117 protein-coding genes, 2 riboswitches and 1 other annotated feature (2 of these 120 only partly in view) are annotated in these 115,343 nt (G+C 30.3%); of the genes, 88 read left to right on the forward strand and 29 right to left on the reverse strand.

What is annotated here, in order from left to right; all coding sequences use genetic code 11:
- The 7 genes from PTZ02_RS03655 to PTZ02_RS03685 all read left to right on the forward strand — a co-directional run.
- Nucleotides 1-2,745, forward strand: partial view of a galactose-binding domain-containing protein gene (locus PTZ02_RS03655; RefSeq protein WP_274226458.1) — the 3' portion only. The gene continues 102 nt to the left of window position 1, outside the view; 2,745 of the gene's 2,847 nt are visible here — the last part of the coding sequence; its start codon lies beyond the left edge, outside the window; its stop codon occupies nucleotides 2,743-2,745.
- A gap of 144 nt (nucleotides 2,746-2,889) precedes the next feature.
- Nucleotides 2,890-7,467, forward strand: coding sequence for a discoidin domain-containing protein (locus tag PTZ02_RS03660; RefSeq protein ID WP_274226459.1), 4,578 nt, complete (start codon nucleotides 2,890-2,892; stop codon nucleotides 7,465-7,467).
- A gap of 135 nt (nucleotides 7,468-7,602) precedes the next feature.
- Nucleotides 7,603-8,292 carry a YjbE family putative metal transport protein gene (locus tag PTZ02_RS03665; RefSeq protein WP_274226460.1) on the forward strand — a complete coding sequence of 230 codons (690 nt, stop codon included), beginning with the start codon at nucleotides 7,603-7,605 and terminating at the stop codon, nucleotides 8,290-8,292.
- A gap of 105 nt (nucleotides 8,293-8,397) precedes the next feature.
- The gene (locus PTZ02_RS03670; protein WP_274226461.1) at nucleotides 8,398-8,991 is read left to right on the forward strand and encodes an MBL fold metallo-hydrolase; all 594 of its coding nucleotides are present in this window, start codon (nucleotides 8,398-8,400) and stop codon (nucleotides 8,989-8,991) included.
- A gap of 247 nt (nucleotides 8,992-9,238) precedes the next feature.
- Nucleotides 9,239-10,216 (forward strand): ABC transporter ATP-binding protein, encoded by a 978-nt coding sequence (locus tag PTZ02_RS03675; RefSeq protein WP_337992981.1) that lies wholly within the window; start codon nucleotides 9,239-9,241, stop codon nucleotides 10,214-10,216.
- Nucleotides 10,216-11,730, forward strand: coding sequence for an ABC transporter permease/substrate-binding protein (locus tag PTZ02_RS03680; protein ID WP_274226462.1), 1,515 nt, complete (start codon nucleotides 10,216-10,218; stop codon nucleotides 11,728-11,730). Before PTZ02_RS03675 ends, PTZ02_RS03680 begins: the two co-directional genes overlap by 1 nt.
- 185 nt (nucleotides 11,731-11,915) lie before the next feature.
- Complete coding sequence (locus tag PTZ02_RS03685; protein WP_274226463.1) at nucleotides 11,916-14,720, forward strand: M4 family metallopeptidase; 2,805 nt, start codon at nucleotides 11,916-11,918, stop codon at nucleotides 14,718-14,720.
- A 78-nt stretch (nucleotides 14,721-14,798) separates the two neighbouring features.
- Here the strand turns inward: PTZ02_RS03685 and PTZ02_RS03690 are convergent, their stop codons facing one another.
- A complete protein-coding gene (locus PTZ02_RS03690) occupies nucleotides 14,799-15,368 on the reverse strand; it encodes a hypothetical protein (RefSeq protein ID WP_274226464.1) in 570 nt (189 codons plus the stop codon).
- Nucleotides 15,369-15,537: 169 nt separating this feature from the next.
- Between PTZ02_RS03690 and PTZ02_RS03695 the strand changes: the two genes are divergently transcribed.
- Nucleotides 15,538-15,900, forward strand: a complete 363-nt coding sequence (locus tag PTZ02_RS03695; protein ID WP_274226465.1) for a YmaF family protein — start codon at nucleotides 15,538-15,540, stop codon at nucleotides 15,898-15,900.
- Nucleotides 15,901-16,033: 133 nt separating this feature from the next.
- Here the strand turns inward: PTZ02_RS03695 and PTZ02_RS03700 are convergent, their stop codons facing one another.
- From PTZ02_RS03700 to PTZ02_RS03725, 6 genes are all read right to left on the reverse strand, one after another.
- Entirely contained in the window at nucleotides 16,034-16,969 is a 936-nt protein-coding gene (locus tag PTZ02_RS03700; protein WP_274226466.1) for a putative nucleotide-diphospho-sugar transferase, read from the reverse strand.
- A 38-nt stretch (nucleotides 16,970-17,007) separates the two neighbouring features.
- Entirely contained in the window at nucleotides 17,008-18,192 is a 1,185-nt protein-coding gene (locus tag PTZ02_RS03705; RefSeq protein WP_274226467.1) for a glycosyltransferase family 2 protein, read from the reverse strand.
- Nucleotides 18,193-18,210: 18 nt separating this feature from the next.
- A complete protein-coding gene (locus PTZ02_RS03710; protein ID WP_274226468.1) occupies nucleotides 18,211-19,044 on the reverse strand; it encodes a putative nucleotide-diphospho-sugar transferase in 834 nt (277 codons plus the stop codon).
- Between the two features lie 136 nt (nucleotides 19,045-19,180).
- On the reverse strand, nucleotides 19,181-20,155 hold the full coding sequence (locus PTZ02_RS03715) for a GDP-mannose 4,6-dehydratase (protein ID WP_274226469.1): 975 nt from the start codon (nucleotides 20,153-20,155) through the stop codon (nucleotides 19,181-19,183).
- A 5-nt stretch (nucleotides 20,156-20,160) separates the two neighbouring features.
- On the reverse strand, nucleotides 20,161-20,925 hold the full coding sequence (locus tag PTZ02_RS03720) for a glucose-1-phosphate cytidylyltransferase (RefSeq protein ID WP_274226470.1): 765 nt from the start codon (nucleotides 20,923-20,925) through the stop codon (nucleotides 20,161-20,163).
- A gap of 131 nt (nucleotides 20,926-21,056) precedes the next feature.
- On the reverse strand, nucleotides 21,057-21,242 hold the full coding sequence (locus PTZ02_RS03725; RefSeq protein WP_274226471.1) for a hypothetical protein: 186 nt from the start codon (nucleotides 21,240-21,242) through the stop codon (nucleotides 21,057-21,059).
- Nucleotides 21,243-21,414: 172 nt separating this feature from the next.
- Between PTZ02_RS03725 and PTZ02_RS03730 the strand changes: the two genes are divergently transcribed.
- Together PTZ02_RS03730 and PTZ02_RS03735 are read left to right on the forward strand one after the other, a co-directional pair.
- Nucleotides 21,415-21,564 carry a hypothetical protein gene (locus PTZ02_RS03730; protein ID WP_443112609.1) on the forward strand — a complete coding sequence of 50 codons (150 nt, stop codon included), beginning with the start codon at nucleotides 21,415-21,417 and terminating at the stop codon, nucleotides 21,562-21,564.
- A gap of 10 nt (nucleotides 21,565-21,574) precedes the next feature.
- Entirely contained in the window at nucleotides 21,575-22,132 is a 558-nt protein-coding gene (locus tag PTZ02_RS03735) for a cysteine hydrolase family protein (protein WP_274226472.1), read from the forward strand.
- 118 nt (nucleotides 22,133-22,250) lie between these two features.
- Here the strand turns inward: PTZ02_RS03735 and PTZ02_RS03740 are convergent, their stop codons facing one another.
- Both PTZ02_RS03740 and PTZ02_RS03745 read right to left on the reverse strand, forming a co-directional pair.
- Nucleotides 22,251-22,700 (reverse strand): staygreen family protein, encoded by a 450-nt coding sequence (locus PTZ02_RS03740; RefSeq protein ID WP_274226473.1) that lies wholly within the window; start codon nucleotides 22,698-22,700, stop codon nucleotides 22,251-22,253.
- Nucleotides 22,701-22,754: 54 nt separating this feature from the next.
- Nucleotides 22,755-23,663 (reverse strand): LysR family transcriptional regulator, encoded by a 909-nt coding sequence (locus PTZ02_RS03745; protein ID WP_274226474.1) that lies wholly within the window; start codon nucleotides 23,661-23,663, stop codon nucleotides 22,755-22,757.
- A 178-nt stretch (nucleotides 23,664-23,841) separates the two neighbouring features.
- Between PTZ02_RS03745 and PTZ02_RS03750 the strand changes: the two genes are divergently transcribed.
- The 10 genes from PTZ02_RS03750 (at nucleotide 23,842) to PTZ02_RS03795 (ending at nucleotide 31,476) form a co-directional block, all read left to right on the forward strand.
- The gene (locus tag PTZ02_RS03750; protein ID WP_274226475.1) at nucleotides 23,842-25,272 is read left to right on the forward strand and encodes an MFS transporter; all 1,431 of its coding nucleotides are present in this window, start codon (nucleotides 23,842-23,844) and stop codon (nucleotides 25,270-25,272) included.
- A 138-nt stretch (nucleotides 25,273-25,410) separates the two neighbouring features.
- Nucleotides 25,411-25,875 (forward strand): methylated-DNA--[protein]-cysteine S-methyltransferase, encoded by a 465-nt coding sequence (locus PTZ02_RS03755; RefSeq protein WP_274226476.1) that lies wholly within the window; start codon nucleotides 25,411-25,413, stop codon nucleotides 25,873-25,875.
- Nucleotides 25,876-25,901: 26 nt separating this feature from the next.
- Nucleotides 25,902-26,585: a DNA alkylation repair protein gene (locus PTZ02_RS03760; RefSeq protein ID WP_274226477.1), complete on the forward strand. Its 684-nt coding sequence runs from the start codon at nucleotides 25,902-25,904 to the stop codon at nucleotides 26,583-26,585.
- Between the two features lie 12 nt (nucleotides 26,586-26,597).
- Nucleotides 26,598-27,146 (forward strand): bifunctional transcriptional activator/DNA repair enzyme AdaA, encoded by a 549-nt coding sequence (locus tag PTZ02_RS03765; protein ID WP_274226478.1) that lies wholly within the window; start codon nucleotides 26,598-26,600, stop codon nucleotides 27,144-27,146.
- A 110-nt stretch (nucleotides 27,147-27,256) separates the two neighbouring features.
- Nucleotides 27,257-27,460 carry a helix-turn-helix transcriptional regulator gene (locus tag PTZ02_RS03770; RefSeq protein ID WP_274226479.1) on the forward strand — a complete coding sequence of 68 codons (204 nt, stop codon included), beginning with the start codon at nucleotides 27,257-27,259 and terminating at the stop codon, nucleotides 27,458-27,460.
- Nucleotides 27,457-27,885: a hypothetical protein gene (locus tag PTZ02_RS03775; protein ID WP_274226480.1), complete on the forward strand. Its 429-nt coding sequence runs from the start codon at nucleotides 27,457-27,459 to the stop codon at nucleotides 27,883-27,885. Before PTZ02_RS03770 ends, PTZ02_RS03775 begins: the two co-directional genes overlap by 4 nt.
- Before the next feature lie 156 nt (nucleotides 27,886-28,041).
- A riboswitch (Lysine riboswitch) is annotated at nucleotides 28,042-28,223 on the forward strand.
- A gap of 148 nt (nucleotides 28,224-28,371) precedes the next feature.
- Nucleotides 28,372-29,208 carry a transporter substrate-binding domain-containing protein gene (locus tag PTZ02_RS03780; protein ID WP_274226481.1) on the forward strand — a complete coding sequence of 279 codons (837 nt, stop codon included), beginning with the start codon at nucleotides 28,372-28,374 and terminating at the stop codon, nucleotides 29,206-29,208.
- Between the two features lie 79 nt (nucleotides 29,209-29,287).
- Nucleotides 29,288-30,070 carry an amino acid ABC transporter permease gene (locus tag PTZ02_RS03785; RefSeq protein WP_274228060.1) on the forward strand — a complete coding sequence of 261 codons (783 nt, stop codon included), beginning with the start codon at nucleotides 29,288-29,290 and terminating at the stop codon, nucleotides 30,068-30,070.
- Nucleotides 30,071-30,087: 17 nt separating this feature from the next.
- Nucleotides 30,088-30,831, forward strand: a complete 744-nt coding sequence (locus PTZ02_RS03790; RefSeq protein WP_274226482.1) for an amino acid ABC transporter ATP-binding protein — start codon at nucleotides 30,088-30,090, stop codon at nucleotides 30,829-30,831.
- Between the two features lie 123 nt (nucleotides 30,832-30,954).
- Nucleotides 30,955-31,476 (forward strand): DUF4489 domain-containing protein, encoded by a 522-nt coding sequence (locus PTZ02_RS03795; protein WP_274226483.1) that lies wholly within the window; start codon nucleotides 30,955-30,957, stop codon nucleotides 31,474-31,476.
- An 89-nt stretch (nucleotides 31,477-31,565) separates the two neighbouring features.
- Here PTZ02_RS03795 and PTZ02_RS03800 read toward each other — a convergent pair whose 3' ends face one another.
- A complete protein-coding gene (locus PTZ02_RS03800; RefSeq protein WP_274226484.1) occupies nucleotides 31,566-32,267 on the reverse strand; it encodes a hypothetical protein in 702 nt (233 codons plus the stop codon).
- 332 nt (nucleotides 32,268-32,599) lie between these two features.
- Here PTZ02_RS03800 and PTZ02_RS03805 point away from each other — a divergent pair, with 332 nt between their 5' ends.
- The 6 genes from PTZ02_RS03805 (at nucleotide 32,600) to PTZ02_RS03830 (ending at nucleotide 37,943) form a co-directional block, all read left to right on the forward strand.
- Nucleotides 32,600-33,502 carry a LysR family transcriptional regulator gene (locus tag PTZ02_RS03805; protein ID WP_274226485.1) on the forward strand — a complete coding sequence of 301 codons (903 nt, stop codon included), beginning with the start codon at nucleotides 32,600-32,602 and terminating at the stop codon, nucleotides 33,500-33,502.
- Nucleotides 33,503-33,773: 271 nt separating this feature from the next.
- The gene (locus tag PTZ02_RS03810) at nucleotides 33,774-34,232 is read left to right on the forward strand and encodes a chemotaxis protein CheW (RefSeq protein WP_274226486.1); all 459 of its coding nucleotides are present in this window, start codon (nucleotides 33,774-33,776) and stop codon (nucleotides 34,230-34,232) included.
- Complete coding sequence (locus PTZ02_RS03815; protein ID WP_274226487.1) at nucleotides 34,229-35,380, forward strand: methyl-accepting chemotaxis protein; 1,152 nt, start codon at nucleotides 34,229-34,231, stop codon at nucleotides 35,378-35,380. Before PTZ02_RS03810 ends, PTZ02_RS03815 begins: the two co-directional genes overlap by 4 nt.
- 176 nt (nucleotides 35,381-35,556) lie before the next feature.
- Complete coding sequence (locus PTZ02_RS03820) at nucleotides 35,557-36,183, forward strand: ABC transporter ATP-binding protein (RefSeq protein ID WP_274226488.1); 627 nt, start codon at nucleotides 35,557-35,559, stop codon at nucleotides 36,181-36,183.
- Between the two features lie 5 nt (nucleotides 36,184-36,188).
- Complete coding sequence (locus PTZ02_RS03825) at nucleotides 36,189-36,968, forward strand: ABC transporter permease (RefSeq protein WP_274226489.1); 780 nt, start codon at nucleotides 36,189-36,191, stop codon at nucleotides 36,966-36,968.
- Between the two features lie 168 nt (nucleotides 36,969-37,136).
- Nucleotides 37,137-37,943 carry an alpha/beta fold hydrolase gene (locus tag PTZ02_RS03830; RefSeq protein WP_274226490.1) on the forward strand — a complete coding sequence of 269 codons (807 nt, stop codon included), beginning with the start codon at nucleotides 37,137-37,139 and terminating at the stop codon, nucleotides 37,941-37,943.
- 61 nt (nucleotides 37,944-38,004) lie between these two features.
- On the opposite strand, the gene PTZ02_RS03835 is transcribed toward PTZ02_RS03830, so the two are convergent.
- Entirely contained in the window at nucleotides 38,005-38,730 is a 726-nt protein-coding gene (locus PTZ02_RS03835) for a carbonic anhydrase (protein WP_274226491.1), read from the reverse strand.
- Nucleotides 38,731-38,864: 134 nt separating this feature from the next.
- Complete coding sequence (locus tag PTZ02_RS03840; RefSeq protein ID WP_274226492.1) at nucleotides 38,865-39,701, reverse strand: alpha/beta fold hydrolase; 837 nt, start codon at nucleotides 39,699-39,701, stop codon at nucleotides 38,865-38,867.
- Between the two features lie 228 nt (nucleotides 39,702-39,929).
- On the opposite strand from PTZ02_RS03840, the gene PTZ02_RS03845 reads away from it, so the two are divergent.
- Nucleotides 39,930-41,039 carry a metallophosphoesterase gene (locus PTZ02_RS03845; RefSeq protein ID WP_274226493.1) on the forward strand — a complete coding sequence of 370 codons (1,110 nt, stop codon included), beginning with the start codon at nucleotides 39,930-39,932 and terminating at the stop codon, nucleotides 41,037-41,039.
- A gap of 82 nt (nucleotides 41,040-41,121) precedes the next feature.
- Here the strand turns inward: PTZ02_RS03845 and PTZ02_RS03850 are convergent, their stop codons facing one another.
- Both PTZ02_RS03850 and PTZ02_RS03855 read right to left on the reverse strand, forming a co-directional pair.
- Nucleotides 41,122-42,657: a glycosyl hydrolase family 18 protein gene (locus tag PTZ02_RS03850; protein WP_274226494.1), complete on the reverse strand. Its 1,536-nt coding sequence runs from the start codon at nucleotides 42,655-42,657 to the stop codon at nucleotides 41,122-41,124.
- A gap of 128 nt (nucleotides 42,658-42,785) precedes the next feature.
- Nucleotides 42,786-43,817, reverse strand: coding sequence for a glycosyltransferase family 2 protein (locus tag PTZ02_RS03855; protein WP_274226495.1), 1,032 nt, complete (start codon nucleotides 43,815-43,817; stop codon nucleotides 42,786-42,788).
- Between the two features lie 326 nt (nucleotides 43,818-44,143).
- Between PTZ02_RS03855 and PTZ02_RS03860 the strand changes: the two genes are divergently transcribed.
- From PTZ02_RS03860 to PTZ02_RS03880, 5 genes are all read left to right on the forward strand, one after another.
- A complete protein-coding gene (locus tag PTZ02_RS03860) occupies nucleotides 44,144-45,616 on the forward strand; it encodes a sensor histidine kinase (protein ID WP_274226496.1) in 1,473 nt (490 codons plus the stop codon).
- Between the two features lie 135 nt (nucleotides 45,617-45,751).
- Nucleotides 45,752-46,300 (forward strand): flavin reductase family protein, encoded by a 549-nt coding sequence (locus tag PTZ02_RS03865; protein ID WP_274226497.1) that lies wholly within the window; start codon nucleotides 45,752-45,754, stop codon nucleotides 46,298-46,300.
- Between the two features lie 241 nt (nucleotides 46,301-46,541).
- A complete protein-coding gene (locus PTZ02_RS03870; RefSeq protein WP_274226498.1) occupies nucleotides 46,542-48,158 on the forward strand; it encodes a sigma 54-interacting transcriptional regulator in 1,617 nt (538 codons plus the stop codon).
- A 306-nt stretch (nucleotides 48,159-48,464) separates the two neighbouring features.
- The gene (locus PTZ02_RS03875; protein ID WP_274226499.1) at nucleotides 48,465-49,922 is read left to right on the forward strand and encodes a glycosyl hydrolase family 18 protein; all 1,458 of its coding nucleotides are present in this window, start codon (nucleotides 48,465-48,467) and stop codon (nucleotides 49,920-49,922) included.
- A 17-nt stretch (nucleotides 49,923-49,939) separates the two neighbouring features.
- Nucleotides 49,940-51,160 carry a family 16 glycosylhydrolase gene (locus PTZ02_RS03880; RefSeq protein ID WP_274226500.1) on the forward strand — a complete coding sequence of 407 codons (1,221 nt, stop codon included), beginning with the start codon at nucleotides 49,940-49,942 and terminating at the stop codon, nucleotides 51,158-51,160.
- Between the two features lie 54 nt (nucleotides 51,161-51,214).
- Here the strand turns inward: PTZ02_RS03880 and PTZ02_RS03885 are convergent, their stop codons facing one another.
- Nucleotides 51,215-51,988, reverse strand: coding sequence for an EFR1 family ferrodoxin (locus tag PTZ02_RS03885; protein WP_274226501.1), 774 nt, complete (start codon nucleotides 51,986-51,988; stop codon nucleotides 51,215-51,217).
- Nucleotides 51,989-52,146: 158 nt separating this feature from the next.
- Here PTZ02_RS03885 and PTZ02_RS03890 point away from each other — a divergent pair, with 158 nt between their 5' ends.
- The 4 genes from PTZ02_RS03890 to PTZ02_RS03905 all read left to right on the forward strand — a co-directional run bounded on the left by PTZ02_RS03890 (nucleotide 52,147) and on the right by PTZ02_RS03905 (nucleotide 54,889).
- Nucleotides 52,147-52,665, forward strand: a complete 519-nt coding sequence (locus tag PTZ02_RS03890; RefSeq protein WP_274226502.1) for a MarR family transcriptional regulator — start codon at nucleotides 52,147-52,149, stop codon at nucleotides 52,663-52,665.
- Between the two features lie 23 nt (nucleotides 52,666-52,688).
- Nucleotides 52,689-53,240, forward strand: a complete 552-nt coding sequence (locus PTZ02_RS03895) for a GNAT family N-acetyltransferase (RefSeq protein WP_274226503.1) — start codon at nucleotides 52,689-52,691, stop codon at nucleotides 53,238-53,240.
- Nucleotides 53,241-53,491: 251 nt separating this feature from the next.
- Nucleotides 53,492-54,034 (forward strand): GNAT family N-acetyltransferase, encoded by a 543-nt coding sequence (locus PTZ02_RS03900; RefSeq protein ID WP_274226504.1) that lies wholly within the window; start codon nucleotides 53,492-53,494, stop codon nucleotides 54,032-54,034.
- Between the two features lie 36 nt (nucleotides 54,035-54,070).
- Nucleotides 54,071-54,889 (forward strand): TIM barrel protein, encoded by an 819-nt coding sequence (locus tag PTZ02_RS03905; protein WP_274226505.1) that lies wholly within the window; start codon nucleotides 54,071-54,073, stop codon nucleotides 54,887-54,889.
- Between the two features lie 79 nt (nucleotides 54,890-54,968).
- Here PTZ02_RS03905 and PTZ02_RS03910 read toward each other — a convergent pair whose 3' ends face one another.
- Nucleotides 54,969-55,955 (reverse strand): HD domain-containing protein, encoded by a 987-nt coding sequence (locus PTZ02_RS03910; RefSeq protein ID WP_274226506.1) that lies wholly within the window; start codon nucleotides 55,953-55,955, stop codon nucleotides 54,969-54,971.
- 180 nt (nucleotides 55,956-56,135) lie between these two features.
- Between PTZ02_RS03910 and PTZ02_RS03915 the strand changes: the two genes are divergently transcribed.
- From PTZ02_RS03915 to PTZ02_RS03930, 4 genes are all read left to right on the forward strand, one after another.
- Entirely contained in the window at nucleotides 56,136-56,579 is a 444-nt protein-coding gene (locus PTZ02_RS03915) for an SRPBCC family protein (protein ID WP_274226507.1), read from the forward strand.
- Nucleotides 56,560-56,889 carry an ArsR/SmtB family transcription factor gene (locus tag PTZ02_RS03920; RefSeq protein WP_274226508.1) on the forward strand — a complete coding sequence of 110 codons (330 nt, stop codon included), beginning with the start codon at nucleotides 56,560-56,562 and terminating at the stop codon, nucleotides 56,887-56,889. Before PTZ02_RS03915 ends, PTZ02_RS03920 begins: the two co-directional genes overlap by 20 nt.
- A 28-nt stretch (nucleotides 56,890-56,917) precedes the next feature.
- On the forward strand, nucleotides 56,918-57,313 hold the full coding sequence (locus PTZ02_RS03925; RefSeq protein WP_274226509.1) for a VOC family protein: 396 nt from the start codon (nucleotides 56,918-56,920) through the stop codon (nucleotides 57,311-57,313).
- Between the two features lie 151 nt (nucleotides 57,314-57,464).
- The gene (locus PTZ02_RS03930; RefSeq protein WP_274226510.1) at nucleotides 57,465-58,079 is read left to right on the forward strand and encodes a hypothetical protein; all 615 of its coding nucleotides are present in this window, start codon (nucleotides 57,465-57,467) and stop codon (nucleotides 58,077-58,079) included.
- Between the two features lie 74 nt (nucleotides 58,080-58,153).
- Here the strand turns inward: PTZ02_RS03930 and PTZ02_RS03935 are convergent, their stop codons facing one another.
- Complete coding sequence (locus PTZ02_RS03935; protein ID WP_274226511.1) at nucleotides 58,154-59,833, reverse strand: alpha-keto acid decarboxylase family protein; 1,680 nt, start codon at nucleotides 59,831-59,833, stop codon at nucleotides 58,154-58,156.
- A 245-nt stretch (nucleotides 59,834-60,078) separates the two neighbouring features.
- On the opposite strand from PTZ02_RS03935, the gene PTZ02_RS03940 reads away from it, so the two are divergent.
- The 5 genes from PTZ02_RS03940 to PTZ02_RS03960 all read left to right on the forward strand — a co-directional run bounded on the left by PTZ02_RS03940 (nucleotide 60,079) and on the right by PTZ02_RS03960 (nucleotide 64,905).
- On the forward strand, nucleotides 60,079-61,359 hold the full coding sequence (locus tag PTZ02_RS03940) for a hypothetical protein (RefSeq protein WP_274226512.1): 1,281 nt from the start codon (nucleotides 60,079-60,081) through the stop codon (nucleotides 61,357-61,359).
- Nucleotides 61,360-61,503: 144 nt separating this feature from the next.
- Complete coding sequence (locus PTZ02_RS03945) at nucleotides 61,504-62,442, forward strand: acyl-CoA dehydratase activase-related protein (protein ID WP_274226513.1); 939 nt, start codon at nucleotides 61,504-61,506, stop codon at nucleotides 62,440-62,442.
- Complete coding sequence (locus PTZ02_RS03950) at nucleotides 62,435-63,526, forward strand: 2-hydroxyacyl-CoA dehydratase (RefSeq protein WP_274226514.1); 1,092 nt, start codon at nucleotides 62,435-62,437, stop codon at nucleotides 63,524-63,526. The genes PTZ02_RS03945 and PTZ02_RS03950 overlap by 8 nt, the downstream gene beginning before the upstream one ends.
- On the forward strand, nucleotides 63,508-64,455 hold the full coding sequence (locus tag PTZ02_RS03955; RefSeq protein WP_274226515.1) for an acyl-CoA dehydratase activase: 948 nt from the start codon (nucleotides 63,508-63,510) through the stop codon (nucleotides 64,453-64,455). The genes PTZ02_RS03950 and PTZ02_RS03955 overlap by 19 nt, the downstream gene beginning before the upstream one ends.
- A 159-nt stretch (nucleotides 64,456-64,614) precedes the next feature.
- Complete coding sequence (locus PTZ02_RS03960) at nucleotides 64,615-64,905, forward strand: hypothetical protein (RefSeq protein WP_274226516.1); 291 nt, start codon at nucleotides 64,615-64,617, stop codon at nucleotides 64,903-64,905.
- On the opposite strand, the gene PTZ02_RS03965 is transcribed toward PTZ02_RS03960, so the two are convergent.
- Nucleotides 64,891-65,553: a cysteine hydrolase gene (locus PTZ02_RS03965; protein ID WP_274226517.1), complete on the reverse strand. Its 663-nt coding sequence runs from the start codon at nucleotides 65,551-65,553 to the stop codon at nucleotides 64,891-64,893. The genes PTZ02_RS03960 and PTZ02_RS03965 overlap by 15 nt on opposite strands.
- A gap of 178 nt (nucleotides 65,554-65,731) precedes the next feature.
- On the opposite strand from PTZ02_RS03965, the gene PTZ02_RS03970 reads away from it, so the two are divergent.
- Entirely contained in the window at nucleotides 65,732-66,730 is a 999-nt protein-coding gene (locus PTZ02_RS03970) for a DUF3048 domain-containing protein (RefSeq protein WP_274226518.1), read from the forward strand.
- An 85-nt stretch (nucleotides 66,731-66,815) separates the two neighbouring features.
- Here PTZ02_RS03970 and PTZ02_RS03975 read toward each other — a convergent pair whose 3' ends face one another.
- The 4 genes from PTZ02_RS03975 to PTZ02_RS03990 are packed head-to-tail and all read right to left on the reverse strand — an operon-like array spanning nucleotide 66,816 to nucleotide 69,547.
- On the reverse strand, nucleotides 66,816-67,511 hold the full coding sequence (locus PTZ02_RS03975) for a hypothetical protein (protein WP_274226519.1): 696 nt from the start codon (nucleotides 67,509-67,511) through the stop codon (nucleotides 66,816-66,818).
- Entirely contained in the window at nucleotides 67,508-68,281 is a 774-nt protein-coding gene (locus PTZ02_RS03980) for a hypothetical protein (RefSeq protein WP_274226520.1), read from the reverse strand. Before PTZ02_RS03980 ends, PTZ02_RS03975 begins: the two co-directional genes overlap by 4 nt.
- Nucleotides 68,262-69,164 (reverse strand): ABC transporter ATP-binding protein, encoded by a 903-nt coding sequence (locus tag PTZ02_RS03985; protein WP_274226521.1) that lies wholly within the window; start codon nucleotides 69,162-69,164, stop codon nucleotides 68,262-68,264. Before PTZ02_RS03985 ends, PTZ02_RS03980 begins: the two co-directional genes overlap by 20 nt.
- Nucleotides 69,165-69,166: 2 nt before the next feature.
- The gene (locus tag PTZ02_RS03990) at nucleotides 69,167-69,547 is read right to left on the reverse strand and encodes a GntR family transcriptional regulator (protein ID WP_274226522.1); all 381 of its coding nucleotides are present in this window, start codon (nucleotides 69,545-69,547) and stop codon (nucleotides 69,167-69,169) included.
- A 693-nt stretch (nucleotides 69,548-70,240) separates the two neighbouring features.
- Here PTZ02_RS03990 and PTZ02_RS03995 point away from each other — a divergent pair.
- The 6 genes from PTZ02_RS03995 to ahbB all read left to right on the forward strand — a co-directional run bounded on the left by PTZ02_RS03995 (nucleotide 70,241) and on the right by ahbB (nucleotide 75,674).
- Complete coding sequence (locus tag PTZ02_RS03995) at nucleotides 70,241-71,050, forward strand: EFR1 family ferrodoxin (protein ID WP_274226523.1); 810 nt, start codon at nucleotides 70,241-70,243, stop codon at nucleotides 71,048-71,050.
- Nucleotides 71,051-71,145: 95 nt separating this feature from the next.
- Entirely contained in the window at nucleotides 71,146-72,453 is a 1,308-nt protein-coding gene (locus PTZ02_RS04000; protein ID WP_274226524.1) for a helix-turn-helix domain-containing protein, read from the forward strand.
- A gap of 102 nt (nucleotides 72,454-72,555) precedes the next feature.
- Nucleotides 72,556-73,740: a putative heme d1 biosynthesis radical SAM protein NirJ1 gene (gene nirJ1 / locus PTZ02_RS04005; RefSeq protein WP_274226525.1), complete on the forward strand. Its 1,185-nt coding sequence runs from the start codon at nucleotides 72,556-72,558 to the stop codon at nucleotides 73,738-73,740.
- 10 nt (nucleotides 73,741-73,750) lie between these two features.
- Nucleotides 73,751-74,737, forward strand: a complete 987-nt coding sequence (gene nirJ2 / locus PTZ02_RS04010; protein WP_274226526.1) for a putative heme d1 biosynthesis radical SAM protein NirJ2 — start codon at nucleotides 73,751-73,753, stop codon at nucleotides 74,735-74,737.
- 15 nt (nucleotides 74,738-74,752) lie between these two features.
- Nucleotides 74,753-75,217 (forward strand): siroheme decarboxylase subunit alpha, encoded by a 465-nt coding sequence (gene ahbA, locus PTZ02_RS04015; RefSeq protein ID WP_274226527.1) that lies wholly within the window; start codon nucleotides 74,753-74,755, stop codon nucleotides 75,215-75,217.
- The gene (ahbB, locus tag PTZ02_RS04020) at nucleotides 75,210-75,674 is read left to right on the forward strand and encodes a siroheme decarboxylase subunit beta (RefSeq protein WP_274226528.1); all 465 of its coding nucleotides are present in this window, start codon (nucleotides 75,210-75,212) and stop codon (nucleotides 75,672-75,674) included. Before ahbA ends, ahbB begins: the two co-directional genes overlap by 8 nt.
- An 82-nt stretch (nucleotides 75,675-75,756) precedes the next feature.
- Here the strand turns inward: ahbB and PTZ02_RS04025 are convergent, their stop codons facing one another.
- From PTZ02_RS04025 to PTZ02_RS04035, 3 genes are all read right to left on the reverse strand, one after another.
- Nucleotides 75,757-76,023: a hypothetical protein gene (locus tag PTZ02_RS04025; protein WP_274226529.1), complete on the reverse strand. Its 267-nt coding sequence runs from the start codon at nucleotides 76,021-76,023 to the stop codon at nucleotides 75,757-75,759.
- A 186-nt stretch (nucleotides 76,024-76,209) separates the two neighbouring features.
- Nucleotides 76,210-77,766: an MDR family MFS transporter gene (locus PTZ02_RS04030; protein WP_274226530.1), complete on the reverse strand. Its 1,557-nt coding sequence runs from the start codon at nucleotides 77,764-77,766 to the stop codon at nucleotides 76,210-76,212.
- A 30-nt stretch (nucleotides 77,767-77,796) separates the two neighbouring features.
- The gene (locus tag PTZ02_RS04035) at nucleotides 77,797-78,246 is read right to left on the reverse strand and encodes a MarR family winged helix-turn-helix transcriptional regulator (protein WP_274226531.1); all 450 of its coding nucleotides are present in this window, start codon (nucleotides 78,244-78,246) and stop codon (nucleotides 77,797-77,799) included.
- Nucleotides 78,247-78,466: 220 nt separating this feature from the next.
- Between PTZ02_RS04035 and PTZ02_RS04040 the strand changes: the two genes are divergently transcribed.
- The 7 genes from PTZ02_RS04040 (at nucleotide 78,467) to PTZ02_RS04070 (ending at nucleotide 85,530) form a co-directional block, all read left to right on the forward strand.
- A complete protein-coding gene (locus PTZ02_RS04040) occupies nucleotides 78,467-79,246 on the forward strand; it encodes an SDR family oxidoreductase (protein WP_274226532.1) in 780 nt (259 codons plus the stop codon).
- A 90-nt stretch (nucleotides 79,247-79,336) separates the two neighbouring features.
- Nucleotides 79,337-79,801: an Hsp20/alpha crystallin family protein gene (locus tag PTZ02_RS04045; protein WP_274226533.1), complete on the forward strand. Its 465-nt coding sequence runs from the start codon at nucleotides 79,337-79,339 to the stop codon at nucleotides 79,799-79,801.
- Between the two features lie 217 nt (nucleotides 79,802-80,018).
- Nucleotides 80,019-80,786, forward strand: a complete 768-nt coding sequence (locus PTZ02_RS04050) for a nucleoside phosphorylase (protein WP_274226534.1) — start codon at nucleotides 80,019-80,021, stop codon at nucleotides 80,784-80,786.
- 57 nt (nucleotides 80,787-80,843) lie between these two features.
- Nucleotides 80,844-81,599: an AIM24 family protein gene (locus PTZ02_RS04055; protein ID WP_274226535.1), complete on the forward strand. Its 756-nt coding sequence runs from the start codon at nucleotides 80,844-80,846 to the stop codon at nucleotides 81,597-81,599.
- A 218-nt stretch (nucleotides 81,600-81,817) separates the two neighbouring features.
- A complete protein-coding gene (locus PTZ02_RS04060; RefSeq protein ID WP_274226536.1) occupies nucleotides 81,818-83,464 on the forward strand; it encodes a glutamate synthase-related protein in 1,647 nt (548 codons plus the stop codon).
- 204 nt (nucleotides 83,465-83,668) lie between these two features.
- Nucleotides 83,669-84,172: a DUF6323 family protein gene (locus tag PTZ02_RS04065; protein ID WP_274226537.1), complete on the forward strand. Its 504-nt coding sequence runs from the start codon at nucleotides 83,669-83,671 to the stop codon at nucleotides 84,170-84,172.
- Nucleotides 84,172-85,530: a DUF6179 domain-containing protein gene (locus PTZ02_RS04070; protein WP_274226538.1), complete on the forward strand. Its 1,359-nt coding sequence runs from the start codon at nucleotides 84,172-84,174 to the stop codon at nucleotides 85,528-85,530. The genes PTZ02_RS04065 and PTZ02_RS04070 overlap by 1 nt, the downstream gene beginning before the upstream one ends.
- 236 nt (nucleotides 85,531-85,766) lie before the next feature.
- On the opposite strand, the gene guaC is transcribed toward PTZ02_RS04070, so the two are convergent.
- Nucleotides 85,767-86,750, reverse strand: a complete 984-nt coding sequence (gene guaC, locus PTZ02_RS04075) for a GMP reductase (RefSeq protein ID WP_274226539.1) — start codon at nucleotides 86,748-86,750, stop codon at nucleotides 85,767-85,769.
- A 25-nt stretch (nucleotides 86,751-86,775) separates the two neighbouring features.
- Nucleotides 86,776-87,141: a DUF2512 family protein gene (locus PTZ02_RS04080; RefSeq protein ID WP_274226540.1), complete on the reverse strand. Its 366-nt coding sequence runs from the start codon at nucleotides 87,139-87,141 to the stop codon at nucleotides 86,776-86,778.
- Between the two features lie 146 nt (nucleotides 87,142-87,287).
- Between PTZ02_RS04080 and PTZ02_RS04085 the strand changes: the two genes are divergently transcribed.
- The 8 genes from PTZ02_RS04085 (at nucleotide 87,288) to PTZ02_RS04120 (ending at nucleotide 94,362) form a co-directional block, all read left to right on the forward strand.
- The gene (locus tag PTZ02_RS04085; RefSeq protein WP_274226541.1) at nucleotides 87,288-88,100 is read left to right on the forward strand and encodes an ABC transporter permease; all 813 of its coding nucleotides are present in this window, start codon (nucleotides 87,288-87,290) and stop codon (nucleotides 88,098-88,100) included.
- A 9-nt stretch (nucleotides 88,101-88,109) separates the two neighbouring features.
- A complete protein-coding gene (locus tag PTZ02_RS04090) occupies nucleotides 88,110-89,084 on the forward strand; it encodes an ABC transporter ATP-binding protein (protein WP_274226542.1) in 975 nt (324 codons plus the stop codon).
- A gap of 2 nt (nucleotides 89,085-89,086) precedes the next feature.
- A complete protein-coding gene (locus PTZ02_RS04095) occupies nucleotides 89,087-89,896 on the forward strand; it encodes an ABC transporter permease (RefSeq protein ID WP_274226543.1) in 810 nt (269 codons plus the stop codon).
- A 7-nt stretch (nucleotides 89,897-89,903) separates the two neighbouring features.
- Nucleotides 89,904-90,866 carry an ArsR/SmtB family transcription factor gene (locus tag PTZ02_RS04100; protein WP_274226544.1) on the forward strand — a complete coding sequence of 321 codons (963 nt, stop codon included), beginning with the start codon at nucleotides 89,904-89,906 and terminating at the stop codon, nucleotides 90,864-90,866.
- A gap of 79 nt (nucleotides 90,867-90,945) precedes the next feature.
- Nucleotides 90,946-91,181, forward strand: a binding site (T-box leader).
- 52 nt (nucleotides 91,182-91,233) lie between these two features.
- Entirely contained in the window at nucleotides 91,234-92,895 is a 1,662-nt protein-coding gene (gltX, locus tag PTZ02_RS04105; protein WP_274226545.1) for a glutamate--tRNA ligase, read from the forward strand.
- Nucleotides 92,896-93,008: 113 nt separating this feature from the next.
- Nucleotides 93,009-93,482: a DUF4829 domain-containing protein gene (locus PTZ02_RS04110; RefSeq protein WP_274226546.1), complete on the forward strand. Its 474-nt coding sequence runs from the start codon at nucleotides 93,009-93,011 to the stop codon at nucleotides 93,480-93,482.
- A 28-nt stretch (nucleotides 93,483-93,510) separates the two neighbouring features.
- Nucleotides 93,511-93,765, forward strand: a complete 255-nt coding sequence (locus PTZ02_RS04115; protein WP_274226547.1) for a DUF1653 domain-containing protein — start codon at nucleotides 93,511-93,513, stop codon at nucleotides 93,763-93,765.
- 36 nt (nucleotides 93,766-93,801) lie between these two features.
- Nucleotides 93,802-94,362: a hypothetical protein gene (locus PTZ02_RS04120; protein WP_274226548.1), complete on the forward strand. Its 561-nt coding sequence runs from the start codon at nucleotides 93,802-93,804 to the stop codon at nucleotides 94,360-94,362.
- A 64-nt stretch (nucleotides 94,363-94,426) separates the two neighbouring features.
- Here the strand turns inward: PTZ02_RS04120 and PTZ02_RS04125 are convergent, their stop codons facing one another.
- Nucleotides 94,427-96,088 carry a glutamine--tRNA ligase/YqeY domain fusion protein gene (locus tag PTZ02_RS04125; protein WP_274226549.1) on the reverse strand — a complete coding sequence of 554 codons (1,662 nt, stop codon included), beginning with the start codon at nucleotides 96,086-96,088 and terminating at the stop codon, nucleotides 94,427-94,429.
- A 212-nt stretch (nucleotides 96,089-96,300) separates the two neighbouring features.
- Between PTZ02_RS04125 and PTZ02_RS04130 the strand changes: the two genes are divergently transcribed.
- The 19 genes from PTZ02_RS04130 (at nucleotide 96,301) to PTZ02_RS04220 (ending at nucleotide 113,510) form a co-directional block, all read left to right on the forward strand.
- Entirely contained in the window at nucleotides 96,301-96,759 is a 459-nt protein-coding gene (locus PTZ02_RS04130) for a hypothetical protein (RefSeq protein ID WP_274226550.1), read from the forward strand.
- 4 nt (nucleotides 96,760-96,763) lie between these two features.
- A complete protein-coding gene (locus PTZ02_RS04135; RefSeq protein ID WP_274226551.1) occupies nucleotides 96,764-97,087 on the forward strand; it encodes a thioredoxin family protein in 324 nt (107 codons plus the stop codon).
- Nucleotides 97,088-97,311: 224 nt separating this feature from the next.
- Nucleotides 97,312-98,682 (forward strand): FAD-binding oxidoreductase, encoded by a 1,371-nt coding sequence (locus tag PTZ02_RS04140; RefSeq protein ID WP_274226552.1) that lies wholly within the window; start codon nucleotides 97,312-97,314, stop codon nucleotides 98,680-98,682.
- 336 nt (nucleotides 98,683-99,018) lie between these two features.
- Nucleotides 99,019-100,017: a dihydroxyacetone kinase subunit DhaK gene (dhaK, locus tag PTZ02_RS04145; protein ID WP_274226553.1), complete on the forward strand. Its 999-nt coding sequence runs from the start codon at nucleotides 99,019-99,021 to the stop codon at nucleotides 100,015-100,017.
- Nucleotides 100,018-100,035: 18 nt separating this feature from the next.
- Nucleotides 100,036-100,665 (forward strand): dihydroxyacetone kinase subunit DhaL, encoded by a 630-nt coding sequence (gene dhaL, locus PTZ02_RS04150; protein WP_274226554.1) that lies wholly within the window; start codon nucleotides 100,036-100,038, stop codon nucleotides 100,663-100,665.
- A gap of 49 nt (nucleotides 100,666-100,714) precedes the next feature.
- Nucleotides 100,715-101,104 (forward strand): dihydroxyacetone kinase phosphoryl donor subunit DhaM, encoded by a 390-nt coding sequence (dhaM, locus tag PTZ02_RS04155; protein ID WP_274226555.1) that lies wholly within the window; start codon nucleotides 100,715-100,717, stop codon nucleotides 101,102-101,104.
- Between the two features lie 105 nt (nucleotides 101,105-101,209).
- A complete protein-coding gene (locus tag PTZ02_RS04160; RefSeq protein WP_274226556.1) occupies nucleotides 101,210-101,551 on the forward strand; it encodes a zinc ribbon domain-containing protein YjdM in 342 nt (113 codons plus the stop codon).
- 214 nt (nucleotides 101,552-101,765) lie between these two features.
- Nucleotides 101,766-102,629 (forward strand): DUF2268 domain-containing protein, encoded by an 864-nt coding sequence (locus PTZ02_RS04165; protein WP_274226557.1) that lies wholly within the window; start codon nucleotides 101,766-101,768, stop codon nucleotides 102,627-102,629.
- Nucleotides 102,630-102,808: 179 nt separating this feature from the next.
- Nucleotides 102,809-103,264 (forward strand): LytTR family DNA-binding domain-containing protein, encoded by a 456-nt coding sequence (locus tag PTZ02_RS04170; protein WP_274226558.1) that lies wholly within the window; start codon nucleotides 102,809-102,811, stop codon nucleotides 103,262-103,264.
- Between the two features lies 1 nt (nucleotide 103,265).
- The gene (locus tag PTZ02_RS04175) at nucleotides 103,266-103,964 is read left to right on the forward strand and encodes a LiaF transmembrane domain-containing protein (protein WP_274226559.1); all 699 of its coding nucleotides are present in this window, start codon (nucleotides 103,266-103,268) and stop codon (nucleotides 103,962-103,964) included.
- 178 nt (nucleotides 103,965-104,142) lie between these two features.
- Entirely contained in the window at nucleotides 104,143-104,988 is an 846-nt protein-coding gene (locus tag PTZ02_RS04180; protein WP_274226560.1) for a hypothetical protein, read from the forward strand.
- Between the two features lie 72 nt (nucleotides 104,989-105,060).
- A complete protein-coding gene (locus PTZ02_RS04185) occupies nucleotides 105,061-105,627 on the forward strand; it encodes a dihydrofolate reductase family protein (RefSeq protein ID WP_274226561.1) in 567 nt (188 codons plus the stop codon).
- Nucleotides 105,628-105,963: 336 nt separating this feature from the next.
- On the forward strand, nucleotides 105,964-106,797 hold the full coding sequence (locus PTZ02_RS04190) for a class I SAM-dependent methyltransferase (RefSeq protein ID WP_274226562.1): 834 nt from the start codon (nucleotides 105,964-105,966) through the stop codon (nucleotides 106,795-106,797).
- Nucleotides 106,798-106,971: 174 nt separating this feature from the next.
- Entirely contained in the window at nucleotides 106,972-107,316 is a 345-nt protein-coding gene (locus tag PTZ02_RS04195) for a PadR family transcriptional regulator (protein ID WP_274226563.1), read from the forward strand.
- Complete coding sequence (locus PTZ02_RS04200; RefSeq protein ID WP_274226564.1) at nucleotides 107,303-108,439, forward strand: DUF2812 domain-containing protein; 1,137 nt, start codon at nucleotides 107,303-107,305, stop codon at nucleotides 108,437-108,439. The genes PTZ02_RS04195 and PTZ02_RS04200 overlap by 14 nt, the downstream gene beginning before the upstream one ends.
- Before the next feature lie 140 nt (nucleotides 108,440-108,579).
- Entirely contained in the window at nucleotides 108,580-109,416 is an 837-nt protein-coding gene (locus tag PTZ02_RS04205; protein WP_274226565.1) for a helix-turn-helix domain-containing protein, read from the forward strand.
- A gap of 610 nt (nucleotides 109,417-110,026) precedes the next feature.
- On the forward strand, nucleotides 110,027-111,598 hold the full coding sequence (locus PTZ02_RS04210) for a hypothetical protein (protein WP_274226566.1): 1,572 nt from the start codon (nucleotides 110,027-110,029) through the stop codon (nucleotides 111,596-111,598).
- A gap of 85 nt (nucleotides 111,599-111,683) precedes the next feature.
- Nucleotides 111,684-111,763, forward strand: a riboswitch (ZMP/ZTP riboswitch).
- 46 nt (nucleotides 111,764-111,809) lie between these two features.
- Nucleotides 111,810-112,982, forward strand: a complete 1,173-nt coding sequence (locus PTZ02_RS04215) for a phosphoribosylaminoimidazolecarboxamide formyltransferase (protein ID WP_274226567.1) — start codon at nucleotides 111,810-111,812, stop codon at nucleotides 112,980-112,982.
- A 219-nt stretch (nucleotides 112,983-113,201) separates the two neighbouring features.
- Nucleotides 113,202-113,510, forward strand: coding sequence for an MGMT family protein (locus PTZ02_RS04220; RefSeq protein WP_274226568.1), 309 nt, complete (start codon nucleotides 113,202-113,204; stop codon nucleotides 113,508-113,510).
- Between the two features lie 208 nt (nucleotides 113,511-113,718).
- Here PTZ02_RS04220 and PTZ02_RS04225 read toward each other — a convergent pair whose 3' ends face one another.
- Nucleotides 113,719-114,201 carry a hypothetical protein gene (locus PTZ02_RS04225; RefSeq protein WP_274226569.1) on the reverse strand — a complete coding sequence of 161 codons (483 nt, stop codon included), beginning with the start codon at nucleotides 114,199-114,201 and terminating at the stop codon, nucleotides 113,719-113,721.
- A gap of 379 nt (nucleotides 114,202-114,580) precedes the next feature.
- Here PTZ02_RS04225 and PTZ02_RS04230 point away from each other — a divergent pair, with 379 nt between their 5' ends.
- Together PTZ02_RS04230 and PTZ02_RS04235 are read left to right on the forward strand one after the other, a co-directional pair.
- On the forward strand, nucleotides 114,581-114,991 hold the full coding sequence (locus tag PTZ02_RS04230) for a peptide deformylase (protein ID WP_274226570.1): 411 nt from the start codon (nucleotides 114,581-114,583) through the stop codon (nucleotides 114,989-114,991).
- 121 nt (nucleotides 114,992-115,112) lie between these two features.
- Nucleotides 115,113-115,343, forward strand: partial view of a TetR family transcriptional regulator gene (locus PTZ02_RS04235; protein WP_274226571.1) — the 5' portion only. The gene runs 351 nt beyond the window's last position; only the first 231 of its 582 coding nucleotides appear in the window; the start codon lies at nucleotides 115,113-115,115; its stop codon lies beyond the right edge, outside the window.

Consider the following 115,343-nt stretch of genomic DNA (forward strand, 5'->3'; position numbering starts at 1 on the left):
AATATTGCATTGAATAAAACTGCAACCTCATCTTCAAACATTGCAGGAAGCACAGCTTCCTTAGCTTTTGATGGTAACTCAAGTACTAGATGGGAATCTGACTGGAGCGATCCTCAATGGATTTCTGTGGATCTTGGGACAAGTTATAATGTAACAGGAGTTAAGCTAAATTGGGAAACTGCAGCAGCAAAGGATTACAAGATACAGGTGTCTACAGATAATGCAAGTTGGGTAGATGCTTATACTAAAACTGGTGGAACAGGGGGGACAGAGACACTAACTTTTTCCACTCCTACAACAGGAAGATATGTAAGAATGTATGGTACAGCTAGAACTACAGGCTATGGTTATTCCTTGTGGGATTTTGAGGTATATGGAACAGCAGTTACACAAAGTTCAAATATTGCATTAAATAAAACAGCTACTGCATCTTCATTTTTAGGCGGTAATACAGCAGCATTAGCTTTTGATAGTGATAATGCTGGAACTCGTTGGGAGTCTGCTTTTAGTGATCCACAATGGATTTCTGTAGATTTAGGTTCAACTTATAATGTTACGGGAGCTAAGTTAATATGGGAAACAGCTGCAGCAAAAGATTACAAAATTCAAGTGTCAAGTGATAATTCTAATTGGGTAGATGCTTATACAAAAACAGGTGGAACTGGGGGGACAGAGGCAATAACTTTTGGAGCTTCTGTAACTGGAAGATATGTGAGAATGTATGGAACCACAAGAACAACTCAATATGGATATTCCTTATGGGGATTTGAAGTATATGGAACTGCAGTAGTAGCCAATAAAGTAAGTACTCCAGCAATAACACCTTCAAATGGAAGTTACACTTCAGCACAAAGTGTAACAATTTCTGATAGTACTTCTGGTTCAACCGTAAGATATACTACAGATGGATCTAATCCATCTGCAACAAATGGTACTGTTTATTCAGGGGCATTTACTGTATCACAAACAACAACTGTTAAGGCTATCGCATATAAATCTGGTATGACAGATTCTGATATAGCAACTTCTTTTATTACGATTGGAAGTAGTAGTAATGTAGACTTTGGACCTAATGTAAAAATATTTGATCCATCTATGTCAAGCGCTAGTATTCAAAGTACAGTTGATACAATATTTAATCAAATGCAAAGTAACCAATTTGGTTCAGAGAGATACGCTCTTTTATTTAAACCAGGTTCATATAATGTAAATGTTAATGTAGGCTTTTATACCTCAGTTTACGGACTAGGACAAATGCCAGATGATGTTAACATTACAGGGGCAGTACGTTGTGAAGCAGATTGGATGAATGGTAATGCAACTTGTAACTTCTGGAGATCAGTTGAAAATCTAGCAGTTAGCCCAACTTATGTATCAAATAACTTAACAACAGCAGGAACATTAACTTGGGCGGTATCACAAGCAGCACCAATGAGACGTGTTCATATAAAAGGTGGATTATCTTTATGGGATCCTTATGGAACAAACTATGATGGTGCTTGGTCAAGTGGTGGATTTATATCAGATTCAAAGGTAGATGGAACAATCTCATCTGGCTCACAACAACAATTCTTAACTAGAAATAGCCAAATGGGATCTTGGAATGGTGGAAACTGGAACATGGTATTTGTAGGTAATAATGGTGCACCAACTAATGACAGTTCTTTCCCATCAGTACCAAATACAGTAGTTGGTCAAACTCCTGTTGTTAGAGAAAAACCTTTTTTAACAATAGATAGTAATGGAAAGTATTCAGTATTCGTACCAGCTTTAAGGAGTAATTCTCAGGGAATTAGCTGGGCTAATGGAATGGGTCAAGGTACATCTATGTCGATAGATCAGTTCTATATTGCAAGATCAGATAGAGATACAGCTGCAAGTATTAATGCAGCACTTAATCAAGGGAAAAATCTAATATTTACACCAGGGGTATATCATTTAAGTGATTCCATTAAAGTTAATAATCCTAACACTGTAATACTTGGATTAGGTCTTGCAACTTTAGTTCCAGACAATGGAACAGCAGCCATGACCGTGGCAGATGTTGATGGAGTAAATATATCTGGTTTACTTTTTGATGCAGGTAGCAATAATTCACCAACATTATTAGAAGTTGGACCTTCAGGAAGCACACAAAACCATGCAGCTAATCCAACATCACTTAGTGATTTATTCTTTAGAGTTGGTGGAGCAGCAGTTGGTAAAGCTGATGTAAGCTTAAAAATAAACAGCAATAACGTTATTGGAGATAATTTCTGGGTATGGCGTGCTGACCATGGTGTAGATGGAGTAGGCTGGACAATAAATACAACAAAGAATGGTGTTGTAGTTAATGGGAATGATGTTACCATATATGGGCTATTTGTAGAACACTTCCATGAATATCAAACCTTATGGAATGGTAATGGTGGAAGAGTATACTTCTATCAAAGTGAAATGCCCTACGATGTTCCAAACCAAGCTTCTTGGATGAGTCATAATGGAACAGTAAATGGATATGCTTCATACAAAGTAGCAGATAATGTTACAACTCATCAGCTTTATGGTTCTGGAATATACTCATACTTTAGAGATGCAGTTGTTTCAGCCAATACTGGTATTGAGGTTCCAACTACTTCTGGAGTAAAAGTGCATCATGCTTGCTCAGTATATTTAACAGGTAATGGAGAAATTACTCATGTAGTAAATAATACAGGAGCAGCAGCAAAAGCAGGAAGTACTAGACAAACTGTAACTGACTATTAAAAATAATATAGGTTAAGTTAATATAACTCCCATAATCGTTCTTTAAAATATAATTTAAATAGTTGTAGTTTTAAATTTAAATGAGGAGTCATTAAAGGGCTCCTCATTTTTCTGCATAAAAATAGATGGATAGGAGGGAAAAAAATGATTAAAGGCTTAAGGAAAGTACGAAAAAATTATAAAAAAGCATTAAGCATGTTTATAGTAATATGTATTATTCTTGGAACTGAATTTACCCTTGGAATTAAGAAAGTAAAAGCTGTAACATCGTATCTGTTGTCATTAAATAGACCATGCTATGCTTCAAGTGTAAATGGAGGAGATACGGCAACTAGAGCAACAGATGGAGATATAAACACAGCATGGGGAGCAGCTTGGAATGTAGATAATCAATGGATCGATATAGATTTAGGTGCTGTAGCTACCGTAGATAGAGTGGTTTTAAAATGGCAAAGTCAAAATACCTATGCAACTAAATATCAGATACAAGTGTCAAATGATGAAACAACATGGAAAACAATATATACCCAAGATAATGGAACTGGGGGCACTAGAGTTCCAGATGTTAACGGCAATTTATATTGTGTTGAAGATTTAAGCCTCTCTGGAACAGGACGTTATGTAAGGATGTATGCACCAAAATGTGTTACTGGTTATGGAGTAGCGCTTTACGAATTTGAAGCTTATGGAACTGGAGGAATAAATCAACCTCCAAAGTCCTCAGTAAATTTAGCTAAAAACAAGAATGTTACAGTTTCATCATATCTTCAGCCTTGGTGGTCTAAAGATTCAAGTGGGAATGTTGTTACACCATTAACAGGGGCACAAGCCGTTGATGGAAATCAAGCTAGCTATTGGTTATCAGATACAACTGGTGATCCCAATAGTCAATGGATACAGGTAGATTTAGGACAAGCCTATACTATTGGCGAAGTAGATATAACATGGGATGCAGAGTTTGGTAGGGTATATGATTTACAGATTTCTAATGATGGACAAAATTGGACAACAATATATAGGCAGCTTCATGGAACTGGAGAAGCTGAAAGGATTCCTTTATATGCAACTGGAAGGTATGTAAAGCTGAAAGGGATAGCAATGGGAAGAGGATCAGGATATTCAATTCATGAATTTCAAGTTTTGCAATATGTAGAAGGTGATCCTAAAACTACTTATACAATTCCATCACTACCAACACCAGATACAGTAACAGTAGGTAAAGGAAGCTATTCTGTTAATGATGTTACAATGGCACAGCCTAGATATCCTAAATATGTAACTAGTAATATTAACACACCTATTCCTTCAAATGATTGGTGGACTTCAGTTATTTATACACGCTTGAGTGATGGTATGCCTGCATTACCTTTAATGTATCATTATTACGATACTGGACTAGGGTTTTATTACGCAAGTGATTTATTTACTGCTCCAAATGATGGAGGTATGGATACTAAATTTAATAATATGGATCTCTTTATTAATTCAAGTAATATAGTAAAGACTCCAGAAGCAAGATTAGATGGATATGGAGATTATTCAGCTAACATTATATTTAGTGATGATAGCACTGCGAAAATGAAGTCAACATTAATTAAAGGATCTCCTTATGTTTATAATACTTTTAGTGATCCAAATTCTGTTGAAGTATCTAGTCCATCAATAGTTGGATTGTTTGATGATAATAACAATGCAATCTTAGCTAACGATGGAGATTCTATAACTGGAGATCATGTTGGTATCGAAGTAACAAATACAAATACAGCGCCTGAAAGCAAAAAAATTACACATGATTATGGCATATTTGCCCCTGCAGGAAGCACATTTACAAGAGTTGGAAGTAAGATAAAAATTAAATTAGGTAGCGGACAAAATTATATGTCAGTTGGATTGCTTACAAAAAGGGCAGATCTTAATTATGTATATCAACATGCCTATGCATTTGTAACTAATACAACAGCGTCATATAACTATGATATGGCTTCAGCAAAAGTAAATACTACCTATACAGATACCATTGATTTAAAACGTACGGGCTTTTCATCTAATCCATTAATGACACTTTTTCCAACACAATGGAAATATACCACATCACAATTTGCACCAATAACTTATAATTCTGCTAGAGGTTTAATGAAGGTATTTGAGGGAAATTCCTTTATGACTTCCTTGAATTTTAATGGAATTACTCCTTCCTTTGGAGAACCTACAGAATCAGGTTCATATAGTCGTGCGCAAATGCTGACCTATTTAAACACTTTTAAAGCAAGTGTTACTAAGGACTATTGGGTAGCTGATCCGTATTGGCAAGGTAAGAAGCTACACCCACTTGCAATGGGTATTCTAATAGCTGAAGAGTTGGGTGAATATGATACAAGAGATCAATTTATAAGTATACTAAGAAAGATTCTTACAAATTGGTTTACCTATAGTGGAGCAGATGATAATCCATATTATATGTATTATTCCTCTGACTGGGGTACGTTAGTTGGACAAGGCGGAGATCATGGAATGGGTATAAACCTTTCGGATCATCATTTCCTATGGGGATACTTTACCTTTGCAGCAGGTGTGCTTGCGGCTTATGATAAGGACTTTGTTACAAACTATGGTGGTATGGTTGAACAATTATTAAGAGATGCCCAAAATCCATCAAGAACAGATAACTTATATCCATATATGAGAAATTTTGATCCTTATGAGGGACATTCCTGGGCAGGCGGCTATGGTGATAATCAAAGTGGAAATAATCAGGAATCTTCATCTGAAGCAACTTTTGCTTGGGCTGGAGAATATTTATGGGGATTAGCTACAGGAAATAATACTTTTAGGGATGCAGGTATTTGGGGATTTACCTCAGAAGTTAATGCAATTGAACAATATTGGTTTAACTATGATAAGGATAATTGGGCAAGTGACTATGATCCAGGAGTAGTTGGTATGGTATGGGGTTCTGCTTATACTTATGGAACCTACTTCTCAGGGAATCCAAGTTGTATTTATGGAATACACTGGTTACCTGTCTCACCAGTTTTAACTTATTTAGGATATAATCCTACAGTAGCCGCAAGAATATACAGTGCATATAGAAAAGATGAAGATGCTTATCAAGCAAAACTTGCAGCAGAAGGAAAACCAAATGCAGATCCAGAAGGATGGTTTCATATAACATGGCCTTATGAGGCTTTATCAGATCCTCAAGGAGCTATAAATAAATGGGATGATAGTAAACTCCCAGATGATGAACGATTTAATTCCTATTGGTTTGTACAAAACATGAGTGCAAAGGGTAATAGAGTTACAGATATTTGGTCAAGTAACTGGACAAGTTATCAGGTATTTAAGAAAGGTACAAAATATAGTGCTGTTATTTGGAATCCAACTAATACTACACAATTTGTTCAATTTAGAAATGCAGCTGGAAATACTGGATCAGCTTACGTACTTCCAAGAACTACACTTACAGTAGATCCTTTTGTGAATAATGGAACACCAACTAAAACATCACCAGTACCAAAAGCTGATCCAAGCCCAATTGCTTTGCCAGGAACTGTAGAGGCAGAAAATTATTATACAAACTTTAGCTGTACCAGTGATGTTGCATCTGAAGGAGGGGCATGCTTAGCATATATTGATGCAGGAGATTCAGCTCTTTATGATGTGGATGTAGCTAAGGAAGGAGATTATTCAGTTTCCTATAGAGTGAATAATGGAGGAACAACAACTGGAAAAATTCAATTAAAATCAAGTCTAAGCGGAAGTACAGTACTTTCATCTACAGATGTACCTAATAACAATGGTACTTGGACCACAGTTTCATCAACAGTACACTTAAAGGCAGGGGTTCAAAGATTGACATTATACTTTGCAACTGGTGGATTTAACTTGAATTGGTTTGGTATTGGAACAGGGGAAGTTAAACCTACAGAAAACATTGCACTTAATAAAACAGCAACTGCATCCTCATATATTGGTGGAAATACACCAAGCTTAGCATTTGATGGTGATAGTGCGAATACAAGATGGGAATCTAACTATAGTGATCCGCAATGGATAACTGTAGATTTAGGTTCAAGTTATAATGTTACAGGAGCTAAGTTTGTATGGGAAACAGCAGCTGCAAAAGACTATAAAATACAAGTATCAACAGATAATACAAATTGGGTAGATGCCTATACAAAGACAGGTGGAACTGGGGGGACAGAGACTCTAACTTTTACCACTCCTAAAGCAGGAAGATATGTAAGAATGTATGGAACCTCAAGAACTACAGGTTATGGATACTCCTTATGGGGGTTTGAGGTTTATGGAACTCAGACTACAAGTGCTGATACTAATCTTGCTTTAAATAAAACAGCGACTGCATCTTCATACCTAGGAGGAAATACACCAGCTTTAGCTGTTGATAATGATAGTGCTAACACAAGGTGGGAATCCAACTATAGTGATCCACAGTGGATAGCAGTTGATCTAGGTGCAAATTATACCATTTCTGGTGCAAAGCTTGTATGGGAAACAGCAGCAGGAAAAGATTATAAAATACAAGTATCAACAGATAATACAAATTGGGTAGATGCCTATACAAAGACTGGTGGAACTGGGGGGACAGAGACTCTAACTTTTACCACTCCTAGAACAGGAAGATATGTTAGAATGTATGGAACGGCTAGAACTACTGGTTATGGATATTCTCTATGGGATTTCCAGGTGTATGGTAGATAATGAAAATAAAAAGAAAAGGTGTTAAGCCTTTTCTTTTTTTCTTTAAAAAAAATTACTTGATTTGAACTTAATTAATATTAAGTAGAAATATTTGAAATATACTAATAAAGTAATTAATTTATTAAAGAGGTTAATATGAGCATATCATCACAGCTTATTTCTCAAATTGTAGAAATAGTTTTGATAAATTTAGTACTCTCAGGTGATAATGTAGCAGTGATTTCACTATCAGTAAAAAATCTTCCTCCAAAGAAAGCAAAATTAGCAAATATGATAGGCGTATGCATGGCTCTATTACTAAGAATATTTTTTATAAGTGTAATCGGATATATTTTTAAGTTTAAATGGCTACATGTACATCTGATAGGTGGAATTATACTAATTTATATTACAGTAAATATGATGAAAACAAATGACGAAAAGACTATTGTTACAAAGGAAAGTTCTTATGGGTTTTCTAAGGCTCTTATATCAATAATAATATCTGATATAAGTATGAGCCTTGATAATGTATTAGCAATAACATCAGTTATCATAAACGATGTGGGAGAAATAACTGGTCAGCAGATGATATTAGTAGTGCTTGCTATACTTATCTGCGTTCCGATTATTTTTTTAGGAAGTGAAATAGTTTCAAAATTAATGAGTAAATACCCAATAATTATTTATGTTTGTGCAGCGTTACTAATATATACAGCTATTAAAATGATTTTAAAAGATAGTTTTGTATTGCATATTTTAAGTATAATTAATCCATTATTAATACTGATGGTTATAGGGGTAGTTGCAATTACTACAGTGATTTTTATGAGTAAGGAAGCTTAGAAAAATATATTTAACAAAAAATATATATGTAGTAAAGATTTCTTGGTATAAAATAATAGTGTTAGACAATAGGTAATTATACTTTTTAATTGGATGGTGATAATAATGACAAAATTGTTATATCAAGGACATGGGAGTTTTCGTATAGAAGCTAATGATGGTAAGATTATTTACGTAGACCCATTTGCAGGTGAAGGATACGATATACCAGCAGACATGATCTTAGTGACACATGAACATGGAGATCATAATAGAATTGATTTAGTTACTCCTAAAGATTCTTGTGAAATAAGAAGAGCTGAAAATATGCTAGTAAATGGACAATATAAAAGTGAGCAGATAGATAATGTGTATGTTCAGGCTGTACCTGCATATAACAAAAATCACAATATAAATGAATGTGTTGGTTATGTAATAAAGGTTGATGGAATAAAAATATATGCTGCAGGAGATACATCTGAAACAGAGTATATGTCAACTAATCTATCAAAAGAAGAAATCGAATATACATTACTTCCAATGGACGGTTATTATAATATGGATGTTATTGAAGCTCAAAAGTGCGCTGAGATAATAGGTGCGAAACATAACATACCAATTCATATGAAGCCAGGCGAGTTATTCGATATTAATGTTGCTGAAAAATATAAACCTTCTGGTGCATTAATTATAAAACCAGGTGAAGAAATAGAACTTTAAAATTAAGGAATATTAGGTTATTTTAAATAGTATTTTGTCCATAAAACATGTGGCACAAGATACTATTTTTTATTAGGGAAGAATATTTATATAAAATATGACATACAGTAGTCAAGTTTTTCTATATATAATATGTAAAAGATTTGCAATAATATTAATAGTGTGATTAAATATTAACTAATAGAAATTATTATGTATTAGTATTAATTAATTAGAATTAGATATTAAAGTGTAAGGAGAAAATTACATGATTAAATTTGATAATGTTTCAAAGCGTTATCCAAATGGAAATAAAGCCGTTAATTCCTTGAATTTAACCATTAATGAAGGTGAATTTTTTGTGCTAATAGGACCAAGTGGATGTGGAAAGACAACAACACTTAAGATGATTAATAGATTAGTTGAATTAAGCAATGGGACAATCTATATAAATGATAAAAAAATCAGTGAATACAATATTCATGAACTTAGATGGAATATAGGTTATGTACTTCAACAGATTGGATTATTTCCACATATGACTATTGAAGAAAATATTGCAACAGTTCCAGAATTAAAAAAATGGGATAAGAAAAAGATACATGATAGAGTTACTGAACTTTTAGAGAGTGTTTCTCTAGAACCAGAAAAGTATCGATATCGTAAACCTTCTGAGCTTTCAGGTGGAGAACAGCAAAGAGTAGGGGTAGTTCGTGCACTGGCAGCTGATCCAAGTATAATTTTAATGGATGAACCTTTTAGTGCATTAGACCCTATAAGCCGTCAAAAGTTACAACAAGACATAGCAAAGCTTCAAAAGAAAATAAAGAAGACCATTGTATTTGTAACGCATGATATGCAAGAGGCATTAGCTTTAGGTGATAGAATTTGTGTAATGAATAATGGAGAAATTATTCAATGTGATACTCCAAATGAGATAATTGAACATCCCAAGAATGATTTTGTGAGAAACTTCTTTGAATCAGGGAATGTATATAAAACATCCTTATTAAATTCAAATTACAAAGTAAGGGATCTATTTGAAGCACAGTTATTTAATCCAAGCATACAAAAAGATAATATGTTAAGAGTTGATTCTACAGTATCAATTGAACACTTATTAAAGATATTCGGTGAAGATAAATCTGTTTTGGTAGAGCATTTAGGAGAAACCATAGGTATGGTAACAAGAGATCATCTAATTGAGTTTATATCATCAAAACTTGATAAGGGTGGTGAAGTTTAATGAATACACTAATAGCAACCCTAAATGAGAGACATGAAGAACTCTTAAATGCATTACTTCAGCACATGCAGATTTCACTTATCTCAATATTTATTGCTGTTATAATTGCAGTTCCACTAGGTATAATTTTAACAAGTCATAAAAGAATAGCAGAGCCTGTTATACAAATCACTGCAATATTCCAAACAATTCCGTCACTTGCACTACTAGGAATATTAATTCCTCTTGTAGGAATTGGACAAGTTCCAGCAGTTATAGCATTAGTTATATATGCTATATTACCAATTTTAAGAAACACTTATACTGGTATTAAAGAAATTGACCCTGTACTTATAGAGGCAGCAGAAGCAATGGGAATGGATAGAAGAAAACAATTATATAAAGTTGAACTTCCACTTGCAATGCCGGTAATAATGGCAGGAATTAGAACATCCATGGTGCTTATTATTGGGACAGCAACTCTTGCAGCATTAATTGGAGCAGGTGGTCTTGGAGACTTAATTCTTTTAGGAATTGATAGAAATAATAATAGTTTAATATTAATTGGCGCAATTCCTGCAGCGTTACTTGCTATTATATTTGACGTATTATTAAGATTTTTAGAAAAATCCTCATTAAAAAAGTCTATGTTAGCGTTAGTTCTAGGCTTTGTAGTTACTGTTTCAATGGTTGTTTATCCACTTATAGGTTCAAAAGGGAAAGAAATTACCATTGCAGGAAAGCTTGGATCTGAACCAGAGATATTAATCAATATGTATAAGTTAATGATTGAAGATGAAACTAATATACATGTAAATTTAAAGCCCGGGATGGGTAAAACTAGTTTCCTATTTAATGCTCTTGAATCAGGGGATATAGATATTTATCCAGAATTTACTGGGACAGCTCTTGAAACTTTTATAAAGGAAAATGCAAAAAGTCATAATCCTGATGAAGTATACGAACAAGCACGTATAGGTATGGAAGACAAATTTAAGATGACATTATTAAAACCCATGAAGTATAACAATACCTATGCGATAGCAGTGTCTCCAGAACTCTCAAAGGAATATAACCTAAATAAAGTTTCGGATTTAAATAATATAGAAAATAAGCTTAAAGCAGGCTTTACACTAGAATTCACTGATAGAGATGATGGATACAAAGGAATCAAAAAATTATATAACCTAAATATTGAAAGCATAAAGACAATGGAACCTAAATTAAGATATACTGCAATTAAATCTGGAGATATTAATTTGATAGATGCATATTCTACAGATAGTGAGCTTGCTGAATATAATCTAAAGGTACTTGAAGATGATAAACAGTTTTTTCCTCCTTATCAAGGGGCTCCACTTATGCTAGATAAGACACTTGAAAAATATCCAGAATTAAAAGAGCCTTTAAACAAATTGGCTGGAAAAATAACAGATGATGAGATGCGGGAAATGAATTATGAAGTAAATGTAAAAGGAAGAGCAGCAGAGGATGTTGCAAGAGAATACCTTAAAAATGAAGGATTGTTAAGATAATCATAAAAATCTTCTAGGGTGAAAGTTTCATCTTAGAAGATTTTTTATGTACTACTTACTGAGTTTATGGTAGAAATTACTATGGGGAATCCATGTAGATAAGCCTAATATCATATGAAGAAAGAACGAAATTTACACGATATATTACATAGAATTATAATTTTACAAAAGATGAGGTGCTAATTATGAAAAAGAAAATACTCTCTTTTTTATTAAGTATAACGGTAATTTGTTCTGTTCCGATTTATATATCGGCTAAAGAAGTAACTACAACAACTAATTTAGGAAAAACCCAGACTAGTTTCAAATTAGCAAACGGAAAAGAAGGAAGTATTAGTTTGAATAGAAAGAATGGACAAGTATTTCTTTCTGGAAAGCTTTCTGATAAACAAGTTCCGGGAGAAAAATCAGCATTAAAGTTTTTGGAGGACAATAAAGCTTTGCTTGGAATTGATAGTACTTCAAACGAATTAAAAATTGCTGGAATTAATAAAGATAAAAATGGAGATACATATGTAAAATTCTCTCAAGTAATTAATGGTATTAAAGTTAACAACAGCATGATTAATGTTCACTTTGATAAGGATGGTGTTATTTCCAGTATTAATGGAAAGCTGCAAAAAAACAAGACAATAACAACTCTTGGAAGTAAGAAAGTTTCAGAAGGAGATGCTGTTGAGGTAGCTAAAAAGCAATATAAATTTAAGAGCCTTAGAAATACGCCTAGCACTGAAAAATTAATAATTACTAAGGATGATAAAAATTATGAAGTTTATAAAGTGAATGTTTCTTTTAAGGAACCTACTATAGGAAATTATGATGTATATATTGAAGCAAATTCAGGACAAGTTATACAATCAGATAACAATATTAGATATGATGGACCAGTTACTGGATCAGGGATTGATGTTCAAGGAAAAACTAAAAGTTTAAATTTATATCAATCAGGAACTTCATATCAAATGAAAGATATAACGAAGCCATCAACTAGTGAGATAAGTACTTATTCATTAAATAATGGTACAACCACTGGAACTTTGGTCTCTAATACAACTAATTATTTTGGAGCAGAAACCTATAAAGCTTCAGTTAGTGCGGAGTATAATGCAGGTAAAGTTATTGATTTTTATAAAAATTTATTTAATAGAAATAGTTTAGATAATAAAGGAATGGCAATTGAGTCATATACCCACTATGGAACTCAATACAACAATGCCTTTTGGGATGGTTATGAAATGGTTTATGGAGATGGTGATGGAACAACATTTACATACTTAAGTGGAGATTTGGATGTAGTTGGACATGAAATGACTCATGGAGTTATAAGTAATACTGCAAATCTATCCTATCATAATCAATCAGGAGCACTAAATGAATCATTAGCTGACACATTTGGAGTGCTAATTTCAACCTATGATAAATACAATGTTGCGGCAGGTGGAACATGGGCATTTAATTCGGCTGATTGGGTTGTTGGAGATGATATTTATACTCCTAATATTCCAGGAGATGCGTTAAGAAGCTTATCAAATCCAACTAAGTATGGCCAACCTGATAATATGAGCAATTACAAAAATTATTCAGATACAGAAGCTGGGGATTGGGGCGGAGTTCATACAAATTCAGGTATTCCTAATAAAGCTGCATATCTGGTAGCTCAAAGTATAGGAATGGAGAAAACCGCAAGGATTTATTATAGGGCTATAACAAATTATATGAATGCAGACACAGATTTTGCGCAGGAGAAAAATTCTTTGGTTCAATCAGCTACAGATTTGTATGGAGCAAATAGTGGTGAGATAAGTGCAATTAATAGTGCTTTTAGTGCAGTTGGTATTGGAACTGTATCTGTAGAAGACCCATATGAACCAAACAATTCAATAGCTTCTGCTTATCCAATAAATATGGGTACTACATATAATTCATATATTTCAACAAGTAGTGATGAAGATTATTATAAATTGAATGTAAATACTATAGGAAATATTCGTATAAGCATGACTAACTTGCCACAAGATTATGATTTAGAATTATATGATGCAAATGGATCATTAGTAGGATATTCAACTGGATCGGGCAATGCAAATGAAGTAATAAATTACAATGCAACTAGTACTGGAACTTACTATATCCATGTATACTCATATTCAGGATATAGTATAGCACAAGAGTATTCCTTAATAGTAACAAGAGCAGTTACTGGAATAACTCTAGATAAAACTAATGGAAGTTTAAAAGCCGGGGAGACTCTTACGCTAACTCCAACTATTAGCCCTATTGATGCGACAAATAAAAATGTATTATGGACATCTAGTAATTCATTAGTAGCTAAAGTTGATACCTTTGGTAAAGTCTCTCCTGTGGGCTATGGAACTGCAATTATTACAGCTACAACTGCTGATGGTAATTATAAAGCAACTTGTACAATAACTATAACAACATTAAATGCACCTTTATCGTTAAGCACAAAGTCCATTTCCTATGATACCATAAATATTGGTTGGGGAGCAGTAAATGACGCAAGTGGATATGAGGTATATAGATCTTCATCAAGTATAGGAACATATTCATATTTAACCTCAACAACTGCTTTAAGTTATAATAATACTGGGCTCTTAACAAATAGTACATATTACTATAAAGTTAGAGCTTATAAACTTGTAGGAACAGCAAAAGTATACAGTGATTTTTCAACTGTTGTAAGTGCAAAGCCAATTCTATCAACACCAATAAATCTATCATTAACATCTGTAAATTACAGAAGTTTTAAAGTTGCATGGAGCGGAGTAAGTGGAGCAAGTGGGTATATGGTATATAGGGCGACATATGGTTATCCATATTCATTAATAGCTAGCACAGCTTATTTAAATTATATTGATTCAGGATTGACAATAGGAAAAACTTATTCTTACAGGGTTAGAGCTTATAGAAAAGTAGGCACAACAATAGTATATAGTGATTTGTCAAATCTAGTTTATAGAAGACGATAGAATTGTTATAAGAAAGTCCTCAGAGATTAAATATAATCTTAGAGGACTTTCTTTTATAACTTGCCATCTAAATAAATGTTATAAAGTTTCAAAATAAAGAGACGCAAGCATAAAATTGATAGAATCTTCTGTACCAAAATCATTATTTGCAAAATATAAACCAGGATTAGCTTCCATTCTATTTAGGATAAATAGAATATAGTAATTTAATGGATTGATATCAATAATATTTGTGAAAAGAGGCAATATGGCATTTTGATTAGAAACTACCGCTTTTAAAGATGGCTTATAATCAACTTTAACTTCAGGTGATTTATCTATCATTTTGTGTATAAATTCATTAGCAGTTTCATCTGAATGAATTTTAGAGCTTTTATTGTATTTAATAATACCCAATTGAACTTTATTTATATATAACCCAATAATATATGTGGTTATACTTATTTGAATATTTGTATTAACCTTATTAATTTTTTCAGAGGGATCATCACTTGCGGTACTTATAAAACAAAATAATCTATTAAAGTTACGAAAAATAACATGACCATTCTTTATAATAGGCTCAGCGTTTCCTAAGAAAGCGCTACATGGAGGAACCTCACCACTAGAGTATGGATTAGGATTATATGATTCAAGATTCTTCTTCATTTAATCACTTCATGTAAATTAATTTATTATATTAATATGATTTCATATTAATATAGTGAATTATAAAGATTATTAAAAAATAATACGAACTATTTGTATTTACATAAATATAATATATTAGAGACTTGTTTAAGCGTTTCTAATATATTTTTACAAAGGAGAAAATATAATGGGATATGATAATGAGAGGCATGATTGTCATAATGAATGTCCAGATACAGTTCAAACTCATGTACACGAATTTGAAGAAAGTACTAAATTAGCTGAACAAGGAAATGAGAGACACAATCATAGAGTTGCAGGTGTGACAGGTGAAGTTATACCGATTGGCGGAGGAAGACATGTTCATCCATACTCTACTAACACAGATTTTTTTGATCATCATCATGAGATAGGGGGAACCACTGGTCCAGATATCCCAATTCCAAATACTAATAAGCATATTCATGTTATATTTGGAAGAACAACTTGTAATGATGGTCATACTCATGATTATCTTTTTACCACACAAATTAATAGTCCTTTAATTTAGCATAATATTTAAGCCATAAGTCTAAACAATAAAGACTTATGGCTATTTACTTTGGTGGTTGGTGAAAAAATGCATTCCCAATATTAAATTATTCATAAATTTTGTAAGTGTATACAATTAATATTTTAAAGACTTAATTTAATATAAAACGATGTGTATTTGGAACTCCTTCACCATTAATAAAGCCAAAGTTAAACCAAGGGAAATTTTGAGTCACTTGCTTTATGGCTTCAGCTAATACATAAACATAAGGCAAATAAATTAAGTTTAATATTGTAGGATTATCAATATGATAATACCAGCATAAATTAAATTCTTTTGGACTAATTGTAGTTAATCCAGAAAAATGAAAGAATATTAATTGATCATTATTTAGATAAACCTTTCCGTTTTGTGAAGTTGTTGTATAATCTTGAATATTCCAAATAGCAGCATTAACACCATGAGATTTAACTACATGTAGGTTTGGAAAAATTTGTGGCCAAGACTCTGTGTACCTTTGATCTCCAAAAGTTTTATTAACCAAGTCTATTGTTGCTGAACACTTTTCAAGACATTGTTCTTTCCAAAAATTTATAGCATTTAATCCAATGTTATCATTTCTGCAACCTACAAAACCAGTATTAAATTGTCCTGTAAGAGGATAGGTAAATTCAAAACTTTTTGAATTTCTGTGATCAGTTAAGAAAATTGATGCAGAGGGATTTTCATTAAAAATTAGCATTGGGTCAGCATAAAAATAAAGATCTGCATCTAGGTGAGCATAGTAGTCTGCGTTGGGGTAACTTGTTAATACATGATGTAATAACAAGGATTTACCTGTCCAGCAGTACTCATGAAAATTTCTATTGGCCTTGGCTGCTAATAATTTATCATCTTCAAATTGTTCTATTTTAAATAAAGTAATATTTTCAAAGTGAGCTTTAGATAACACATCAAAAGTTTCTGAATCCATACATAGAATAAAAAGTTCAAAATCAGTACAATGTGTTTTCAATGAACTATATAGTGCTATCATTTTAAATAAATGATATTTAGAAAGTACTGAAGTAAAATGAAACTTAGGCATAATATCACTCCCTACTACTAAGTTTTATTTTAGATAATTTAAATGGTCAGATTAAAAATGCTTTTAGTTAAGCCTAGGAACATATAAGGGAAATGAGTCATTCCGTGTATATTTTGTAATTTAATTAGTTGTTCTTTAGTTTTTTCGAAGTTTTTTTCAATTTCAGGTTGAAGAAGGAGTTTAGAATTCATGTTCTGTCTAATACTTATATCTATGGCTACTTGAAGTACCTTCAAAAAGGTGCTTAATAATTCGTGATAATGTCCCAAAGCATGCAACTGATTAATTTCAGACATAACACTATTGATTTCAGAATAATCAATTGGAACAGCAAGGCTTAAGCATATTAATAACATATCTAGAAAATAAATATTATTATATTTTGAGCACATATAGTTAATATTTACTATAGCAGAATCAGGTGAAGCATTTTTTAGGTGTTCTTGATGAACACTTAAAATATCATAAGCAAGTTTGAATTTATTTCCCGCTTTATACAGTCTAATGCCAAGGTCATAATCCTCAAATCCATACTTTACTATATTTTCATCAAATAGACCTAAGGCTAGAACTTGTTTTCTATCAACAGAGGCGTTATTTGTTATGAAAAATCTCCAGGCAAGATTGTATCCATTAAGATCTTGTCCATATATTGAAATTGTTTCTTTTAAGTTTGTTATAAAATCCATATCTAAATCATAAGCTAAATTTAAAAACGTCCCATCAATAATTTGTGATTCATTAATTAGTTTACATTTGTCAGTTTCCCAAAAATTTGGAGGTAAGTTATATTTATCTATGCGTTTAAAGAAATCCATAAGTTGATATGCACTGAAATCTTTATAAAAGTAACTATAAATTCTGAGCCAAGGTAAACCACATACTACAATCTTTTCTCTATCGTGTGCGTCAACATGTTTTTTTACAAAATCTATTGGAGCAATCATATCACTGTCGTGGAATATTAATATATCTCCGGAAGCTTCCTCAATTCCTCTATTCCTACCTCTTGCAATACCTCTATTATCTTCGAGTCGTATTTTTTTGAGAGGAAAATTAGAAACAAGGTTTGAGAGCATTATTTCAGTATCATCAGATGAACCATTGTCTACAACAATTACTTCAAAATCATCATGAGGATAATTTTGATAGTTTAGTGCTAGGAGGTTGTAGTATAATCTTTCACTTGAATTAAATGAAGTAATTATTATACTGGCCTTCATAATTATTCACTTCCTCTCTTAAGGTTTATTTAATTTTATGATACATGTACTCATATTCCCTTCGGTAGAGAAACCATTAAAATACGGATCTATTTGCTCAATATCAACAATGATATCCTTAATAACATTTTTATAGAATGAATAAATAAAAGGGAAATCAATTCGATTAAACTCATATAATTGAAAAATTTGAGTTTTACTAACAATTCTAAAACCACTAAAGTGGTAGCATATGAGCTTTGATTTATCTATAAAACACATCCCATCTAGAATATGAAACTTATATCTAGCGTAATTCCAATGTCCTATATTAACTCCAGGCGTTGAAATACTTGAAATATTTTCAAAAGTGTAAGGTAAGGTATCAAGATATTTTTGGTCGCCAAAACTGTTGTTATCAATATTATCACTACATCTTTCAATACATTTTACCTTCCAAGATTTTAGAAATAGCTTAGAAGTTAAGTCGTTTTTAAAGCTTATAAAACCAGAATTATATTTTCCTGTTAGGTCTTCTACTAAACCATTAATTATGGGTGAAAATGAAGGTACGTAGACATCTGAACAAGAAAGTAGGACTGAGGAGGTTGGCTGATTTTCAAATATTATAGTGGGATTACTGAAAAAATATAAGTCTGAGTCGATAAAGGTTATACGTTCTAAACTATAATAGTTACATAGTAAACTTTCTATAAAGATTGGTTTTAATGTCCAACAAAACTCATTTAACTTACGTTCTTTTCTTAATTTAATTATGGAATCATCTTTTAATTCATTTAAGGTGATTAATATAACGTGATTAAAATTAATTTTGGATAGAAGACTGTAGGTTTCATCATCAATACATAGCACAAATATACAAAAATCCTCCATAACATTATAGAGGGAATGGAAGAGAGCGATAGATTGGTATAATCGCTCTTTTGATAAAATCGTGCAAAATGAGCTGATCAAATATATCAACCCCATTCTCTTAAGTTATAAAAAATTAAGGATTACTAAAAAAATCCTTATACCAATCGATTGTTTTTTTAAGTCCTTGATCAATGCTATAATTGGGCTTCCACCTAAGAATTTCTCTTGCTTTTTTTGCAGATAGATATTGGTGTTTAATTTCGTTGCTTCCTTCATTTAAAATTATAGGTTTTAAATTACTATTCATAGCTTTGAGGATTTTATCTACTAATTCTAAAACTGTAAGTTGTATTTCGTTACTAAAATTAAAAGCTTCACCAGCTAAATTTAATTCTTCTAAGTTTTCAGCTAAAAGTAAATAAGCCTCAGCTGCATCTTCTACATAAAAATAGTCTCTAATAAATGTTCCATCACTACGTATAACTGGAGCTTCATTGTTTAAAATGCTTTGAATAGTTTGGGGAATAATTCTATTGAAATTTAAATCCCCTCCACCATATAAGTTACCACATCTTGTAATAGCTACTGGAAGATTATAAGTGTGAAAGTAAGACTGAGCTATTAAGTCAGCACAACTTTTAGAAACATCGTAAGGATGTGTACCTTGAAGTGGCATATTTTCATCGTAGGGAAGAGTTAGCTGATCTCCGTAGGCTTTGTCACTTGAGGCAATTATAACCCTTTTTACTAGAGGACTTCGCCTTGAACCTTCCAATATATTACAAGTTCCTAAAATATTTGAATTAAAGGTTGATAAGGGATTTTTATTAGCAACACCAACAATAGCCTGAGCAGCTAAGTGAAATACTGTATCTATTTCATATTCACCTAATGTTCTCTCAATTAGCGCATAGTCTTCAAGAGAACCATTAACTATATTTATTTTCTGAATATAATTACCACTGTAGAGATTTGATTTAGGAACCATATCTCTTACTAGTCCAGTTACATTTGCACCTAAATCTACTAATTTTTTTGATATATAGCTTCCTAATAGACCAGTACAACCAGTGATAAAAACATTTCTTCCTTTCCAGAATGATTTCATGTTTCTCACCATACCTTCCATAAGTGATTTCCTTGATTCCACATTTCATTTACAGCTGAAATATCTTTAGCAGTGTCCATTGCAGTCCAAAATCCTTGATGAATATATACAGCAAGTTCCTGATCCTTTACTAAGTTTTTTAGAGGTTCTTGTTCCAATATACAACTTGTACTATCGCTTAAATAGTTAAATACTTCGGGATTCATAACAAAAAAACCACCATTAATTAAGTCACCTGTTTGGTTTTTTTCGTAAAAAGATTTTGCTATACCTGCATTTACAGTTAAAGTACCATATTGACTTTTTTTATAAATTCCAGTTACAGTAGCTATGGCACCTTTATTTTTGTGAAATTCTAAAAGATTATTTAAATTTATATCTGAAAGGCCGTCGCCATAAGTCAACATAAAAGTTTCATTTCCAATATATCTTTGAGCAAGTTTTACCCTTCCACCAGTCATTGTATCAAGTCCAGTATCTACAAAAGTTATCTTCCATTTTTCTGCTTCTTCAAGAATCTGAATATTATTTGGATCAGAATCGAGTATAAAATTATGATTTTTCCATCTATAGTCTAAAAAATATTCTTTTATTTTTTCTCCTTTATATCCTAATAATAGGACGAAATCATCAAAGCCATAATGTTTATATAATTTCATTATGTGCCAAAGTATAGGCTTTCCTCCTATTTCCACAAGTGGCTTAGGAATATCTCTTGTCAATTCATGCATTCGGGTACTCTTTCCCCCACATAGAATAACAACCTTCATCTTTATTCCTCCAACTAAATCTAAATTTACTGACTAAGATTAAATAAATTAACATAGTAATAATCAAATAGCATATATAGTACAATATATGTCGAAATAAGATGATTTGATACGTATTTTATCATTTTATATTAAATAGGCAGTTTCACATAGCTACAGTTAAATGTATCATCATATAAAATAGTAATTATTAAATATGTTCTTTTTGTCACAACAGAGGAGTGCTGAATATTAAGTACATATTTGTCTTTTATAAAATTATTCACCTCATCTTCAAGTTTGCGAAAATTATCTCCACTAAATATTTTGATTTTCAAGTTTCCCACCTCCAGTTTAAATATATTTTGAGAATTCATTGATTATAAGCATTTTCCTAATAATGAATATTTAAATAAGTAAAATGTTGAAAATTACAAAAGACCAAGTGTTTCCAATGATATAGTAATTTTCATAACAAATGAATAAAATAATAATAGTGAAGAAGTATATTTGGTTATCCAAGATGCAGGTGCAGCAAAGAGATATGGCAAGCAAATAACCTATGAAAAAGTATTAACAGCAGAGAAACTTAAAGAGACGGGAGCAAAAGAAATTTATCTTGCAGTTACGCAATGTGAAAATACTATTTTTGAGATTTAGGAGGGGTATTATGAAAAAAATATTAGTAGTAATTGATTATCAAAAAGACTTTGTGGATGGAGCCTTAGGATTTAAAAAAGCAGAAACTTTAGAAGATGGAATCTATAATAAGGTGAAAAAATATTTACATGAAGGGCATAAGGTTTTATTTACTTATGACACTCATCATGATAATTATTTAGAAACTAGAGAAGGAAAAAACCTACCTATAATTCATTGCATTGAAGGTACAAAAGGACATGAACTTTTTGGAAAGCTTAAGGAATTTGTTAAGGTAAAAAATACTCTTCATTATAATAAAGGAAGTTTTGGAATATCACCAAAAGTAATGCTTAAAATTGCTAAAGAGCTTGGAGAGGATATAGATGAAATAGAGATGGTTGGAGTAGTTACAAATATATGTGTAATAAGCAATGTTGTAATATTTCAATCACAATATACTAATGCCAATATTTCAGTTGATGCAAGTCTATGTGCTAGCTTCAATGAGGAACTACATGATAAAGCATTAGATGTAATTGAATCATTACAAGTTAAGGTTAATAATAGGGGGGGGAGCTGTGATTAATCCACTTTTATTAACAGATTTTTATAAAACATTATCAGGAATAAGAAGAAAATTGCATAGCGACCTTTGAAAAAATGCCAGTACGTCTGTTATAGACATGCTGGCACTTTTTAGTTTATTAAGATTTTGTGATATCATATTCAGAAAAAGTTCCCCAATTCTCGATAGAATTATAGTAAGGGTCAGCTGAATTAAAATTTACTATTATTGGACAAATGTCTAATATGGGATTTAGCATAAATAATTTTCTATCACCATATCTAATTGCTTTTAAAGCAAGGGGTAATTCTCGTCTAAATACAATATTTCTTGTACTAGTTCCAAATTCTCCGTCTAACATTAATGAGACATGAAATAAATATATTTCATCAGCATCAAGCCATTCACCTAAAACCTCATCTCTCATATGTGTAAATTCACTATAAGCATAATCGCTACATATAGTTAAAAAAAGTTCTGCTGTTATATCTGAGTGAGTGAGAGTATAACGTCTTGGTATAATAGGGGCTGTAGGTGTAGTTCCTGATCCAAACTCAACTGAAAGTTTTTCAGTATCTAAACTACTCATAAGCTTACTTCCTTAATAACTCAATATATAGATAGTGTATTTATATTAATGTTACTATGTTAAAGTTTTTAATGAATTATAGTTTGAATTAATAATTGAATGAAATGATGTTTTGGATTCAATTATTTCTATAAATTTTTGAAGTGCATTTGTTTTAAGAGAATCCCTATGTCTAATAAAAAATGTTTTTGCTAGACTATATTCTTGCGGTATCTTAAATGATTTAATTAATCCAAGCTTCTCATATTCTTCAATGGAGGACTCTGGTACAAAAGATGCACCTAGATCTTCCACTACACCTTCAATAATTGAATCTAGATTATTAAATTCCATGTACCGAATGTTAAAAATTCCTTTGCTTCTTAGCCATTCTTCTAGTTGGAATCTATTCGGGCATCCAACAGTGTTCATTATAAATGGCTTATAACATACCTCTTGTATATCATTATATTTTGAGCTAGAGATAAGAACTAAGTTTTCTTCATATGCAAGTTCTTTAATGATATTTTCATCAGGTATTGCGGATGACTTAACAAAAGCCCCGTCTATTTGAAAGTGTTGAACCTTATAAATAAGTTCATTAGTATTACCAGTTATAAGAGATAAATCAACCTTGGGGTAAGTTTTATGATATTTTGATAAAATTGCGGGAAGATGCAGTGAGGACAACGTATGATTAGCACCAATAGCTAAAGAGCCAGATGGATTAATGGAATCATCTAATGCCTTTTCAGCATCCTCAATTAAATGAAGGATTTGTTCGGCATAAACTAAGAGTTTTTCACCAGCTGGAGTTAAAACCATGCCACGTTGTCTATAAAATAGTGGAGTTTTGAGTTCGGATTCTAATTGTTGAATTCTTGCAGTTATATTTGATTGTACATATCCTAAAATCTGAGCAGCTTTTGTAATACTCCCTTCAAGCGCAACTGTTTTAAATATTCTAAGTTCATTACTTTCCATAAGTTTCACACCTTTCGTATATCATAAAAAGTGAATTATATTATCATTAACAATCATTTTACTTGATATATGCTTTCATGTAAACTAGTTTTAGATTGAAAAATATAAAGAAAAGAGGTGAACTAGGCTTTACGATTTTATCTTAAAATATAATTCTAAAACTAAAAGGGGAAAAATTATGAAAAATAGAAAAGGATACAAATGGAGCGTTTTATTAGTAGTCACATTAGTTTCATTTATTACTAATGTTGATTCTACAATTACAATAATTGGTCTACCAAAAATAATGCAAGGTCTTGATATGAATGTAGCAATGGGTTTGCTAACAATAACTTCATATATTATTGCAAGTACAGTACTTTTATTGCCAGCTGGAAAATTGGCAGATATTGTTGGAAATAAAAAAATATTTATATGGGGATTTATAATATTTACTATAGGCACAGTATTATGCGGTATTGCTTATTCTGGGATAAGCTTAATTTTTTATAGAATTATTCAAGGAGTGGGAGCAGCATTAGCGTTAGCAACTGCAACTCCTATAATTATTAAAACATTTCCAGATAAGCAGCTTGGATTAGCGTTAGGAATTAATTCTACATCATGGGTCATAGGAGCACTTGTAGGGCCAGTTATAGGAGGAGCATTAATAAGTGAATATGGATGGAGAACAATTTTCTTTATTACAGTTCCCTTTGCTATTATAGGAGTAATCGGAGCTTTTATAGTTCTTGAGGGTACTAATGTTAATGGAAAATTTAAAGTTGATTTCAAGGGAATTATAAGTTTTGGCATTTGTTTAACTCTTATAATGGTCGTTCTTTCAGAAGGTGAAGCTTGGGGATGGACGTCTTCAAAAACTATTGTATCATTTATTTTCATTATAGTATTAGGAATTATCTTTATAGTAAATGAGCTCAAAGTAGAAAATCCACTATTTGATTTTAGCTTGTTTTCATATAAGAATTACACTATTGGATTAGGAATAACCATAAGTTACTGCATAGCATATTTTTCTATAACATTGCTTCTAACAGTATACTTACAGGGAGCGTTACACCTAAGCCCAGTTGAATCAAGTTTCCTTATAATTCCTTTATCTGCACCACAGCTTATAATGGGTCCTTTGGGAGGGAAATTAGCTGATAACTTTGGAACAGAAAAAATGATTATTACTGGAAGCTTTATTTTAACAATCGGCTTCTTATTGCTTGGTAATCTTGGGAATGTTTTAAATGTTTCAGCTGTAGTAATACCACTAATTATAATTTCAATTGCAAATGGTATTGCCTGGCCGTCAGTAGCTAAGGCAGTACTATCATCAGTACCTAAAAAGCAATCAGGTTCAGCTTCAGGAATGTTTTATACTATTTATAATTTAGGACGTGCATTAAGTCAAACTTTGGTAATATTAACTATAGAATTAAGTATACCTTCTGAATTGGTTTCTAGAGTACTCGTAGGAATAGATAATTTCAATAGAGCACAAGAAGCTGGTAATCTTATTCACTCTATAGGCTTAAGCTTTAAATTCTTTTCAATATTTTTCATGATTACACTAATATTAGCAGCTAGCAGTTTGAAAAGTAAAATGAAAAAAATAGCATAGAAGCTTTCTTACCGCAAAAGGTTTACTTTCTGCGGTATTTTTTATTAATTAAATTACATAGTGATATTTCGAAAGACATAAAGACTTGTATATAGTAAACTTAATATATGTTAGATATGTATACTTGGAGGTATTTAAATGAACGCCTATTATTATGAAACTAAAATCGGTAAGATATCAATTATAGAGAATGGAAGAGCTATTACTCATGTTAATTTTGAAGGTGAAATTCCTAAAGAGATTAATGTAATTGAAACACCATTACTTAAACAAGCTGCAAAAGAATTACAAGAATATTTCGATGGAGGCAGAGAGATTTTTAGTGTTCCTCTTGAGCCAAAAGGTACGGAATTTCAGCAAAAGGTTTGGAATGCACTTAAAGAAATACCTTATGGTGAAACATGCAGTTATAAAAATATTGCAGAGAAGATTGGAAATATTAAGGCTTCTCGTGCAGTGGGAATGGCTAATAATAAAAATCCAATTCCTATAATTATTCCTTGTCATCGTGTTATAGGAGCAAATGGCAAATTAGTAGGTTATGCTGGTGGCTTAGGCATCAAAGAAAAATTACTGGAAATAGAAAGCAAGAGAACTGAATAAAATAATATTACATATAGGTGATTAATGTGAACAAGGAAATTAGAGAAACATTTTTTAGCTTAGCAGATGAAGAATATAAAAAATTTCAGAGTGGATTATGTCCAAACGTAGATAACATAATTGGTGTTAGGTTACCATATTTAAGAAAAATAGCAAGACAGCTAGCAAAGGGTGATTGGAAGTCTTATATTAATTCAGCTAAAGATGACTATTTTGAGGAAGTCATGCTTCAAGGAATGGTTTTAGGCTATGTAAAAGATGATGTGAATGAAATATTAAATTATATATCAAACTTTATACCTAAAATTGATAATTGGTCCGTTTGTGATAGCTTCTGTGTAGGATTGAAATTTACTAAGTTTAATCTGGATAAAGTTTTCTCATTTATAGAGTATTATTTAAAATCTAAAGAAGAGTTTGAAGTTAGATTTGGAATTGTAATGTTAATAGACTTTTATATTAGTGAAGAATATATAGATAAAGTGCTTATGTTATTAGATAACATAAAACATGAAGGGTATTATGCAAAAATGGGGGTAGCTTGGGCAGTTTCAATGTGTTATGTTAAGTTTCCAGTAAAAACAATGAAATATCTAAATAACAATACTCTTGATGATTTTACATATAATAAGGCATTGCAAAAAATTAGAGAGTCCTTAAAAGTCAGTAAGGAAACAAAAGATATTATAAGAAACATGAAACGAAAATAATAGGAGGAGTAAATGTCATTAAAAGAAGAGGAAAAATGGAATGCAGTAATTAATAATGATGAAAATTATGATGGAGTATTTTATTATGGAGTAAAAACTACAGGGATTGTTTGTAAGCCTTCTTGTAAATCAAAGGAACCATTAAGAGATAATGTAATGTTTTTTAATACTTTTGAAGAGGCAATTAATAAGAACTTTCGTCCATGTAAAAGATGTAGGCCAGATCTTTTGAATTTTAATCCAACTGAGGAACTTGCATTTAGGATTAAAAAATTATTTGATTCATATTATTCAAGTAATATAGAATTGGAAGAGAAATTAAAAGATTTAGGAGTAAGTCAGAATCATATGATTAAAGTTTTTTCTGATAAATTTGGTATTACACCAGTAAAATATATAAATGCACTTAGAATCGAGAAAGCACTAGCATTACTTGAGAATACAGACGATACCGTAATTAATATTGCATTTTTATGTGGATTTGAAAGCAATTCAAACTTTTATGGATTTTTTAAAAAACAAATAGGAATGACTCCAAGTGAGTATAGAAGTAGATTATAAATAATCTACTTATTTTTTTTGATAATTAATGGAAAGTAAGCTTTACATTCTGGAAAAATAATGCTATTATATATATGGAAAGTACACTTTCCATCAGAGGAGGTATATCTTTGGAAAATCGATTAGAAGAAATAAGAAAAGAACGAGGAATTAAGCAAGAAGAACTTGCAGAAGCATTAGAAGTTTCAAGGCAAACAATAGGTTCATTAGAAAATGGACGATATAATCCATCTATAGTACTAGCCTTTAAAATAGCAAGATATTTTGAAATGAAAATCGAAGATATTTTTATATATGAGGAGGAAGAGAAATGAAAAATAAAAGAAATCTTTTGGATTTAGTATTATTGATTTTAGGCATTTCAATGTTACTTTTAGGCAAATTTATACTAACAGATGAAAATGTGAAAAGTATTTCAGGGATGTGTCTTGGATTTGGGTCAGCATTTTTTGTACTAGGAATAGGAAATTTAATTGGAAATTTTACAACATCTCGATTAGAAGATGAAAAAGTTAAAAAATTTAAGGATATTGAGGTTAATGATGAGAGAAATATTATAATAAAAGAAAAATCAGGTTATATGGCAAGCAAGATAATGAATTATATTATCTGCATACTTGTTTTAGCGTTAGGGTTTATGAATGTAGATAAATTAATCATATTTCTAGTTATCTCATTACTTTTAGTAGAAGTAGTATTATTTATAGGTTTCTCAAATTACTATTCAAAAAGAATGTAATTTGTGTTTGTATTATAAAATTCTTGGTGGAGTAAAAACTCCACCTTTTAAATTCTAGGCAAAACACATTAATGTAAAAAATATACAAACATGGGTTGACTTAGAAGAATCCATAAGGTAAACTTATTCTATAATTTAATATAACCTCACTTATGTAGGTGAGGTAGAGGCGCGATACTTAACAGTTTTTAGAGAAGTTTGAGAAGCCATGATACTAAAAAGAAGGAAATATCGCCGAAGCTTATAATATTCTCAGTATTATTTGCTGGGTCTGCAGTTAAGAGCTGCAGGACTGTCTCAATAAACATCCCAGTTTATTGAGTTGTGCTATCTCATTTGGGAAAGGGAGGGATTAAGGGCAAATACGCTTATTGCGATCTGAGTTCATCTCAGATCTTTTTTTATTCTTAATTAGAAACAAAGGTAGCAGTGAAGCTATTTAAAAGATAAAGATAAATTAAAAGAAGTGAAAGGGGAAGGGAATATATGAAGAAAAAACTATCTGTACTATTGACAGCAGTACTGTGTATAGCTGCATTAGGTATTACTGGGTGTGGGACAAGCAAAACAAAAGAAACAAGTTCCAAAGAAGAAACATTTAAGGTTGGACTTGAAGCTGGCTATGCACCATTTAACTGGACTCAAATGGATGATTCAAACGGAGGAGTTCAAATCGATGGCAGTGCAGAATATGCTGGGGGTTATGATATAGAAATAGCAAAAAAGATTGCTCAAGGGCTAGGTAAAAAGTTAGTTATAGTAAAAACAGAATGGGATGGTCTTGTACCAGCATTAACTTCAGGTAAAATTGATGCTATTATTGCAGGAATGTCTCCAACAGCAGAACGTAAGCAAACAATTGATTTTTCAGATAATTATTATAAATCAAATTTGGTTATGGTTGTAAAGAATGGTGGAAAGTATGATGGTGCAACCTCAATTCAAGATTTTAAAGGTGCTAAAATTACTGCACAGTTAAATACATTTCATTACACTGTAATCGATCAAATACAAGGAGTTAGTAAACAGCCAGCTATGGATAACTTTCCAGCTATGAGAGTTGCACTTGAATCAGGAATGATTGATGGTTATGTATCTGAACGTCCTGAAGGTGTTAGTGCTGAAACAGCAAATAACAATTTTAAGATGGTAGAATTTAAAACTGGATTTAAAACATCGGATGATGATACAGCAATTGCAGTAGGGGTAGTTAAGGGAAGTGATTTAACTACAAAGATAAATGAAGTTTTATCAGGTATCTCAGAAGATGAGCGTACAAAAATTATGGATACTGCAATAAAAAATCAGCCTGCAGCAAAGTAATAATTATTATAAACCGAGTGCAGTTAATGTAGTCGGTTTTTTAATGTTTTAGAGGTTTAAGATGGAAAGGGGAGAAAATATGAGTTCGGATTGGATAATTAGAATTATATCTCAAAATGGGCCAATGTTTATTCGCGGTGCAGGAATTACATTATTAATATCCGTAATTGGAACTATATTAGGTTCAATTATAGGTTTATTTGTAGGAGTTGTTCGTACTATTCCAATGCCTCAAAAAGGCGTAAAAAGGTACTTATTAAAATTGATTAATATCGTCTTTTCAATTTATATTGAATTTTTTAGAGGGACACCAATGATTGTGCAAGCTATGGTAATATACTATGGTTCCGCACTAGCTTTTGGGATAAATATGAATAGATTTTATGCAGCAATTTTTATAGTTTCAATTAATACAGGTGCATATATGTCTGAGATTGTTCGTGGAGGAATTGTTTCAATTGATAAGGGGCAATTTGAGGCAGCTAATGCAATTGGAATGAATCATATACAAACAATGTTAAACGTTATTTTACCACAAGTAATTAGAAATATCTTACCAGCTACAGGAAATGAGTTTGTAATTAATATAAAGGACACCTCGGTACTTAATGTTATTTCAGTAACAGAACTATATTTTCAAACCAAATCAATTGCAGGAAATAACTTTAGATATTTTGAATCGTTTTTCGTTGCCTGCGTTATCTATTTTGTTATGACTTTTACAGTAACAAGAATACTACGTTTTATAGAAAGAAAATTAGACGGACCAGAAAACTATATAATGTATGCAAATCAGATGCAAGTAGAAACTCCAGAAGATATAGTTCAAAGAACTAGGAATAATTATGATGATAGATTTTAAAGAAGGGAGAGTATTTGATGGAAAAAGTAATAGATATCAGACATCTAAGCAAATCCTTTGGAACACATGAAGTGCTGAAAGATATAGACTTTTCAGTGAAAAAGGGAGAAGTAATATGTATTATAGGCTCTTCCGGTTCAGGAAAATCAACTCTTTTACGATGTATAAATCTATTAGAGAGACCCAGTGGAGGAGAAATTATATATAAAGGTGAGGATATATTAGATGATAAACATAACATAAATAGATATCGAACCAAATTAGGAATGGTGTTTCAGCAATTTAATTTGTTTAACAATCATAATGTTTTACGTAATTGCACAGTCGGACAAATGAAAGTGTTAAAACGTACAAGAGAGGAAGCAGAAAAAGTTGCAGCAAAATATTTGAAAGTTGTAGGAATGGAGCAATTTATTAACGCTAAACCTAAGCAATTATCGGGAGGACAAAAACAAAGGGTAGCTATAGCAAGAGCTCTTTCCATGGAACCAGATGTTATGCTTTTTGATGAACCTACTTCAGCGCTAGATCCTGAGATGGTTGGTGAAGTGTTAAAGGTTATGAAGGAACTTGCTGAATTGGGCCTTACTATGCTTATAGTAACTCATGAAATGGGATTTGCAGAGGAGGTTTCAGATAGAGTAGTCTTTATGGATAAAGGTGTAATTGCAGAAGAAGGAAATCCAAAAGAAATATTCAAAAATCCTAAAAAAGAACGTACAAGGGAATTTTTAAAAAGAACTCTAAGAAATTACGAATAGAGTAACTATTATTTAAAAGTTGTGTATTATGTACTAAGTAGAACAATAATTTATAAATGTAACATCGTATGTAGTGAAGATGTTTGGTTGCTTTATGAATTTAAGTATTGGGAGTGTTAACTAATGAGGGAATATAATTGTAATGAGGAGAGAGCGTGCTCCATTAAGCCTCCATGTCCAACCGGAGTTATTTTGGCATGTGGACAAGGTGGATATGTAGATTTGTCTAATATGCCAACAAATGGATCAACTTTAGCTAGTGTAAGCATTGATACAACTTTATTAACTAGAGCAATTGTAAAGATTGACTTTAGTTGTATATTGAGTTATTCAGTGACAGTACTAGAGGAGCTGGATCTTATTTTTACACTAGTTAGAACTAATATTAGAGGAGAAGTTAAAGAGTTAGCATCTTGGCCCTATAAGATATTAATGGATCAAATTGTTAGCGGAGCAGAAGAGGATCAATATGTGTTTATAACATTAGAAAAAAATGAATCTTTTAGCATTGAGTATTGTGATGAACTATTATGTGGAAGCTCTAGCACCTATTCCATAAGAGTAAATACTAATTATTTTAACATTACAAATGCTGTAATTCAATCTTCAACAATGAATGCTATAGCAGGGTCAACGCATTATTAAAATTTTAAAAAAATTATTATAAAAACTTGTAAAAAGCTTCTATGCATTTATCTTCATGCATTGCTAATTCTTTTTACAAGTTTTTCTTATTAACACTTTTCAACAAATTTATGATCTTTCTTGGTGAGTTTAAATACCCAAATGACATTATCTTTGCAGGTTAACTCCGCTTCCAGTTGTGGAATTCCTCCTGATGGATTACAGGAAGGTTTCTTATAATGATAATAATATACTCTAAAAATTTTACTCATATTCGAGTTGTTTATAACGCAATGTCTAGTTTCATCAGCCTCTATCCAAAAGACATATCTACCATTTTTGATATCTTTTATCTTTTTAACTGGATCTTTATAGAATTCAATTCCAACAGCATTTGAAGGTATAATCCCCGGGATGGATTTGGACCTGAAATCCTTACAATAACGAGGGTCAGTTTTTGGTAAGTCTGGGGTAACCTTATAGTCTACAAGATGTGGGTATCTGTTATCTTTATAGAAGATTCTAGTCTCCTCCTTAGGAGAGCTAGAACTATCAAGTTTATAGTGATTAACTAAAATATAACTCTTAGTATCGGCAATTAGTCTTCCATTATGAACGCAATATACTGTTGAGCCACATTCTTTACAAAAATTAGGGTTTGGGTTTTTATTTCCACACGTATATAAAACACCTATGCAGGATCCTATGGTAGGAGTTCTTTTGCTTGATTCTGCTGGGATTCCAGTACATGGTGCTAATTTTACATTAGAGTTATTGATAGTATTATAACTATCAAAATTGCTTTCAGACATAATTAATAACTCCTTTCAAATTAAAAAAATATATTATCTTTCATATAAAATATGTAAATCACAGGATGATGGTTACTAAGTAAAGATAAAACTAGAAATGAAATTAAACTGTTTGATAAAAGCAAATATTTGATTATATAATAAAAGAATAATATTTCAAGGTTGGCGAGGTGATTCGTTAAGAAACTAGTAAATTTAGTATTTATGCATATTAAAATTTTACTGGGTTTTTAAATTTAAAAAATTTTACATAATACTTTTATGACGAGAAAGAAAATATATGGATGGTTAAAGCAAAAATTATTTGGTCCTTTAACTTATAGGAGTACGAGATGGAGATAAGGCAAATAAAATATTTTATTCAGGTATGTAAGGACAAAAGTGTTTCCAAAGCTGCTGAAAATCTTCATATTTCGCAGCAAGGATTGAGCAAGATAATTAAAAATTTAGAGGATGAATTTGAGGTTGAATTATTTGAACGTACATCTAAAGGCGTAATCCTAACAGAGTTTGGAAGTCTATTACTAGAAAAATCAGAAAAGATTATTGAGGAATTTGATACAATGTTAGATTTCTTAAGTGATAAGGCAGAGCATCAAAAGAGGACTATTAGCTTGGGTTTGCCTCATATATTATACACAGATCTTTTTTCATTAATTTTATTCGAATTTAATGAGAGATACCCTGATGTGAATTTAGAAATTGTGGAGTTAGGTTCATATGCATGTGAAAGATATATGGAGAAAGACTTGCTTGATATTTCTTTTGCAGTAAAACCTATAAATGCTAATAAATTTGGTTTTATACCTGTTGTGACAAGTGATGTAATGCTTTTGGTTAATAAAAATCATTACTTAGCTAAAAAGAAAGAAGTGGATCTTAAGGAGCTTGCAGATGAACAATTTATAATGCTGACCACTGATTATAAATCTAGACACCTTATCATTGAAAGTTGCATTCGAGAAGGATTTAATCCTAATATTATTTTTACAACCTCACAGTTAGATAGAATTATTGGATTGGTCGCACTCAATAAGGGGATAGCAATACTTCCGGAACTAAATTCAATTAATGCTGCTAAAAACAATGATGAAATTTCAGTTATATCATTTAAAAATAAACCTTTTAAAATAGAGATAGGTTTTATTACAAATAAATTTAAAACGATTAATATGATTACGAAGAAATTTATTAATTACACATTAGGATATTTTAAGGATAATGAAATAGGCTAGTACGGGGAAATAAGGTTGCTTTATAAAAGTAAATTGTTCAATCTCAAACATTGGAAATTAAAATAATTATTATAAAGGGGAGCTATTTAGGGGAAACGTATAGCTTCCCTTTCTACAATTTTCAGTTGTATTTAATACAATAAAAAATTGTTATAAATTAAAGTTAATGAAAGTTATAATTAAAATAAATTTGTTTATACAAAAATTACAAATACATACAAAAGTATCTAAATTTAATATTAAAGCACTTTTGTGGAAGGAGCTGTTTCACTTGAATTCCTATCAATTAGTAGTATTTAATTTAGGAGAAGAAGAGTATGCAATAAATATTTCCTATGCACAAGAAATAATCCGCATACCTAAATTTACGAGAATGCCTAATGTTCCTGCATTTATTGAAGGTATTATCAATCTAAGAGGACAAGCAATTCCAGTTTTTGATTTAAAAAAAAGATTTGGAATTGAAGTAAGAGAAAGAACATCTGATAGTAGATTATTAATACTTGATATTGAGGGTATGAAGGCAGGGATAATTGTTGATGATGTCTCTGAAGTCATAAGAATTAATGAGGGAGATATTCAGGTTCTAGATTCAGAAATTATGGGCATAAGTAAAAATAGTATTGAGGGCATCAATATAATAGAGCAAAGAATAATAATAATACTTAACGCATCAAACCTAAAAAAAGAAATTTTTAAATATGACTTGGAAAAGGAGTTAGTATCATGATATCAATTAACGGATTAGAATATTTAAAGGCTATGGCAGAACTTCAGGTTAACATAATACCAGGTGGAATTTTATACTTAGTTATTGAAGGAAATACAATTACATGGAGAAAGCAGTCAGAAGCATTTAAATTGGATTTATTTAATGTTGGAGAAGTAATTAAAAGCAACAGTATGGCCCAAAAAGCGATGAATGAAAGAAGAACATTAACTGAGAATATTCCTAGTTCTCTTTATGGAACAAGATTAAGAACGGTAGCTGTTCCTTTGGTCAATGATGAGGATGAAGTAGTTGGAGCATTTTCAATCTTAATTCCAAGATTACATCCAGTAGTAAAGGCATTCCCAGACTTTGCCCCAATGCTATCAGAGATGTTTCCAGAAGGTTCGACTTTATTTACAACTAACACAACTAAGATATTAGGTAAACAAGCATCTAAAAAGTTCGATGTACCTGAGTTAAAACTTAATGATGCCCTTACTAGCGATTCAATAGCAAGAAAAACTATGAATTCAAAACAACCGACTATAATAGAACTTGATGCATCAGTATATGGAATACCAACCTTTGAAGCTTGTTATCCACTTTTTGATGAGGAGAACCCAGAAGAAGCAGTTGGAAGCTTTGCGATAATTACGCCTAAGGAAGTTGTAGCAAACCTACGTAACATGTCACAAAATCTTGAAAGTGGTCTTGAAGGCATAGCGTCAGCAATAGAAGAATTAGCAGCTTCAGCAACAAGTATACATACAAATGAACAAGAACTTAATAGGGAAATTCAAGAAATAACTAGTTTATCAGAAGAAATAAATGAGGTATCTTCATTTATTAAAGAAATAGCAGATGAAACTAAGATGCTTGGATTAAATGCAGCAATTGAGGCAGCAAGAGCTGGTGAAGCAGGAAGAGGGTTCGGAGTAGTTGCAGAAGAAATAAGAAAATTATCAGAGCAATCCAAAAGCACTGTTCCAAAGATTAAAGAGTTAACTGATAGAATAAAATCAAAAGTTGAAGAAGCAAGTGAAAAAAGCCAAGGGTCTTTATCCTCAAGTCAAGAACAAGCAGCAGCTACAGAAGAGATAACAGCAAGTGTAGAAGAAATAACAGCAATGTCAGAAGAATTGAACAAAATTGCACAAAACATATAATTAATAATGTACATATTAAAGAAAAACGTATTGGAATAATAAGTTCTAATACGTTTTTCTTTTCGCTTGTACTAAAATTTCTTCTGTGATACTCTAAATTTAGAATATCAATGGCGTATTTTGATATTGTGATTATATTGTTAAGTATTTATTCTTCAGTCAAGGAAGTGAATATAATGATTGAACCTTTATTTAGAGCTAAGAATGTAACTTACAGAAATAAGTTAATATATAATGATATTATTATTGAAAAAGGAAAGGTTAATTTTATCGTAGGGGAAAGTGGTAGTGGGAAAAGCACTTTTTTAAAGTTATTAAATAATTCGATTAGTGCAGATACTGGAGAAATATTGTACGATGGGAAGGATATAAATGAATATAATCCAATTAGACTAAGACGAGATGTAAGTTTAGTTTCTCAAGAACCGTTTCTATTTGAAGATAGTATATTAGATAACTTTAAAAAAATTTATTCTTTAAGAGGTCTTCCTATGCCTAGTGAAGATTACGTGAAATATATTACTGAACTTTGCTTAGTAAATGTTCCTTTGGATCAAAATGCAGCAACGTTATCTGGAGGGGAGAGGCAAAGAGTTTATATCTCAATATTTCTGTCACTATGTCCTAAAGTAATACTATTAGATGAGCCCACTTCGGCTTTAGATGAAAAAAATAGTTCGAAAATGGTTAAGAATATTATTAGTTTCTGTAAAGAAAAAAACATAGAAATAGTTATTGTAAGTCATGACAAAAACATTACTAATGAGTTTTGTGAAAATAAAATAGAAATCATAAAGGAGTGAGTACGGTGAAGGGAGCAGTGTCATTAAGTATTATTCAATTTTCACTTATATATTTACTATTGATTATAGTATTAATCCTTATGAAAAAATCGAAGATTAAGCAAACAAAACTTTTGTTAGTTGCAAGTTTGAGGATGTCAGTTCAATTAATACTAGTAGGATACATACTGCAGTATATATTTAGCAACCCTAAGCCTATTTATACTTTGATTTTTATTATACTTATGATAGCATTTTCTATTAATAGAGTAATTAAAGGTAGAAATGATCTTAATAAAAAGTTTAAAGTTGCAATAGGAATTTCGTTGACTTTTTCTGGTCTCTTTGTCTTAATCTTTTTTGTAACGGTTGTTATTGGTAAATCTATATTTAATCCCCAATATACAATTCCATTAGCAGGAATGATAATAGGAAATGCAATGACTGGAATTAATATAGGTGCTAAAACCTTTATGGATTCAGTCTATAAAGAAAGAAGAAAAATTAATGCACTAATTAATTTAGGTATAGAGCCTAAAGAGATACTAAGGCCTTTTGCAAATAATTCTTTAGAAATAGCATTAATTCCAACTTTGAATTCTATGCTAGGTATGGGAATAATTTTTTTGCCAGGAATGATGACTGGACAAATATTATCAGGAACTCTTCCGACCACTGCAATTATGTACCAAATAGCTATAATGATAGCCATCTGTACGTCAGTATGTATGACAGTTTTTTTATCTTTGAATTGGGGTTATAAGACTTTATATAATGAAAGAGAACAGTTTATAGAAAATTATTAATTCTAAATTATGAAGAATCTCTGATGTAAATGAACCTTGAGAAGTAGGCAGGGGAAGTTTATGAGGGGATTCTTTTTATTTTGTATTTATTAAGATAGATTTGTAAATAGTATTAATAACGAACTAAAAAAGATAAGTACAATTATGTAAAAGTGGTGTGGTGGTATTATGAAGGAATATTTATTAGAAAAGACATTAAGAAAAGATGGATGCAACATTCACTATTGGATATCTAAAGATGTAGCGGGACCTTGGGTATTGTTTTTACACGGTGCTGGTTTAGATCATAATATGTTCAAAGAACAAGTTGAAGCAATTAAATATAGAAATAAAATATTAGTATGGGATGCAAGAGGACATGGGTTATCAAGACCAATAGGAAACCAATTTAGTATTAAGTTATTAGTAGAAGACTTAATAAATATTATGGATATAGAAAGAATAGACAAAGTAGTATTAGTTGGGCAGTCCATGGGAGGAATATTAGCACAAGAAATGGCATTTTATTATCCCAATAGAATAGATAAATTAGTGTTAGTTGATTGTCCGTGTAATACAATGAAATTATCAGTATTAGAAAAGGTATATATTAGAATAGCACATATTTTGATGCCAATGTGTCCCTGGAGCCTACTACTAGCAGTAGGAATAAGATTAAGTGCAATAAGAAAGGATGTAAGAAATTATATAGAGTGTACAGTAAAAGAGGTTGGTAAGAAAGATTTTGTTAAAATATTTTTAAAAACTGCTGAAGCTTTTCATTTTGAAGAAGGTTATAAAATAAATAAAAAGACATTAATAGTTTATGGAAACAAGGATTCTATGAGGAGTATAGGTAATTTAACAAACAAGTGGTGTTTAGATAAAGCAAATTACTATAGAATTAACTTTAATGAAGCTAGCCATTGTGCAAACCAAGATAGATGTAGAGACTTTAATAGAATATTAATTAATTTTTTAGGTAATAAAGAATAAAACCTCCCTTTTTCTTAATTCAGTAATCTACATTATCTAAGCAAGGTATTTAATTAAGTTATTATTTACTGAAGTCATATGTAACTTCTCCGGTATCCATTTTATATTTAGCACCAATAATATCAACTTTCTTTTCATCTAAAAGCTTCTTGATTACAGGACTTTTGCTAATAACGGATACAGAATTATTTATATTTTCATTAACAGTTAAATTAATAACTTCATCAATATTTTGACTTTGATTTTTAACTTTATTATAAGATGGTTTAATCTTATTAAGAATAGATGTTATGTTTTCGGATGTCTCTCCTCCTTTTATAGTAGCTTCAACTGCACCACATTTTTCATGGCCTAGTACTACAATTAAAGGAGCATTCAAGTGTTCAGTTCCGTATTCTATACTACCTAAAGCAATTGGATCTACAACATTTCCAGCATTTCTAATCACAAATAGATCCCCAAGACCTTGATTGAAAACTAATTCAGGAGGAACTCGAGAATCAGAACAACTTAAAATTACAGCAAATGGCTTTTGTCCATTACTTGATAAATTTTTACGCCTAGTATCGCTAATATCTATGGCTAAAGGTTTATTATCTACATATCTTTTGTTACCATCTACTAATAGCTTTTTAGCATCATCTATGCTAACTTTTTCGGGCCTTATATAAAATTGAGATTCTGAAGCTTTAACTTTATATCCTTCATTTAGTGCGGTATAAGTAATATTAAATGATGATAATATAGATAAAGATAATAGCAATTTTGAAATGTAATTTTTATTCATGAGAGTTACTCCTATTTCTATATTTATAAATTATATATATTTTCCTCTATGATTCTAAAATTATCCTTAATTATGATAATTATTTAATAGACCACCATACAGTAATCAGTATGGTGGTCTATATTTTTTATGATCTAAGAATGATATTTATTGTTATAACATTCGTTAATAAATGAAACTAATTCTTTATTAAATTTTATAGGTTTTTCCCAAAAGGGTGAATGACCAGTGTTTTCATAAAGGGATAGTTTAGAATTCTTAATAATTTTTGAGTTATCTATTGATTGAGAAGGATAGAGTATTTCATCTTCAATACCATGGGTAAGAAGTACAGGTACATTAATTTTAGCTAGAAGATTATCATAGAAAACCTTTCTTTTAATTATTGCTTCACGTACATATGGTGGAACAATGGTGGTAAAGCCTAAGAAGAAGTAGAAGTTTTTTTCAGAAGGGGAGTGATAAAAAAGCATACGAACAAATTCCTGTAGTGAATTATTACATATTAAAGTATCTGATGACATTAACCCAGATAGTATTTCTTGCGATGTCGAAGTGTAGTAACGTCCACCATAAATACTAGAAGAGGTTCCAACATCAATAAGATTTATTCCTGAAATATTTTCTTCACCATAAATATTTATATAGTCTAGTATTACTTTCCCTCCATAATCCCAACCTACAAGGAAAGGTTTATCAAGTTTTAAATAGGTGATTATTGAATGGATATCATAAGCCCAAATCTTTTCATCATCATACCCAATTAAGGGCTTATCTGATAACCCATGACCACGTAAATCCAAAACTATAAGTCTATAATCTCTTAGTAAGTCTGAATCTAATTGTCTAATCCAGCAAAGTTTATTTTGGGAAACACCATGAATAAAAACTATAGGTTTCCCAAAGGGATTACCTTCTTCCATTACGAATAACAATGCATCAGAAGCACCTTGTATAGTATATAGTCTCATTTATTATCAATCTCCTTATATAGGAAGAGATATATTAATAAACTTAAATATCTTACTAATATAATATTACTTATCGATAATACATGTTACTATATTAAGCTTTGTATAATTGTTATATTATCTTATATGAAACAATTAAAGATGGGGAATCGAATTTAATAAACTAAAATTACTTTCCAGAATATTATATTAGTGAAAAAGAAATATTAGAAAGGGGAGTAAGATTAAGTGATAGGAGAAACAAAAGATTGGACAAGCAATGAGTTGGTTACCACAAATGAAAAATCTTATAAAAGAAAAGGTTATATCGTAGATATAAGTGACTTGCATTTTGATGAAAATATAGATGAAGAAAATGAAGCTTATCTTCTTATAAAAGATTTAAAAAAAGTGTATTTTGATAATGTAGAGAATACACTAAGATTACAAGATATTGATTATGTTGTAGTGAGTGGTGATTTTGTAAACTTCGGAAACTCACAAATTTCCTTTGAAAAAGCATTTCACTTTATCGATATACTAAGTAAAAAATTAATGCTTCCTTACAATAAAATAATTATTGTACCAGGAAATCATGATTTAAGCTGGGATGTAACTATGAGTAGCTACCACTTGACTCAGGGAATTCCAGGGCCAAACGATAAAGTAGTAACCAATGTAGGGACAGATATATTCTATTTAAAAAGAAATGAAGAAGAATGGAATAAGAAGTTTACTAATTATAGCAAATATCTTTACGAAAAGTTATATGGAGAACCTTTTCCAGATAACCCTAAGGAACAACTTAAAGTAATATCTGGGGACTTTATAGATAATAAGAAAATAGCATTTTTCATGCTGAATACAGCTGCAAACATTGATCAATTTAATCGTCAAGTAACTTATTTTGATGTGGATGGATTAATAAAAGCATCAAGAATGCTTCCAAAAGAGAATTTTATAAAAATAGCTGTTGGGCATCATCCAGTAGAACTAACTAATGGGTATGGAAAGGATATTCCTTTTGCAAATGCAATGCAAAATGAGAATTTTAAGATTTATATGCATGGACATGTGCACAGAACAATAAGTCTAGATTATTTAAACCCCCAAAATATCAATCCTAATATGATTATGATTGGAGCAGGAGCTTTAAGTGCAACTCAAGGTTCTTTATGGCCTGGGGTTCCAGAAAGATATAATGTTGTAAGAATTGAGGCTACAGAAAATCCTTGTGAAATATATGTATCAGTTAATACTAGACAGCGTGAGTATATTGGTGCTTACTGGCAACCAGCTTATATTTATTATAAAGATGATGGCAAGAAGCTCACTAATATATGGAACAATATAATCTAGAAATAAATACTATTAAAAATTAACAAAGCAGAACCCGTATAAGCACTGGTTCTGCCTTATTTTGAAATATGAAAATATAATTTTATCTAACTAATTTTGTTTTAATACTTGTCCAATAAGCAGGATCTTCTTGCCCAAGTCTCCATATACCTATTCCAGCTAAATCATACTTATTTACAAGATCTAGTTTAAAGCTCACGCTATAGGAATTTTCAAACCATACAGTATGAATAACTCCTGTGGAATCCTTATAAGTAAAGTATGGCGACTGTGATACAGAATCCCATTTTATAGAGGTATTATATTTTTGGGCTAAATTATAAATTTCTGCAGCACCATATGAATTTGACCCTTTTGAAGACCAATCATACCCATAGGCAGCAGTTCCTAGCAAGATTTTTTCTTTAGGTATAACAGTTAGTGCATAGTTAATTACATTTTCAACCCAACCAATGGATGCTATTGGACCTGGAGTTCCACCAAAATAATGCTCATCATAAGTCATTATTAATATCTGATCTGAGTATCTAGAGATTGCAGAATAATCAAAAGCACCGCCCCAATCATCAGTGGCACTACCATTAGTTTTTGCAGGAACAGCAATAGTTACGTAATAGCCTAAAGGTTTAAGACTACTATATAGTTCACTCATAAAGGTTGTTAGGTAACTTCTGTCATAATAATAGATGTTTTCTAAATCAATATTTACACCTTTATATCCATAAGTTTTTAATGCACCTAAAATATTATTTATTAGTGTTTTCCTATTAGTTGAACTTTCTAATAATTTCTTTGCGATATCTTTATTGAAGTTATTAGTTATCATTAAAAATGTTTTTATTCCGTTAGTATTAGCATAAGTAATTTGATTAGTTGGAATTAATCCGTTAATGTTACCAGTGCCATCAGTAGCAAAGGTATCGGTTGCGATCTCATCAATAGTTGAAGTATTGGCTACCATTGAGTTATAAGAAGAACTGTCCCCGGAATAGTAATAAGTAGCATATCCAAGTACAATCTTTTTAGTAGTGCTAATACTAATAGTTGGAGAATAATTTGATGAACCGTTAGAGTTGTAAGCTCTAACAAAATATAAGTATTTTGTATCTTGGATTAAATTAGTATCTATGAACGAAGTAGATGTAGTTGTAGTTACCAATGTATAAGTTGGATTTGTTGAAGTATAACGAATAACTTTATATCCAATGGCACCAGTAACTGGAGACCAACTTAAATTAACACTGTTTGTGGTAACACTAGAATATGTTAGTGAAGTTGGTGCTGAAGGTGCTGTTGCCGCTTTGGCAGTATAAAAACTAATTGTTGGAGAATAATTTGATGAACCGACAGAATTATAAGCTCTAACGAAATAGAAATATTTTGTATTAGGTGTTAAGTTAGTATCCTTAAAAGTAGTCGATGAAGTAATAGTTACTAAAGAATAACTTGGATTACTTGAAGTATAACGAATAACCTTATAACCAATAGCCCCTGAAACTGGAGTCCAACTTAAATTAACACTACTTGATGTTATTCCAGAGTAAGTTAGTGAAGTAGGTGCCAGGGGAATAGAAAGTGCTGCTACTGAAATAAATTGACTATTAAAAGCAAAGATCATTACTAAAATTAGAGTTGTTGAAAAATTTTTTAAGTATTTCAGAATTACCCACTCCTTTTTACACGTATAGTAAATATTTCGTATAGAAAAGGAGCAGATATACAAGTAATTTATGGAATCAAGGTATATTAAGTAGTCATCCTCTTTTTGCTTTTATTATTTACATAACTAATCAATAGAAAAGTAGTTAAGGGAAGATTGTATTTAAGTATCTTATATTTAGTTGATTTAATAGTATAGTTTTTCCTTAAATCTTCACTTTTTTTATTGTTAAGTATAGTTTTTACACTTTCATATTTTTCTTTAAAGCTCATGGAAGTGTTGCAAATGTGAGTAATCCCATTTATTATATATCGAAGCATCATAATATTCATTCTATCATTTAAAGCTATATCATTATTGTTCTTAAATATTCCTTTAATTTTGTCATATATAAATAATTGCCTCTCAAAGTGATCACTTTTATATTGTGCAGTCACAGATGATGTATTAAATCTATAATGGTAGAAAGGCTTGTTTATTATACTTATTGAATTACTTTTACTAAAGGAATTTAAACAAAAGATCAAATCTTCAGCATAATGCATTTCAGTATCAAAAAGTATTTCATTATGTTTTAGTAAATCAGATTTGAAAACACATCTCCAAATAGCCCCCATGATAGATTCTTTTGTTTCATCAGCATATGATATTAAATTTAATACTAAGTCATTATGAATTCTACTTTTATCTAATAACTCTTCCGTTTTAAAAGGTAATATCTCAGGTATTCTGATTGTAGAATTAAATTCCTTAATATAGCTAAAAAGAACAACATCACAATTAGTTTTATTAAATTGATTAATGGTTTCTTCATAAGCATTTAGATCTAACCAATCATCAGCATCAACAAAAGCTATATAGTCACCCTTAGATTTCTTTATTCCAAAATTTCTGGCTGAACTAACTCCGGAATTTTCTCTAAAATATCCTACTATTCGTGAATCTTTTTCCATATAAGTTTTAATTATTTCTTTACTATTATCACTAGAACCATCATCTACTAATATTATTTCTAGATCTTTATATGATTGATTTATCAATGAATTTAAACAATCCATTAAAAAATTTTCAGCGTTATATACAGGAATTATAATTGATAGCTTTTTTTCTTGATTCATAGTTTGCCTCCTTAAGGTAAGTGAAAAACATTAAGATAATTCTAAAATATAGAATGAGTATAGCTTACAAGATTTTAAAATGCAACCACTGGCTGGGATTTATGTAAAATGAGAATATTACTTTAAGAAGAATGAAGACACATCATGTTTTGATTAGAACATAAGATTTTAATATTATAAGTCAATATATGGATTTTTTTGTCGTGCGAAAAAACCTCGTTATAAAAAGGGTTATTTGTATAATTGTAGAATAGTTTAATAATGTGGAAAAATATATACCTTGATACAGGATTATACATGACAGGTATTTAGTTCTAGGAGTTGGAATGCGTTCAATTTTAAACAAATATAGTGAAATTAGAAATATTAAGTCAAATATAAAGAAATATAAATATGAATTTGAAAATCATAGAATATATACAAATATAAGTAGATGCGAAAAAGTTGGTACAATACTTTTGATATTAAACTCAATATTGTTAGCTATGGATTTAATTGTTTATAAGCCTATGAGAGCTCAAACTTCATCATATATATATTTATTCTATTCACACATTTCAGTGATAATTTTGATTTTATTATGGTTCATTCTCTTGAAGATGCATAAAAAATATAAAAAAGAACTGACTTTAAGGACTCTTTATATATTGCTTGTAAACATTACATTATATTGGTGTATGTTTATGGCATTAAATAATCTCAGTATAGGTGGACAAATTTCTGCATATCTAATATGCATTTTATGTATATCAGCACTTTTATATATTTCACCCTTAGAAGCATTTGTTACCTATTTTATTTCAATGTTAATTTTTTCATTAGGAATTTTTTATATAGTTCATGATATAAGATCTTTATTTAGTAATATGGTTAATGTAGTAATAGTTGCACTTTTTGCTTATATAGCATCTAATATCAATTTTAAGCACTTTTCACAAGATTTTATAAATAACAAAGATAATCTAGAAAGTAAGAAAAAACTTGAGGAAACCAATAGGAAGTTAAAAGAGTATGAGAAACTAAGAACGGATTTCTTTGCTAATATATCTCATGAACTTAGAACTCCATTAAATGTAATATATTGTGCAGAGCAGATTATGGAAGAAAATGTAGAGAAGAGTAATTTTTATGATAATACATTAAATAAATATTTAGATATGATTAAACAAAATTCTTATAGATTAATAAGGATAATTGAAAACTTGATTGATATTACTAAGATAGATGCTTTGAATTTTGATGTGAATTTTGAAAATTATGACATTATAAGGATAGTTGAAGACATAACTATGTCTGTAGCTGAGTTTATTAAAGATAGAGAAATATCTATTATTTTTGACACGGATATTGAAGAGAGAATTATAGCTTGTGATCCTAATTTAATTGAAAGAATAATATTAAACTTGTTATCTAATTCCGTCAAGTTTACTGAAAAAGGTGGAAGCATATTTGTTAAAATACATTTAGAAGATAATAGAGTATGCATTTCAGTAAAGGACACAGGGATTGGAATTCCAGAATGTATGCAAGAGTTGATATTTGATAGGTTTATTCAAGTAGATAAATCTATTTCAAAATCATGTGAAGGTAGCGGAATTGGATTAGCTATAGCAAAATCTTTAGTTGAGATGCAAGGTGGAAGTATTTTAGTAAAGAGTGTATTAGGCGAAGGAAGTGAATTTATTATTTCACTATTAGACATTTCAATTAATGATGATACTAAAAATAAGAGTCCAAATCAACTTGAAAGAAATTATATGAAAAAAGTTAGAATTGAATTTTCTGACATATATGACTAGATTTATTAGTTGAACTTAGGGGCGTACCCTATCTATATGATAATAAATAGCAAAGAAAAAGTCTATAATTTATTTTTTTTCTAACGTATAATTTATCATGTTGCAACAAATAAATTATACGTTAGGAGATAAAATATGAATAAAAAGAAGATTGCAAATATTCCTTTTGGACCATATATTACTGTTCTAGCAGGAGCAGAAGTTGATGGGAAACCTAACTATGCAACTATTGGAGCATATGGAGTTGTTAGCCAAAAACCAGTATTATATATATCCTTAAAGAATTCTCATTACACAACTAAAGGTGTAATAGAAAATGGTTATTTTAGTGTTAATATACCATCAGTAGATTTAATAGAAAAAACAGATTTATGTGGTACGATTACTGGAAATAAGACTGATAAATCTAATATATTTAATTCCTTTTATGATGAAAATGGAAAAGCACCTATGATAGAAGAATGTCCTATAAACTATCTATGTAAGGTAATACAGACAATTCCAATGTTTGATTTTACTATGTTTATTGGGGAAATAGTTTCTGTATTTGCAAAAGAAGAGTGTTTGGATAATGGTAAACCTAATGCATTAAAAGTGGATCCTATTATTATGATGGATTCAGGATACTTTAGTTTAAATGAGAGAATAGGTTCAGTCTTTAAAGCATGTAGTGGAAATAAATAAAGAATATATTTCATAGAAAAGTTTTAGTAAAAGTCACTTATTAATTATTAAGTGACTTTTTAATTTATTAAAAAGTTCAATTTAATTATTAATTGTAAAAAATAAAAATATATTGTAAATATATACATATTGGTATAAAATTGTATAAAATACAATATATTGCACAAGTATTCGAGTTTTTACGCTATATCTGATTATATAAATTTTAAAATTTATTATTTATGCTATAGGGGTGAATTTTATGAGAAGGCTGGAGGCTGTTTATGAAAAATTGCAAGAGCTTTATAGTGGTAAAGGGATAAGTGCTTTTGAAATTGCAGAGGGTTTAAACCTAAGTCGTGCAAATGTCAGCAATGACCTTAATAGGTTATTTGAATTTGGGAGAGTAAGTAAAACAAAAGGAAGACCAGTATTATACAGTCCAATTCAAAAGAAGAATAATAAAAAATACGTTACAGTATTTGATAAATTTGCAAGGAGAAATCCAAGTTTATACCCAGCAGTACAACAAGCTAAAGCAGCCGTTTTATATCCTCCCAATGGAATGCATATGCTTATTTTAGGAGAGACAGGGGTAGGTAAATCAATGTTTGCAGATTTAATCCATGGTTATGCAATTGAAATGGGAAAGATGGACAAGGATTCTGATATTATAACTTTTAATTGTGCTGATTATGCAAACAATCCTCAATTATTAATAAGTCAATTATTTGGTGTTAGCAAGGGATCTTTTACAGGAGCTGATTTAGATAAAGTTGGACTTATTGAAAAAGCAAACGGAGGTATTTTATTTCTTGATGAAGTACATAGACTCCCCCCTGAAGGGCAAGAGATGTTTTTTGCTTTTATGGATAAAGGAGTATTTAGAAGACTTGGAGAAACAGATGATGAGAGAGAAGCAAAGGTAATTATTGTTGCAGCAACAACAGAAGATCCAGATTCAGCTCTTTTGAGAACATTTATAAGAAGATTTCCAATGATACTGACATTGCCAGATCTTGCACATAGAACTTACGAAGAAAAGTTTGGATTAATCAGCAAATTTTTTAGAGAAGAAGCTGTAAAATTTAATAGTGAAATAATAGTATCAATCAATACATTAAGAGCTCTATTAGCATATAGATGTAATCATAATATTGGACAACTAAAAAATGACATTAAATTAATATGTGCAAAAGCATACTTACAGTTTATATCAGAAAGTAGAGAAACAATAAAAATTAACAGTACAGATCTCCATGACAATATTAGAGATGGTTTATACAAGAATATAGAATGCGGAATTATATTGGAAAGCGTACAAATTACTCTTGGGAGATATTGTGTGTTTAATCCTAAAGATGATGATTTTTTACCAAGAAGTTCACTAGAAAAACCTGATTTTAATAAACTAATTGAAGCAAAAATAAATGAGTTAATAAGCAAAGGAAAGGATTTCTATGAGATAAAGTTTTTAGTTGAGTATAATCTGAATAGCTATATAAGAGGCTTTATAGAAAGTATAGAAATGAAATTTAATGAAATAGATATTATGGATATATGTGATACAAGATGTATTGAAGCAGCTTATAAATTTGTGGAACTTTGTGAGAAGAATTTTAATAGGGTTCTAGATGAAGATTTCTATAGAGCGATTGTTATCTATTTTGATAATATAATTAACAAGGATAATATTAAGGATGGTTTCATAAGTGGTTATATAAATGATATAGTTTCAAAAAATGAAGAGCAATTGGAGACGGTAACAGAAATTGTTAAAGTAATTGAAGACATATATGGAGTGTTAATTTCAAAAGAAGATATATCGATTCTTTCAATATTTTTGATCTATGGTTATGATTTAAATTTGCGCATCTAAAATATAAGAAACCTCAAATATTAAACACTATTAAACTAAGTGTTTAATATTTGAGGTTTTTCATTATTAGTAACAAAACACTAGGGTCTAAATTATGAAACACTATTAGATACGCAAAACACTATTTAGCAATAGGTAATTTTTAAACGTTGAGGAAAAAAATACATACGATAAAGATATAGTTTAGTTTTGGCATATTAATTGCTATGTAAAGAAATATCAATTGAAATAATTTTATAGGAGGTGGCTAAGTTCTTAAATTGATTTTATGGACAAGTAAATTAATATTAAAAAGGAGATGGGGAAATGAATAAGAAAATAGCTTCAAGTTTTATAGCAAGCATTTTTACACTTTTACTAGCCTTAGGTGTTAATCCAAATGTAAAAGCTTCAGCTGCTACTAACTATAAAGTCATAGGATATATTTATGGATCTCCAAGTAGCAGCATGGATGTCTCAAAGCTAACGCATATTAATTATGCCTTTGCTTCAATCAACTCAGATCATACGATTAGAGTTGATAATACTAATGATTTAAGAACACTCACTGGACTAAAATCAAAGAATCCAAACTTAAAGGTTATACTATCTATAGGTGGATGGGGAATGGATGGATTTTCCCAAGCAGCATCTACTGCAGCTGGTAGAAGTGCTTTTGCACAAAGTTGTCTTAATTATGTAAATCAGTATGGCTTAGATGGGATAGATATAGATTGGGAATACCCAGTAGACGGTGGTGGAGGAATAATAGCTAGAAGTCCTTCAGATAAACAGAATTTCACACTATTACTTCAAGCAATTAGAAACTCTATTGGTACAGGTAAAATCTTATCTATTGCAGCTGGAGCATCTTATGATTATGTGAATTCATGGATTGAAATAGGAAATGTAACAAATATAGTAGACTATATAAATTTAATGACCTACGATTTTACAAATGGAAACACATTAAATTCAAATACTTATAATTCAAGCTTAGCTACATCAGGATATAGCTGTGAAACTGTTGTAAACAATTATTTAAATGCAGGAGTACCTTCAGCTAAGTTAAATCTTGGCATGCCTTTCTATGGTAGAACAACATCCGGTGGATGGCCAACCTATACAGAGTTAGTAAATAATTATATAAATAAAAACGGATATGTTAGACAATGGGATTCAGCAGCTCAAGCTCCATATTTAACTCAAAACGGAAAGTTTGCAGTAACCTACGAAGATCCGCAATCTATTGCAGTTAAAGATTCTTTTATTAAGAGTAAAGGATTAGGCGGAGCAATGTTTTGGGAATATAGTCAAGATAATGGACAACTCCTAGGACAGATTTGGAATGACTTGGGAAGTTCAAATCCAAATCCAACTCCTTCAAAAATTGTCGCAATAAAAGCAGCAGTAAACAGCAAATATGTATGTGCTGATAACTATGGAAATAATCCATTAATAGCAAATAGAGATAGCTATGATGCCTGGGAAGAATTCGAACAGGTTGATTTAGGAAATGGTACTTTTGCGTTTAAGTCACTTGCAAATAATCAATATGTTTCAGCCCAGAACGGCGGAGGAAGTACACTGATTGCTAATAGAGCAACAGTCGGAGGGGCTTGGGAAGCATTCCAGCTTATAACTCAGCCTGATGGAAAAACAGCGATAAAATCTATGGCAAATAATCAGTATGTTTGTGCAGACAACTATGGAAATGATCCTTTAATAGTAAATAGAACAACTGTAGGCGGCTGGGAAGAATTTGACATAATTACAGTTAAGTAGAATTGAGGAGGGGTATTATGATTAAAAAGAAATTAGTAATAGCTACTGTACTTTCGGCTTTAGTTCTTGGAGCATCAGTAAATACAATTCCAGCAAAAGCTTCTATAACTGACAAGTGGGTTCAGGTATGGGGAGATGATTTTAATGTTCCCGATGGAACCCCTATAGATAGAACTAAATGGGGCTTTGATATTGGTGCAGGAGGCTGGGGAAATAATGAGTTAGAATACTATACTGATAGACCTCAAAATGCATATATTCAAGGTGGTAATTTAGTAATACAAGCTAATAAAGAAAATTATAATGGAGCACAATATACATCAGCAAGAATGTTGACAAAGAACACTTTTAATTTTAAATATGGTAGAGTTGAAATGAGAGCAAAAATTCCATATGGTCAAGGTATTTGGCCTGCATTTTGGATGTTAGGAAGCAATATAGATCAGCCCAATAAAGGATGGCCAAATTGCGGAGAAATTGATATCATGGAGAACATAGGTAAAGAGCCTAATGTAGTACATGGTACAATTCATGGACCTGGATATTCAGCTGATAAGGGAATTGGTGCAGCATATACAAATTCTACAGCATTTAGTAATGACTATCATACTTATGCAGTTGAATTTGAACCAAGTGTAATTAAGTGGTATGTAGATGGCAATCTATATGAAACTAGAACTCCAAAAGATGTTGGGGGCAATGAATGGGTATTCAACCAACCATTCTTCATATTAATGAATTTAGCTGTAGGAGGAGGATGGCCAGGATATCCAGATGCTTCAACAGTATTCCCACAAAAATATTTAATAGACTATGTTCATGTATACCAAAGAGCTAATGGATATAATATAGTTTCGTTAAAAGCCGCTGCAAATGGTCAATATGTAACAGCGGATAATGGAGGAGACAGCGCACTCATCGCCAATAGAACAGCACCAAGTTTATGGGAACAATTTGAACAAATAGACTTAGGTAATGGAAATATAGCATTAAGATCTTTAGCTAATAATAAATATGTATGTGCTGATAATTATGGCAATAACCCGTTAATTGCCAATAAAGATGCAATTGGTACATGGGAAACCTTCCATTTGGAAACTTTACCAGATGGCAAGAAGGCATTAAAAGCAGTAGTTAATAATAAATATGTATGTGCAGATAATTATGGAAATAACCCATTAATTGCAAATAGAGATTCGGCTAGTGGATGGGAAGCATTTGATTTCATATCTCAATAAATTATATAAATAGTGACGTTCTGTTTGCAATTGTTGCAAGCAAAACGTCCTTTTTTATAAAAGCTCATTTATTTTTATATCTGGATGATGGTATCTTCCTCTAGCTTCAGTTACATCTTTATATTGAATGCTTTTCTTTGGACACCATTGCATGCAAGCTAAACATGCTTCACATTTATGCAGCCATTCAGGCTTCCCATCTTTCATTATTATATTGTTAGCAGGACAAACCTTAGAGCATGTACCACAACTAATACAATTATTATCAGCACTGAAATCTTTATCTAGATTATAAACTTTTTGAGGCTTAAAAATAAAATTTGTAATTAATGAAGTAAGAAGTTTCCCACTTTCCTTAATTTTAATAATATCATTATTTTTTATACTAGTTGCTATTTTAAAAATTTTTTCTTCTTGAGCTTTAAATCTTGCATTTTGCTCATTTATTGGTTGAACATCATGTGTTGTTTGATGATTACCAGGCATTAAAACATTATATGAGGCTGAAAGCTTGATTCCTTTTTTATGTAATATCTGATTAAGAATATGCATAGGAGCACCAGGAGAGCCTGCATATGTTGAGATTGCAAAAATGTAAGATGATTTATCAATTTTAAGATTTGTAATAAATTCTTTAACCATTATTGGCAAAGCATGAAAGTAGACTGGAAATACGAATCCTATACGCTCGGACATATCTGTAGGTAGAGACCTTATATTCTCTCTACATATTTTAATTAACTTAGTATCACCGAGCTCATTAGCTAAATCTTTTGCAACCTTTAGGGAATTACCTGTTCCAGTAAAGTAATAAATTGTTGTATTCATAATTAACCTCCTATATGAATCTTTAAATAGTTTCCTGGAAACCATAATAGCAAAGAGTTTTTTAAAAGTCAATATAGTTTCCAAGAAACTTTATTGAGATTTCTTTTTATGATATACTTTTAAATAAGATCTTAATTGATTTAGAAGGAGGAACTGCATTGAAAGAGGAATACAAAAATGATGTTGATAAGATAAAGGAATTTAAAATAGATGAAGTAAAAGACGCCTTTACGGAAGTTCAAAATAGACATGCATCTGAGGACGATGAAGAGAAGAAATGGTTAATTGAAAACTGCAAAAATCCAATTTTACTGGGATATTTTAAAGATTTTACTGTACTTATGATACATGTTTTAGCTGCAATAGGAAGACATGGCTCTATTAATACTATAAATATTTCTAAAAGTATAAATGTTCCCAAAGGAACCGTTTCTAAGATTACAAGAAAGCTTCTGGAGTTTGGTCTTATTGAAAAAGAGTCAATACCTAATAATAAGAAGGAATATATCTTTAATATAACTCCACTGGGAAAAGAACTTTATGATTTACACGAAGAGCTACATAAAAAGATGGAACTAGAAATTAATAAATTTCTTAAAGGATATGAAGTTGAAGAACTTGAATTTTTAATAGGATTTCTAAAAGAATTTGCAAATATGTCTTGGATAGATAATTGATTAGATTAGTAGGGGGGTATACTATGGAGAAAATATATGAAACAGAGAGACTAATTTTAAAAGTCATCAACAAAAATTATGCTGAAGATGTAATAGAGTACTACATAAGAAATAGAGACTTTCTAGAAGAATGGGAGCCAATTAAGAGTGGAGAATTCTATGAAAGAGAATATCAAGAGAAAGCTATAGAAAAGGACTTGGAGGATATTGATAAAGGCAACTCATTTAGGCTATGGATCTTCAAAAAAGAAGAAGAAAATAGAATAATTGGTTCTATAGGATTCAGTAACATTGTTAGAGGTGGTTTCCTTTCTTGTTTTCTAGGATATAAATTAGATAAGGATGAGATAAATAAAGGATACATGACTGAAGCAATTAAAAAGGGAATTGATGTTATGTTTAGTGAGGGGGGACTTCATAGAATTGAAGCTAACATTATGCCTAAAAATGCACGTTCATTAAGAGTAGTTGAAAAGTTAGGCTTCAATAATGAAGGAGTATCTCCAAAGTATTTAAGAATTAACGGGAAGTGGGAAGACCATATCCATATGGTTATTTTGAATGAAAAAATATAAACACGTGGGTTGTATTTTAGTAAATCTATGATATACTATTATTTGTAAATGATGAAAGGAGTGGTTGCCATGTTAAAAATAACAAGTGTATTAGAAATTAAATTATTATTAAAAACTACTCCAAATAGGTTCTATTAATCATACATTCATATAGTAATTAATGAAAAGTAATGGATAGCCTTGGAGTAGTTAAAAAACTATTTCAGGGTATTTTTATTTTGCCCTAAATTAATTATTTGGAGGATATATAAATGAATTATGAATTAAAAGAACTTAATGAGAATACTTTAGATACCGAAAGGTTATATCTATTTCCTTTAGAGGCAAAGTATTTAGAACTTGCAATAAAGGATTATAAAAGAATGCAGCTTAATTTAAGATTAAATGTTGCAAGGCAAGAGTTAATTAAAATACTTAAGTATGCAATGGAGATTAGACTTAAAAGGATATTAGAGGATCCTAATAATTATTTATGGTTAACTTGTTGGGCCATTATTCATAAAGAAGATAATAAGATTATCGGTTTTGTAATAGTTAAAGGAGTGCCTAATGATGCAGGAGAAGTAATTGTAGGTTATGGTATTGATGAAGAAGAATATAGAATGAATAGATATGCTACTGAAGCAGTAAGTGGACTCGTAAATTGGATGTTTAAAGATCCTAAGGTTAATGCAATTATTGCAGATACAGATAAAGGCAATATTGCATCACATAGAGTGTTAAGAAATCTTGGCGCATCTATATATAAAGAAGATGATGAATTAATATGGTGGAGAATTGAAAAACTAAAATAATACGAGACTAATTTTTATTAACGAAGGAAGAAGAGTATGGATAAGCTTTTATTTGGAATATCTGGACTTCCAATTGGCGATGGTAAAAAGAAATTTAATTATTCTTCTGGTATGAAATATATTAAGTCAATTGGACTAGATGCAATGGAACTTCTTTTTGTAAGAAATGTAAATGTCACTGATAAAAATAGAGATGAGATATTAAAAACTAAGTTGGAGGATGATATCTATCTATCTGCCCATGGCTCACATTACATTAATTTAAATGCTGATGAAATTGAAAAGCAAGAACAATCAATTGATAGGGTAATTAAAGCTATGGAAGGCTTATTAAAAGTAAAAGGTAGGAGTTTGATTTTTCACCCAGGATTTTATTTAAAAAGTTCAAGAGAAGAAACATATAAAACTATAAAAGAAAATTTATTAAAGCTCCCTTATAAAGGAGTAGATTATAGATTAGAGACTACGGGAAAGCCAAGTCAGTTTGGCAGTCTTGAGGAATTAGTATCTCTATGCAAAGAGATAGAACACTGTAAGTTATGTATAGACTTTGCTCATATCCATGCACGAGAAAATGGTAGTTTAAAGACATATGAAGATTTTGCGAAAATACTTCAATATATATTAAATCAATTAGGAAGAGATGCAATTGAAGATATGCATATACACATGGGTGGAATTAATTATAATGAAAAAGGAGAGAGAAATCATCTCCCAGTATTAGAGAGCGATTTTAATTACATTGAGTGTTTAAAAGCATTAAAAGATTTTAATGCAAAAGGTTGCGTGATTTTAGAAGGTCCTTTGGTAGAAAAGGATTCATTACTATTAAAAAACACATATTATAAGCTTTAAATTCATAAACACCACAGAGGAATATAATAATTATCTATATGAATATGTAAGATAAAGGAGGTATCAGCCCTCCTTTATTTTATGACATATACTTTAAGGATAAATCATCAAGTTCAGTTCTAATTTTTGAAATACCAAGTTTAGCAGCTAGAGGAGAAAAGATTTCTAAGGTTTCTTTAGCCTTTTCGTTCCATCTTTCGGGTTCCATGTATTTAATTGTACGCATATTATGGAGGCGATCAGCTAGTTTTATTAAAATAACCTCATCTTTATAATTAGAATTTTTAAGAAACTCATCAATATTAAAGTCCATGAACGTAGATACTTCACATATTATATCAGATATTCTTTTCGAAAAACTTTTCTTAATGTCAACTAATGTAATTGAAGAATCTGCTTCAATAATGTCATGTAATAACCCGGCAATTATCGTAGTTTCGTCAGCTCCCATTTCTGAAAGTATAATAGCAACTGATAACGGGTGGACAATATATGGCTCACCGGATTTTCTAAATTGTCCCTCATGGGCCTTAAAGGCAATATCATAGGCTTTATTAAGACTATTCAAATTTTCAAGTAGTTTGTTTTCTAGTATGCTTTTTAATAATCTATCATATAAAACATCAGGTTCTATAAATTCTTCAGTTGATTGCAGAAATATATTAGCTTTCTCCAGTGTAATATTTTTAATCTCATTACTTTTTTCCATAAAATAATTACCTCCCTTATAGGAAAATTCAAGTGATAGATAAATGGCGTGAATTATGGAAGGGGAGAATCCAAACTTTTTCTTAAAGGATTTAGAAAATCCACTATGTGTTTCATAACCATATTCTATTGATACATCAAGAATTCTTCTTCCAGAAAATATATCTTTCGAAGCATTAATGAGACGTCTTTCCTTAACATACTCCATTAGTGAAATTCCCATCTCAGTTTTAAAAATGCGTGAAAAATGATAGGGTGAATACCCCATAGCCCTAGCTATAATATCAACGGTTAAAGTCTCTTTGATATTTCTTTCAATGTATTTAATACTTTTAAAGATTATATCTTTATATTTCATCCCATTCACCTCTTTATTCCACGTGGTAATTATAATATATACTAAATTGACTTAAGAGTCTGTTCCATTTTTGCTTTATTAGTGTGAAAATAAAATAAATTATATTGACATGCAACCAAATGGTGTTATATTATAATTATGCAACCAAATGGTTACATAATTATAATAGGAGGTGCGATTTTGACAGAAAAATCTAGTAAAAAATTACCTGATATAGTTCGTAGTGTAATAATCAAAGCAAATATAAATAAAGTTTGGAATGCTATAGCAACAAAAGAAGGACTTGAAGCATGGCTTATGCCTAATAATTTTAAGCCAATATTAGGATATGAGTTTACATTTAAGTCACAACCCAAGGGAGATTGGGATGGGATATGTCATTGTATAGTTAAGGAACTAAATCCGCCATATAAACTTGGATTTACATGGAGGGGCAATAACTTAGATCAATATGTTTCATTTGAATTAAAAGAAATTGACAATAAAACTGAGTTTACTCTTGTTCACGCTGGTTGGTCAGAAGAGAATATACAGCTTCGTGAAATTATGTACGATGGATGGGGTTATTTATCAGAAGGTTTAAAACAAAAAATGGATGATAATAATGGTAAATACTTATCATAAGCATGATGTATTTCAAGCAATTGCAGATCCAACCAGAAGAGAGTTAATTAGTTTATTAGCTGATAAGGAGTTGCCAGTAACAGCTATAAGTAGCCAATTTACAATAAGTCGTACTGCAGTTTCTAAACATTTGAATATTTTGTCAGAAGCAGGACTTGTATCCACAAAGAAAGTTGGGAGAGAGGTTAGATATACGCTTCAACCTGAACCATTAAAAGAACTTAAATATTGGCTTTCATACTATGAAAGATTTTGGGATAAGAAGCTTAATGCATTAAAGAGTTTTGTTGAAACAGGAAATAAAGAATAAAAATTGATATTAAAAGGGGACGATGATTATGAAAATAACACCACGTATAGTAATGAAGGAAAGTAGTAAAGAAGCAATTGAATTTTATAGTGAAGCTTTTGGAGCAACAACTGATTATTTAATTACATATGGCAGCGTAGGAGCTGGGACTCCTGAGCAAAAGGATTTAATAATGAATGCTCAAATTGATTTAAATGGTACTAAAATTCATATAGCTGACCATAATCCAGCACAAGTTACAATTGGAAATCAAATATCATTCACAGTAGAGTTATCAAATCCTGAAGAAGTTAAGGAAATATTCAACAAAATGAAAGAGGGTTCAAAAATCATAATGGAGCCAGTTGCAACATTCTTCAGTCCATGTCATTGTGGCCTTATTGATAAGTTTGGAGTAATGTGGCAGATTAATTGCCCAAAATAAACTTCATAGAAATTTAATGAGAACTCTGAGCTTTTCAGAGTTTTTTTATAATTTATCACTTATTTAGTAAAGTATTTTAACTATTATCCATAATATGGTATAAGATAAAACATAAGAGTAAGGCAAAAGTTTAAATTATGGAGGTTAAGTTATGGGCATTTATAAACTGCCACTTGGCATAAGAATACCAAGAGACGATGAATATCCAAAAGGATATGTTGTAGAGGAAATAAACAAAAAAAGAAACTCTGCAAATATAGTTCAGGGATATAAGATTGTAGAAGTAGCTGATAAAAAATTTACACATTTCACAGAGATAAATATTGATATTGATAGACTATGGAGTTTATTCATAACCTTGTCTGATAGTATACTAGGAGATAAAGCTTATGGATTAATTGGATTCAAGGGTGAAAAGCCTACTCTAAGTAAAATTTCAGATAAACAAAATATAATTGACTTATTTAGTAAATACGAATTTCAATTATCTAATGATGGCTTTAGTGAATTTGGAATTGCTTATTATGATGACAATACTTTAAATGAAATATTTATAACAACATTTAAATATGTACAAGTCTGGACAACAGATAAAGAATCCTTAGTTAAGGCATTAAGAAAAGAAGGGTTAAAAGAGAAGAAGAGTCTAAATTTTATAGATGAATTTCCTGTGGTTTCTGAAGCAATAAATCCTGATGCTGAAGAAGGAATCCGCGGTTACGAACAGATATTAAGTGAGATAAAAGAAGAATTTGAGAAATTTTAATCAAGAATATTATATTTATTGTAAAAGAACTCTAATAAATTTTAGAGTTCTTTTTAGAAAAAAATTATATATAACTAAGACTTCATTTGCTCAAGTACATTAGTCATTTTATGTACTATTTCAGGAGCATCCATTTGAGGAGCGTATATTTCAATAAAACAAAATCTATCTTTACATTGTAGTTCTGCTTGATTTATTGCATCATCTAACTCTTTATTTGTATAGACCTTAGCAGTATAAGCATCTCCTCCAAAAGCCTCTATAAGTTTTGAATAATCCCATATAGGAATATCATTATAATGAGTCTGCTTTTCATTAATATTTAGGTATTTTTCTATGGTATATTCATTATTGTTTACTAGAAAGACGATTGGTTTGCAGTTATTAGATAAAATTGAACTGAATTCTTGAACTGTCATTTGATTTGAACCGTCACCAACAAATAAAATAACACGTCTATTTCTATCAGCTATACAAGCACCAAAGGCAGCTGGTGTTCCATAACCTATACTTCCCCATCCACCTTGAGTTATATAAGTAGCACCTTTTGGAAGTCTTAATTCTGCTATTCCAAATTGGAAAGTACCTGCGTCTGCAACGATAACATCATTTTCCTTAAACATACTTTGAAATCTCGGATAATGATATTTTGAAGAAATATCTTCACCTAGTGAAGCATAATTTTCTGTATAAGGAAAAGTTACAGCTGGCACTGAAGCGGTTTTAATATCAACCTTTGATAGTAGCTCACCTAACAAATCTTTAATTAGGATATTTTCATATACAGCGGTGCCAACTTTAACGTAATAGGGTTGAATATCAATAATATTTAAAGGATTAAGCATTGCGGTGAAAGCACCTGTATTATAGTCAGACCACTTTGTACCAACTGACAAAATGCAGTCACATGTTTCAACTTTATTTTGAACTTCCTTACTTCCAAGACTTCCTGCATAAAGTCCTATATAATTTTTATTGCTTTCATCAAAAGATCCTTTTCCCATAATCATAGTTGCTACAGGTAAATTCATTTTTTGAACAATTTGTTCTACTTGAGATTGAAGATTATATCTTGATACAAAAGTACCTGAGATAAGTAGAGGATTCTTAGCTCCATTCATCATTTGTTGTATATGATTTATAGCTGATTGCAAATTTTTTTGATTAGTTTGCTTATTTTCTAAATTTATAGGTCTTTTAACCACTTTCTTGCTTACAATATCTGTTGCTAACAATAAATAAACAGGCTTTTTATTTTCTTTTGCTTTTTGAATAGCTATTGGTATCTCTAGAGTAGCATTTTCAGGTGTTATCACAGCATTATATTCAGTTATATTTTCTGATACCTTTCTAAATACATCAAAGTCTCCATTTAGTAATGTATGATGCATCTGCTTATGTTCTTGTTGTACCATGGTTTTTGGAGCACCTACTATGTGAATAACTGGTACACTTTCACAATACGAACCAGCAATAGCGTTGCAAGCACTCAGTTCTCCAACCCCGAAAGTTGTTATTAATGCACCCATTCCTCTAACTCTTGCATATGCATCAGTAGCATAACCTGCGTTTAATTCATTTCGACAGTTTATAAAATTTATATATTGATATTTTTCTAAGATATTTAAAAGTGAAAAGTTGTAATCTCCTGGAACTCCAAAGATTTCTGTAATACCTTCTTTTCTTAAACAATCAAATAAATAGTATCCAACTGTTTGTTTTAAATCTAATGAATTAGTAGTGTTATCACTCATTTTCATTACCTCCGTAAAATTATAGATTATATTTTACTTTCAATAATTTAGTTTTAGTATTTTCTAGATTTTTATTTATTTTTATAGGATTTTATAATTGAAAGATTATGTTTAATAATACGGTTATTACAAAAAAAACGCTTTTCATTACATATTTACAAGTTTAAAAGTTTTCTAATATATAATTAAATAAAAATATATATTTTAAAATTTATATTTATGTTACTTTATGAAGAGGTGATAAAATGTGTATTACTATGATGCCATCATATGAGTTTGATGCTAATGAGTATAAGAAAAGTATAGACACCATGTTAAAAGCTCTAAAAAATGTGGACAGGTCACCAATTAATTCTAAGTTCCTAGTTTCAAAAACAGATGAAATAAATGATGAGATAAAGAAAAATATTCTCTCAGATTCAGCTATGGAAAAAGGGTTATTTGAATCTGCTACCGGAGCAAAAATAGTAATTGGAGATGAAAAATCAAGAACCTCCTATACATATAATTTGGAAATAGAAGAAAATCTAACGGATCCTCAGTTCATAAATAATTTTGTTGTAGTAGAAGATTACTATAGAGATACAATCAAAGCCGCTTATACTGGTTATGAATTAGATGAGAAACTTAACATATTAAAATGCATATCAAGAAATGTATTAGAGAAGCTAATAGATTCATATTCAAATGGTATTGGTAATTTTTTCAATGGAGATTTGGGTTGGGTACATGAAGACCCTTCGTATAAAGCACAGACAAAAGATAATTATGAATTAGATTTTGATATAAAAGAGTTTAAAGACTACATTATTAAAATTATAAATAAGGAAAGAAGAATTTTTCATAATATAAAAAATAATTATAAAGACAATTGGCAAGAGATAATTCATACATATGGGAAGAATATTAATGATTTCACTTATAAGTTGGATGTAATTACTTCTCTGAAGTCTAAGAATTCAAATAAATTAGAAAAAATGACCTATAATGATATTAAAGGAATTGGAAGAATAATTAATAATATTGGAAACGGAATATATACACATTCAGCAAAGGATTTAGGAGCATACCTAGGACAATTTAAATTAAAAGGAGACATAATGTTAACCCATTATGGTCTATCAAGTGAAGTAAAATCTAAGCTAAGTGATGCAATTTTTGAAAATATATCAAATAAAATAATGAATTTTTCTAAAAAGTATGGCTCCCTATTCGATATTCCATCAATACAACTCCAGAAGGAGGTTATGAATTATTATTCATCATTTGCTACATTATCAGGCGTTTCAAGAGAAACTTTTTGCCATAACTACTTAATGGCATTAAATCAACTTAATGATGCATTATTAGCCCAAAGACCTGCAATGGCTGGTTCCGCTGAAAGAAGCAGGTTTGCAGAAGGTGCAATACAGATACACTTAAGCAATTGGGATAAATTCATAGATAAATTAGATGTAGAACCTTCAATTAAGGAAAGTTATAGAATAAGCAGTGCTATTGAGAGAAACATCAATAAGGTCTCCTAATATATTAAGACATTATGTTTAAATTAAAACATAGTGTCTCTTTTTTTGTGCAAGTAATTTAGCAATATTAGGAGTTTTTGAATAAAATACATATATTTTGGTGAAGATTACTATTGTGTTATATTTACTGAAAGGATGAATTGCGTGGAGAAAAAAATAAAAGTTGGAATACCAAGAGCATTTTTATATTTTAAATATAAGAATTTGTGGGAGACATTTTTCAAAGAATTAAATTGTGATATTTTAGTAAGCCCAGAAACAAATAAACAAATTTTAAAAGACGGAATTAATAATTCTATAGATGAAAGTTGTTTATCTTCAAAAATTTATATGGGGCATGTTTATTATCTAATTAACAAGGTTGATTATATATTGGTACCTAGAATAGTTAGTTTTGGACAAAAAGAGGTTGTATGTACAAAGTTTAATGCTATGTATGATATTGTAAACAATACCTTTAAAAATATAAAATTATTGGAATATAACATTGATGTAAAAGAAAATCAAGGAGAATTAAAAGCATTCTTGAAGATGGGAAGAATAATTGGGCAAAGCTCAATATCAGTGTTAAAAGCTTACTTAAAAGCTAAAAAAGCACAGGAATATTTTGAACATAAAGAAGCAATAAAGCAGGAACAATTACTCCTTGATACCAATAAACTTAAAATGCTTATAGTCTCACATCCATATAATATCTATGACAAATTAATAGGATACCCAATTATTAAATATCTTGAAGGATTTGATGTTGTTCCTATTTATGCAGATATTGCTAACAAGGAAGAGACTACTAAAAAATCAAAGGAAATTTCTAATACATTATATTGGACATATAATAAGGAACTAATAGGTGCAATTGAATATTATAAAGATAAAATTGATGGAATTATTTTTATTTCAACATTCCCCTGCGGACCAGATTCACTTGTAAATGAGTTGTGTATAAGAAAGATTAAAGGCATACCGATGACTAATATAATATTGGATGAATTAGAGGGGGAAGCTGGAATGCATACTAGAATAGAAAGTTTCATTGATATTATAAGAGAAAAAAGAAATAGGAGGGAAATTACCAATGAATAATAGTGAAAGAATTATTAGTTTTCCTCATATCGGAAATTATTATGTTGCTATAGAATTTCTAATAAAAAATACATTGAACATGAAATCATTAACGCCGCCTCCAATAACTAAAAAAACCTTAGAATTAGGCTCAAAATATTCTCCAGATTTTGTTTGTGTTCCATTCAAATATAATTTAGGTAATTATATTGAAGCCTTAGAAAAGGGAGCAAATTTTTTAGTTCAAGCAGGAGGAGGATGTAGGTTTGGTTATTATGGAGAAATACAAGAACAGATTTTAAGAGATTTAGGATATAAATTTGATTTCATAAGTATTTTAAATACAGATGACCTAAATCCCCTATCTGTATATGGTGTATTTAAAAGTGTAAATCCAAGTATTAATTTTAGAAAATTTGTATATTACTTCGAACTTACCTTAAAAATGGTTGAAGTTATTGATGGAATAGAAAAATATATTAGAGAAAATATAGGTTTTGAAGTTAATGAGGGAAGCTTTGAAAAGCTGCAAAAAGAATTCTTAAAGGATTTAAAGAAAATTAAAGGATTTAGAGAGCTAAGTGCTGTTTATAAAAAGTACAAGATATTATTTAGTGAGATTAAGACTAACAAACCTGAAAATCCAATTAGAGTTGGTATTGTTGGTGAATTATATACTATCATGGAGCCATTTAGCAATTACTTTATTGAAAAAGAATTAGCAAAAAAAGGAATGGAAGTAACTAGATTTATTACAGTTACTTATCTTTTTAGAAGTCATCCAAAAACTAAAGATTTAATAAAGATGGCTGGAAAGTATTTAAAGTATGCAATTGGAGCTGATGGTACAGATAGCGTAGCGAGAACAAAAGAACTTGCAGAAGCCGGATATGATGGAATTATTCATGTAAAACCATTTGGATGTACTCCTGAGGTTAATGCAATGCCAATGCTACAAAATATAAGCAATGATTATAAAATACCAGTATTATACTTTAGTTTTGATTCACAAACATCAGAAACAGGAATAAAGACTAGACTTGAAGCCTTTAACGATATGATTTTAATGAAGAGGGAGAAAGAGAAATGCAAAAAGGTTATTTAGGAGTTGACATTGGGTCAATATCAACCAAAGGAGTAATAATTGATGAAAATAACAAAATAATTGCAGAAAAGTATCTTTGGACTGAAGGAGATCCTATAAATGCAGTTAAGAATGTTGTTAATTCGTTAAAAGAACAAGTTAAAGATAAGAATATTAAAGTTAGGGCAGTTGGGACAACTGGCTCTGCAAGAAAACTAATTGGGACTATTTTAAATGCTCAAGTTGTTAAGAATGAAATTACAGCACATGCAATAGGAACCCTTTCAATTTATCCAGATGTAAGAACAATTTTTGAAATTGGTGGGCAAGATTCAAAAATAATATTAATTGAAGATGGGATAGTAGTAGATTATGCAATGAATACACTATGTGCTGCTGGAACTGGATCATTTTTATCATCACAAGCAAAAAGACTTGGATTACAGGTAGAACAATTTGGAGAGTTTGCTTTACAATCAAAAAATCCAACAAAAATAGCAGCAAGATGTACTGTATTTGCAGAGTCAGATTTAGTTCATAAAGCACAAATAGGTCATAAGAAAGAAGATATTATAGCAGGGTTATGTAAAGCTGTTGTTACCAATTACCTTAATAATGTTGGTAAAGGTAAGAAAATAAAAGCACCTATAGTATTCCAAGGTGGAGTTAGTAAAAATATTGGGGTTATAAAAGCATTTGAGGATGAGACTGGAGAAAAGATTTATGTTGATAAATACGCGCATTTAATGGGGGCATTAGGAGTAGCAATGCTAGCTAAAAATTCCGGGAAAGAACAAAATTTTGATTTTGATATAGCAGAAATGCATTTTGAAACAAGAGGTGTAGAGTGCGCAAAGTGTGCAAATAATTGTGAAATTATATGTATATATAAAAATGATCATCTGGTAGATGCGTGGGGAAATAAATGCGATAATGGAGCAGTTGTTTAAAAAACATATTTAACACATTAATAAAGAGTAGAAACGAGAAGTTTCTACTCTTTATATTTAAACATTGGAATAAATAATAGGAATCTGAAATATATTTTAATGTTCTTCTTAGGGAAAAGCATAGAAGATTATATTATATAGAGAATCGGAGGAATCATCATGATAAAATTTCCTTTATTTATTCCTGTTAAGATAGCTGAATTAGGTAAGGGCAACGTAATGTGGGTTGAAAATCAATATAATAAAAGTAAATATTTTCTCGCATTAGCAGTAAAACCAACTCAAAAAACATTAGAGTCAATAGGGTTTGATAATTTTAAGCAGATTGATACTCAAGAAGATCTTTTAAATCTTTATAAAAATATTATAGCTAGCAACATAAGTGACATAGAAGGAGTTGCGATTTACAGCAATGAATATCAACAATTTATAAGCTTAAAAGCTAATTGAACGAGACCTTGTTAATGTAACATGACCTTTAGTCCCAGGACTATAAAGCATATGCCATAATGTATACTGTTCCGCATAAGGATCTTGAGCGGAAATGCAATCTACAGGGAGTATGACAGAATAACAACGAAAAGCTGCTCCAGTAGCTGTATGAAGAACAGCACCATTTGCGGCGTAACCAGTAATTATAACTGTTTTAATTCCTTTGGCATTTAATAACGCTTCCAAATCAGTTCTATAAAATTTATCAACATAGGACTTTACTATAGGATCTTTTTTTGTTGGAGTAAGAGAATTAAATATATCGCTTGTAGTGCCTACATTTGTAAGACTATATATAATTAACATATTATTTTTACGAGCAGTAGTTAGTAAGTTATTAATATTAGGGATTGTTTCGATACATCTAGGACTTTTACAAATGGAATTTTGCATATCTAGTATAAGTAAGGCAGTTGTTTTAGGATTAACAGTAACTGATTGGAGTTTTGGAACTAATGGGGTCGGAATGTTATTCCATATATCAAGTATTGTTTCTCCTGCAGATATTTGACGAAAATCTGATTCTGGTAAATAATTTCGATATTTTAGATTTTCGTCATCTTTATATCCAAACCACTCACTAGGATTACAACAAAAATATATCACAGTTAAGGCTCCTTAATCGGGTTATATATTTTATATTATTTTTTATATTGAAGAAAGGTTACTGAAACTTATAGATTACAGTTGGGAATTAACTTCACTTTAATTCCAATAATTATTATAATATTACTAAATTACCTTTTATTACATTAAAAGTTTTAAAAAGAAGGGTGTTGAGAAATTGAAAAAGAAAATAATAATTCTTATAGCACTTAGTACAATGATGTTATTAACTGGTTGTCATAAGAAGGCAGCTGATACAAGTAGAAGTGCTTCCTCGGATAAAACGGTAAGTAAATACTATGCTCCTTATACCGGAGAAGAAGTTACTAAAGAAATAGCTGAAAATCCAGCTTATATGGTGTCCATAGAAAATGCTGCACCAGCTAGGCCACAAGCAGGTTTTACTTCTGCAGATATAGTATATGAGTTAATGGCAGAAGGAGGCATTACGAGGTGTCTAGCATTATATCAAAAAGATGAGGCAGCAAAGATTGGTTCAATTAGAAGTATGAGGACATATTTTATTGACTTAGCTTATGAGTATAATGTTCCCTTTGCACATTGTGGGGGAAGTCATGATGCGCTAGATAGAATAAAAAAAGAAAACTCTATGACATTAGATGAAATGGCAAATGGCTCCTATTACTACAGAGATAAAACTATTAAAGTTCAAGAACATAGCCTTTTTTCAAGTTCAGAAAATTTGCTTAAACTTCTAAAGGAAAAGAATTATATAAAACCATCAAATGTAAAACTTAAATTTGATAAAACTTTCTGGGATAATAGTGCTTTAAATAAAGCAAATGCAGTATCTATAAAATTCAATCCATCCTATACAACGAGTTATCAGTTTAAAGATGGTTTATATTATAAATCAATGAATAATGAACCAACACTTAATCGTGATGATAATGTTCCAGTAGCAGTGAAAAATATAGTTATACAGAATGTTAAGTATAGAACAAGAGTAGGGGAGCCTTATTTAGATGCAGATTTAGTTGGTAATGGAGATGGAGTTATCCTAAGTAATGGAAAACAAATAAAGGTTACTTGGTCTAAAGCAGATCTTAATTCTCAAACAATATTTAAGGATGAAAAAGGCAATATAGTACCACTAAATGTAGGTAAGACCTGGTGGCATATATTAGATCAAAACGCTCAATTAACAATTAATTAAATAAGAAGTTAACATAATGTTAGTATAAAATTAAAGGTGTATAAAAGAAGATCTTCTTTTATACACCTTTTGATTTAAAAAATATTTAGTTCATCATATCTAGTGATAACATACTAGAGTCGTCAAGTTGCAAATTCTTTGGAATTTGTATATACATAATTTTCATAACAAAAAATGGTGAAAGATAATCACTATTTTTAGAATTAGATTTTAAGAATTGAGTTGTTGTTATATCGTTGTCAAATTTCCTAAATTTAATGTCAAAGCTTGAATCATCATAGATTGATAATTTGTTATTTTTCAATGTAATTTTAGATGGAATAATTTTATCTGCGATATTAACACCATTAAAAGAACAGTTAGTTACATAATTTTGAATATCAATTTTTCCATCATCTACATCTTTAATTTTGCATATTATAGTTATATTGTTAGAGTCGTTTGTTATCTTAAGCTTTTTATCAGTATAATCTAAACTTATATTTTGATTTTGAGTATAGGCATCTGTTGTATTTAAAAGCCCTTTGCTTGCAAGATTCTTGAAGTAATCTGTACTTGGAATTTGCTCAATTTGACCATTTGTTTCATTAATACTTACAAAGTTTTTCGTAGGAATAAAATTTAATAGTATAGTTCCAATAATAAGGATAGCGCAATAAATAGCAATAATGTACTTTTTAATTTTATTTGGCATTGAAAATCGAACTACATTCTTTTTTACTACAAAAATAACTAAAAGTAGAATCAACAGCATATTTAAAATTATAAAAAGAATACTCATGATTTTTTGACCTCCAATCTATTAGTTATAAAAATAGAACAGGCAAATAATATAATAGAGGTAATCAAAGTTTTAAGTACAAATAGTAAAAGTGAATTTTCGTAAAAGTAAAAGTGTACTATTTTAGTGATTAAAGTGTATAATGATGAATTACTTAAACTACCAAGTAGCTGAAGTAATAAAAATAAACCTAATATAGATATTGTTGAGAAAATTATTGTGAATACTTGATTGATACTACTAACTGAGCCTATAAGGTATCCAATACTAGCTATAAATATAAAATAAAACGAAATGCTAATTATATTTAAAAGCATAGAATGAGGCTCTATTATAAAACCTTCTCGTATAATATTTTCATTTTTATTAGTAAAATAAAATATTGCCCTAATGAGATTGCTAGAAAAAGTAGATGTTATACTAGCATAGATTGCAAGGGTCATTAAAAACACGATATTTGAAATATTACTTGAGAGTCTGTTAGATATAAAGGAAAAATCCATATTTTTATTTTTACGGTTTGATATTGTTATTGAAACAACGAATGACCATATTAGTGTAAAAATAATTATTGCATTTCCTGAATAATAAAAGATACTAACTGATACACCGGAACCACTTGTTGAAGATGATCTAAGTGCATTCATAGTCAATAAAGTTGCAAAAAAATGGACTACTATTAAGCTGAAAAACAAACCAATATTAGTTTTAAGTTTAAGAAAGTATTGCTTCTTAGCAACATTAAATAAGCTATTTTCTGGTAAATACATCATCAATTCCTCCTTGAGAACTATTTGTCAGGTATACACATAAATCATCTGCAGAAACAGTAAATATATCAATTCCTTTTAATTTAGCTTGTTGTAGATCCGTTTCAGTAAATTCATTTTTTACTACCACAGAAGTTAGATTTCCACTTGACTTTTCAGTGTAAATAACCTCTTTATTTCTACATAACTCATGTATATAATCAGTGTCACCTCTAAGGCGAATTGCCATTTCTTTTATTTCTTCAACAGAAGAATATAGTATCTTTGTTCCATTCTTTATAAGAAGTATATTTTCTAATATATCTTCAATTTCTGAAAGTAGATGACTAGAAATTATAATAGTACGAGGATAACTAATGTAATCTTTAAGTAGAGCTCTATAAAAATCTTTTCTAACGGAAGCATCCATTCCTGTTGTAGGCTCATCAAATATTGTTATTGGGGAGTGAGTAGATAGTGCAACTATTACATTAAAAGTACTTCTTTGACCTTTTGAAAGCTTAGAGTGATATTGCTTTGGATTTAATCTAAAATATTCAAAAAGGCCTTCTGCAAGAGACATGTCCCAGTTAGAATAAAATTTGCTTATCTCAACTAATAGTTCTGATAGATTTAATGAAGCAGGATATTCAATGTTATCATCTGCAAAAAATAAATTAGTAGAAACATTTAAAGAATTAAATGGATTGCTGCCTAAAACAGAAATTTCACCAGAGGTGTTTTTCATAAATCCTGCTATTATTTTTAAGAGAGTAGTTTTTCCAGCCCCATTTCTTCCAATAAGGCCAGTTATAGTATTTTCTTCAATAGTAAATGAAATATTATCAAGCGCTTTAGTATTTCTGTAATCTTTAGTAAGATTTGTACATTCAATTATAGCCATAGCTAATCCTCCCTACTTTCTTTATTTAGAGATTTAAGTAATTCAAATAATTCATCTTCACCAACATTAAGACGGTTAGCTTCAGTCAATAGTTCAATTGCTAGGGTTCGTAAGGTTTCATTTTTCCGTTTCTTAAATATAAGCTCCTTTGCATCCTTTGATACAAACATACCAAGTCCACGTTTTTTATAAAGTATATTTTCGTTTAGTAAAATTGTAATACCTTTTGCAGCAGTTGCTGGATTAATGTTGTACATTTCAGCTAATTGATATTGTGAGTACATTTTTTCATCAGCAGCGATACTATCGTTAAGTATTTGATTCTCTAGCCATTCTGATATTTGTATATAAATAGGTTTTATGCTTTCGGTATTAAGTATCACTTTAAAACCTCCTAACTAATAATGCACATTAGTACATTACTGATATAATGTACTATACCTCATGTGGATATAAATGTCAATACAGTATAAAGTTGTACATGTTAAAGTTTTCAAAAGGAATAGTATAGAGGATTAAGAAAATTCGTATAGAATATTTATTCTGTAAGAGGTGAATGAACAAGATGTAATCTAAAATTATTTGTAATAAATTTTTTTGTTTTTTAGATAGAGTTTTAAAGATTTCGGAGTTTGAGATCTGGATATCAATATATGCAGTATGTGATAATGGATGATCGTAGTAATGTATATTATGTACCGTCAAGCTTGCTATATATTAAAGAAAATAAACTTCCTAATAATTGGATTGCTGAATAGTACGATAATGTAGTGATATTTGAACCTAAGGAATTTAGTTCTAAGTATTACTTCTCAAAAGGTTCATTTTGGGAGGATTTCCATGATGATCGAGAAGAAGCGTTGATGGTATGAGTTAAGTACTTACAGCAAAATGATATAAAAGTACCTGGAAAATTTAAGATTTATGCTTATAAAGCTCTTATAGGGGTATAAGAAATATGATTTATGGCGAATTAACTTTATTCATGCATTGCAAGATTATAAAAATCAAATATATACTTAACTTCTACAAACCAGCATAGAAATATTAATAGTATTAAATAAGGGGAGATCTTTATGGAAATTACCAAGGATACAATATTTTATTTTTCTGGTTCAGGTAATAGTTTGCAGATAGCTAAAGATATTTTTAGTAGATTAGGAGAGTTTAATTTGATAAATATTGGATCTCTTCTAAATGAAAAAAAGATAGAAGTTAAAGCAAGAACAATTGGGATAATTTTTCCTGTATATTATGCACGTATGCCATTAATAGTAGAGAACGTTGCTAAAAAACTAAAGATTAGCATTGATACTTATGTTTTTGGAATTGCAAGTCATGGAGGAGCCCCTGCTAATGTATTAATTAGACTTGATGACAAGCTTAAAGAAAATGGATTAGGACTTAATTCTGGTTTTTTAATTCATATGCCAGCAAATAACGTACTAGCTTATAATCCTAAAACACCAGAAAAACATAATAAAACCTTTGAGAGAGAAAAAGAAAAGGTAGAAAAAATATCAGCAATCATTAGGGAACGTAAAAGCCAAAAATGTGAAGTAAGTAAATTAGTAATTGATAGAGGAATTGATAAGTTATTTTCTAAAGCTACTAATAAAATCATGAATAAGCTGCATGAGAAGGATAGTGAATTTTGGGCTAAAAACAATTGTAATAGCTGTAGAATATGTGAAAAGATTTGTCCAGTAAACAATATTGAACTTAAGAATAATAAACCTATATGGAAACATAAATGTGAACAATGTACAGCATGTATTCAGTACTGTCCAGAAAAAGCAATTCAATTTGGGACAAAGACCATAAATAGAAATAGATATAGAAATCCTAATGTTAGTTTAAATGAAATGATTATTAAAACTCAATAATTCAATATAGCAAAATTGGAAATGTCTAATTAGTATTTTTTGTTATTATAGTATTAGCAAATAACTTGCAAGAACTTTTGCTTAAGGAGTACAGTATGGATTATAAGGATATCATGCAAAAAAGCATTGATTATATCGAAGAAAATTTAAAATCTGAATTGTCAGCAAATGAAATAGCTCAAATGGCAGGGTTTTCACTTTTTCATTATTATAGATTATTCCAAAATGAAGTAGGGATTCCTGTTATGCAATATGTATTAAAGCGGAAGCTTTGTAATGCTATATATGAGATAAGTTTAGGCAATATGATGATTGAAGTTGCACTAAGTTATGGCTTTGACACACATTCAGGATTTTTTAGGGCTTTTAAGCGTGAATATGACTGTTCTCCCACTGAATATCTTAAAAATTATAAGGTAGTTAAGCCTTATAGGGTAAACTTAAAGCAGAAGGAGAATATTATGATAACTGAAAAGAAAATTAAAGAAAAGCTAAAAAATTGGGATCTAATAGAGCCAATTGATATTAAAAGTGTTTATTACGAATCTAATGGAAATAAATCAGATACTTCTTGGATAATAAATAATGATTTTATAATAAAAATAGGTACAAACATTTCTGGATTAAAACAGCATATTGCTGTATCAAAAGCACTTGCTGAATCTGGTTTTGAAGTTGCAATTCCTATATTAACTAAAGATAAAAAAGAGTATATAGTAGATGAAGATTTATATTTTTGCTTAACAAATCGTATTCAAGGAGAAGTTATTAAAAGTATCGAGATATATGATGGTGAATATGAAAGTAAAGCTAAAAGTATAGGAGAAGCTATTGGAAGATTACATTTAATTTTACAAGAAAAAGATAATGAAGTTATATGTAATGACCAAAATCTTTATGAAGCTGTAAATGAATGGGCGATACCAATAATCAAGCAAAAGATAGATCTTAGCTATAAGTTTTATGAAGATTATCAAGAGAATTTTAAAAAAATATATCCTCATTTAGTAAAGCATGTTATACATCGGGATCCTAACCCTAACAATATTATAGTTAAAGATGGTATGCTTAGAGGATTTATAGATTTTGAATTATCAGAAAGAAATGTAAGAATTTTCGATCCATGTTATGTAGCTACTGCAATTTTATCTGAAAGCTTCGACATTAATAATATAAATAGGCTTGATAAATGGCTTTTAATTTTTAAGAATATAATAAGAGGATACGATAGTGTATGCAAGCTATCACTCGAAGAGAAAAAAGCTATTCCATATGTTGTTTATTCAATTCAAATGATATTTATCGCATACCTTAGTGACATAGATAAATTTCAAGAACTTTCAAAGATTAATCATCAAATGTTTAAATGGTTAGTAAGTAAAAAAGAAGAAATAGAAATATAATTTTAAAATCACCAAACTTAATGAGTTTGGTGATTTTTTAATATATTAGCCACAATTGGGAAAAATAACTTAGATTATTTAACTGAGGAAGGGAAGAAATAAATGATTGGAATATCAAAACTATTATGTGGATCTGAAAATTATGGAGATAGATTAAGATATGTTCATGGAGCAAATAATCAAAGAAATGGTGTAAGCTCAGGTCGTGGTCCAGTTGTAGTATGGAATTGCACAAGGACTTGTAATTTAAAATGCGTTCACTGTTATGCAAGTTCAGATAATAAAAAGTATGATGGAGAATTAAGTACTGAAGAAGGTAAGAGATTTATTAATGAACTACATGAGTTTAGGGTTCCTGTAATCTTATTTTCTGGGGGAGAGCCTTTACTTAGAGAGGACTTTTTTGAATTAATCCAGTATGCAAATAAGTATAAAATACGAAGTACAATATCCACAAATGGAACTCTTATTGATAAAAGAATTGCAACTAAAATTAAAAACTCAGGGGTAGGATATGTAGGAATAAGCCTAGATGGAGTTGGAACTAGTCATGATGAGTTTAGAAGAACTAAAGGAGCTTTCAATCTGGCTTTAAATGGTATTCGTAATTGCAAGGAAGTTAATCAAAGAGTTGGCCTTAGATTTACAATAAATCGTCATAACTTTAATCAATTAAAGGATATATTTCACCTAATTAAAGATGAAAATATTGATAGGGTGTGCTTCTATCATTTAGTTTATTCAGGTAGGGGCAGCAAAATGATAGATGAAGATATTACCCATGAAGAAGCAAGAATAGCAATGGATCTAATTATGGAAAAATCACTTGAATTAAAAGATAAAGTTGAAATACTAACAGTTGATAATCATGCAGATGGTATTTATTTATATTTGCAGGCACTCAAAAAATATCCCCATTTAGCAGAAAGTATCTTAGAATTAATGAAAATTAATGGAGGCAATCGTTCAGGTATAGCTATTGCCAATGTAGATTATTATGGAAATGTTCATGCTGATCAGTTCACGTGGAAACATACTTTTGGAAATGTTAAGGAAAGAGGGTTTAAAGATATTTGGACAGATGCTTCAAATCCAATTATCGGAGGGCTAAAAGACAGAAAAGCTCTACTTAAGGGTAGATGCAGCAAATGTAAATGGGTAAATGTATGCAATGGGAATTTAAGAACAAGAGCTGAATCAATTACTGGAGACTTTTGGGCTTCAGATCCTGCATGCTATTTAACAGATGAGGAAATTGGTATTTCTGATAATATGGGACTTGTTTAAGGAGGTCTATATGATTGTTTCATGGAATACAACAAACAAATGCAATATGTATTGTAAGCATTGCTATAGAGATGCAGGAATACAAGCAGAGCAGGAACTAAGTACACTGGAGGCTAAAGAACTTATAAATGAAATAGCTAAAGCGTGTTTCAAAATAATGATTTTCTCAGGAGGAGAACCATTAATGAGACCAGACATTTATGAATTAGTCAATTATGCTTCAAAGCTTGGACTACGTTCTGTTTTAGGCAGCAATGGAGTAATGATAACAAGGGAAGTTGCAAAGAAATTAAAAGCTTCAGGGGTTATGGGAGTAGGAATTAGTCTAGATAGTCTTAATGCAAAAAAACATGATGAGTTCAGAAATTATAATGGTGCATGGAGAGAAACTGTTCTTGGCATGAAAAATTGTAGAGATGAGGGATTGCCATTTCAAGTACATACAACTGTGATGCTATGGAATAAAGATGAGATTTTGGATTTAACAGATTTTGCAGTTGGTATGGGAGCAGTTGCACATCATACATTTTTCTTAGTTCCTACTGGCAGAGGAGGGAATATTGAAAACGAGTCATTGACACCAGAAATGTATGAGGAACTATTGAGAAATATTATGATGAAGCAAAAGTACGTGGACATAGAACTTAAACCTACGTGCGCCCCTCAGTTTATGAGGATTGCAAGAGAAATGGAGATGAATCCAAGATTCGGAAGAGGATGCCTTGCGGGAACTAGCTACTGCATAATAAGCCCAGTAGGTGATGTTCAACCTTGTGCTTACTTAAATATGCCTATTGGAAATGTAAGAAAAAATAAGTTTAGTGAAATATGGAGAGATAATGAAGTATTCAAGAAACTTAGGACTTTAGAGTATAAAGGGAAATGTGGAGTATGTAGGCATAAAAAAGCTTGCGGAGGATGTAGAGCGAGAGCAGCTTTTTATAATAACGGGGATTATATGGCAGAAGAAGAATGGTGCCAATATTCTAACTCATAGGAGGAATTGTTAGGTATGAATAGTGAGTATATAGAATTGCTTAATTCAATTCAAGAGGGTTTTCCACTTGAGTCAAGACCATATTTAGCTTTAGCAAAAAAGTTAAATATTACTGAAGAAGAAGTTATTAAATATATTAAAGAACTTAAAGAAAGTGGAGATATCAGAAGAATTGGTGGGGTTTTTAACTCGAAAAAGATGGGCTTTAGCAGCACTTTATGTGCTATTAAAGTACCAAAAGAAAGAATAGAGGAGATTTCAGAACTTATAAATAGTTATGAGGGAGTTACACATAATTATTTAAGAGATCATTCATATAATATGTGGTTTACCGTAATTGCATCCACAGAGGAGGAAATAAAAAGGTTTATAAATGAGATAAAATATAGAACAGGAATAGAGGATATATTATATTTACCTTCAACTAAAATGTTCAAAATTAAAGTCGATTTTCAGGTTAAGGAGAAAATATATGTTTAGTTCATTAGATAAAAAAATTATACATAGACTTCAGGAGGATTTGCCATTAGTCCCTAAGCCCTATAAGCTTATAGCTGATGAGTTAGAAATTACTGAAAATGAGCTTTTAGACAAGATAAAAGATTTCTTGATTAGTGGAGTAATTAGAAGATTTGGTGCTACACTAAATCATAGAAATGTTGGATTTAAAGAAAATGCGATGGTTGTTTGGAATGTGCCTGAAGAAAAAGTTAATGAAGTAGGAGATAGGATGACATCTTTTGAAGAAGTAAGCCATTGTTATGAGCGAAAGATACTGCCTAATTGGAAATATAATATCTATACAATGATACATGGAGAAAGCAAAGAAGAATGTGAGAAAATCGTTAGTGAGATTTCTAAGGCAACCAACATGCATGATTATGAAATGTTATATAGTATTAGAGAACTTAAAAAATGCAGTATGAGATATTTTTAATAAAAAGACATTTTATTTGTCAAAGGTGACAAACAAAACGTCCTTATTATTAATTCTTGTATTTATTTATTCTAAAGTTATTCTAAAAAAAATTAGAAGGAGATCTATAAAGTTTATCAAGTATTTTAATAATTGAAGCGTAATATGTTATTCCAAAGTATAAAACAAGAACTCCTAATATGATTCCAGGTACGTGAAGCTTTAAAATGGTTAAACTAATGCTATTTACCATAAGAAAAAGACTAAAGAATATACCTAGGAATAGAACTATCATTGATGATAAGTAAAGAATACTAAATACTAATTTTTTTGAAGCATTTGATACGGCTAAAGTAATTTGTTTTTTCATTTTAGAACCTCCTTTTAGTAAAGCATAAGAATAAAAAAATGGAGCAAAGTTTTAAACTTCGACCCCATTGCCAGAAATACGTATAAAAGAAAAGCAGGTGTCTAATATTATATTAGACACCTGCGTCATTTGCTCTTCTATTAAATTTATTTTACCAAAAAATATATATAAAATCAATAGCATATTTTAATTTTTTTTCTCAACTTTTGAGTTTCCTAGTAAAAAGCTCGCAGGTATGCCAAGTAAAACAATAATTGTACAAACAATAAATACAGTATGTAGAGATTCTGATAATGCTAGTTTTAATGGAGGAAGCATTATTGCTTGTAATTGTGCTGGTATTTTATTTATTATCTCTGGATTTAATAGAGTATTAAATAAATCTTGTGGGGCATTATGAGCTTCCTTAAGCAATGTACCTAAAGTGCCTGTTTGTAATGCTGGTATTTTATCAATTGTTGGGAAGAAGTTCTTATCTAATAAAGTAGTTGATCTATTGTTTAGAACAACACCAAGTACAGTAACGCCAAGAGTACTTCCTATGCTACGGAAAAATTGAGTTGCAGAAGTAACTACTGCACGTTGCTCAATTGAAAAGGCTGTTTGAACTGATAAAGTTATAGTCGGCATTATTAGTCCAAGTCCAAGACCCAAGATTACTATGTATAAGCTAATTGTTAAACGTGTTGTATTAACGTCCATTGTACTTAATAAGTACAAGCTTAGTCCCATTAAAATTATACCTGAAATAAAAATAGTTCTAAATTTTAATTTAGTTACTAATTGGCCTCCTAGAATGCTCGTAACCATCATTCCTAACATCATAGGAATCATTGAATTACCAGATTTTGTAGCGCTGATACCAATTATTCCTTGCATGAAAAGTGGTAAAAACATCATAGCACCAAACATACCAAGACCCATTAGAAATCCAACAATATTTGCGCCTACAAAAACTTTGTTTTGGAAAAGATGAAGGTTTAAAATTGGATCTTCAGCCTTTAATTCAACGAATATAAATATTAATCCTACTAGTACAAATGTAGCGAATAATCCAACTATTTGCCATGAAGTCCAAGGATAATCTTTTCCTCCAAGGCTTAAGCCTAATAGTAAAGATACTATTGAAATGATAAGGGTTATAGCTCCAGCGTAATCTATTATTACTTTATCTTCAACACGTTTTTCTCCAGTTAATCCAATGAAAACAGTAAAAGCAGCAAGTAAACCTACAGGTATATTAATATAGAATACCCATCTCCAAGTTGCATTATCTACAAACCAACCACCAATACTAGGACCTACTACGGATGAAAGACCGAATACGGCAGTTATTACTCCTTGCCATTTTCCACGATTTTCTGGTGGGAAAATATCACCAACTATGGTCATAGCCATTGGCATCAAAATTCCTCCACCTATTCCTTGAAGTCCACGATATAAAATTAGTTGTGTCATATTTTGACTAGTTCCACATAACATAGAACCTATTATAAATATTATAATTCCACCTACATACATTATACGACGTCCAAATAAATCAGACATTTTTCCAGCAATAGGAACTACAGTTGTTGAAGTTAACAAATAAGCTGTTGTTACCCAAGCCATTATACTTAAGCCGCCTAATTCACCTATAATCCTTGGCATTGCTGTTCCTACAATTGTTTGATCCAATGATGCGAAGAATATACCTAATAAGAGTCCTACTATTAAAATACTGCGTTTAGAGTTTGTTTTCACTATTATTCCTCCTTTGTTTAATTCTTTAGTTTAAGTTCTTTGTTTATGAAAGTTGATTACTAAATTTGAAATTCTCACTAATTCTTTGCTGTCCTTTTCTCCTAAATAGCTAATTAATTCATTTAAACTATTAAATAATCGACTTTTCATAGATTCAATAGCTTGTTTTCCAGCCTCAGTAGGCCTAATGAGTACAATTCTTCTGTCAGTTTTATCTGATAATCTCTCCAAATAATCCTTTTGTTCTAGTGAGTTAATCATATGAGTGACAGCAGCAGGTGTAATATCTAAAATTGTACTTAATTCAGATACTTTAATTCCTTTTGAACCTGGACATGTTCTAGCATCAATTAGCATTAATAAAATACATTCATTTTTTTTAATGTCTTTTGGTTTGGATTCTTCCATATGCATTTTCTTAAATCGTAGAAAAGTTTCAAGAATTTCTTTAGCAAGAATAAGTTTTTCATCATCATTCATTTTTTACACCTCTATTAGTTTTTTACTAAGTAAATTATTTACCTAATAAATAGTTTACTTAGTAAAGTATCTGCTAAATAAATGTTTTTGTCAAGTAATTTGTTAATATCATAAATGATACTAGAGATAGTATTGTAATTTCATATGAAAAATATGTAATATTAGACATAGGGTGTTTTGTTTAAAGATTGTATATAAAACCCTACTTAAGGAGGTATTTATGGATTTTAGAGATAAAGTGTGCGTAATAACAGGGGGAGCAAAGGGAATAGGATTTTGCCTGGTAAATGAATTTATAAAAAAAGAGGCAAAAGTAGCATATATTGATCTAGATAAAGTGGAAGGGGAAAAACTACTTTTAAAGATTAAAAAAGATGGAGGAGATGGACTTTTTTTCTGTGGAGATATTGCAGAGGAAAATACACTTAAGGAGTTTTCAAAAGAAGTAATTAAAACCTATGGTAAAGTAGATTATCTTATTAATAATGCTTGTTTAAGTCGTAAGGGAATTCTCTCAGATTGTAGTTTTGATGATTTTAATTATGTTTTAAGAGTGGGAGTTACAGCACCGTATATGCTTTCAAAACTATTTCTAGAATATTTTAATAATGGTGGGGCAATAGTTAATATTTCCTCAACTAGAGCAACTATGTCTCAAGAAGATACTGAAAGTTATTCTGCTGCAAAAGGTGGGATTTCTTCATTAACTCATGCATTAGCAATTAGTCTTTCAGGAAAGGTTAGGGTAAATAGTGTTAGTCCAGGTTGGATTGATGTAAGTGCTAATTATGATAATGACTATGAAAGAAAGCATAGCGTAGGTGATAAGGAACAACATCCTGTAAAGCACGTCGGAAAGCCAATGGATATAGCAAGAGCTGTTATGTTTTTATGCTCAGAGGATAATGATTTTATAACAGGTGAAAATATTACAGTTGATGGTGGTATGACTAAACTAATGATTTATAATGATGATTATAATTGGAGGTATGAGGTTTAATATACACTTTTGTCCATAAAAAGATGTGTCAAACTAGGGCGAATTTAATACATATATAATAAACAGTATATTTGCGAGAGGTTGGTATATATGTTTAGTATGTTTCCGTTCATGTTTAGGAACACTGAAATTATTGATGATTTATTTAATAATTTTATAAATCAAATTCCCAATAATTTAGTAAATGAAAATATAGATGAAAACACCTATGATATTGATTTTAAGGATCAGGGAGATTATTACTTAGTAAAAGGTTATTTTCCAGGGTTAACCCCTAGAGATGTAAGAATTGATTTTGAAAAAAATAAAGCTATTTTATCTATTAAGAAGAAGCAAATATATAGTAATGGCACTAATATTATGATGACAGTTATACAAACTGGAGGATATATTGTAAAGACCTTTGACGTGGAAGAAATAGATAAATCAAAAATTTCTGCTAGTTTTGATAATAGTGTTTTATTATTAACATTACCAAAGAAGAAAAGAAGTGAAATATATAAGAAAGAAGAAGTTCCAACAATTATAGATGTAGAAAATTATGAAATGGAATGAAAAAAAAGATCCTATAGTAAAATGCACCCTAAATGCTAGATTTGACTAACATTTAAGGTGCATTTCATTTTAAAGGACAAGCGTAGTAATTAAAAAGCAAATTTACGCATAGGTATATGACAAATATTTGTAATTATTCATTCATATGGTATACTATTAAAAAATATACAATTTAGATATCTTGAAATAGGTGTTAAAAAGAGTTGGGGGTAATGGTGTGGTTAAGAAAGAATTTCCAATACTTGAATTTGACGGAGTTACAGAGAATATAATTGAACCATCAAAATTCATCAAAAAGATAGATATGTCTGAAAGTGTTGTTATGTGCTTTTATAGTGAAGTGATTGAGAAATTAGTTAATGAGGGAAGTCTTAAAGAGATTAAAATACTTCATTCTCAAATCGGCAAACATCCAATTTACGAACTAGATTATAAAGGCAAAAAAGTCACAGTATTTCATCCAGGAGTAGGAGCTGCACTTGGAACTTCCCTTATGGAAGAAGTTATTGCGTTAGGTGGGAGAAAGTTTATCTCTTGCGGTAGCGGTGGCGTTTTAGATAAAAATATCGCAGCTGGAAACATTATTGTACCAAATTCAGCGATCAGAGATGAAGGAACTTCTTATCATTATATTGAACCAAGTAGGGAAATCTCTATTAATAATAAAGCTATTGAAGCAATTGAAAAGACTTTAAAGGCTCATAAATGCAATTATATTCTTGCTAAAACTTGGAGTACTGATTCCTTTTATAGAGAAACTAAAGAAAAGATGAAACTAAGAAAAGATGAAGGTTGTTTGGTGGTAGAAATGGAATGCTCTGCTTTTTGTGCTGTTGCGCAATATAGAAACGTTATTTTTGGACAAATAATTTATGGTGGTGATGATATTAGCTGTGAAGAATGGAATTCCAGAAGTGAAGTGGATAGGAGATTTATAAGGGAAGCATTATTCTGGTTTTCAGTAGAAGCGAGCCTCCGATTATAATTTTGTAATAAATCAATTAGTTTTACATAAACTTATATAAAAAAGGGGGATTTTAAAATGGTAACTTATAAAAATCTTTATGACAACAAGAATATCGAAATCATTGAGACTAAAGGCAATGTAAAAGTTCTTGAATACAAAAAGGATTTAAGTGTAAATAGCGCAACTGCAATTAATGCATATTTTGCCTCTGAAATGAATGTTAGAAAGAGACAAGTTCTAATTGAGTTAAACGGTAACTCTTTTGTAATTAGCGCCGGAGCAATGCAGTGGACTGCAGGAAAAGTTGGCATGGGTGCAGATGTTAAGGGTTTTGGAGATTTATTAGGCAAAGCTTTATCATCAAAGGTTACAAAGGAATCAGCAATAAAACCTAAATATGAAGGTAATGGCTTGTTGATGCTAGAACCTACTTATAAACATATATTACTAGAAGAGGTATCAGATTGGGGTGGACTAGTGCTAGATGATGGACTTTTCCTTGCTTGTGAGGGAAGTGTTCAACAAAAGGTAGTTGCAAGAACAAATCTTTCATCAGCAGTACTTGGAAAAGAAGGGTTGTTTAATTTATGTCTTAGAGGTAAAGGAATTGCTGTACTAGAAAGTCCAGTTCCTAGAGATGAATTAGTAGAATTTGTTCTTCAAAACGATGAAGTTAGAATTGATGGAAACTATGCTATTGCTTGGTCTGATACTTTAGATTTTAGAGTAGAAAAGTCAGGAAAAAGCTTAATTGGCTCCGCAGTTTCAGGAGAAGGTTTAGTTAATGTATACCGAGGAACTGGCAGAATCTTAATGGCTCCAATAGCTTAATATAATTAGAGCTAAAAACGTTATGTGCTGCATAACGTTTTTTCTGTTTTGTTTGTGGAAATTAGAAACTCCTATTAATATATTGCTAAAAAAATAAACAAATATTGAGAAGATTATTATTAAACGAACTATAATGTTGATGTTTATGTAATAAATATAATCATAAAGTTATATTTATATAATGTCTTACAATTTAAATATAAATAGGGGGAGAGTAGATGAGTATATATCAAAAAAACAATGATGTTTTAAACACTGTAAACAGGGGGAATCCAGCAGAATCAGGAGTTTGTACACTTTGCAGAGCTGATTGCAAAGGAAAATGCGAGACTTGGACATCTAGTATGAAAGGTAGAAAATTATTATATCCAAGAGATTTTGGAACTGTGACTGCTGGAAGTTCAAATACTAATCATGTGGGAGTATGCTATAACAATCTCAGAATACAAGGGTATAATTATGGAGCATTTGGAGTTATAGATGGGCGTACTAATAATGCAGATGATTGTATATTTCCTAATGTAAATATTGAAACAGAGTTTGGAAAAGCAATAAAAACAAGGTCTAGGGTACCATTCATGACAGGAGCATTAGGTTCAACTTTTATAGCTCAGAAATATTGGGAATCTTTTGCTATCGGCGCTGCTTTAGTTGGATTTCCAATCGTAATTGGTGAAAACGTTGTAGGTGTTGATAAAAATTCGATAATAGAGAATGGAAAGATAGTAAAATCACCAGAATTGGAACGTAGAATTGACACATATTTAAACTACTATGATGGTTATGGTGCTATAATTGTTCAAATGAATGTAGAAGATACAAGAAATGGAGTAGCAGAATATGTTATTGAAAAATATGGTGACAAGGTAATTTTAGAACTTAAGTGGGGGCAAGGAGCTAAAGATATAGGTGGAGAGATACAGGTAACAAGTCTTGAATATGCAATATTCTTAAAAAATAGAGGATATATAGTTGATCCTGATCCAATAAGACCGGAGGTTCAAGAAGCTTTTAAGAGTGGAGCAATCAAATCTTTTGCTAGACATAGTAGACTTGGATATACTAATTTAAATAATTATCATGAAGTTAAAGAAGAATTTATGAAGTCAGTTGATTATTTAAGAGGACTTGGTTATAAGAGAATTACACTGAAGACAGGATCATATGGAATGGAAGCACTTGCTATGGCAATTAAGTTTGCTACAGAAGCAAAACTTGATTTATTGACTATTGATGGATCAGGTGGTGGCACTGGGATGAGTCCATGGAATATGATGGAGTCCTGGGGTGTTCCCTCTATATTCCTTCATGCAAAGGCATATGAATATGCAAAGATTCTTTCTGATAAAGGATATGATGTAGTAGATATGGCATTTGCTGGCGGCCTAGCTAGAGAAGATCATATATTTAAAGCTCTTGCTCTTGGAGCGCCATTTACTAAACTTGTATGTATGGGAAGGTCACTTATGATTCCTGGATTCTTGGGAGCAAATATTGAAGGTGCATTATATCCGGAAAGAAGAAATAAACTAAATGGAAACTGGGATACATTACCTAAGCATATAACAGAAGAATTCGGAACAACCCCTGAAGAAATATTTGCTGGATATTATGATGTTAAAAATAAAGTCGGGGCAGATGAGATGAAGAATATACCTTTAGGAGCAATTGGCGTTTGGACATTGTCTGATAAGCTTACAGCCGGATTGCAGCAATTAATGGCTGGGGCTAGAAAATTTAGAGTATCTGAAATTTCTAGAAATGATTTATTCTCAGCAAATAGGGAAACAGAGAGGGAAACTGGAATAAAGTTCATGACAGAGGTAAATGATGAACTTGCTAAGTGTATCTTAAATGAAGAATAATTAATGAAAAAGCTTAGGTTAATTATAACCTAAGCTTTTATATTGAAGTTCTTAAAATAACTACAAAAAATATCATTGACATGAACAAATGCCGATGATAAAATTAATTGTTAGCATAACATGGTAAATATACTTATACATATTAATCATACCACATCTAAATATAAATGTCAATAGTTAATTTAAAAATTGGAGGGTTATTTTATGGAGAAACAACTTATGTCTATTTCAGATTCTTTAGTAAACGAACAAACTTTTTTAGAAATTCAGCAGTGTAATGAAGAGACTTTAGAATATGGTTTAAAGCTTTCCGATGAAGATATACATGTGATTTTAAAAACAAGAAATAATGCATTAAGAAGTAACGGAAGATTTGAATTTGGAGGAGTAATAGTTAAAAAAATTATATCTGCATTTTGTGAATCTCCTTATATTTCTCAATATAATTATCTTGAAACAATAGATGAGCTTATTGATATATTCTATTTTTATAAAAATGAAACAATGGATGAAATAAGTGATGATGAATTAATAGATCTAATGAAAAGTTATTTCGATAACGAATGCCAAGGCTCTCTAGAATTACTTAGCGATAGATATTTATATAATGTAGCTCATAATATAAAGTTTGGAGTAACTGATTTTGTTGGTGAAGACGAAATGAAGATTTTGGAGGAATACTTTAATATGGAAGGTGATGATGAATAGTGGGAAATTATATTGTTTCAAAAGAGAATTTCTCTGAAGAACTACTAAGCGATGAACATTATCTTCAATCATTATTACATGTGCTTTATACCAAAGAGCTGTTAAGCATAAAAGAAATAGAAAATATTCAAACTCAGCTATTTAGCATATTAACAGAAACACTAGGCTATTATACCAGAAATGAAAGTTATTCAGTTAGAGTTGAAATTGCAGATAAAATTATGCTGTCAATTTATTATACAATTGGATTATTCATAAAGAACAATTCCACAATTAAAGGAAGCAAAACTCTCTTTAACGAAAAAGGCATGAAATATCTATTTGAAGAAGGCGAGAAGCTCATAAGGTTAAAGTATGATGAATGTAAAAGTTTATTAAATCATATTCAAGAAACAAAACTTAATACAATGAACTATGCATATAATGACACAATTGATTATGGACTACCACTATTTTTTGACGAATATGATATTAGATTTTCCAGTCATGAAGCAGCAGGTTCAATAGATTATCCATTAGCAAATGATGAGATGAAACTAGTAGGAATTGAATATATGGAAGACTATTTAAATAAAATAAATATGGAAAATCACTTCTGCTTAAACTTTGATATCTTTCAAATAGAGTCATTATTAAAAGGCTTTCATAAGAATTCATATCATATGCTTATAAATATATTTCAACTTGTTTTAGTTAATTATCTAGGTGTTATACTTACTCAGAAAAAGGAAAAATCACTTGATATAACTAAAAATGATAGAGAATATATTAAAGAGTCAATACAGAAATTATCAAAGGATGATTTTATAAAACATATTATTGAAGCAAAAGATAAGATGATTAAAGAGCTTTCTATTGAAAATAAATGTTTAATTGATTATATAACAGAAACCATATTAAAGGTGATACCAGATATAGAAAATGGTCTTAGGACTGATACATTAGAAAGTATATTTATAACACCAGATAAATCTCAAGATGAGGGGATTAGATATGAAGATGGTGAGAGTGTAGAAAATGATATATTTAAGTGTATAACTGAAGAAATTAGAGATTGTAATAATGTAGAAGACAAAATAAAAATTATAAGAGAGGAATTTCATAGCTTAAAGGATTTAATAGATGTCTTGGGGGCAGATTGTATTTTTGGTGATGAATTTATTCATGTTTTTAAAGCTTTAGATGATTTTGAAATAGCACTATTATTTAAAAATACACCACAAGGAGAATTTATGGATAGCGATTATGGTACTGAGAGTGAAAGAGAATGGCATGAAAAACTTAAGGTGTATTTAGATAGTTTTGATGAGGATAGAAAAATAGAAATAATAAGAATTTCTCAAGGTGTTGAAACATAAAACTTATTGCTTGCCATATATGGTAAGCAATAAGTTTTTACTCTTTAGAGGGTTTTAATATTTTGTTTGAGCGGGTAACTTAATAGATTTTAATTATAAACTAAAAGTCGCTTAGGTTTCTCTAAAGAGTAAAAAAATAGAAATTAGTCGCCTGCCATTTTTCCTTGCATACGCTCGGAAAGGCAGATGTCAGAAAAAAATCGACGGCTCATAATCGCCTTGACGATTTTTTTGTATTAATATACCCTATCTCCATTAAAAATTGAGTTTTTAACTATTACGTAGTCAACAGTGCGAATTGCATCTAATTTATTCCCTCCGGCATAGGAAATTGATGATTGAAGATCTTGTTCCATTTCAATTAAGGTATTTTTTATTGAACCTTTGAATTCAACATACATTTTTTTGCCTTCAACATTTTTTCTTTCACCTTTTTGGAATTCTGAGGCGGAACCAAAATATTCTTTATAAAGTTTACCATCCATTTCAATTGTTTCTCCAGGAGATTCTTCATGTCCGGCAAATAATGAACCAATCATTACCATTGATGCACCGAATCTAATAGATTTAGCGATATCTCCATGTGTACGAATTCCTCCGTCTGCTATAATAGGCTTACTTGCAGCCTTTGCACACCAACGAAGAGCTGCTAGCTGCCAACCTCCAGTACCGAAGCCAGTCTTAATCTTAGTAATACATACTTTTCCTGGCCCGATTCCTACCTTTGTAGCATCAGCTCCAGCATGTTCTAACTCTCTAACTGCTTCTGGAGTTCCTACATTTCCTGCAATTAAGAAACTATCAGGCAAAAGGTTTTTAATATGCTGAATCATACTTATAACTGAATTTGCGTGGCCGTGAGCTATATCTATAGTTATGTAATCAGGTATAAGGTTGTCAGCTGCAAGATTCCTTATAAACTCATATTCTTCACCTTTTACTCCAACACTGATTGAGGTGAGTAAGCCTCGTGATTTCATATCTTTAATGAAATCTATACGTTTCTCAGGATTAAACCTATGCATAATATAAAAATAGCCATTTTCGGCTAAGTAAAGGGCTATTTTCTCATCTATAATAGTCTGCATATTCGCTGGAACAACTGGTAATCTAAAAGTATGGTTACCTAAAACCACGCTTGTATCGCATTCTAATCTGCTATTTACAATACATTTTGAAGGAATTAACTGAATATCCTCATAATCAAAAACATTTTCCATGTTCACACCTCTAAAAAAGATTATATTAATCTAAGTGTTCTTTATTATTTGGTAAAACATTTTTTGCAACATATTTGTGAAAAATCCATTCACCTACGCCTATTACAACTGCAGCAATTAACGCATCAGTTATAGATATTCCCTTACCATTCCAAATGAAATCGAATAAGTAGATTACTACAAGTGATAATACCACATCGGAAACGGTTGCAACGATATTGTTTGAGGCAGGTAATATAATAAGATCTCCCAATATATACGCAACGATTGTTACTGCAGCAGCTATATATAAGGTTTCTGTAAAAGTTAAATATGTAAGCATAGATAGAATAATTTCTAATACAATTGCAACCATAACAAATTTAACAATCAATGCTGTAACATGTTTCATTTTGTTCACCTCCTTTAAAAGTAATATAAAACTTATTATTTCTAATATGTTGACAAATTATTCCTAACAATTTACAATGCTTCCGGAATAATAAATACGCAATTTGATTAACTAAAAAGTTAATCAAATCAGGAAGGAAGATGAAAATGAGGGGGAAGGTATTAGTAGCAACATTTAAAAGGAATTTTATTGTAATGTTAAGAGCTTATCCAAAAGATTTTTTCATTGGGAATGTTTTAACAGGTTTTTACACTGTAGTAGGAGCATTGTTTATGTATAAGATGCTTTTTAATGGAGAGGTTGGAGATGATTTTCTAAAATTCGCAGGCACAGGAGATTATATGAGCTATGTTATATTAGGTTCTCTTACGTATATTTTTGTGGTTAGAACCTGCCTAAATGTTAGTAGAAGTCTTATTACAGAACTAAGAGAAGGAACTTTGGAGAGTTTAATGATTACCCCATTTAGAAGAGGAGAATATTTTTTGGGGAATATGCTTCAGCAAACTGTGGCTACTACCTTTGAAGTAATGGTATCCTTGATAATTGCATTACCTTTTGGTCTTAATTTATCAAATATGAATGTAAAATCCTTTATATTAATTATTATCTTGGCCTTATATGGCTTTTTTGGATTATCTATGGTACTTGCATCAATAATGCTATATACAAGAGATACATATATTTCTCAAAATACTTTATTTGTATCCATGCTTTTATTATGCGGAATTACTTTTCCAACAGAGTATTTACCTAAAGTGATTAGAAGTATAGGGGAATTAATACCTGTAACAGAAATTTCAAATTTAATAAGGGGAACGGCAATATTAGGTAAGGATATATTTGAACAAAGCAATACTATAATTTATGTGTTTATATTAAGTACAGTTTATATAATAATTGGATTCTTAAGTCTTAAAAGAATAGAATTTATAGCATTAGAAAAAATTCAAGGGTAGGTGTTAAATATGATAGAAGCAAATAATTTGAAAAAGATATATGAAACAAAAACAAGTAAAGGGTTATTTAGAAATGAAAAGGTAAGTGTAGAAGCCGTAAAAGATGTCTCAATAAGAATAAATGAAGGCGAGATTGTTGGGCTTTTAGGCATAAATGGAGCTGGAAAAACAACAACTATTAAAATGTTAACTACGTTACTTTCACCTACATCTGGTGAATATTTTCTTGATGGAGTAGATGCTGTTAAAAATCCCAGGATTATAAAAGGTAAGATTAATATGATAGCTGGCGGGGAAAGGATGATATATTGGAGGCTAACTGCAAATGAAAACCTTTGGTATTATGGACAACTATATGGAATACCAAATGATATATTAAAAAAGCGAATAGATTACTTACTTAATCTAGTAGGCTTACAAGAAAGCAAGGATAAGAAAGTAGAAGAATTTTCAAAGGGAATGAAGCAAAGATTGCAAATAGCTAGAGGTCTTATTAATGATCCAAACTATATATTTATGGATGAACCAACATTGGGATTAGATGCAGTGGTATCTAAAGAATTAAGAGAACATGTAAAATTATTGTCAAAGGAAAATAGGAAGGGAATATTATTAACCTCACACTATATGGATGAGGTTGAGGAACTTTCTGATTATATATATGTCTTAGATAAGGGACAAATAATAAAGCAAGGAACAGTTAAAGAGTTATCTAAGGATGTATTTACAAAGATAGTATATAAATTAACACTTCATAATAATTCAGGTGAATTTAAATCGCATATGCTAAATAACCTTATTTTAAAAGACAATACTGTAGAAATAGAGCAAGAGGAAAATTCCTATAAAATTATTAGTTCAAAGAACTTAAGTCTAGATATATCTAAAATTTGTTCAAGCAAGGGAGCAATTATAAAAGAATTTTACGAGATAGTTCCAAGACTTGAGGATACAATAATTAAGCTTTCAAAGAAAGGGGCATAGCTATGAAACAGTTTGTAAAAGTAGTTATTGGAGAAATGAAAAAGCAGCATCTTAATTATTTCCATAGCAAATTAATATACATTTCATTATTTATATGGCCTATTTTAAGTTTTATAACATCATACTATAGCTTTAAGCCTTTTAAGATAAATAATAGTAATATTAATTACTTAAATGAACAAAATGTGGTAGTATTTATAGTATTAGGATATATGACTATGAGCCTGTTTAGAAGCTTAGTGCAATCCGCTTGGAATTTTTCTTTTGAGAGGATGAGTGGTACATTAGAGCTTATTTATTTATCCCCAGCCACAAGACAAGGAGTTATTTTAGGAAATGCTTTATCTTCATTATTTGAGAGCGTTATATTTATGGTGATATTTACCTTAGGTGTTCTAATATTTAAAAGAGAAGTGTTGAATATTAATTATCTTTCCTTAATGGTGGTTTTTATAATAACTTTAACAATGGCTGTTATATGGGGGATGCTTTTAAATTCTTTGTTTTTATTCTCAAGGGATTCAGGATTTTTATTTACAATTTTAGAAGAACCTATGGAGATATTTTCTGGAGTAAAGGTACCAACATCAGTGTTTCCATTTTGGGCAAAAGGAATAAGTTTATTATTCCCTTTAACTTATGCAATTGAAGCAGTTAGAAATGTTATATTAAAAGGAAGTTCATTAAGTGGGATAACAAACTTTATTATTATTGGAGTAAGTATAATAGCGTTATTATACTTTGCTTGTATAAAAATAATAAAAATAGTAGAGGTTCACAGCAGGAAAACAGGTAATTTCACTTATTTTTAGAGGTAATATGAAGATAGATGTAATTTATGAAAAAGGAATATTATGTGAGTTTAAGTATTCACCGCTTTATGAAATGTTTTGCGCTATGCATGTATTATCTTCTCCAGAGCATCATTTACATAGAAAGCAGTGGGTGCAAAAGGTTCAAGAAAAGACTGATAATAAATTTTTAGAAGAAGTTATGAATTTTGGAGAGCTTACTAATCAATATTGCATAGTGATGGATTTCTGCAGCTATTTTGAAGAGTGTAATGATTTAAGTATATTAAGTTCCATAGAATTCTTATCAAATGTCTCAATTTATAAGGTAAATAAGATATTTAAAGAGTATGATAAAAGAATTACACAAAGAGACTATCTATCATTTTTGGAACTACTAAAAAGGTTTTATATTGAGATATTTCAAGAAGAGCTTAAATATATAGAGCCTATAATTACAAGAGTTCTTAAAAAACAAGCAGCATTAGGACGAGAAAAGGGAATATTTTATATAGTTGACTCTATACACGAAAGAATACAGTTTAATGATGAGAAGATTAAGTTCATTAAAAATAAGGAATATGTAGTAAATAGAGAAAAACTTAAATGCATAACAATAAATTCCTCTACATTTGTAAGTCCTCACCTTATGCTTGGAATAATAGGTGATAATCTATATTTAACACACTTAATTGACTTAGGTTCATATGAGAAGGAAAGTCCGTTAGACTTGGAAAGAACACTTAAGGCACTTGGAGATAGTACTAGACTTAAAATTCTTAAAGAGATATCTAAAAAAGGAAAGAGCACTCAAGAACTAAGCAAAATTTTAAATATCACAGAGGCTGCAGTTTCTAAGGCCTTAAAAGTCATGCAAGAAGGGAATCTAGTGATTAAAGAAAGAAGAGGAAATTATATTATTTATTCTATAAACACTACTGAAATAGATTATATTCCATATAAAATATATGAGTATATTATGATGACATAAAAATTCCTTTACAATCATTTATTCAAACTGTATAATTGTTTTGTATTTGGTAAATATTAATTTAAAATTATATATTTAATTAAGAGCATTGAAAAAGAAGAGTAAATAGAAAATTAAATCTTAGAGATCTAGGGAGGGTGAAATCCTAGAATTTAAATCTATTGAAGGAAGCTTTTGAGCAATAAATAGAAAGCCTATTAGGCGTAGTATATTTATGGGGTTATTCCCTTAAAGATAATTAAGAGGATTAAAATAGTATATTAATATTTTAATCAATTTAGGTGGTAACGCGGAAGTTAGTCTTTCGTCCTAAGATTTTTAGGATGAAGGCTTTTTTTATTTTAAAGTTTTAAAGGAGATGTAGAGGATGAGTTTTGAAAAATTAGCAGATATGATATTCCCAGAAGTTAATCATTCAACAGAATATTATATTGAAAAATATCCAAAAAGAAATTTAATAGAAGGTGCTAGAGTTACAAGATATGCGCCAAGCCCAACTGGATTTCAACATATTGGAGGAGTGTTTGCTGCATTAATCAATGAAAGATTAGCAAGCCAATCTGAGGGTGTATTTTATTTAAGAATAGAAGATACTGATCAAAAGAGAGAAGTTGAAGGTGCCATTGAAGATACTATAGCAACTATGCACAACTTTGGAATGGATTTTAATGAAGGAATGACAGGTCAAGATACTTATAAAGGAGAATATGGTCCTTATAGACAAAGTCAAAGAGCAGAAATATATAATACTTTTGCTAAAGACTTACTTAAAAAAGGATTAGCTTATCCATGTTTCTGCACACCAGAAGAATTAGCTGAACTTAGAGAAAAACAAGTGGCTAACAAAATAACTCCAGGTTATTATGGTGAATATGCTAAATTTAGAAATATAACAGAAGAAGAAGCAATTAAGAGAATTGAAGCTGGAGAGAAATATATAATAAGATTAAAGTCTCCAGGAAATCCTGAAAATAGGGTTGAATTCCATGATTTAATTAAAGGGGATATATCTTTCCCAGAAAATAATCAAGATATAGTACTTATTAAAGGTGACGGACTTCCTACATATCACTTTGCGCATGCAATAGATGATTTCTTAATGAGAACTACAGATGTAATAAGAGGAGAAGAGTGGTTATCATCTCTTCCAATACATGTTCAATTATTTGAAGTATTAGGTTTTGAAGCTCCAAGATATGCTCATATACCAACTATAATGAAGCAAGATGGCGGATCAAAGAGAAAGCTTTCAAAGAGAAAAGATGCAGAAGCGGCAGTTTCTTATTATAAAGAAGTTGGATATCCAACAGTAACTGTAATAGAGTATTTATTAAATATCATAAACTCAACCTTCGAGGATTGGAGAGCAGAAAATCCAACAGCTGATTATCATGAATTTGAGATTCATTTGGAAAAAATGAGTAAGAGCGGAGCATTATTTGACTTAGTAAAATTAAATGATGTATCTAAGGATCGTATTGCTGCTATGAAAGCTAATGATGTTTATGAAATTTATACTGCTTGGGCTAAAGAGTTTGATAGCGAAATGTATAAATTAGTTACAGAAAATGAAGCTATGGCTAAAGAGATATTCAATATAGACAAAGAAGGTCCAAAGCCAAGAAAAGACTATGCAAAATGGGATGAAGTAAAAGAAAAAGTATTCTATTTCTTTGATGAATTATTTGACAAAGAAACAGCAGAACAAATTGAAATGCCAAAAGGACTTTCACTTGAAGATGCTAAAGCTGTAATTGAAGTTTATAAAAATGAATTTAACTTTAATGCAGGAAGCCAAGAAGCTTGGTTTGAAGATTTAAAAGAAATTGGAACTAGACTTGGTTACTGTGCAAATAGAAAAGAATTTAAAGCAAATCCAGACCAATATAAAGGTATGATATCTGATGTGGCTGGGGCAGTGAGGATTGCATTATCACACAGAACTAACACACCAGACCTTTATACTATAATGCAGATTATGGGTGAAGAAAAAACTAGATCAAGATTTGAAAAATTCTTAAATATATAAAGATTCAGGACTTCACAATTATTTTGTGGAGTCCTTTAATATTTAGATGTATTTAAGCAGAATTAAATGTTATAATTTGGATATGTCTCAATTTATGTTATCGAGGTGAATAAATGAGAAAAAGGGTATTCTTAATAGTCTTATTGTTAGTGTCAGTTAGTATTGGGTATTATGGAGTACAAGCACTAACTTCAAATTCTAAAGAAAAATCATTAGAGCCAAAACAAGTTGTAGAAAATTATTTTAAGTACAGAAATGAAAAAAATAAAAAAGAGATTCTTAAAACACTAACAAAATGGCACGATACTCCTAATGTTGTTTGGGGTTTTGAGAATTTAGAAAGTATAAATATAGTAGATATCAAAGAAGAAAATAGTGAAGATGTGAAAAAAGGGTATTTACAAAATGGAAGAGGAAGCGTAAATAATACTACAGAAAATAACCTCAAGGTTTATAAAGTAAAGTATGAAGTAAAATATTTTGAAAATGGGGTAGGACCGCAAGATAGCGGGGTATATGATTGGTGGTTTTATGTTATAAGGGAAAATGAAAATTCACCATGGCTAATTGATGATATGGGTGAATAAGTAATTTGCACAATGAAAGGAGAAAAACATGCAAAACATAAATTTAATAGAGTATAAAGGAACTATATTTAGACATTTTAAAGGAGATTTATATTTATTAATTGATATAGCAGTTCATTCAGAAACTAGAGATGAACTAGTTGTATATAAAGCTCTATATGGAGACTGTGGAGTATATGCAAGGCCAATAGATATGTTTTTAAGTGAAGTTGATAAAGAAAAATATCCTAATATAGAGCAAAAATATAGATTTGAACCGGTAGTTATTAAAAGTGTGAAGTAGTTTAAAATTAATTGGGAAATATGAGGGAGAAATTATATGGTTGAAAAAGGGTTAAATAAATTTTTCTGGGGCTTTATATTTATAATGCTTGGTTTTAGAATTCAAGGTTTTGATATTTTTCCGGATATAATTGGGTATATATTGTTTGCAGTTGGATTTAAAGATTTAAATTCAAGTAGTGATTATTTTAAAGTAGCTTCAAAATATAATATAGTAATGATAGTGGTATCAATATTCTCTATATATGAGATGCCAACTCATACAGAAGGTATTCACTTTGGGTCACTTGGAATTCTTAGCTTTATTGTAGGAATAGCATCTCTCGTGATAAGTTTATTAGTTGTATATAACTTATTTATGGGAATCCACGAAATTGCACATAGACAAGAAAGATATGAACTAGCAGAAGATTCTCTTAAAAAGTGGAAACAGTTTTTGATTTTACAAATTGCAGTCTGGGTTGTATTACTATTAATTTTTATACCAATTCTAGCAATAATATTAGTTTTTGCATTTTTTATAGCATCAATTATAATAACAATATCCATCTTGAGTTTCTTAAAGAGATGTAGTAGAGAATTAAGCGAATTATCATAAATATTAGAAGAGTTAAAAATACCGTGCTATTTAGTTAGCACGGTATTTTATATAAAAAAGAATATTAGCTTAATTTAAATGATGATTTTAATGATACTATTCTGTTAAATACTAATTTTTCAGGAGTAGTATACTTAGTATCTATATTAAAGAAACCATTTCTAACCATTTGGAACTTATCTTGAGGTTTAGCATCTTTAATAGCAGTTGGCTCGATAAAACCTTGCAATATTTCCATTGAGTTTGGATTTATTTGTTCTAAGAAGTGCTTATCTTCACCTTCCTCAGAATCATCTAATATTAATGGTTCATATAATCTAAATTCAGCTGGAACACAAGATTTAGCATCTACCCAGTGAATAGTTCCTTTTACTTTTCTACCAGTGAAACCTGAACCACTCTTAGTTTCTGGATCATAGGTACAGTGAATTTCTATTACTTCTCCATTTTCATCTTTAATTATTTCGTTGCATTTAACAAAATAAGCTCCCTTTAATCTAACTTCGTTACCAGGGAATAGTCTAAAGTATTTCTTTGGAGGAACCTCCATAAAATCTTCTCTTTCAATATATAATTCTCTTGAGAATGGAACCAATCTAGTTCCTTGTGTTTCATCCTTAGAGTTATTTTCTATCTCAAGCATTTCTGTTTCGTTTTCAGGATAGTTAGTTATTACAAGCTTAAGAGGATTTAATACAGCCATAGCTAGTGGTGCTTTAAGTTGTAAATCTTCTCTTATGAAATAATCTAACATTTGAGAGTCAACAACAGAATTAGCCTTTGCAACTCCAATTGCTGTGCAGAAATTTCTTAATGCATCAGGAGTACAACCTTTTCTTCTTAATCCAGAGATAGTAGGCATTCTTGGGTCATCCCATCCATCAACAACTTTTTCATCAACTAATTGTTTAAGTTTTCTTTTACTCATAACGGTATTAGTCATGTTTAATCTTGCAAATTCAATTTGTCTTGGAGTAGCTTCCATTTCACATTCACGCACAACCCAATCATAAAGTGGTCTATGATCTTCAAACTCTAAAGTACAAATAGAGTGAGTTACGTGTTCTATAGCATCTTCTAGTGGATGAGCAAAGTCGTACATTGGATATATACACCACTTATCACCAGTATTATGATGTGTAGAATGAGATATTCTGTAGATGATCGGATCTCTCATATTTATGTTCGGAGAAGCCATATCTATTTTTGCTCTAAGAACTTTTTCACCATCTGCAAATTCACCATTTTTCATTCTTTCAAATAAATCTAAGTTTTCGTGAGCAGATCTATTTCTATATGGACTCTCTTTACCAGGTTTAGTTAATGTACCTCTATATTCTTTAGCTTCTTCAGCTGTTAAATCACAAACATAGGCTAAACCTTTTTTTATTAATAAAATAGCTTTTTCATACATAGTATCAAAATAATTAGATGCAAAGAAAAGTTCATCCCAATTTCCGCCAAGCCATTTTACATCTTCTTTAATTGATTCAACATATTCAGTATCTTCTTTAACTGGATTAGTATCATCAAATCTTAAGTGAGTTTTTCCATTAAATTCTCCTGCTAAACCAAAGTTTAAAAGAATAGATTTAGCATGCCCAATATGTAAGTATCCGTTTGGTTCAGGTGGGAAGCGGGTAATAATCTCTTTGTGTTTGCCGCTTTCTAGATCCTCTAGGACTATATTTCTTATAAAATTAGAAGAATTAATTTCGTTTGACATAGTTTTACCTCTCTTATTCTGTATAATTAAGTTATAAAAAGAACATATTACGAAAAATAGTATTCCTTTTTTATTCGTAGATAATAATAATTTTAATCCAATATTAAGGAAAAATAAAGATAAACTGCTATAAAATATTAAAAATTATCCGAATTTCATGGGAATTAAGTGTTTTACCATCTATTTATGTCACAATTTTAGGAGTAATAATTATGATGAAATATTTACTAGATACTAATGTCATAATAGGACTTTGGAGTAAGTATCCAAGTGTTTTAGACAAACTTATTAAATATGATAAAATTGCGATTCTAAGAGAGATAAGTGAAGAACTTGTGATTAAAGAAAGAAGAATTTATAAAGGACAAGAAGTATTATCTGAGAGATTTTGTAGCCTGCTTTCTTTTATTAGGGATATTGATAAAAGTAGAATTGAAGAGTTTTATGAAATGCTTGATATAAAATACTCAAAGAAAGGAAATGCATATTTTGAAGAGGTGAATAAGTTATCTCGGATTGATTTGATTATTTTATATGCCTGTACTTTGGAAGAAAGTCTTATATTAATAACAGAAGACAGAAAACTATTTAATGCGGCAGGTATAATATTAGGCGAAGATAGAGTAATGTCTTTAAAAACATTAGTAGAAATCTACCATAAAGAGGTGTAAATAATTGAATAAATTACATAGTGATAATGAAATAGTCAATTTAATAAAAAATAATAGAATGGCTGTGATTTATTTTAGTGGAAATACCTGTGGAGCTTGCGAGGTCATTAAGCTTAAAATTGAAGATATATTAATAAAGTATCCTAATATCAAGTGCGGGGCAATAGATGCAGAGAGGCATTTAGACTTAGCAGCAAAGTACAATATATTTTCAGTTCCAGTATTTCTGCTATATATAGATGGAAAGGAAAGTATAAGACTTGGAAGAAATTTAGATTTGTTAGAGTTAGAAGCAAATATAGGAAGGTATTATGAGATGATATTTTAAAGAGTTTTGTTTAATAAACTAAAAACAATAAAGTATGAAATCCTCTATATGAATTTTAAGGTGATAAATGTACTTTTGATGATCTTATGTCAGAGTAAATCTATTTCACCTGAATCAAAGATGGAACTAAACTAATTAAAGGCCATATTATATAACATAAGGTAACTTTAGTTAGTCGATTATTTGATATCAAGATAGAATAATTCAAAATAGAGGGTGATTGAATGAAACAAAAGACAAAGTTAACGGGAAGAGTAATATATCCTAATGATCCAGGATACCAGCGAGCTCGTATGAACTGGAATCCATTTACCAATGCATACCCCATTGTATTTGTATTCGCACAGCAGAATGAAGATGTTGTAAATGCCGTAAGATGGGCTCGTGAGAATAATGTGCCCATTCGTATGAGAAGTGGTAGGCATGCTTTGGCAAAAGATTTTTCGCAAACAAACGGAGGCATAGTAATAGATACCAGTTTAATGAGAAAGGTTGAACTAGATAAGTCATTAGGAATTGCTACTGTTGAAGCAGGAATACGTGTAGGAGCACTTGTAAGGATGCTTGCACAGATAGGAATCTTGGCTCCATTTGGAGATAGTTCAACAGTTGGTATAGGAGGCATAAGTACTGGTGGAGGAATTACTGCAATCCAGAGAACAGCAGGAGTTATATCAGACAATATTCTATCAGCTACTTTAGTTGATGCCAATGGTGATATTCTAAATGTTAGTGAAGATGAAAATTCTGATTTGTTATGGGCAATTCGCGGAGGTGGAGGAGGAAACTTCGGAATTATTACTTCCTACACTTTTAAAGTGCGTCCAGCACCATTTAAAGTTGGAATATTTCAAATAATATGGCCATGGGAGCAATTGAATGAAGTTATAGATGCTTGGCAAAGATGGTCTCCTTCTGTAGATAAAAGACTTGGTACAATATTAGAGATATATTCAAAAACCAATGGACTTCTACGTTCACAGGGTATATTCCTTGGTCCAAAAGAAGAACTGGAGAAATTGATAACAACTTTGACAGATGTAGGATCTCCTGTAAAGGTGTTTGTTGATGAGGTTTCACTACTAGAGGCGATAGATTTTTGGGCTCCGAATGAACCTCTATTTGACAATCAAAACACTACCTGGTCTTCTTCTTGGGTAGAACAAATGCTTCCTGATGATGGAATTAATGCAATACGAAACTTTTTAGAAAAAGCAAGAGGAAGCGAATCTAATTTCTTTTTCTTAAACTCTGGAGGAGCAATGAACCAGGTACCTCCACAGGCTACGGCTTTTTTCTGGCGCAATACTAAATATTATTTGGAGTGGGATGCCTCATGGACTGATCCATGTGAAACACAAAAGAATATTGAGCTTGTCCAACAAACACGGGAACAATTAAGACCTTATGTAACTGGCTCATACGTCAATGTACCAGACTTAGGAATAAAGAATTATGGTCAGGAATATTATGGTGATAATTTTGCTAGGCTTAAGAAAGTTAAAGCAAAATATGATCCAGAAAACATTTTTCATTTTGTACAGAGTATTCCGATACCACCTGATTGTGATAAATGCCATAAGGATTATAAGTAATAGCAACAATTGATTTTTATTAAGACGGATAGTTATTTTATAAAATGTAGTAAAGCGTGCGATATTTAAAATCGCACGTTACTTAATTCTTTATTGGTTAATATAAAAAATAAGTTGATAAAGTTACATAAGTAATATTAATTAAAATCACCTCATATTATATTTTGAGGTGATTTTATGTTTGAAATAATTAAGGAGTTAATAATTTAAGTTTAATAAAGTGAATACAATAATATTAAAGAGAGATTTTAAGGGTTATATGAAATATAAGGTGAATAATTAGATTTCTAATTTATTTATAATTAATTTTTTATATTTAAAGGGAGGAAGGGTTTAATGAAAAAAATTATAAACAATCCGGACTTAGTAGTTGAGGACATGCTAAAAGGAATGGTTGCAGCTCATCCACAATATATAAAGAAATTAGAAAATGCAGATGTATTAGTTAGAGTAAATAGAACTGCTAACGGTAAGGTAGCATTAGTTAGTGGAGGAGGAAGTGGTCATGAACCTGCACATGGAGGATATGTAGGAAAGGGAATGCTTGACGCAGCAGTTGCAGGAGCAGTATTTACGTCACCTACACCTGACCAAGTATATGAAGCTATAAAAGCTACTGATTCAGGAAAAGGAGTTTTACTTATAATTAAGAATTACACTGGAGATATAATGAATTTCGAGATGGCAAAGGAAATGGCTGAAATGGAGGGGATAAATGTAAACGCTGTCGTAGTTAATGATGATGTAGCAGTAGAAAACAGCACCTATACAGCTGGAAGAAGAGGAATAGCAGGCACAATATTCGTGCACAAGATAGCAGGAGCAAAGGCTGAAACTGGAGCTTCTTTAGATGAAGTTACAGAAGTTGCAGAAAAGGTAATAGCAAATGTAAGAAGTATGGGAATGGCGATTTCTTCATGTATAGTCCCAGCAGCAGGTAAACCAAACTTTACTTTAGGTGAAGAGGAAATGGAAATTGGAATGGGGATACATGGGGAACCTGGGACTCATAGAGAGAAAATAAAATCTTCTGATGAAATTGCGGAACACTTAGTAAATAAAATTTTAGAAGATTCTCCGCTAAATAAAGGAGAAGAAGTTGCAGTAATGGTTAATGGGTTAGCATCAACTCCACTTATGGAATTATATATTGTTAATAAAAAGGTAAATGAAATACTAGAAGGAAAAGGTATAAAGACTCATAAAACATTTGTAGGAGAATTTATGACATCACTAGAGATGGCTGGCTTTTCTATAACTATATTAAAGCTTGATAGTGAATTAAAGGAACTACTAGATGCGACCGCAGATACACCAGCTTTTAAAAGTATATAAGGTGGAGGAATATATGTTATGAGTATAGATGGGAAAAAGGTTATAGAGGTATTAGAAAAAATAAATATAAAGTTGGAAGAAAATAAGGCTTATCTTTCAGAATTAGATGCAGCTATTGGAGATGGAGATCATGGCTTAAATATGTGTAAAGGATTTAAGGCTGTGGTAGAAAAACTAAAAGAGGATGATGGACAGGATATTGCAGGTATTTTAAAGAAGACTGGAATGGCATTAGTTACTAATGTAGGAGGTGCATCAGGGCCTTTATATGGGACAGCTTTTATGAAAGCGGCTGGATGTGTAAGTGGGAAAACAGAAATAGATATAAATGATTTTGGAGAGATGCTATATTATGCCCTTGAGGGTATAAAGATGAGGGGCAGAAGTGAAGCAGAGGATAAAACTATGATAGATGCACTAGAACCTGCTTTGAAAGCTGTGAGGGAAGGAATATCAAAAGAACTTGAAGCAAAAGAGGTACTTAGATTGGCTAAGGAAGCAGCATTTAAAGGTGTTGAACATACTAAGGATATTATAGCAAAAAAAGGGAGAGCTAGTTACTTAGGTCTTAGAAGTATAGGACACCAAGATGCTGGAGCTACTTCATCTGCTATAATGCTAGAGACTATATACCAAGCATTTAATTAAAAATTTTTGTATTAATCATGTTTAGATAACTTCAAAAAGGAGAGTATACATGGTAGGGTTAGTAATAGTTTCACATAGTGAAAATATAGCAAAAGGGGTAAAAGAGTTAGTTGAGCAAATGGTACCTAATGTACCTATTGCGGCAGCTGGAGGAGCATATGACGGAAGTATAGGTACAGATATTGAAAAAATAATGAATGGAATAGAAAGAGTTTATACAGAAGATGGGGTAATTATAATTTTTGACTTAGGCAGTGCTTTTATGAATGCTGAAATGGCTATAGAATTTTTAGATACTGAAATGATAGATAAAGTAAAAATAATAGATTGTCCTATCGTAGAAGGAGCAGTAACAGCTGCTGTTGAAAGTAGCTTGGATAAAACTTTAATTGAAATACAAGAAGCCTTACAACCTATGGATTTAGGTAAAATGCCTTAAGGTAAGTAAGGTCAAGGTTTGTAAATATTTCAAAACTATGATAGTATGTTTAAGCATGTAAAAAATTATATGCCTTAGGTAACAAAACGTAGGAGGAATGAATGAATGAGTAATGTACCAAGTTGCCCAAAATGTAATTCAGAATATACATATGAAGATAGAGGTCTGTTTATTTGCCCAGAATGTGGACATGAATGGAATTTAGAAATAGAAACTGAAAATAGTGAAGATAAAAATATTGTGAAAGATTCTAATGGAAATATCCTAAGTGATGGTGATTCTGTAACAGTAATTAAAGATCTAAAAGTTAAAGGAAGTTCATCAGCTATAAAAATGGGAACAAAGGTAAAAAATATACGTCTAGTTGATGGAGATCATAATATTGATTGTAAAATTGACGGTTTTGGTGCTATGCAACTGAAGTCTGAATTTGTTAAAAAGATATAAAGGTAGACGAATCAACCCCTGGACAGAAATGTCCAGGGGTTTTGCTTGTTTATATATTTAGGATAATTAGTTAAATGTTGTAGCGTTGAAGCCATCCATAAAGGAAAAAAATAAATTAATTTTCTTGTTGACCTTCACGCGACGTCATACTTTATAATCGAAATTGTAATAAGTGATATCACAGTTTCAAATGAATTATAAGGAGATGATTTTAATGAAAATAATAATACAGGATACTTTAAGTTTATATAAACAAATGCTTAATTTAGCAGAAGGAGAGAGAAGAGATTTCTTTAGCAGAGAATTAGTAAAACCTTTTAATCCAATGTTTGATAAAATGCATATGCCAAAGACACCTGAGGCAATGGGGTGTATAGAGTTATTTGGCCGCGACTCAAAGATAATAGAGATGTTAGAAAAGCTTGAAAAGGCAGACGCTTGGAATAATGCAAGAAAAGCTATGGAAACAGCAGTAGAGCACTTTGAAAAAGCTTCTATTCCATTACCTGAAAAAGTTGTAGTAGGAATCTTTTTAGGAAATCCGGAATTTTTAGCTAACGTGGAAGGGTATACAGGTATGGGTTCTATACCTGGTTTTATACAAATAATAATTGATCCTAATGAAAAGAACCTACCAAAGTTAAATGCATGTGTAGCTCATGAATTTCATCATAACGTTCTTTTCTATAATGCGAAATGGAACTTTATGACTGATGTAACAGTTGGAAAGTACCTTGCAGTTGAAGGATTGGCTGAAAGCTTTGCGGCTAGTTTGTATGGTGAAGAGTTTATCGGTCTTTGGGTAACGGGTCTACAAGGTACTGATTTAGAAAAAGCAAGAAGTATAACTTCAAAAGCACTTGATGTTAAAGGCTTTATGGAAGTACGTAAATATATCTTTGGAAAGCACCCAATGATGCCTGAAACTATGGATTTTGACATGCCATTTTGTGGAGGTTATGCGGTGGGATATCACGCAGTACAGGCATATTTAAGAAAAACTGGAGTTTCAATAGAAAAGGCTACAATAATAGATGGAAATGAAATTATGAGGGCATCAGGTTATTTTGAAGTTTAATTAATAAAGAACTCACTATATAATAGTGAGTTCTTTATTTTTCACAATAATATGTAATGGCCTAGTGCAATATCTGTATAAAAAACATACCTCTTACAAGCAATAAATAACCACTTGCTTAAGTTATATTTACAAGGGGGAAAACAGTCCATATAATAAAAAATGTGGGGAGTGAAAATATGAAGATACGAATAGAAGTAGATAATAAAATTGAAGAAAATGAAGTTATCATTAGATGCAGTGAACTGAATGATGAAGTTAAGAATATTCAAGTTTCGCTTAACGATATATTGTCACAAAATAAGAATATAACTTTCTATAAAGGAGATACAGAATACTATCTTTCCTTAGATGAGATTTTATTCTTTGAAACAGAAGAAAGTTATATTTGTGCTCATACCGTTGACAATATATACAATGTGAAATATAAACTTTATGAACTTGAAGAATTCTTACCTGGATATTTTATGAGAGTTTCAAAATCCACAATTCTGAATACAAATCATATTTACTCCATAACACGCAGTATATCATCATCAAGTAAGGTTGAATTTCAAAATACCCATAAGCAGGTATATGTTTCAAGATATTACTACAAACCATTAAAAATTAAATTATTAGAAAAGAGGAAATGATATGAAAAGAGAAAGAATTTTTTGGGGATTAGTATTTATACTATGCGGAGTTTTTTTAATTGTAAGTAAGCTAGGATACTTCCCTGATATAAATGTATTTAGTTTATTATTAACAGTATTTTTAGTAGTAATTATTATTAAAAGCTTAACTCGTATGAATTTTCCAGGCATTTTATTTCCATTAGCGTTTATCAGTATAATATATGATGACCAATTGGGAATTACAAGTATTACTCCATGGACTGTATTATTTGCAGCATTACTAGGAAGTGTTGGTCTTTCTATGATTTTTCATAAACGTGCTGGATGGATTCACAATAGGCATCATTGGGATGACTATAAGTTTGAAAAAATTGAAGTAGAAGATGAAAGTCATGTTAAATATGGAAGTTCATTTAATTCTACTATAAAATATATAAACTCAGATAATTTCGAACAAGCAGATTTTAATTGTTCTTTTGGATCTTTGAAGGTGTATTTTGATAACGCAACTATACGTAACGGTAATGCAGTAGTTAGAATTGATGCTTCTTTTTCTGGAGTTGAATTATATGTGCCAAAAACTTGGAACGTAGAGGATAGAACTAGTGGTTTCCTAGGCTCTCTTAGTGAAAAGAATAAAAATGATAAAATAACTACAAGTACTTTAACTGTAGTTGGTGATATCAAGTTTTCAGGAGTGGAAATAATTTATATCTAAAAATGTATAAATACTAAGCTAAAAGAGGCTTTTGCAAATGCAATGGTCTCTTTTTTCTTTAACAATAAGAATATCTATATAATTCTGCGGTTTTTCATATGGGGAGATTTAAAATAATTATTATTAATTCTAATTTGTGTTATAATATACCAGCAAATAATTAGATAGGGGTATGCTTATGAGTATTATAAAGAATTTTTTTAAGTTTTATTATTCTCCTGATAAATATGGGAAAACAATAGGAGAATTATCTGATACATTATCGAAACAATTAAATAGTCTTGGTAAAAAGTTTGTAGATGAAAAAAGTCAAATTCATGTATCTAGTGAGGATGAAAAAAAACATGTTTTTGAAAGCTTAGCTAAAGAAGTTAGTTTAATATTAAATTCTGAAAATAAGCCTAAAGACATTACAAAAGAATCCTTATGTATTAATAAAAACATGACTAATGTTATTGCGTTAATATTTAATGGATACATAGATAAAAATGAAAAAGATAAAATTCAAATGATTAATAGAGTTCTTCTTAAGTATTATGGATATTTAGCTGGAAGTGGTACTGATAGGTTAATTCCAAGTATGGAATTATTGGCTGAAGATTTAATTGAGTACTGCCAAAACAAAGGCATTTTATCTACTACAAGAATAAGCATTGAAGCTCGTATTAATGAAAATTATAATGAGGCAGTTAATAAAATCTTATATACAGTGGGAAATGCATTATCACATCATGCTAATATATCAGATCATGATTACCAAGCAGTAAAACAAAGCCCATTTATGGAGAAGTATGTTATGTTTTATGCAAGAGAAGTTTTTGCAAAAGGGTACATAATAGGTAGAATGAAAAAATATGGAGAGGAAGAGCAATATATTGATAACGCCAATAAACATATGATAAAGACTGTACTTAGTATGCAAGAAGAAGCCAAGGGATTATTTTCTAAAAAGATTGCTGAGTGCTTTTCAATTGGAACTCAAAAATCTTTTGAAGAAGGCTTTGCCATTGGATATGATGAATAATTACATATAGATAATAATCTAGTATATATATACGATTCATAATATATTATTTTGAAGAGGAGGATAAATGCTATGTTAAGTTCTGGAAATGGTAGAAGAATAATTTTAGATTTAGCCGTGACATTAGATGGATTTATTGAAGGGCCAAATGGTGAAGTTGATTGGTGTATTATGGACAATGATATGGGCTTTACTGATTTCTTAAATAATATTGATACAATTTTATATGGACGTAAAAGTTATGAATTATGGGGACAATATGTTCCAGAAGATGGAGTATCAGATACTGAAAAAGAAATTTGGGATTTAGTACATAGCAAGAAGAAATATGTATTTTCAAAAACATCTGACAAAGAGTATAATGGTGCGAATCTAATAAGTAGCAATATTGTAGAAAAAGTAAAAGAAATAAAGAATGAGCCAGGTAAAGATATTTGGCTTTATGGAGGAGCAAGTCTTATAACAACTTTTTTAAATTTAGGGCTAGTTGATGAATATAGATTATCTATCCATCCTATCATTTTAGGAGAGGGGAAACCTCTGTTTAATGATATAAAGCAGAGATCAGGTCTAAAGCTTATTAGTACTAAGAAGTTTTCTTCAGGTGTTGTTCAGCTCTGCTATCATTCTCTTATCTAAGTATATTTACAATATAATGGAAATTTGATATAGTATTAATGTAATAGTATGAATATGAAAGGTGGTAATTTATTCGGCTAACTTAGTGTTAAGTAATCATAAAACATAAGTAGGCACGGAGAAGTAAAATAAAATCAATAAGTAAATATTTTGGTATAAGCTGTTTTTATAATAGTTTTTTTGTGTTGCCAATTTATTATTATATGATTTTATCTTTACTCTCTAAGCAATAAATGTATCATTTTATGAAGCTATAGAGTAAATCTATAGCTTTTTTTATTTTAAAAATATTCTACTATTACAGAGAAATATATAAAAAGGAGTTTAGAAAATATTATGAAAAGAAATATCATAAATGAAATAGCGAAATTAAGTAAAAGACCCAACTTATTTGAAAAAGGAACAGGGAATATCTGGACTGAACCATATATTTCAAAGCAAATGCTTAAGGCCCATTTAGATTATAAATCTGATAGAGCGTCAAGGAATATTGAAAAAATTAAAAAGACAGTGACTTTTTTAAAAGAGATTATTAATGAGAGTGGTCAAATATTAGATTTAGGTTGTGGACCGGGGTTATATGCTGAAGAATTATGTAGGAATGGATATAAAGTAACAGGAATAGATTTCTCAAATAATTCAATTAATTATGCTAAAGAAAGTGCAAATAAACAAGGGCTTAATATAGAGTATAGATGTGAAGATATGTTTAATATTAATTATAATGAAAAATATGATACTGTAATGCAAGTCTATGGTGAAATAAATACTTTTTCGGATGTAGAGAGAAATCTATTATTTGATAAGGTTAAAAATGCTTTAAAGCCGGGAGGATTATTCATTTTTGATGTGACTACACCAGTTCATAGAAGAATAAATGGATTAAATAAAAATTGGTATGTAAGTGAATGTGGATTCTGGAGAGGAGAAGCACATATTGTTTTTGAGGATGGATTTGGATATAGTGATAACATTTGGCTGGATCAATTTATAGTGATAGATAATGCAGAGATAAAAGTTTATAGGAATTGGTTTCATGATTATAATATAGATACTATTAAAGAAATAGTTTTAGAAAATGGATTTAGCAAAGTTAATGTTATAAGTGGTTTATATTCCAATGATATTGAAGAAGATAGTGAATGGCTTACAGTTATAGCAGAGAAGTAGTATAAATGAAAGTAGTCTGAGTAAGGCTACTTTTTTATTAAGTTTTAATAAATTTAATAGGAATATATTTACATTTGGTAATATATGGAGTAATATATAGACATACGATATATAGAAGTACGATATATAGAGAAACGATATATAGAAGTACGTAATAGATTTGGTGGTGTATTTATGAAAAAGACGGCAGAGAGCTTTCTACCATTAACAGAAACAACTTATCTAATTCTTACATCATTGTGGAACCCTCTTCATGGTTATGGAATAATGCAAAATGTAGAGAAAATGACGAACTCAAGAATAGTACTTGCACCAGGTACATTATATGGTGCTCTATCAAAATTAGCAAAGGATAATCTGATTGAAGCTATGGATAATTCATTAGTGGCAGACAGAAAAAAGAATTACATTCTAACTGAATTAGGAAGAGAAGTAGTTAAATTAGAGTTTAAAAGGTTAGAGACTTTAGTTATAGAGTCAAAAAAAATGCTAAGGAGTGTTAATTTTGAGGAGGACTAAAAAAGTATTTAAATTATTCTACATTTTTGATTTAGAGAAAGAAGAGAATTGGCTTAGAGAGATGGCTAATAAAGGTTGGTTTTTTGAGAAGGTAAATTACTTAGGAGTTTATACATTTATAAAAGGACCATGTACTGATACCATATATAAAATTGATTTCAATAAAAACATTAATGATTTAGACGAATATTACGATTTGTTTAGTGAAAGTGGATGGGAATTTATATATAAAATAAGGTTTTTTAAATATTTTAGATATGTTGGTGACGCAGCTAGTTATAAGAATGAGCCGGATATTTATAATGAACCTATGGAACAAATTATATTTCTTCGTAAATGGCTAATATTATTTTTAATAGCTTATGGGCTTCAATTTGTTTCCATTTTTAGCTTGAGTTTTCTACAAAATGCTAGATATGGAGCAATAAGTTTAATATTAATTACTATATTACTATTATCATTTATTTTAGTAAGGTTTATAAACTCCTATATAATATTAAAGCGAAAGCTGAAAAGAAGTACAGGTATAGAGTATTATTCTAAAAATGATCTAAGAAAAGTATATTCTTCAGTATCTTTGTTAATAGCTCCAATTTTAATTTGTGTTATTTGGGCTAGTACATTAACAAATATATATACTGTTAGTGGCTCTGAAAAAGCTATTAAAGCTAAAATATTGAAATATGATAGGACTTCGTTATATCCAATGAAAAAAATAGATTACATTGAATCACGTGATATGGGTAACTATAGAGTCTGTTTATACGGAAGCAATGAGAGAATTGGTATAATTGCATTAGAAAAAGTATTATTAAATAGATATAAGGTAATAACGGATTTTAGCGGAGGATTGCCTTCAAAGGAGTTTATCATTAAAGATTATTTAATCTTAGGTGAGACTAAGTATTCAGTAATATATGGTAAGGATGAAAATGACGAAATTAAAAAATTAATTATAACTTACGATGATGGAACTAGTGATGAAATTATGAGAGATAACTTTATAGGAGAGGATAAATCCCTTATGATTATTCAAAAGCAAGGTAATAAGGTAAAACAAATTAAACTATATAATAAAGATAATGCCGACATAACAGATAGATATATTAAATATGGTAAGTAAGTGAAAAAATATTATTTTTAATAATAGGCTACGACAAAACCTCATGAACACTAGGGTGCAACCACCAGTTTACAAAAAGAAAATATCAGTTGGTAGATTAAAAAAGGGGAATTTTATATAATCTTATTGAGGTGAAGAGAATGAACTTAGCTGAAAAATTACAATTCTTACGAAATAAGAATAGACTATCTCAAGAAGAACTTGCAGAAAGGTTAGGAATATCAAGACAGGCTATTTCAAAATGGGAGTCTGGACAAGCAACACCAGATTTAAAGAAATTAATAATTATAGCTGATCTTTATAATGTAACTATAGATAGTTTAGTTAAAGATGGGGATGACTTTGATATTGTACAAAGTAAGGAAAGTTATCAAAATGAAAAGGAAGAACCTGTAAAAATAGGTGATAAAAATTCACAAGTAGTTATTAATGTAAATAAAAGCTCACTGGAATATGAATATAAAAGTAAGAGATTATTATTTGGATTACCACTTGTTCATATTAATATAGGAAGAGGATTCAAAAAGGCAAAAGGAATAGTTGCTGTAGGAAACATATCTTATGGAATATTATCATTAGGATTTGTCTCTTTTGGTTTTTTAAGCTTTGGATTTTTATCTATTGGATTAATTAGCTTGGCACTTTTCTCAATAGGATTATTGTTAGCTGTAGGAACTATATCACTAGGGATTATTTCAATTGGCGCAATTTCAATAGGAGTATTTTCCTTTGGGGCACTAGCTATTGGAAAATATGCTGTAGGGGCAGCGGCCATGGCATCAGATATAGCAATTGGAGATTATGCATCTGGACATATAGCCATAGGAAATAGAGTAGTAGGAGAGAATACATTACCACTAGATACATCAGCTCAAGAGGTTAAAACCTTAATTAAAAGAGAGTATCCTAATATGAAAGACTCAGCTTTAAATATAATTAATTTCTTTATTAATCATGTTATGACTGTAGCAAAATAAAAACAGAGTTAAAGTAGTTCCTAAATGAACCCTCGATAGAAATATCGAGGGGTTTAACTCTTTGAAAAAATTTTAAAATTATGAAAGGTGAACCGTATCATGATTGCTGGGGAGATAACATCAACAGCTAAAAAGGACTACGAAGTATTCCGCTCAGAAATGGGAGAAAATCATTGGGAATATATATCAAAAATAGAGTAAAGAGTACTAGATATAAGCCGATAAAATACTATATAATAACAATAAATTATCAATTTTCCATATTACGATTTTGTAATTTGTTGCGAAGAGATAATTGTTTATAAATGAAAATAGAGATGTTACATATGAATTTGTGTTATATAGAAAATAGTTTTAAGAATGTAAATTTATTGAGGATTTAAAAAGTCTTACAATTACTCTTGTAGTAGGTATATGTCAAATTATGATTTTTATTATTTGAAAAATTCTTTAAAAATGGTATTGGAATCGGATGTTGAATCACTTCTTGTGGGTTCAATGAACTATTTAATATTGAACAAATAGTTTATATCTTTTGTAAAAATTTATTTAAACAATCTAAGACCATAAATGAACTTAATTTATATCAGCATAATAGGAGTGAAAAAACATGGGATACTTTAAAAAACTTGGGAAAAAGATTGATAAAGTTGTTGATGGTACGAAAGACGCAATAGGTGTAGGAGCTACAGTCGCTATACTGAAAAGTTTAAGCGAAATTAGCGAAAAGGAGAAACTAGAGAAAATGCCAGAACAGCAAAGGGATGCAAAAGTACAAGGACAGAAAGAAATTTATAGGACAAAAGAAAGTGGTAGAATGACAGGAAAAGATTTATTAGAAGTATTACAAAAAGTAAATCTTTATCATTTAGAAGGCCTATTATTTATTGAATTTTCAGATGGTAATGCATATTATGCAGAGAGTATTTCATCAATAAATGGACAATTGATTTTTAATTGTGTCCAGAAAGGTAGTCACTTTAAAGGAAAAGATTTATTGAATTATCTTTTAAGGTTAGATGACAATCAGTTAAATCAAGAGATAGTTGCAAGTGAAAGTGATATTTTATGGACTGAAGCGGAGTCCATAGAGGTAGATGGGTTGAGTACGATATTATTCTTTTCGCTTAATTCTAAAAGAGACAATGGTAATTTAGTTGAAGTAGTTGAGAAAGCTAGTGATGTAGCAATAGAAACAGCAGAAAGCAGTGAAATTTCAGATAATTATAAAATAAGATTTAACCTAGATAACATAGACTTTATTGAAAAAAGTGCTTATGTAGTAATAAAAATTTATGATAGCAAATTTGAAAATCTAAAAGAAGAAATAACATTCGAAGATTTCGCCATGAGGCTTAAATTGAAGGAATTTGTTGAGCCTAATATAAAAGAAAATAAATGGTGCCCTTATGGAATATATGATATTTTAGAATTTTATTATTTTGGGGATATATATATAAAATCATATGGAAATTATGGGACAAACAATACATCAATAAATAATTCTTCTGATCCAGAGCAAATACATGTAACTAATCAAAAAGAACTATTTGAAAAATATCAAAATTTAATTTTAAGCAATCTAACTTATAAAAACAATATAATTAAACAAAAAGTTACCATAAATATTAGTGAAAATGATATTCTTGCTAATAAAAAAATAAATTGCGATAATTTTTATATTAAAGAACCATTACATCAAATACTTGCAAATCGTCAAACATTACGGCTTTCTATTGATATGACAGAAAAATGCCATGAGGAATATACAAATGATTTGTACCATGTAGGAGATATATTTAGTGGAACTATCAATATGACATTTCCATTAATTAAATTAGTGCAATCTAATGAAAACACCTCTTTTATAGGTGAGTATGGTGTACCTATATTTGATTTACATAATGAGGGCAAGATTAAAAGTTATGACTCTAATGGAGAGGTAGAAGAGAGAATTTGTAATAAGTTTGAAATCGATAAGTATTTGAGACAATATTCTGAAGTTATACTGGAAAAACTATTTAAATATAGTGAAGAATATTGTGAATTTGAAAGTATGTTATTCCTTAATAAAACAGACATAGAAGAAAAGGTTCATTATAGAGATGAGGATCAGAATGATTTTAGTGACTATAATTGGTCGCGTACAGATCTTAACGAATATTATGGATATGATGACTAAAGGTCACTTGTCTATATTAGAGGAAGTATTATTATAAAAGTGTTGAACTATTTGACAAATTTACATTAAAATGATATTTTTTACATAGAGGTTATACGACTGACGGAAGTGGAATAAACCACATGAAGTATAACAAGTAATAAGCCGACCGTCTGGGCAAAAGTCCAGATAGTGGGCTTTTTATTGTTTAAAAAGGAGTGTAACAATCATAATGAAAGAATTAAAACTAAAGTATGGGTGTAATCCCAATCAAAAACCATCTAGAATTTTCATACAAGATGGGGAACTTCCTATAAAGATAATTAATGGAAATGCTGGCTATATTAATCTATTGGATGCATTTAATAGCTGGCAACTTGTCAAAGAATTAAAAAATGCTACAGGCCTTGCAGCTGCGGCTTCATTTAAACATGTTAGTCCTACTGGAGCCGCTGTAGCAGTTAAATTAACTGAAGAATTAAAAAAAGCATACTTTGCTATGGATTCAGAGTTATCTGATATTGCTACTGCATATGTAAGAGCAAGAGGTGCAGATAGAATGTCATCCTATGGAGATTTTGTGGCTCTATCTGAGACTTGCGATGAGCAGACAGCAAGATTTTTATCATGTGAAGTTTCAGATGGAATAATAGCACCATCATATTCTAAAAATGCATTAGAGATATTAAAAAATAAACGAAGAGGTAACTATTTAATAATTCAAATTGATGAAAATTATATTCCTGAGGAGATGGAAACAAAACAGGTCTATGGGATAACTTTTGAGCAAAAGCGAAATGATGTCAAAATATCAGAAGATATATTAAAAGATTTGCCAACAAAAAATAAAACACTACCTGATAATGCAAAAAGAGATTTGATTATATCCTTAATTACATTAAAATATACTCAATCTAATTCTGTATGTTATGTAAAAGACGGACAAGTAATTGGTATTGGGGCAGGACAGCAATCTAGAATTCATTGTACAAGGCTTGCAGGAAATAAAGCTGATGCATGGTTTTTAAGACAAAATCCTAAGGTTATAAACCTTCCTTTTAAGCAAGAAATAAAAAGAGTAGATAGAGATAATGCAATAGATGTATATATATCAGATGATTATATGGATATATTATCTGATGGATTATGGGAAGATACTTTTATTGAAAAACCAATTCCATTAACTAGGGAAGAAAAGAAAGAATGGTTAAAAAATTTGAAGAATGTATCTTTAGGGTCAGATGCATTTTTCCCATTTGGTGATAATATAGAACGTGCAAAAAAAAGTGGAGTAGCTTATATAGCTCAAGCAGGAGGATCAATAAGAGATGATAATGTTATAGAAACATGTGATAAATATAATATAGCCATGGCGTTTACGAAAACACGTTTGTTTCATCATTAGTACTCCCTTCTAGGTTGAGTTATAATCAATATAATACATACTTCATTTTTGGGGAACACACTCACCACCAATTCATTATGACACGATCAATTTTCTTATTTTGACACCATGTTTATTTTTTGTTAGTATTATATCACCAAAATAGAAGGTAAAATATTAAAATATGGTGCAAAAATAGCACAATATCTCCTAGTTAGGATTTGTATCACAGGTGAATATATGAAAAAGATTATGAATGAACAATTAATTTATGAAATACTTTCCGTTGTGGAAGAAATCCCAGAAGGGAAAGTAGCTACATATGGACAAATTGCCAGACTTATTGGAAAAGATAAAAATGCACGACTTGTGGGGAAGGTTCTTAGCCAGGCAGAATTTTATGGGAGATATCCATGTCATCGTGTGGTAAATCATGCCGGAAGGTTAGTTCCAGGGTGGCAGGAACAGCGATTTCTGCTATTAGAAGAAGGTGTATCATTTAAAGATGAGAATCATGTTGATATGAAGGAAAATAAGTGGGATTGTTAGGCTAGAGTTGTAAGGTAAGTACAACTTTAAAAATAATTGATTTGTTTATTAATCATGTTATGACAGGAACAAAATAAAATGTTTTTATAGAAGATTTTAAAAGAAACTCTAAATAACCTAATAAACAATTTTTTTAGATGTCATTTTGTAATTTGTTTTTTATTTAGAGGTTCATCTGAGTTAATTTTTCATGGTACTTATGCCGAGCTTAATCAAAACTCATTGGTGCATAAACATTGTATTTGAAAGCTGGGGATATGACATCATTCACCTTTTTGCTTTCTTCCTTGTTGGCACAGTATGCCTTTATGGAAAGTGTCTTTATCATCATCTTGTCATAGACAACGCTGGTTTTTATCGCAATGTTTGCACTTCTTAATATATCTGCAAACTCTTTACCGCTATGCATGTTGTCTGCTGTGATATCAAAGATGTAAAGCTTCTCCTTCTCAGACTTTTTAACAGCAAGCCCTGGAATCAGGGTTCCGATAAATGTTGCGGCACATATTGCCATGACACTGAGTATGCCATCTGACTTTGCCATTCTCACAACAGCAATCATGTATATAGTGGTAGACAATGCTGCTAGCAAGCTCGAAAAGAAGAACTTCCCCCGGGCTAAATATATATTCTTCATTGTTCCTAGAGTGTTGTCGAGTAGTTTTAGTAAAAATACTATTAAAATTTCCATTTTTCCTCCTTATTTCTGTTGCCATAAAAAACAAAAGACTCTTGCAATAAAGATCACAAGAGTCAAATAATATCTTAATTTATGGATAAAATTGTTTTGTGCTATAAGGCACATTCTTCTGTAATTTTATTAGTATATCATAAAACATATAGGTTGTCTACATATTAATAGATGAGTTTTCATTTTTTATTCATTTGTAAGTAAAATGCAAATGGAAGTGAATAATATTCTTATAAAGCGTATACATGAACAACTAAAATAAATAAAACAGGATTAAATATTAAGAAGTAAACCAATGATATTAAAAGTATCATTGGTTTATGTTATAATTTCTTTGAGTTAAAAATGTAAAATATAACTGAAAAAAGAGGTATGAATTATGATAAAACCAATTGTAAAAGATATATTGTTTTTAGGACAAAAATCAGAAGAGGCAACTAAAGATGATATAGTAGTTGTTGATGATTTAATAGATACATTAAGAGCAAACTTAGAAAATTGTGTTGGTTTGGCAGGTAATATGATTGGAGTAAAAAAACGTATATTGGTATTTACAGTAGGGAGCTTTATAGTGCCTATGATAAATCCAGTTATATTAAAGAAAGAAAAGCCTTATGAAACAGAAGAGAGTTGTTTATCTTTAATTGGCTTTAGAAAAGCAAAAAGATATGAAATGATAGAAGTAGAATATTTTGATAGAAATTTTAAAAAGCAAAAGCAAGTGTTTACTGGATTTACAGCACAAATAATTCAACATGAAATGGATCATTTTGAGGGCATCATAATCTAATTGAATAATTAAATTGGAATTATAGATTAAAAGATCAGTGTTCGTCTTGTAGTTACAATTAACGCAACTTGAAGCCTGAAACTAACAGTGATATAATTGTAAAATCAAAGAGGTGATAAATTTGGAAAAGATTTCGTTAGATAAAGAAATAATACTCAATGCAGCAGAAGAAGTTATTCGACGTTTCGGACCAGACAAAGCGAATATTTCAGACGTAGCAAAATCATTAAAAGTTAGCCATGCTGCGCTTTATAGATATTATAATGGAAAAACTGACCTTTGGAATGCTGTTACAGAACGATGGCTTTCAAATTTGCATGCTCATTCAGAGGATATTTTAAAAGAAGATATA

The organism is Clostridium sp. 'White wine YQ', from assembly GCF_028728205.1.
Lineage (GTDB): Bacteria > Bacillota > Clostridia > Clostridiales > Clostridiaceae > Clostridium_T.

Excerpts from the sequence above, each read along its gene's own strand:
- PTZ02_RS03660 (WP_274226459.1), top strand. The coding sequence starts at position 2,890 with ATGATTAAAGGCTTAAGGAAAGTACGAAAAAATTATAAAAAAGCATTA.
- PTZ02_RS03665 (WP_274226460.1), top strand. The coding sequence starts at position 7,603 with ATGAGCATATCATCACAGCTTATTTCTCAAATTGTAGAAATAGTTTTG.
- PTZ02_RS03670 (WP_274226461.1), top strand. The coding sequence starts at position 8,398 with ATGACAAAATTGTTATATCAAGGACATGGGAGTTTTCGTATAGAAGCT.
- PTZ02_RS03675 (WP_337992981.1), top strand. The coding sequence starts at position 9,239 with ATGATTAAATTTGATAATGTTTCAAAGCGTTATCCAAATGGAAATAAA.
- PTZ02_RS03680 (WP_274226462.1), top strand. The coding sequence starts at position 10,216 with ATGAATACACTAATAGCAACCCTAAATGAGAGACATGAAGAACTCTTA.
- PTZ02_RS03685 (WP_274226463.1), top strand. The coding sequence starts at position 11,916 with ATGAAAAAGAAAATACTCTCTTTTTTATTAAGTATAACGGTAATTTGT.
- PTZ02_RS03690 (WP_274226464.1), bottom strand. The coding sequence starts at position 15,368 with ATGAAGAAGAATCTTGAATCATATAATCCTAATCCATACTCTAGTGGT.
- PTZ02_RS03695 (WP_274226465.1), top strand. The coding sequence starts at position 15,538 with ATGGGATATGATAATGAGAGGCATGATTGTCATAATGAATGTCCAGAT.
- PTZ02_RS03700 (WP_274226466.1), bottom strand. The coding sequence starts at position 16,969 with ATGCCTAAGTTTCATTTTACTTCAGTACTTTCTAAATATCATTTATTT.
- PTZ02_RS03705 (WP_274226467.1), bottom strand. The coding sequence starts at position 18,192 with ATGAAGGCCAGTATAATAATTACTTCATTTAATTCAAGTGAAAGATTA.
- PTZ02_RS03715 (WP_274226469.1), bottom strand. The coding sequence starts at position 20,155 with ATGAAATCATTCTGGAAAGGAAGAAATGTTTTTATCACTGGTTGTACT.
- PTZ02_RS03720 (WP_274226470.1), bottom strand. The coding sequence starts at position 20,925 with ATGAAGGTTGTTATTCTATGTGGGGGAAAGAGTACCCGAATGCATGAA.
- PTZ02_RS03735 (WP_274226472.1), top strand. The coding sequence starts at position 21,575 with ATGAAAAAAATATTAGTAGTAATTGATTATCAAAAAGACTTTGTGGAT.
- PTZ02_RS03740 (WP_274226473.1), bottom strand. The coding sequence starts at position 22,700 with ATGAGTAGTTTAGATACTGAAAAACTTTCAGTTGAGTTTGGATCAGGA.
- PTZ02_RS03745 (WP_274226474.1), bottom strand. The coding sequence starts at position 23,663 with ATGGAAAGTAATGAACTTAGAATATTTAAAACAGTTGCGCTTGAAGGG.
- PTZ02_RS03750 (WP_274226475.1), top strand. The coding sequence starts at position 23,842 with ATGAAAAATAGAAAAGGATACAAATGGAGCGTTTTATTAGTAGTCACA.
- PTZ02_RS03755 (WP_274226476.1), top strand. The coding sequence starts at position 25,411 with ATGAACGCCTATTATTATGAAACTAAAATCGGTAAGATATCAATTATA.
- PTZ02_RS03765 (WP_274226478.1), top strand. The coding sequence starts at position 26,598 with ATGTCATTAAAAGAAGAGGAAAAATGGAATGCAGTAATTAATAATGAT.
- PTZ02_RS03775 (WP_274226480.1), top strand. The coding sequence starts at position 27,457 with ATGAAAAATAAAAGAAATCTTTTGGATTTAGTATTATTGATTTTAGGC.
- PTZ02_RS03780 (WP_274226481.1), top strand. The coding sequence starts at position 28,372 with ATGAAGAAAAAACTATCTGTACTATTGACAGCAGTACTGTGTATAGCT.
- PTZ02_RS03785 (WP_274228060.1), top strand. The coding sequence starts at position 29,288 with ATGAGTTCGGATTGGATAATTAGAATTATATCTCAAAATGGGCCAATG.
- PTZ02_RS03790 (WP_274226482.1), top strand. The coding sequence starts at position 30,088 with ATGGAAAAAGTAATAGATATCAGACATCTAAGCAAATCCTTTGGAACA.
- PTZ02_RS03795 (WP_274226483.1), top strand. The coding sequence starts at position 30,955 with ATGAGGGAATATAATTGTAATGAGGAGAGAGCGTGCTCCATTAAGCCT.
- PTZ02_RS03800 (WP_274226484.1), bottom strand. The coding sequence starts at position 32,267 with ATGTCTGAAAGCAATTTTGATAGTTATAATACTATCAATAACTCTAAT.
- PTZ02_RS03805 (WP_274226485.1), top strand. The coding sequence starts at position 32,600 with ATGGAGATAAGGCAAATAAAATATTTTATTCAGGTATGTAAGGACAAA.
- PTZ02_RS03815 (WP_274226487.1), top strand. The coding sequence starts at position 34,229 with ATGATATCAATTAACGGATTAGAATATTTAAAGGCTATGGCAGAACTT.
- PTZ02_RS03820 (WP_274226488.1), top strand. The coding sequence starts at position 35,557 with ATGATTGAACCTTTATTTAGAGCTAAGAATGTAACTTACAGAAATAAG.
- PTZ02_RS03830 (WP_274226490.1), top strand. The coding sequence starts at position 37,137 with ATGAAGGAATATTTATTAGAAAAGACATTAAGAAAAGATGGATGCAAC.
- PTZ02_RS03835 (WP_274226491.1), bottom strand. The coding sequence starts at position 38,730 with ATGAATAAAAATTACATTTCAAAATTGCTATTATCTTTATCTATATTA.
- PTZ02_RS03840 (WP_274226492.1), bottom strand. The coding sequence starts at position 39,701 with ATGAGACTATATACTATACAAGGTGCTTCTGATGCATTGTTATTCGTA.
- PTZ02_RS03850 (WP_274226494.1), bottom strand. The coding sequence starts at position 42,657 with ATGATCTTTGCTTTTAATAGTCAATTTATTTCAGTAGCAGCACTTTCT.
- PTZ02_RS03855 (WP_274226495.1), bottom strand. The coding sequence starts at position 43,817 with ATGAATCAAGAAAAAAAGCTATCAATTATAATTCCTGTATATAACGCT.
- PTZ02_RS03860 (WP_274226496.1), top strand. The coding sequence starts at position 44,144 with ATGCGTTCAATTTTAAACAAATATAGTGAAATTAGAAATATTAAGTCA.
- PTZ02_RS03865 (WP_274226497.1), top strand. The coding sequence starts at position 45,752 with ATGAATAAAAAGAAGATTGCAAATATTCCTTTTGGACCATATATTACT.
- PTZ02_RS03870 (WP_274226498.1), top strand. The coding sequence starts at position 46,542 with ATGAGAAGGCTGGAGGCTGTTTATGAAAAATTGCAAGAGCTTTATAGT.
- PTZ02_RS03875 (WP_274226499.1), top strand. The coding sequence starts at position 48,465 with ATGAATAAGAAAATAGCTTCAAGTTTTATAGCAAGCATTTTTACACTT.
- PTZ02_RS03880 (WP_274226500.1), top strand. The coding sequence starts at position 49,940 with ATGATTAAAAAGAAATTAGTAATAGCTACTGTACTTTCGGCTTTAGTT.
- PTZ02_RS03885 (WP_274226501.1), bottom strand. The coding sequence starts at position 51,988 with ATGAATACAACAATTTATTACTTTACTGGAACAGGTAATTCCCTAAAG.
- PTZ02_RS03895 (WP_274226503.1), top strand. The coding sequence starts at position 52,689 with ATGGAGAAAATATATGAAACAGAGAGACTAATTTTAAAAGTCATCAAC.
- PTZ02_RS03900 (WP_274226504.1), top strand. The coding sequence starts at position 53,492 with ATGAATTATGAATTAAAAGAACTTAATGAGAATACTTTAGATACCGAA.
- PTZ02_RS03905 (WP_274226505.1), top strand. The coding sequence starts at position 54,071 with ATGGATAAGCTTTTATTTGGAATATCTGGACTTCCAATTGGCGATGGT.
- PTZ02_RS03910 (WP_274226506.1), bottom strand. The coding sequence starts at position 55,955 with ATGAAATATAAAGATATAATCTTTAAAAGTATTAAATACATTGAAAGA.
- PTZ02_RS03920 (WP_274226508.1), top strand. The coding sequence starts at position 56,560 with ATGGTAAATACTTATCATAAGCATGATGTATTTCAAGCAATTGCAGAT.
- PTZ02_RS03925 (WP_274226509.1), top strand. The coding sequence starts at position 56,918 with ATGAAAATAACACCACGTATAGTAATGAAGGAAAGTAGTAAAGAAGCA.
- PTZ02_RS03930 (WP_274226510.1), top strand. The coding sequence starts at position 57,465 with ATGGGCATTTATAAACTGCCACTTGGCATAAGAATACCAAGAGACGAT.
- PTZ02_RS03935 (WP_274226511.1), bottom strand. The coding sequence starts at position 59,833 with ATGAGTGATAACACTACTAATTCATTAGATTTAAAACAAACAGTTGGA.
- PTZ02_RS03940 (WP_274226512.1), top strand. The coding sequence starts at position 60,079 with ATGTGTATTACTATGATGCCATCATATGAGTTTGATGCTAATGAGTAT.
- PTZ02_RS03950 (WP_274226514.1), top strand. The coding sequence starts at position 62,435 with ATGAATAATAGTGAAAGAATTATTAGTTTTCCTCATATCGGAAATTAT.
- PTZ02_RS03955 (WP_274226515.1), top strand. The coding sequence starts at position 63,508 with ATGCAAAAAGGTTATTTAGGAGTTGACATTGGGTCAATATCAACCAAA.
- PTZ02_RS03960 (WP_274226516.1), top strand. The coding sequence starts at position 64,615 with ATGATAAAATTTCCTTTATTTATTCCTGTTAAGATAGCTGAATTAGGT.
- PTZ02_RS03975 (WP_274226519.1), bottom strand. The coding sequence starts at position 67,511 with ATGAGTATTCTTTTTATAATTTTAAATATGCTGTTGATTCTACTTTTA.
- PTZ02_RS03980 (WP_274226520.1), bottom strand. The coding sequence starts at position 68,281 with ATGTATTTACCAGAAAATAGCTTATTTAATGTTGCTAAGAAGCAATAC.
- PTZ02_RS03985 (WP_274226521.1), bottom strand. The coding sequence starts at position 69,164 with ATGGCTATAATTGAATGTACAAATCTTACTAAAGATTACAGAAATACT.
- PTZ02_RS03995 (WP_274226523.1), top strand. The coding sequence starts at position 70,241 with ATGGAAATTACCAAGGATACAATATTTTATTTTTCTGGTTCAGGTAAT.
- PTZ02_RS04000 (WP_274226524.1), top strand. The coding sequence starts at position 71,146 with ATGGATTATAAGGATATCATGCAAAAAAGCATTGATTATATCGAAGAA.
- nirJ1 (WP_274226525.1), top strand. The coding sequence starts at position 72,556 with ATGATTGGAATATCAAAACTATTATGTGGATCTGAAAATTATGGAGAT.
- nirJ2 (WP_274226526.1), top strand. The coding sequence starts at position 73,751 with ATGATTGTTTCATGGAATACAACAAACAAATGCAATATGTATTGTAAG.
- ahbA (WP_274226527.1), top strand. The coding sequence starts at position 74,753 with ATGAATAGTGAGTATATAGAATTGCTTAATTCAATTCAAGAGGGTTTT.
- ahbB (WP_274226528.1), top strand. The coding sequence starts at position 75,210 with ATGTTTAGTTCATTAGATAAAAAAATTATACATAGACTTCAGGAGGAT.
- PTZ02_RS04025 (WP_274226529.1), bottom strand. The coding sequence starts at position 76,023 with ATGAAAAAACAAATTACTTTAGCCGTATCAAATGCTTCAAAAAAATTA.
- PTZ02_RS04035 (WP_274226531.1), bottom strand. The coding sequence starts at position 78,246 with ATGAATGATGATGAAAAACTTATTCTTGCTAAAGAAATTCTTGAAACT.
- PTZ02_RS04040 (WP_274226532.1), top strand. The coding sequence starts at position 78,467 with ATGGATTTTAGAGATAAAGTGTGCGTAATAACAGGGGGAGCAAAGGGA.
- PTZ02_RS04045 (WP_274226533.1), top strand. The coding sequence starts at position 79,337 with ATGTTTAGTATGTTTCCGTTCATGTTTAGGAACACTGAAATTATTGAT.
- PTZ02_RS04055 (WP_274226535.1), top strand. The coding sequence starts at position 80,844 with ATGGTAACTTATAAAAATCTTTATGACAACAAGAATATCGAAATCATT.
- PTZ02_RS04060 (WP_274226536.1), top strand. The coding sequence starts at position 81,818 with ATGAGTATATATCAAAAAAACAATGATGTTTTAAACACTGTAAACAGG.
- PTZ02_RS04065 (WP_274226537.1), top strand. The coding sequence starts at position 83,669 with ATGGAGAAACAACTTATGTCTATTTCAGATTCTTTAGTAAACGAACAA.
- guaC (WP_274226539.1), bottom strand. The coding sequence starts at position 86,750 with ATGGAAAATGTTTTTGATTATGAGGATATTCAGTTAATTCCTTCAAAA.
- PTZ02_RS04080 (WP_274226540.1), bottom strand. The coding sequence starts at position 87,141 with ATGAAACATGTTACAGCATTGATTGTTAAATTTGTTATGGTTGCAATT.
- PTZ02_RS04085 (WP_274226541.1), top strand. The coding sequence starts at position 87,288 with ATGAGGGGGAAGGTATTAGTAGCAACATTTAAAAGGAATTTTATTGTA.
- PTZ02_RS04090 (WP_274226542.1), top strand. The coding sequence starts at position 88,110 with ATGATAGAAGCAAATAATTTGAAAAAGATATATGAAACAAAAACAAGT.
- PTZ02_RS04095 (WP_274226543.1), top strand. The coding sequence starts at position 89,087 with ATGAAACAGTTTGTAAAAGTAGTTATTGGAGAAATGAAAAAGCAGCAT.
- PTZ02_RS04100 (WP_274226544.1), top strand. The coding sequence starts at position 89,904 with ATGAAGATAGATGTAATTTATGAAAAAGGAATATTATGTGAGTTTAAG.
- gltX (WP_274226545.1), top strand. The coding sequence starts at position 91,234 with ATGAGTTTTGAAAAATTAGCAGATATGATATTCCCAGAAGTTAATCAT.
- PTZ02_RS04110 (WP_274226546.1), top strand. The coding sequence starts at position 93,009 with ATGAGAAAAAGGGTATTCTTAATAGTCTTATTGTTAGTGTCAGTTAGT.
- PTZ02_RS04115 (WP_274226547.1), top strand. The coding sequence starts at position 93,511 with ATGCAAAACATAAATTTAATAGAGTATAAAGGAACTATATTTAGACAT.
- PTZ02_RS04120 (WP_274226548.1), top strand. The coding sequence starts at position 93,802 with ATGGTTGAAAAAGGGTTAAATAAATTTTTCTGGGGCTTTATATTTATA.
- PTZ02_RS04125 (WP_274226549.1), bottom strand. The coding sequence starts at position 96,088 with ATGTCAAACGAAATTAATTCTTCTAATTTTATAAGAAATATAGTCCTA.
- PTZ02_RS04130 (WP_274226550.1), top strand. The coding sequence starts at position 96,301 with ATGATGAAATATTTACTAGATACTAATGTCATAATAGGACTTTGGAGT.
- PTZ02_RS04140 (WP_274226552.1), top strand. The coding sequence starts at position 97,312 with ATGAAACAAAAGACAAAGTTAACGGGAAGAGTAATATATCCTAATGAT.
- dhaK (WP_274226553.1), top strand. The coding sequence starts at position 99,019 with ATGAAAAAAATTATAAACAATCCGGACTTAGTAGTTGAGGACATGCTA.
- dhaL (WP_274226554.1), top strand. The coding sequence starts at position 100,036 with ATGAGTATAGATGGGAAAAAGGTTATAGAGGTATTAGAAAAAATAAAT.
- dhaM (WP_274226555.1), top strand. The coding sequence starts at position 100,715 with ATGGTAGGGTTAGTAATAGTTTCACATAGTGAAAATATAGCAAAAGGG.
- PTZ02_RS04160 (WP_274226556.1), top strand. The coding sequence starts at position 101,210 with ATGAGTAATGTACCAAGTTGCCCAAAATGTAATTCAGAATATACATAT.
- PTZ02_RS04165 (WP_274226557.1), top strand. The coding sequence starts at position 101,766 with ATGAAAATAATAATACAGGATACTTTAAGTTTATATAAACAAATGCTT.
- PTZ02_RS04170 (WP_274226558.1), top strand. The coding sequence starts at position 102,809 with ATGAAGATACGAATAGAAGTAGATAATAAAATTGAAGAAAATGAAGTT.
- PTZ02_RS04175 (WP_274226559.1), top strand. The coding sequence starts at position 103,266 with ATGAAAAGAGAAAGAATTTTTTGGGGATTAGTATTTATACTATGCGGA.
- PTZ02_RS04180 (WP_274226560.1), top strand. The coding sequence starts at position 104,143 with ATGAGTATTATAAAGAATTTTTTTAAGTTTTATTATTCTCCTGATAAA.
- PTZ02_RS04185 (WP_274226561.1), top strand. The coding sequence starts at position 105,061 with ATGTTAAGTTCTGGAAATGGTAGAAGAATAATTTTAGATTTAGCCGTG.
- PTZ02_RS04190 (WP_274226562.1), top strand. The coding sequence starts at position 105,964 with ATGAAAAGAAATATCATAAATGAAATAGCGAAATTAAGTAAAAGACCC.
- PTZ02_RS04195 (WP_274226563.1), top strand. The coding sequence starts at position 106,972 with ATGAAAAAGACGGCAGAGAGCTTTCTACCATTAACAGAAACAACTTAT.
- PTZ02_RS04205 (WP_274226565.1), top strand. The coding sequence starts at position 108,580 with ATGAACTTAGCTGAAAAATTACAATTCTTACGAAATAAGAATAGACTA.
- PTZ02_RS04210 (WP_274226566.1), top strand. The coding sequence starts at position 110,027 with ATGGGATACTTTAAAAAACTTGGGAAAAAGATTGATAAAGTTGTTGAT.
- PTZ02_RS04215 (WP_274226567.1), top strand. The coding sequence starts at position 111,810 with ATGAAAGAATTAAAACTAAAGTATGGGTGTAATCCCAATCAAAAACCA.
- PTZ02_RS04220 (WP_274226568.1), top strand. The coding sequence starts at position 113,202 with ATGAAAAAGATTATGAATGAACAATTAATTTATGAAATACTTTCCGTT.
- PTZ02_RS04225 (WP_274226569.1), bottom strand. The coding sequence starts at position 114,201 with ATGGAAATTTTAATAGTATTTTTACTAAAACTACTCGACAACACTCTA.
- PTZ02_RS04230 (WP_274226570.1), top strand. The coding sequence starts at position 114,581 with ATGATAAAACCAATTGTAAAAGATATATTGTTTTTAGGACAAAAATCA.